This window comes from Lysinibacillus telephonicus (assembly GCF_039654155.1).
Taxonomy (GTDB): Bacteria; Bacillota; Bacilli; order Bacillales_A; family Planococcaceae; genus Ureibacillus; species Ureibacillus telephonicus.
Genome location: NZ_CP155468.1, coordinates 4424044 through 4539386, shown reverse-complemented (window position 1 = coordinate 4539386; position 115343 = coordinate 4424044). Strand labels below are relative to the sequence as shown.

At 35.8% G+C, this 115343-nt stretch carries 108 protein-coding genes, 2 riboswitches and 2 other annotated features (2 of these 112 only partly in view); of the genes, 72 read left to right on the top strand and 36 right to left on the bottom strand.

Going from position 1 to position 115343, the window contains the following annotated elements; all coding sequences use genetic code 11:
* The 6 genes from MKY04_RS21945 to MKY04_RS21920 form a co-directional block, all read left to right on the top strand.
* On the top strand, nucleotides 1-128 hold the final stretch of the coding sequence (locus MKY04_RS21945; protein WP_346235132.1) for an NAD(P)H-dependent oxidoreductase. Its footprint begins 460 nt before the window's first position; 128 of the gene's 588 nt are visible here — the last part of the coding sequence; its start codon lies off the left edge, out of view; it ends in the stop codon at nucleotides 126-128.
* A 421-nt stretch (nucleotides 129-549) separates the two neighbouring features.
* Nucleotides 550-990 (top strand): hut operon transcriptional regulator HutP, encoded by a 441-nt coding sequence (gene hutP, locus MKY04_RS21940; RefSeq protein WP_126296273.1) that lies wholly within the window; start codon nucleotides 550-552, stop codon nucleotides 988-990.
* A 116-nt stretch (nucleotides 991-1106) separates the two neighbouring features.
* Nucleotides 1107-2624 (top strand): histidine ammonia-lyase, encoded by a 1518-nt coding sequence (gene hutH / locus MKY04_RS21935; RefSeq protein WP_346235131.1) that lies wholly within the window; start codon nucleotides 1107-1109, stop codon nucleotides 2622-2624.
* 280 nt (nucleotides 2625-2904) lie between these two features.
* Nucleotides 2905-3288, top strand: coding sequence for a hypothetical protein (locus tag MKY04_RS21930; RefSeq protein ID WP_346235130.1), 384 nt, complete (start codon nucleotides 2905-2907; stop codon nucleotides 3286-3288).
* Nucleotides 3289-3426: 138 nt separating this feature from the next.
* Entirely contained in the window at nucleotides 3427-4239 is an 813-nt protein-coding gene (locus MKY04_RS21925) for a helix-turn-helix domain-containing protein (RefSeq protein WP_346235129.1), read from the top strand.
* 51 nt (nucleotides 4240-4290) lie between these two features.
* The gene (locus tag MKY04_RS21920) at nucleotides 4291-4653 is read left to right on the top strand and encodes a VOC family protein (protein WP_126296337.1); all 363 of its coding nucleotides are present in this window, start codon (nucleotides 4291-4293) and stop codon (nucleotides 4651-4653) included.
* A gap of 370 nt (nucleotides 4654-5023) precedes the next feature.
* On the opposite strand, the gene MKY04_RS21915 is transcribed toward MKY04_RS21920, so the two are convergent.
* Nucleotides 5024-5431, bottom strand: a complete 408-nt coding sequence (locus tag MKY04_RS21915) for a VOC family protein (protein WP_126296338.1) — start codon at nucleotides 5429-5431, stop codon at nucleotides 5024-5026.
* Nucleotides 5432-5605: 174 nt separating this feature from the next.
* Between MKY04_RS21915 and MKY04_RS21910 the strand changes: the two genes are divergently transcribed.
* The 8 genes from MKY04_RS21910 (at nucleotide 5606) to MKY04_RS21875 (ending at nucleotide 13160) form a co-directional block, all read left to right on the top strand.
* The gene (locus MKY04_RS21910; RefSeq protein WP_346235128.1) at nucleotides 5606-6211 is read left to right on the top strand and encodes a TetR/AcrR family transcriptional regulator; all 606 of its coding nucleotides are present in this window, start codon (nucleotides 5606-5608) and stop codon (nucleotides 6209-6211) included.
* A gap of 157 nt (nucleotides 6212-6368) precedes the next feature.
* On the top strand, nucleotides 6369-6938 hold the full coding sequence (locus MKY04_RS21905) for a glycerol-3-phosphate acyltransferase (protein WP_346235127.1): 570 nt from the start codon (nucleotides 6369-6371) through the stop codon (nucleotides 6936-6938).
* A gap of 10 nt (nucleotides 6939-6948) precedes the next feature.
* Nucleotides 6949-8490 carry a GNAT family N-acetyltransferase gene (locus tag MKY04_RS21900; protein WP_346235126.1) on the top strand — a complete coding sequence of 514 codons (1542 nt, stop codon included), beginning with the start codon at nucleotides 6949-6951 and terminating at the stop codon, nucleotides 8488-8490.
* Nucleotides 8491-9087: 597 nt separating this feature from the next.
* Complete coding sequence (gene ltrA, locus MKY04_RS21895; protein WP_346235040.1) at nucleotides 9088-10362, top strand: group II intron reverse transcriptase/maturase; 1275 nt, start codon at nucleotides 9088-9090, stop codon at nucleotides 10360-10362.
* 444 nt (nucleotides 10363-10806) lie between these two features.
* Nucleotides 10807-11376 (top strand): bifunctional transcriptional activator/DNA repair enzyme AdaA, encoded by a 570-nt coding sequence (locus MKY04_RS21890; protein WP_346235125.1) that lies wholly within the window; start codon nucleotides 10807-10809, stop codon nucleotides 11374-11376.
* Entirely contained in the window at nucleotides 11363-12280 is a 918-nt protein-coding gene (locus MKY04_RS21885) for a DNA-3-methyladenine glycosylase (protein WP_346235124.1), read from the top strand. Before MKY04_RS21890 ends, MKY04_RS21885 begins: the two co-directional genes overlap by 14 nt.
* Entirely contained in the window at nucleotides 12264-12743 is a 480-nt protein-coding gene (locus MKY04_RS21880; RefSeq protein ID WP_126296299.1) for a methylated-DNA--[protein]-cysteine S-methyltransferase, read from the top strand. Before MKY04_RS21885 ends, MKY04_RS21880 begins: the two co-directional genes overlap by 17 nt.
* A 228-nt stretch (nucleotides 12744-12971) precedes the next feature.
* The gene (locus MKY04_RS21875) at nucleotides 12972-13160 is read left to right on the top strand and encodes a hypothetical protein (protein ID WP_126296300.1); all 189 of its coding nucleotides are present in this window, start codon (nucleotides 12972-12974) and stop codon (nucleotides 13158-13160) included.
* A 98-nt stretch (nucleotides 13161-13258) separates the two neighbouring features.
* On the opposite strand, the gene MKY04_RS21870 is transcribed toward MKY04_RS21875, so the two are convergent.
* On the bottom strand, nucleotides 13259-14473 hold the full coding sequence (locus MKY04_RS21870; RefSeq protein ID WP_346234469.1) for an ISL3 family transposase: 1215 nt from the start codon (nucleotides 14471-14473) through the stop codon (nucleotides 13259-13261).
* A 236-nt stretch (nucleotides 14474-14709) separates the two neighbouring features.
* Here MKY04_RS21870 and MKY04_RS21865 point away from each other — a divergent pair, with 236 nt between their 5' ends.
* On the top strand, nucleotides 14710-15435 hold the full coding sequence (locus MKY04_RS21865) for a 3-ketoacyl-ACP reductase (RefSeq protein ID WP_126296301.1): 726 nt from the start codon (nucleotides 14710-14712) through the stop codon (nucleotides 15433-15435).
* Between the two features lie 90 nt (nucleotides 15436-15525).
* Here MKY04_RS21865 and ggt read toward each other — a convergent pair whose 3' ends face one another.
* From ggt to MKY04_RS21830, 7 genes are all read right to left on the bottom strand, one after another.
* On the bottom strand, nucleotides 15526-17298 hold the full coding sequence (gene ggt, locus MKY04_RS21860) for a gamma-glutamyltransferase (protein WP_346235900.1): 1773 nt from the start codon (nucleotides 17296-17298) through the stop codon (nucleotides 15526-15528).
* A gap of 341 nt (nucleotides 17299-17639) precedes the next feature.
* The gene (locus MKY04_RS21855; RefSeq protein WP_346235123.1) at nucleotides 17640-18665 is read right to left on the bottom strand and encodes a DUF4179 domain-containing protein; all 1026 of its coding nucleotides are present in this window, start codon (nucleotides 18663-18665) and stop codon (nucleotides 17640-17642) included.
* Nucleotides 18662-19225 (bottom strand): sigma-70 family RNA polymerase sigma factor, encoded by a 564-nt coding sequence (locus tag MKY04_RS21850; protein ID WP_346235122.1) that lies wholly within the window; start codon nucleotides 19223-19225, stop codon nucleotides 18662-18664. Before MKY04_RS21850 ends, MKY04_RS21855 begins: the two co-directional genes overlap by 4 nt.
* 337 nt (nucleotides 19226-19562) lie before the next feature.
* Nucleotides 19563-20420 (bottom strand): dimethylarginine dimethylaminohydrolase family protein, encoded by an 858-nt coding sequence (locus MKY04_RS21845; protein ID WP_346235121.1) that lies wholly within the window; start codon nucleotides 20418-20420, stop codon nucleotides 19563-19565.
* Between the two features lie 225 nt (nucleotides 20421-20645).
* The gene (locus MKY04_RS21840; RefSeq protein ID WP_346235120.1) at nucleotides 20646-21389 is read right to left on the bottom strand and encodes an SDR family NAD(P)-dependent oxidoreductase; all 744 of its coding nucleotides are present in this window, start codon (nucleotides 21387-21389) and stop codon (nucleotides 20646-20648) included.
* A 228-nt stretch (nucleotides 21390-21617) separates the two neighbouring features.
* Nucleotides 21618-22268, bottom strand: a complete 651-nt coding sequence (locus MKY04_RS21835) for a GntR family transcriptional regulator (protein WP_126296121.1) — start codon at nucleotides 22266-22268, stop codon at nucleotides 21618-21620.
* 340 nt (nucleotides 22269-22608) lie between these two features.
* On the bottom strand, nucleotides 22609-24036 hold the full coding sequence (locus MKY04_RS21830) for an anion permease (RefSeq protein WP_281274643.1): 1428 nt from the start codon (nucleotides 24034-24036) through the stop codon (nucleotides 22609-22611).
* A gap of 433 nt (nucleotides 24037-24469) precedes the next feature.
* Between MKY04_RS21830 and MKY04_RS21825 the strand changes: the two genes are divergently transcribed.
* Nucleotides 24470-24754 carry a hypothetical protein gene (locus MKY04_RS21825; RefSeq protein WP_126296119.1) on the top strand — a complete coding sequence of 95 codons (285 nt, stop codon included), beginning with the start codon at nucleotides 24470-24472 and terminating at the stop codon, nucleotides 24752-24754.
* Between the two features lie 277 nt (nucleotides 24755-25031).
* On the opposite strand, the gene ahpF is transcribed toward MKY04_RS21825, so the two are convergent.
* The 5 genes from ahpF to MKY04_RS21800 all read right to left on the bottom strand — a co-directional run bounded on the left by ahpF (nucleotide 25032) and on the right by MKY04_RS21800 (nucleotide 31256).
* Nucleotides 25032-26564 (bottom strand): alkyl hydroperoxide reductase subunit F, encoded by a 1533-nt coding sequence (gene ahpF, locus MKY04_RS21820; RefSeq protein WP_346235119.1) that lies wholly within the window; start codon nucleotides 26562-26564, stop codon nucleotides 25032-25034.
* A gap of 13 nt (nucleotides 26565-26577) precedes the next feature.
* Nucleotides 26578-27141, bottom strand: a complete 564-nt coding sequence (ahpC, locus tag MKY04_RS21815) for an alkyl hydroperoxide reductase subunit C (protein ID WP_126296117.1) — start codon at nucleotides 27139-27141, stop codon at nucleotides 26578-26580.
* A gap of 438 nt (nucleotides 27142-27579) precedes the next feature.
* Entirely contained in the window at nucleotides 27580-29052 is a 1473-nt protein-coding gene (locus MKY04_RS21810; RefSeq protein ID WP_346235118.1) for an efflux RND transporter periplasmic adaptor subunit, read from the bottom strand.
* Nucleotides 29053-29070: 18 nt separating this feature from the next.
* The gene (locus MKY04_RS21805; protein ID WP_126296115.1) at nucleotides 29071-30588 is read right to left on the bottom strand and encodes a DHA2 family efflux MFS transporter permease subunit; all 1518 of its coding nucleotides are present in this window, start codon (nucleotides 30586-30588) and stop codon (nucleotides 29071-29073) included.
* 14 nt (nucleotides 30589-30602) lie between these two features.
* Nucleotides 30603-31256, bottom strand: a complete 654-nt coding sequence (locus MKY04_RS21800; RefSeq protein ID WP_346235117.1) for an HlyD family secretion protein — start codon at nucleotides 31254-31256, stop codon at nucleotides 30603-30605.
* Between the two features lie 208 nt (nucleotides 31257-31464).
* Here MKY04_RS21800 and MKY04_RS21795 point away from each other — a divergent pair, with 208 nt between their 5' ends.
* Entirely contained in the window at nucleotides 31465-32016 is a 552-nt protein-coding gene (locus MKY04_RS21795; RefSeq protein WP_185807826.1) for a TetR/AcrR family transcriptional regulator, read from the top strand.
* Nucleotides 32017-32229: 213 nt separating this feature from the next.
* Here the strand turns inward: MKY04_RS21795 and MKY04_RS21790 are convergent, their stop codons facing one another.
* The 4 genes from MKY04_RS21790 to MKY04_RS21775 form a co-directional block, all read right to left on the bottom strand.
* The gene (locus tag MKY04_RS21790) at nucleotides 32230-33237 is read right to left on the bottom strand and encodes a FecCD family ABC transporter permease (protein ID WP_126295571.1); all 1008 of its coding nucleotides are present in this window, start codon (nucleotides 33235-33237) and stop codon (nucleotides 32230-32232) included.
* Entirely contained in the window at nucleotides 33234-34244 is a 1011-nt protein-coding gene (locus MKY04_RS21785) for a FecCD family ABC transporter permease (protein WP_126295572.1), read from the bottom strand. The genes MKY04_RS21790 and MKY04_RS21785 overlap by 4 nt, the downstream gene beginning before the upstream one ends.
* 163 nt (nucleotides 34245-34407) lie before the next feature.
* Complete coding sequence (locus tag MKY04_RS21780) at nucleotides 34408-35328, bottom strand: iron-hydroxamate ABC transporter substrate-binding protein (RefSeq protein WP_346235116.1); 921 nt, start codon at nucleotides 35326-35328, stop codon at nucleotides 34408-34410.
* A complete protein-coding gene (locus MKY04_RS21775; protein ID WP_126295590.1) occupies nucleotides 35279-36124 on the bottom strand; it encodes an ABC transporter ATP-binding protein in 846 nt (281 codons plus the stop codon). The genes MKY04_RS21780 and MKY04_RS21775 overlap by 50 nt, the downstream gene beginning before the upstream one ends.
* Before the next feature lie 494 nt (nucleotides 36125-36618).
* Nucleotides 36619-36665, top strand: a riboswitch (PreQ1 riboswitch).
* A gap of 123 nt (nucleotides 36666-36788) precedes the next feature.
* Here MKY04_RS21775 and queF point away from each other — a divergent pair.
* The 3 genes from queF to MKY04_RS21760 all read left to right on the top strand — a co-directional run bounded on the left by queF (nucleotide 36789) and on the right by MKY04_RS21760 (nucleotide 39811).
* Nucleotides 36789-37289 carry a preQ(1) synthase gene (queF, locus tag MKY04_RS21770; protein ID WP_126295574.1) on the top strand — a complete coding sequence of 167 codons (501 nt, stop codon included), beginning with the start codon at nucleotides 36789-36791 and terminating at the stop codon, nucleotides 37287-37289.
* Nucleotides 37290-37328: 39 nt separating this feature from the next.
* Nucleotides 37329-37868, top strand: a complete 540-nt coding sequence (locus MKY04_RS21765; RefSeq protein ID WP_126295575.1) for a VUT family protein — start codon at nucleotides 37329-37331, stop codon at nucleotides 37866-37868.
* Between the two features lie 241 nt (nucleotides 37869-38109).
* Nucleotides 38110-38196, top strand: a riboswitch (cyclic di-GMP riboswitch).
* 91 nt (nucleotides 38197-38287) lie between these two features.
* Nucleotides 38288-39811 (top strand): methyl-accepting chemotaxis protein, encoded by a 1524-nt coding sequence (locus MKY04_RS21760; protein ID WP_185807789.1) that lies wholly within the window; start codon nucleotides 38288-38290, stop codon nucleotides 39809-39811.
* A 74-nt stretch (nucleotides 39812-39885) separates the two neighbouring features.
* On the opposite strand, the gene MKY04_RS21755 is transcribed toward MKY04_RS21760, so the two are convergent.
* The gene (locus MKY04_RS21755) at nucleotides 39886-40728 is read right to left on the bottom strand and encodes an aldo/keto reductase (protein WP_346235115.1); all 843 of its coding nucleotides are present in this window, start codon (nucleotides 40726-40728) and stop codon (nucleotides 39886-39888) included.
* Between the two features lie 278 nt (nucleotides 40729-41006).
* Nucleotides 41007-42215: an MFS transporter gene (locus MKY04_RS21750; protein ID WP_346235114.1), complete on the bottom strand. Its 1209-nt coding sequence runs from the start codon at nucleotides 42213-42215 to the stop codon at nucleotides 41007-41009.
* 170 nt (nucleotides 42216-42385) lie between these two features.
* Between MKY04_RS21750 and MKY04_RS21745 the strand changes: the two genes are divergently transcribed.
* Nucleotides 42386-42754 carry a winged helix-turn-helix transcriptional regulator gene (locus MKY04_RS21745; RefSeq protein ID WP_126295579.1) on the top strand — a complete coding sequence of 123 codons (369 nt, stop codon included), beginning with the start codon at nucleotides 42386-42388 and terminating at the stop codon, nucleotides 42752-42754.
* 126 nt (nucleotides 42755-42880) lie between these two features.
* Here the strand turns inward: MKY04_RS21745 and MKY04_RS21740 are convergent, their stop codons facing one another.
* Complete coding sequence (locus MKY04_RS21740) at nucleotides 42881-43420, bottom strand: ECF transporter S component (protein ID WP_346235113.1); 540 nt, start codon at nucleotides 43418-43420, stop codon at nucleotides 42881-42883.
* Nucleotides 43421-43850: 430 nt separating this feature from the next.
* Between MKY04_RS21740 and MKY04_RS21735 the strand changes: the two genes are divergently transcribed.
* The gene (locus MKY04_RS21735; RefSeq protein ID WP_126295581.1) at nucleotides 43851-44075 is read left to right on the top strand and encodes a DUF1540 domain-containing protein; all 225 of its coding nucleotides are present in this window, start codon (nucleotides 43851-43853) and stop codon (nucleotides 44073-44075) included.
* A gap of 289 nt (nucleotides 44076-44364) precedes the next feature.
* On the opposite strand, the gene MKY04_RS21730 is transcribed toward MKY04_RS21735, so the two are convergent.
* The 6 genes from MKY04_RS21730 to MKY04_RS21705 form a co-directional block, all read right to left on the bottom strand.
* Nucleotides 44365-44556 (bottom strand): H-type small acid-soluble spore protein, encoded by a 192-nt coding sequence (locus MKY04_RS21730; RefSeq protein WP_126295582.1) that lies wholly within the window; start codon nucleotides 44554-44556, stop codon nucleotides 44365-44367.
* Between the two features lie 12 nt (nucleotides 44557-44568).
* Nucleotides 44569-44739: a hypothetical protein gene (locus tag MKY04_RS21725; protein ID WP_346235112.1), complete on the bottom strand. Its 171-nt coding sequence runs from the start codon at nucleotides 44737-44739 to the stop codon at nucleotides 44569-44571.
* A gap of 197 nt (nucleotides 44740-44936) precedes the next feature.
* On the bottom strand, nucleotides 44937-45554 hold the full coding sequence (locus MKY04_RS21720) for a hypothetical protein (protein WP_126295583.1): 618 nt from the start codon (nucleotides 45552-45554) through the stop codon (nucleotides 44937-44939).
* Between the two features lie 263 nt (nucleotides 45555-45817).
* Nucleotides 45818-47050 carry a cysteine desulfurase-like protein gene (locus MKY04_RS21715; protein WP_346235111.1) on the bottom strand — a complete coding sequence of 411 codons (1233 nt, stop codon included), beginning with the start codon at nucleotides 47048-47050 and terminating at the stop codon, nucleotides 45818-45820.
* Nucleotides 47051-47185: 135 nt separating this feature from the next.
* A complete protein-coding gene (locus MKY04_RS21710; RefSeq protein ID WP_126295585.1) occupies nucleotides 47186-48376 on the bottom strand; it encodes a M14 family metallopeptidase in 1191 nt (396 codons plus the stop codon).
* 56 nt (nucleotides 48377-48432) lie between these two features.
* Nucleotides 48433-49845 carry a LysM peptidoglycan-binding domain-containing protein gene (locus tag MKY04_RS21705; protein WP_126295586.1) on the bottom strand — a complete coding sequence of 471 codons (1413 nt, stop codon included), beginning with the start codon at nucleotides 49843-49845 and terminating at the stop codon, nucleotides 48433-48435.
* Between the two features lie 215 nt (nucleotides 49846-50060).
* Here MKY04_RS21705 and MKY04_RS21700 point away from each other — a divergent pair, with 215 nt between their 5' ends.
* Nucleotides 50061-51647, top strand: coding sequence for an S-layer homology domain-containing protein (locus tag MKY04_RS21700; RefSeq protein WP_126295587.1), 1587 nt, complete (start codon nucleotides 50061-50063; stop codon nucleotides 51645-51647).
* 306 nt (nucleotides 51648-51953) lie between these two features.
* Here MKY04_RS21700 and MKY04_RS21695 read toward each other — a convergent pair whose 3' ends face one another.
* A complete protein-coding gene (locus MKY04_RS21695; protein ID WP_126295588.1) occupies nucleotides 51954-52850 on the bottom strand; it encodes a TetR/AcrR family transcriptional regulator in 897 nt (298 codons plus the stop codon).
* A gap of 318 nt (nucleotides 52851-53168) precedes the next feature.
* On the opposite strand from MKY04_RS21695, the gene MKY04_RS21690 reads away from it, so the two are divergent.
* The 3 genes from MKY04_RS21690 to MKY04_RS21680 all read left to right on the top strand — a co-directional run bounded on the left by MKY04_RS21690 (nucleotide 53169) and on the right by MKY04_RS21680 (nucleotide 59504).
* Complete coding sequence (locus tag MKY04_RS21690; protein WP_346235110.1) at nucleotides 53169-54623, top strand: TolC family protein; 1455 nt, start codon at nucleotides 53169-53171, stop codon at nucleotides 54621-54623.
* 285 nt (nucleotides 54624-54908) lie between these two features.
* Nucleotides 54909-56309, top strand: a complete 1401-nt coding sequence (locus tag MKY04_RS21685) for an efflux RND transporter periplasmic adaptor subunit (RefSeq protein ID WP_126292378.1) — start codon at nucleotides 54909-54911, stop codon at nucleotides 56307-56309.
* Between the two features lie 3 nt (nucleotides 56310-56312).
* The gene (locus MKY04_RS21680) at nucleotides 56313-59504 is read left to right on the top strand and encodes an efflux RND transporter permease subunit (protein ID WP_126292377.1); all 3192 of its coding nucleotides are present in this window, start codon (nucleotides 56313-56315) and stop codon (nucleotides 59502-59504) included.
* A 49-nt stretch (nucleotides 59505-59553) separates the two neighbouring features.
* Here the strand turns inward: MKY04_RS21680 and pgeF are convergent, their stop codons facing one another.
* The gene (gene pgeF / locus MKY04_RS21675) at nucleotides 59554-60312 is read right to left on the bottom strand and encodes a peptidoglycan editing factor PgeF (RefSeq protein WP_126292376.1); all 759 of its coding nucleotides are present in this window, start codon (nucleotides 60310-60312) and stop codon (nucleotides 59554-59556) included.
* 346 nt (nucleotides 60313-60658) lie between these two features.
* On the opposite strand from pgeF, the gene safA reads away from it, so the two are divergent.
* Nucleotides 60659-61267, top strand: coding sequence for a SafA/ExsA family spore coat assembly protein (gene safA, locus MKY04_RS21670; protein ID WP_346235109.1), 609 nt, complete (start codon nucleotides 60659-60661; stop codon nucleotides 61265-61267).
* 189 nt (nucleotides 61268-61456) lie between these two features.
* On the opposite strand, the gene MKY04_RS21665 is transcribed toward safA, so the two are convergent.
* On the bottom strand, nucleotides 61457-64549 hold the full coding sequence (locus MKY04_RS21665) for an efflux RND transporter permease subunit (protein ID WP_346235108.1): 3093 nt from the start codon (nucleotides 64547-64549) through the stop codon (nucleotides 61457-61459).
* A gap of 246 nt (nucleotides 64550-64795) precedes the next feature.
* Between MKY04_RS21665 and MKY04_RS21660 the strand changes: the two genes are divergently transcribed.
* Nucleotides 64796-66010 carry an ISL3 family transposase gene (locus MKY04_RS21660; protein WP_346234469.1) on the top strand — a complete coding sequence of 405 codons (1215 nt, stop codon included), beginning with the start codon at nucleotides 64796-64798 and terminating at the stop codon, nucleotides 66008-66010.
* 208 nt (nucleotides 66011-66218) lie between these two features.
* Here MKY04_RS21660 and MKY04_RS21655 read toward each other — a convergent pair whose 3' ends face one another.
* From MKY04_RS21655 to psiE, 3 genes are all read right to left on the bottom strand, one after another.
* On the bottom strand, nucleotides 66219-67604 hold the full coding sequence (locus tag MKY04_RS21655; protein ID WP_126292373.1) for an amino acid permease: 1386 nt from the start codon (nucleotides 67602-67604) through the stop codon (nucleotides 66219-66221).
* Between the two features lie 307 nt (nucleotides 67605-67911).
* On the bottom strand, nucleotides 67912-69150 hold the full coding sequence (locus MKY04_RS21650) for a sialidase (protein WP_346235107.1): 1239 nt from the start codon (nucleotides 69148-69150) through the stop codon (nucleotides 67912-67914).
* Between the two features lie 132 nt (nucleotides 69151-69282).
* Entirely contained in the window at nucleotides 69283-69732 is a 450-nt protein-coding gene (psiE, locus tag MKY04_RS21645; protein WP_126292372.1) for a phosphate-starvation-inducible protein PsiE, read from the bottom strand.
* 200 nt (nucleotides 69733-69932) lie between these two features.
* On the opposite strand from psiE, the gene MKY04_RS21640 reads away from it, so the two are divergent.
* From MKY04_RS21640 to MKY04_RS21610, 7 genes are all read left to right on the top strand, one after another.
* Nucleotides 69933-71210, top strand: a complete 1278-nt coding sequence (locus tag MKY04_RS21640) for an ATP-binding protein (RefSeq protein WP_246020118.1) — start codon at nucleotides 69933-69935, stop codon at nucleotides 71208-71210.
* A gap of 40 nt (nucleotides 71211-71250) precedes the next feature.
* Entirely contained in the window at nucleotides 71251-71919 is a 669-nt protein-coding gene (locus tag MKY04_RS21635) for a YdeI/OmpD-associated family protein (protein WP_126292371.1), read from the top strand.
* A 504-nt stretch (nucleotides 71920-72423) separates the two neighbouring features.
* On the top strand, nucleotides 72424-73641 hold the full coding sequence (locus MKY04_RS21630; protein WP_126292370.1) for an ABC transporter substrate-binding protein: 1218 nt from the start codon (nucleotides 72424-72426) through the stop codon (nucleotides 73639-73641).
* 155 nt (nucleotides 73642-73796) lie between these two features.
* The gene (locus tag MKY04_RS21625) at nucleotides 73797-74672 is read left to right on the top strand and encodes a branched-chain amino acid ABC transporter permease (protein WP_126292369.1); all 876 of its coding nucleotides are present in this window, start codon (nucleotides 73797-73799) and stop codon (nucleotides 74670-74672) included.
* 11 nt (nucleotides 74673-74683) lie between these two features.
* On the top strand, nucleotides 74684-75622 hold the full coding sequence (locus MKY04_RS21620) for a branched-chain amino acid ABC transporter permease (protein ID WP_126292368.1): 939 nt from the start codon (nucleotides 74684-74686) through the stop codon (nucleotides 75620-75622).
* The gene (locus MKY04_RS21615; protein ID WP_126292367.1) at nucleotides 75619-76395 is read left to right on the top strand and encodes an ABC transporter ATP-binding protein; all 777 of its coding nucleotides are present in this window, start codon (nucleotides 75619-75621) and stop codon (nucleotides 76393-76395) included. The genes MKY04_RS21620 and MKY04_RS21615 overlap by 4 nt, the downstream gene beginning before the upstream one ends.
* Entirely contained in the window at nucleotides 76395-77102 is a 708-nt protein-coding gene (locus MKY04_RS21610) for an ABC transporter ATP-binding protein (RefSeq protein ID WP_126292366.1), read from the top strand. Before MKY04_RS21615 ends, MKY04_RS21610 begins: the two co-directional genes overlap by 1 nt.
* 94 nt (nucleotides 77103-77196) lie before the next feature.
* Here the strand turns inward: MKY04_RS21610 and rluF are convergent, their stop codons facing one another.
* On the bottom strand, nucleotides 77197-77898 hold the full coding sequence (gene rluF / locus MKY04_RS21605; RefSeq protein ID WP_126292365.1) for a 23S rRNA pseudouridine(2604) synthase RluF: 702 nt from the start codon (nucleotides 77896-77898) through the stop codon (nucleotides 77197-77199).
* A gap of 93 nt (nucleotides 77899-77991) precedes the next feature.
* On the bottom strand, nucleotides 77992-79203 hold the full coding sequence (locus MKY04_RS21600) for a polysaccharide deacetylase family protein (protein WP_346235106.1): 1212 nt from the start codon (nucleotides 79201-79203) through the stop codon (nucleotides 77992-77994).
* A gap of 205 nt (nucleotides 79204-79408) precedes the next feature.
* Here MKY04_RS21600 and adh point away from each other — a divergent pair, with 205 nt between their 5' ends.
* The 11 genes from adh (at nucleotide 79409) to MKY04_RS21545 (ending at nucleotide 90486) form a co-directional block, all read left to right on the top strand.
* On the top strand, nucleotides 79409-80929 hold the full coding sequence (gene adh / locus MKY04_RS21595; protein ID WP_126292363.1) for an aldehyde dehydrogenase: 1521 nt from the start codon (nucleotides 79409-79411) through the stop codon (nucleotides 80927-80929).
* Between the two features lie 51 nt (nucleotides 80930-80980).
* A complete protein-coding gene (locus tag MKY04_RS21590; RefSeq protein ID WP_126292362.1) occupies nucleotides 80981-81334 on the top strand; it encodes a DUF779 domain-containing protein in 354 nt (117 codons plus the stop codon).
* 131 nt (nucleotides 81335-81465) lie between these two features.
* Complete coding sequence (locus MKY04_RS21585; RefSeq protein ID WP_126292361.1) at nucleotides 81466-81657, top strand: hypothetical protein; 192 nt, start codon at nucleotides 81466-81468, stop codon at nucleotides 81655-81657.
* 934 nt (nucleotides 81658-82591) lie between these two features.
* Entirely contained in the window at nucleotides 82592-83854 is a 1263-nt protein-coding gene (gene ltrA / locus MKY04_RS21580; RefSeq protein WP_346235866.1) for a group II intron reverse transcriptase/maturase, read from the top strand.
* A 242-nt stretch (nucleotides 83855-84096) separates the two neighbouring features.
* The gene (locus MKY04_RS21575; RefSeq protein WP_126292384.1) at nucleotides 84097-84585 is read left to right on the top strand and encodes a sigma-70 family RNA polymerase sigma factor; all 489 of its coding nucleotides are present in this window, start codon (nucleotides 84097-84099) and stop codon (nucleotides 84583-84585) included.
* Nucleotides 84578-85447, top strand: a complete 870-nt coding sequence (locus MKY04_RS21570; RefSeq protein WP_126292360.1) for a DUF3298 and DUF4163 domain-containing protein — start codon at nucleotides 84578-84580, stop codon at nucleotides 85445-85447. Before MKY04_RS21575 ends, MKY04_RS21570 begins: the two co-directional genes overlap by 8 nt.
* Nucleotides 85448-85795: 348 nt before the next feature.
* Nucleotides 85796-86158: a hypothetical protein gene (locus MKY04_RS21565; RefSeq protein WP_126292359.1), complete on the top strand. Its 363-nt coding sequence runs from the start codon at nucleotides 85796-85798 to the stop codon at nucleotides 86156-86158.
* Nucleotides 86159-86373: 215 nt separating this feature from the next.
* The gene (locus tag MKY04_RS21560; RefSeq protein WP_185807596.1) at nucleotides 86374-87345 is read left to right on the top strand and encodes a DUF4003 family protein; all 972 of its coding nucleotides are present in this window, start codon (nucleotides 86374-86376) and stop codon (nucleotides 87343-87345) included.
* Entirely contained in the window at nucleotides 87323-88360 is a 1038-nt protein-coding gene (locus MKY04_RS21555) for a DUF4003 family protein (RefSeq protein ID WP_346235105.1), read from the top strand. The genes MKY04_RS21560 and MKY04_RS21555 overlap by 23 nt, the downstream gene beginning before the upstream one ends.
* A gap of 80 nt (nucleotides 88361-88440) precedes the next feature.
* Nucleotides 88441-89868, top strand: coding sequence for an aldehyde dehydrogenase family protein (locus MKY04_RS21550; protein WP_346235104.1), 1428 nt, complete (start codon nucleotides 88441-88443; stop codon nucleotides 89866-89868).
* Nucleotides 89869-89973: 105 nt separating this feature from the next.
* A complete protein-coding gene (locus MKY04_RS21545) occupies nucleotides 89974-90486 on the top strand; it encodes an acyl-CoA thioesterase (protein WP_126292355.1) in 513 nt (170 codons plus the stop codon).
* Nucleotides 90487-90626: 140 nt separating this feature from the next.
* Here MKY04_RS21545 and MKY04_RS21540 read toward each other — a convergent pair whose 3' ends face one another.
* Nucleotides 90627-91937: a globin-coupled sensor protein gene (locus tag MKY04_RS21540; RefSeq protein WP_126292354.1), complete on the bottom strand. Its 1311-nt coding sequence runs from the start codon at nucleotides 91935-91937 to the stop codon at nucleotides 90627-90629.
* 243 nt (nucleotides 91938-92180) lie between these two features.
* On the opposite strand from MKY04_RS21540, the gene MKY04_RS21535 reads away from it, so the two are divergent.
* The 26 genes from MKY04_RS21535 to rpoB all read left to right on the top strand — a co-directional run.
* Complete coding sequence (locus tag MKY04_RS21535) at nucleotides 92181-92411, top strand: hypothetical protein (protein ID WP_126292353.1); 231 nt, start codon at nucleotides 92181-92183, stop codon at nucleotides 92409-92411.
* A 138-nt stretch (nucleotides 92412-92549) separates the two neighbouring features.
* Nucleotides 92550-92855: a DUF4870 domain-containing protein gene (locus MKY04_RS21530; protein ID WP_126292352.1), complete on the top strand. Its 306-nt coding sequence runs from the start codon at nucleotides 92550-92552 to the stop codon at nucleotides 92853-92855.
* Between the two features lie 255 nt (nucleotides 92856-93110).
* Nucleotides 93111-93572, top strand: coding sequence for a CtsR family transcriptional regulator (locus MKY04_RS21525; RefSeq protein WP_346235103.1), 462 nt, complete (start codon nucleotides 93111-93113; stop codon nucleotides 93570-93572).
* 96 nt (nucleotides 93573-93668) lie between these two features.
* Nucleotides 93669-94223 (top strand): UvrB/UvrC motif-containing protein, encoded by a 555-nt coding sequence (locus MKY04_RS21520; RefSeq protein WP_126292350.1) that lies wholly within the window; start codon nucleotides 93669-93671, stop codon nucleotides 94221-94223.
* On the top strand, nucleotides 94220-95320 hold the full coding sequence (locus MKY04_RS21515; RefSeq protein ID WP_126292349.1) for a protein arginine kinase: 1101 nt from the start codon (nucleotides 94220-94222) through the stop codon (nucleotides 95318-95320). Before MKY04_RS21520 ends, MKY04_RS21515 begins: the two co-directional genes overlap by 4 nt.
* Entirely contained in the window at nucleotides 95310-97748 is a 2439-nt protein-coding gene (locus MKY04_RS21510) for an ATP-dependent Clp protease ATP-binding subunit (protein ID WP_126292348.1), read from the top strand. Before MKY04_RS21515 ends, MKY04_RS21510 begins: the two co-directional genes overlap by 11 nt.
* 111 nt (nucleotides 97749-97859) lie before the next feature.
* Complete coding sequence (radA, locus tag MKY04_RS21505; protein WP_126292347.1) at nucleotides 97860-99236, top strand: DNA repair protein RadA; 1377 nt, start codon at nucleotides 97860-97862, stop codon at nucleotides 99234-99236.
* Between the two features lie 341 nt (nucleotides 99237-99577).
* Nucleotides 99578-100675, top strand: coding sequence for a PIN/TRAM domain-containing protein (locus tag MKY04_RS21500; RefSeq protein ID WP_126292346.1), 1098 nt, complete (start codon nucleotides 99578-99580; stop codon nucleotides 100673-100675).
* A 66-nt stretch (nucleotides 100676-100741) separates the two neighbouring features.
* Nucleotides 100742-101434, top strand: a complete 693-nt coding sequence (ispD, locus tag MKY04_RS21495) for a 2-C-methyl-D-erythritol 4-phosphate cytidylyltransferase (RefSeq protein WP_126292345.1) — start codon at nucleotides 100742-100744, stop codon at nucleotides 101432-101434.
* A 244-nt stretch (nucleotides 101435-101678) separates the two neighbouring features.
* Nucleotides 101679-102155, top strand: a complete 477-nt coding sequence (gene ispF, locus MKY04_RS21490) for a 2-C-methyl-D-erythritol 2,4-cyclodiphosphate synthase (protein ID WP_126292344.1) — start codon at nucleotides 101679-101681, stop codon at nucleotides 102153-102155.
* A 281-nt stretch (nucleotides 102156-102436) separates the two neighbouring features.
* Nucleotides 102437-103897 carry a glutamate--tRNA ligase gene (gene gltX, locus MKY04_RS21485; protein WP_126292343.1) on the top strand — a complete coding sequence of 487 codons (1461 nt, stop codon included), beginning with the start codon at nucleotides 102437-102439 and terminating at the stop codon, nucleotides 103895-103897.
* 95 nt (nucleotides 103898-103992) lie between these two features.
* Nucleotides 103993-104258 (top strand) — a binding site (T-box leader).
* Between the two features lie 115 nt (nucleotides 104259-104373).
* Complete coding sequence (gene epsC, locus MKY04_RS21480) at nucleotides 104374-105018, top strand: serine O-acetyltransferase EpsC (RefSeq protein WP_126292342.1); 645 nt, start codon at nucleotides 104374-104376, stop codon at nucleotides 105016-105018.
* 2 nt (nucleotides 105019-105020) lie between these two features.
* Nucleotides 105021-106424 carry a cysteine--tRNA ligase gene (gene cysS / locus MKY04_RS21475; protein WP_126292341.1) on the top strand — a complete coding sequence of 468 codons (1404 nt, stop codon included), beginning with the start codon at nucleotides 105021-105023 and terminating at the stop codon, nucleotides 106422-106424.
* Between the two features lies 1 nt (nucleotide 106425).
* A complete protein-coding gene (locus MKY04_RS21470; protein ID WP_126292340.1) occupies nucleotides 106426-106842 on the top strand; it encodes a Mini-ribonuclease 3 in 417 nt (138 codons plus the stop codon).
* Between the two features lies 1 nt (nucleotide 106843).
* Nucleotides 106844-107596, top strand: a complete 753-nt coding sequence (gene rlmB / locus MKY04_RS21465; protein WP_126292339.1) for a 23S rRNA (guanosine(2251)-2'-O)-methyltransferase RlmB — start codon at nucleotides 106844-106846, stop codon at nucleotides 107594-107596.
* 8 nt (nucleotides 107597-107604) lie between these two features.
* Nucleotides 107605-108117 carry an NYN domain-containing protein gene (locus tag MKY04_RS21460; protein ID WP_126292338.1) on the top strand — a complete coding sequence of 171 codons (513 nt, stop codon included), beginning with the start codon at nucleotides 107605-107607 and terminating at the stop codon, nucleotides 108115-108117.
* A gap of 73 nt (nucleotides 108118-108190) precedes the next feature.
* A complete protein-coding gene (sigH, locus tag MKY04_RS21455; RefSeq protein WP_126292383.1) occupies nucleotides 108191-108838 on the top strand; it encodes an RNA polymerase sporulation sigma factor SigH in 648 nt (215 codons plus the stop codon).
* Between the two features lie 82 nt (nucleotides 108839-108920).
* Nucleotides 108921-109067 carry a 50S ribosomal protein L33 gene (rpmG, locus tag MKY04_RS21450; protein ID WP_346235102.1) on the top strand — a complete coding sequence of 49 codons (147 nt, stop codon included), beginning with the start codon at nucleotides 108921-108923 and terminating at the stop codon, nucleotides 109065-109067.
* 61 nt (nucleotides 109068-109128) lie between these two features.
* On the top strand, nucleotides 109129-109314 hold the full coding sequence (gene secE / locus MKY04_RS21445; RefSeq protein WP_126292336.1) for a preprotein translocase subunit SecE: 186 nt from the start codon (nucleotides 109129-109131) through the stop codon (nucleotides 109312-109314).
* Between the two features lie 364 nt (nucleotides 109315-109678).
* A complete protein-coding gene (gene nusG / locus MKY04_RS21440; RefSeq protein WP_346235101.1) occupies nucleotides 109679-110215 on the top strand; it encodes a transcription termination/antitermination protein NusG in 537 nt (178 codons plus the stop codon).
* Between the two features lie 309 nt (nucleotides 110216-110524).
* Nucleotides 110525-110950 carry a 50S ribosomal protein L11 gene (rplK, locus tag MKY04_RS21435; protein ID WP_141396955.1) on the top strand — a complete coding sequence of 142 codons (426 nt, stop codon included), beginning with the start codon at nucleotides 110525-110527 and terminating at the stop codon, nucleotides 110948-110950.
* A 125-nt stretch (nucleotides 110951-111075) separates the two neighbouring features.
* Nucleotides 111076-111774 (top strand): 50S ribosomal protein L1, encoded by a 699-nt coding sequence (gene rplA, locus MKY04_RS21430; protein ID WP_126292334.1) that lies wholly within the window; start codon nucleotides 111076-111078, stop codon nucleotides 111772-111774.
* Between the two features lie 53 nt (nucleotides 111775-111827).
* Nucleotides 111828-111969: a sequence feature (ribosomal protein L10 leader region), on the top strand.
* Nucleotides 111970-112002: 33 nt separating this feature from the next.
* The gene (rplJ, locus tag MKY04_RS21425; RefSeq protein WP_126292333.1) at nucleotides 112003-112503 is read left to right on the top strand and encodes a 50S ribosomal protein L10; all 501 of its coding nucleotides are present in this window, start codon (nucleotides 112003-112005) and stop codon (nucleotides 112501-112503) included.
* 78 nt (nucleotides 112504-112581) lie between these two features.
* Nucleotides 112582-112944, top strand: a complete 363-nt coding sequence (rplL, locus tag MKY04_RS21420) for a 50S ribosomal protein L7/L12 (protein ID WP_126292332.1) — start codon at nucleotides 112582-112584, stop codon at nucleotides 112942-112944.
* A gap of 86 nt (nucleotides 112945-113030) precedes the next feature.
* A complete protein-coding gene (locus MKY04_RS21415; protein ID WP_126292331.1) occupies nucleotides 113031-113633 on the top strand; it encodes a class I SAM-dependent methyltransferase in 603 nt (200 codons plus the stop codon).
* A 379-nt stretch (nucleotides 113634-114012) separates the two neighbouring features.
* Nucleotides 114013-115343, top strand: partial view of a DNA-directed RNA polymerase subunit beta gene (rpoB, locus tag MKY04_RS21410; protein WP_346235100.1) — the 5' portion only. It continues 2236 nt past the right edge of the window; 1331 of the gene's 3567 nt are visible here — the first part of the coding sequence; it begins with the start codon at nucleotides 114013-114015; the stop codon falls past the right edge of the window.

Here is a 115343-nt window from a genome sequence, read left to right as displayed (position 1 = left end):
CCTTATTTAATTTTGTAGGGATCAAGAAAGTGAAGTTTTTCGAATTTGGGAACATGGAAAGTCCAAAAGGAAATCAGATGAAAAAGTTAGAAAGGATTTATAAATATTTCAAAAAGATAGACCAGTAAAAAATAATAAAACGTTATGTCCTTTAAGTGGAACCTCATTCACAGTTATGATGTTGAACAGTACCATAAGTAAGTGAGGGTTAATTAATATGAGATTCGAGTAGGAGGGAAGTGATTAGTCTTATTCGATTCCATCCATCTAATTCTCCGAAAAATGGATTTGATATTACTAACGCAAAATAACTAACCATTTTTTAGACTCCACCTTCCAAGAGATCCTCATGGATGCACCATTATATATGAGATGGCCAGTAAATATGATTTATACCTTCAGGATTGCAATTATCTAATTTTTATTAAATTTCCAAAAAGTCAAGTTGACACCTGATTTTGAAGCGTTTACAATTAAATTAGCTATTAGACATTAGAACATTTAGTTAGTTATTATACGTTACTTAGAAAAATGGAAAGAGTTGTTTAAATGGCATTAAGTAAAGATCGTATTGGTAAAAACGCTATCTTACTTTTGCTTTCTGATGATTCATCTGAACATCTTGCAATGCTCGAGCAGTTGAATTGGAAGAGTTGTACGGGAAAAGTTGGATCGATGGATGAACATAAGGTAGTTGCTGCAATTGAAACAGCGGCTAAGAAAAATGGGATTATAAATCCGGATGTTTATCGCGAATCACACGCATTATACCATGCGATTATTGAAGCGTTGAATGGGATAACGAGAGGTCAAGTGCAATTAGGATCTGTACTAAGAACAGTTGGTTTATCATTTGCAGTTTTACGTGGAAACCCATATGAAAATGAGCAAGAGGGAGATTGGATTGCTGTTTCCTTATACGGGACAATTGGCGCACCGGTTAAAGGCTTTGAGCATGAAACAATCGGTTTAGGAATTAATCACATATAATTTGCCCATAGAATTTAGTTAATAGGGGGCTATATCATGGAATCGCTTTTTAGTGATTTCTTTGATATAGTCCCCTTTTCTAATTGGTCAAAAGGAATTTGAAGGGAGACAAAAAGATGGTTACATTAAATGGTCAAACACTTACTTTTTCAGATATACGAAAAGTTTTATTTGATGGAGAAAAAGTTGATTACTCTGAGGAAAGCATGAGAAAGGTTCAGGAAAGTCGAAAAGCGGTAGAAAAAATTGTTTCCGAGGAGCGAATAGTTTACGGAATTACAACAGGTTTTGGAAAATTTAGCGATGTGTTTATAGGAAAAGAAGATGTTGAAGCGCTACAGCTAAATTTAATTCGCTCCCATGCTTGCGGGGTAGGAGAGCCTTTTCCAGAAGTTGTATCACGTGCGATGATTCTCCTTCGAGCAAATGCATTATTAAAGGGCTTTTCCGGTGTACGTCCTGTTGTCATTGAAAGGTTGCTAGAGTTATTAAATGCTGGAATTCATCCGGTAATTCCTCAGCAAGGGTCACTAGGTGCTAGTGGTGATTTAGCCCCACTGTCACATTTAGCTTTAGTATTAATCGGAGAAGGAGAAGTCTTTTATAAAGGTGAAAAAATACCCGCAATACAAGCATTATCGAAAGAAGCAATTTTGCCGATTACGTTAACAGCAAAAGAAGGTTTAGCACTTATTAATGGTACCCAGGCGATGACTGCAATGGGTGTTGTTGCTTACTTGGAAGCAGAAAAATTAGCTTACCAAACTGAACTAATTGCATCAGTTACAATAGAAGGTTTACGTGGGATTATTGATGCATTTGACGAAGACATTCAACTTGCACGTGGTTATAGAGAGCAAGTTGAAGTAGCAGAGCGTATACGTGGCTACTTGGCAGATAGTTCTTTAACAACAAAGCAGGGAGAACTTCGTGTACAGGATGCATACTCAATCCGTTGTATTCCACAAGTACATGGTGCCTCGTGGCAGACATTAAACTATGTGAAAGAAAAATTAGAGATTGAAATGAATGCTGCTACTGATAATCCGTTAATTTTTGATAACGGTGAAAAAGTTTTATCTGGTGGTAATTTCCACGGTCAACCGATTGCGTTTGCGATGGATTTTTTAGCAATTGCCGTAGCTGAACTGGCAAACATATCAGAACGCCGAATTGAACGACTCGTAAATCCACAATTAAATGATTTACCACCATTTTTAAGTCCTGAACCAGGCTTACAATCAGGTGCGATGATTATGCAGTATGTCGCAGCATCACTTGTATCTGAAAACAAAACCTTGGCACACCCAGCAAGTGTTGATTCCATCCCTTCATCAGCGAACCAAGAGGATCATGTTAGTATGGGGACGATTGGATCAAGACATGCATATCAAGTAATTACAAATACACGTCGAGTGTTAGCGATTGAAGCCATTTGCGGGATACAGGCTGCAGAAATTCGTGGGAAAGATAAAATGGCTTTAGCTACACGCGGATTTTTAGAGAATGCTAGAAAAATTGTTCCATCTATTAATGCAGACCGAGTGTTTTCTAAAGATATTGAGGCAATGAATAACTGGTTAAAGAATGGAACCTTTCAATTTAAAAGATGTGAAGCATTAATAGAGGGATAGAGGGCGGATAGAAAATAGGCATAATTCTCGACTACAGACATACTTGCAATCTAGCAGGGTTCCAAAATATTATATTTAAAGAGTAACAGCATTCTTACCATTACTGGCCCCTATTCAAACTCTAGAATTTTCATTATTATTAAAAAAGCACCTTTTGCATTAGCAAATAGTGCTTTTATTTTTGCTCTTTCAAATTCAATTTGAAACTAGATTATACTAAACACGTCATTTTAAAATGTAAAAATATTCTAATTATAATGGGTGTGATGGAGGTATATTAATGAAAAAAATAGTTTATATATTTTTAACTATTGCTATTGTCATTTTATTTGCTGAGTTGTTTTGGAACCGAGCTAGTCAAGATACAATTTTAAGTAAGGATATTCACTCTTTGATACAGCAAGGAGAAAATCAAATTGATTTAACTACACTGACTGATTTCGAATGGATTGCAGTCAACGTATATGGTCCATATACAACAAATGAAATGATTGAAGATTCAATGGGGATTCAATTTAAAGGTGATAATGGAGGCATTGATGTATTGGAGGACCGATTTTTATTAGTATTTGCTAATGAAAAAAATGCACTTAAAACGGCAGTACTTTCTAGAAAATACGGCGACTATACTGTTAAGGATAATAAATTTTTGATTGTTGAGTAAGAATATACGGACTATTAAATAAATATAGGATAATATTGTAAATACTCTGCGATACTAACACAAATAATAATACAAAGAGAATAGAGTGTAATATTAAGGGGTATGAATTACTAAAAATATAAGATAGGGTTAAGTGTTATGAGATATAAAGAAATAAAACCGCCAGTAGAGCTAGACCCTTATGTAAAATGCTTTTGGTTTCTTAATAGGGATTACAAAAGGATAGAGGATAATGAGGTGCTATGGCCAGATGGTTGTTATGAATTAATCTTCCATTTTGGTTCTTCATATGAAATTAATGATAGGAAGTTAGAGCCTGAATTTTTAATTGGGTCGTTAACTCGTTACCATATCCTAAATGCAAAAGGAAATATAAGACTATTTGGTATCCGTTTAAAGCCATGGGGGTTAAAGTTTTTTTCAGACATTGATGTAAAGAATCTTAGAAATCAATTTTTGCCCCTTAAAGACATATTTGATAATGAAAAGATAAAACAAATTAGTAAAGTTATTAAAGGAATGGATTTAGAAGAGGGGATGTTAGTTATAAAAGATTTTCTAATTGGGTTAAGAAATCAAAAAAATAATAAAGAACTTCCCTTCATAAAAATTCTTTCGGAAATTTATGACGACCCGATAGGACAAGACTTGCAATCAGTAATTGAAAAAAGCAATTATTCCCGAAGACAGTTTGAAAGGAAAACAACAGAGTTAACAGGTCTTTCTCCGAAAAAATTAAGTAAAGTAGCAAGATTTAATCAAGTTAGACTTAAAATTTTTTTTAACCCTGAAATTGATCTACATGATTGCATGGTTGACTATGGTTATTATGATTATGCACATTTTTCAAAAGACTTTAAAGAAAGTATTGGACTTACTCCAAAAGAATATAAAAATTGGATACTGAAAAAAATAAAACAAAATGGTGTCGTTTTTTTACAAGAAGAATAATTTTTCCTCGGCTAAAATTAATTTCGAAGAAAAATTAAAGGAGGAATAATTATGATAACGAATTTAGGAACAGTAGCAATATATGTAGAAGACCAACAAAAGGCAAAGGAGTTTTGGACGAAAAAAGTAGGATTTAATGTAATAGCCGAGCACCCAATGGGACCAAATATGTTTTGGCTTGAGGTCGCTCCTGAAGGTGCACAAACACGTTTAGTGCTGTACCCAAAAAAAATGATGAAAGGGTACGAAAACATGAAGGCATCCATCGTATTTGAATGTGATAATATTCAAGACACTTATGAAACAATGAAGGCGAATGGGGTTCAAATTAAAGGGGAGCCACAAGAAATGCAATGGGGTACATTTGTCCATTTTAGTGATGAAGATGGCAATGAATATATTTTTAAAGGCTAATGATGTAGGGCAGGGATGAATTTAATTCCTGCTCTTTTAATATAATTTTTTACGAAAAAATTATTACTCAGTCTTAAAATTACTAATGAATTCAAGATGAAGACCGATTTAGATAAGTTTGTTTAGTAAACTTCAAAGCGTCAACTAAGGAATAGATACATTCTAAATAAGAGCATATCTATTCCGTTTAGTTTTAAAATTACGATACTCCTTTATTATGGAAAGGAAATTTAGTAATTAGGAGTTGGAATAATTTTCGTAAGGTATCTAATGTAATTATTTCGAGTGATTTTATGGTGGGTAGTTGCTCCTTTTCACTTCATGAATTGACCTAGCTCAAATTAAACTCGAACCAACTAATTAGAATATATTAATTTCCTCCTTGTTCCATATAAAACACTTCCCAGATATGACCGTCAAGATCTTGGAAACCAACTTGATACATAAATCCGTAATCCCGTGGGTCTGATGCAAGGCTGCCACCAGCTGCAATTGCTTTTTCCACAATTGCATCCACTTGTTCTCTACTTTCTACTGCAAGGGAAATTAAAGACTCTGTTTGTCTTGTTGCATCTACAATCTCCTTACTAGTGAAGTTCTTAAAGTGTGCTTCAGTCAGAAGCATTGAAAAAGTATGATCATTTATGACCATACATGCGGCATTATCATCTGTAAACTGCATATTAAAGGAAAATCCGATTTGTTCGAAGAAGCTCATTGATTTTTTCAAATCTTTAACTGGAAGATTAATAAATGTCATACTTGGTTTAAACGTCATTCTCCATCACCCCTTGATATTTTAACTTAACAAATATTAAGTTACACTAATAGTAAAAATTAACTTACCACTTGTCAAGTAGTACTTACCGAATATTCAAATAAATTTGACTTTTAGCGAGTAGGTTATTACGATGTCATTATAGTAAGAGAATTTGGGTGGTGAATTACAACAATGGGCGAAATACGAAATGCTGAACGTACCCGAAAAAAAATAATTGATGCTGCGAAGGAAGAGTTTTTTGAAAAGGGATATAATGGTGCGAGAATCGAATCGATTGCAAAAAGAGCAGGAGTAAAAAAACAGCTTATTTATCATTATTTTAAGGGAAAAGATGATCTTATTAATCAGACGATTGATAGTTTTGTTAATACTGTCCCTACAGAAAATTTAACATTACCTTCAGATCCTGTGGAAATAGCAGAATTTCGATTAAAGGTAAATATAAATTATTTAAAAGATTTCTTGAAATATACAGCCTGGGAGGCTATTGAAGAGCTGCCCGAGGATTCGAATGGAGAGGAAACGAGAAAGAAGGTGCTTCAATCCTATAATGCTGACATGGTAAAAAAACAACAGTTAGGATTAGTACCAAAGGAGTTAGATCCAGCACTCATTACATTAATGATGTCTAGCCTTACTATCTATCCTCTACTATACAAAAATGTCACACAAATGATAACAGGACACACGCTAGAGGAACCAGAATTTCAAGAAAAGTGGGCGCAATTTCTCCATCAGATTAGTGAGAGAATTTTTAAACAAGAAGAATTGAACTAAATTTATTAAGTCAGGTTTTCTCATCGATGTATAGAAAGGGGCATCTCATATCCTTATGAGGCGTCCCCTTTTTATTTGTTTCGAAATGGTATAATTTTACTTACATTATTAATTAAAGAGGAATATGACAAAAGAAAACTATATTGGAGGTCATAACTTGAATGAGTCTTCTTTAATTTATTGGTTGTTTTGTTATTTAGTTGGGAACTTTATGACAGCCAATATCGTTGGAAAATGGAAGAATATAGATTTACGAAAACAAAGCAGTGAAAATTTAGGAGCACGAAATGCAGGGCGTGTACTCGGTCGTTCTGCTTTTATCATTACATTATTAGGTGATGCTTTAAAAGGTGCGCTTGTCATTATTTATGGGCAAATGATGAACTTTGAACAGTGGATTTTAGCTGTAGGGATGCTTTTTGTTATTGTTGGTCATATCTATCCCCTTTGGCTAAGGTTTCACGGTGGAAAAGGGGTTGCTACTTTTATTGGCGCGGGACTATCTCTAGAGCCATCGTTATTTTGTTGGATGATAGTAGGAACAGTATTATTACTCTTAATTATTCGGAATTTAACAATAGGTATGCTTGGTGGATTCACATTTTACATAGCTAGTTTTATATGGAAAGGTAGTTTTGTGATATATAGCGCTGTGATTCTATCAATATGTATCATTATATGGAAACATTATGGCAATTTATTACAAATTTTAAGTCATAGGGAATAAGGGGGTTATCATGTATTGGTGTAAAATAGCGACAACTGATAAAGAATTTGATAACATTGCTGCACTAAATTATGAAACCTTTGTAGAAGAAATTCCGCAGCATGAGCCAAACGAAACGAGAAAAAAATTTGACCGTTTTCATAAAGAAAATTGTTATATCGTTGTCTACAAAAAAACTGAGATAGTCGGAATGCTTGCCTTTCGAGACAGACGACCATTTTCGTTGGACGAGAAGATTGGAAAAGTAGAGAGGTACTTACAGGATACTGATTGTGAAAACTTAGCTGAAATACGATTGTTAGCAGTAAAAAAACGGTATCGTACAGGACGTGTTTTTTTTCGCTTAATACAGGCAGTTTATTCTTTTGCCTATCATCAAGGATATTCAGCTGTTGTCATTTCAGGAACTACTCGTGAACAAAAACTATATAAACAAATGGGATTTGAACAATTTGCTGATGCAGTTGGTTCAGAAGAAGCGAAGTTTATCCCAATGGTTTTGACTAGGAGAAAATTTGAACAAGGGTTGGAAAAAAGGATAGCTACTAGCAGTCATCATTCATTTTACCCAGGTCCAGTAAAACAAAATACAGCTTTATCTCATACGGATTTATCACATCGCTCCGATGAATTTAGGGAGTTATTTGTTAGTATGAAAAAGCAATTGCAGAAGCTGTCTGGTGCGAATTATGTTGCAACTGTTGTTGGCAGTGGTACTCTCGCAAATGATATTATGTTAGGGCAATTAAAAACGAGAAGCGTGAAAAAAGGTCTTATTTTAGTAAATGGGGAGTTTGGTGAAAGGTTAGTTGACCAAGCGAGGAACTGGGAAATTTCATTTGAAACATTTTACTCAGATTGGGGAACACCTTATAACCTGGCTGAAATAGAAAAGTATGTAGAGACCGGAAACTTTGAGTGGCTGCTAATGGTGCACGGTGAAACGTCAACTGGAACACTAAATCCAATTGAGCCAATACTGGAAATCACTAAACGCTATGATGTGAAGCTTTGTGTGGACTGTATTAGTTCATTTGGGGCTTTGCAATTTTCAATGAATGAGCTATATTTTGCTACATCTGTAAGTGGAAAAGCACTTGGAGCAATGAGTGGCCTCGCTTTTGTTTTCTCACAACAACTTGTGGAAGATACTAAACTGCCTTCATACCTCAATCTAGCAAAATATCAACAGATAGATCCTCCGTTTACAGTACCTGCAATGCTAGTAGCTAATGTTATGGAGGCACTGAACCATTATCCATTTCGATATAAACTGTTAGAAGAACGATTTATGCAATTAAGAGACATAAAAATTGTAAAAGACTATGCAATTACAACAAATAATTACCCAATGATTGTTACTTTGCAGTTACCATATGAATTAAAACATTTAAACGATGATTTAAAATTAAATGGTATTCTTTTGCATGCAGAAAGCCACTATTTGCGTAGTCGAAATTTCGTTCAACTTGCAACTATTCAACCGGATTTTGAAGAGGCACTTAATCGATTTGAAGAGATAGTGAATTATTATATTCAAGTATTACAGTAAGCATTTTATAACTATAAAAGGATTGGCTCCCTGAAGTGAGTTTTTTTTTTTCTAATAGTCTTTAAAAGTGAAGCACAATTTAGCTTCACTTTTTTTATGTGTGCCAGGCATGGCAACTATCTAGGTGGTGAAAGTCCACTGTGGAGGTACACATCGACCAACCACTAAGGAAGCGCAAGGTACTTATCGCGAGATAAGGGCTGGAGGAAGCGTGGAATAAAATCTTGGCTCGACGAACAGAAATCTGATACCAAGGCTCTACAAAGGGATAAGACTCCATAACAAGTTAAAGTCCAAAAGATGTGCGTAACTTTGCAGAGTAAATCAGGCGAGTAAAAGAGGAAAGATAGTTGTCTTACCCTGGGAGGTCTTGCGGATGTACATAGTTACAGTCGAAAACGGTTAGTCGCAAGAAGTCAGCAGAAGCCATAGTAATGACCTTTGGTCATGAAGGGCTGAACAATTTATAGTGTTTCAACGCCACAAATGCGTAAGTAACGGACTCCGAATGTGTTAATGGTGAAAGTATGAGCGTATCTCAAATGATAACCAAAATGGAGATATTACTTACTACGTAAGAGGAAAGGAGAAACGAGTGTGCAACTATTAGAAAAGATTCTAAGCAATCAAAATATGAATGAAGCCTACTTACGTGTCTATAAAAATAAAGGTGCAGGTGGAGTCGACGGAATAACGGTTGATGAACTTAAAAAGTATCTGAAAGAGAACAAGGATGAGCTACGTCAGCGCATCAGAACCAAAAAATACCAACCACAAGCTGCCTTACGAGTGGAAATCCCAAAAGAAAATGGAAAGATGCGCAAACTGGGAATACCAACAGTAGTGGATAGGGTAGTTCAACAGGCAATTCATCAAGTACTCAGTCCGATATTTGAAAAAGAGTTCAGTGAATACAGTTACGGTTTTAGACCAAATAGAAGTTGTGAGATGGCAATCATAAAAAGCCTCGAATTTCTGAACGATGGATATGATTGGATAGTGGACATTGACCTTGAAAGATTTTTCGACACAGTCAACCATGATAAACTCATGCGAATTATATCCAAAACAATCGATGATGGAGATGTCATTTCTTTAATAAGAAAATACTTGGTCAGTGGGGTCATGGTAAAGGGGAAATATGAAGAAACACCGATTGGAACCCCACAAGGAGGAAACCTTAGCCCACTGCTAAGTAACATAATGTTGAATGAACTGGACAAGGAACTAGAAAATAGAGGACTCCAATTCGTGAGATATGCGGATGACGTTCTTATCTTTGTGAAGAGTGAGAAAGCTGCAAACAGAGTAATGGAATCAGTCGTGAAATTTATAGAAAAGAAATTAGGGTTGATTGTCAATACAGAAAAGAGTAAAATCGCTCGTCCAAAAGACTTGAAATTTTTGGGGTTTGGATATTACTACGATTCAAAAGATAAGAAATATCAAGTCCGACCACATCCAATTTCAGTACAGAAATTTAAAAGGAAACTTCGACAACTAACAAAACGAAACTGGAGCATTCCGTTAGACTACCGAATACTGAAACTAAAACAAGTAATATTTGGTTGGGTAAATTATTTTAGAACTGCAAACATGAAAACGGCTATGCGTAAAATTGATAAGAAACTACGCTCAAGAATAAGGGTAATCATTTGGAAACAATGGAAGGTACCAAGAAGACAGATAAGGTCGCTAATCCAATTAGGTATACCCGAAGAAGAAGCCAAAGGCTTAACATTCTGTAGGAAAGGTTATCGATTTATCGGATTATCGAAAGTTGTTCATAGAGCAATCTCTAATAAAAGACTAAAGCAGAGGGGAATACCCTCTGCTTTAGAACGTTACTTAGAAGTTCACACTGTGATATAAATTGAAACGCCGTATACGAGACCTGTACGTACGGTGTTGTGAGAGGGGCGAAAATAAGTCAACTTATTTTTCCTCTACTCGATTTACTGACCATAAGAGCAAGAATGAGGATGAAATAGAGTTTGATTACTTGTTAAAATGGGTCCAATAACATATAAGATAATAAATAAGATTCAGGAGATTAATGAGGCTAATTTTTATAGGAAGCTAATGAGATATTTATTGTATGTTTCATTAATAAGCATGAGTTCACCACTAAATGGATTATCTTTATCAGAACTAACTAGTTGTAATAAGCTTAAGGAACAAGGAGCAAGGGATATAGTTTTGGAAAATCCGTACGTTAAAATGATTGATTAGAAAAGAAGACGAGCAGATTATAAGCAATGAAGCGGAATGTTGCATGTTCTCGAATACTAACGGTGAAAGGAAAGTGAGCAAACAATGGTGAATATCAATCTTTCATTTGAAGAGATGTGGGAAAAAATTATCGCTTGTGATCGTAAGTACGATGGTCTATTTTTTACCGCAGTAAAAACAACAAAAATATACTGCCGCCCTTCATGCAAATCAAGGAAGCCTAAAAAAACGAACGTAGAATTTTACCATGACATCAATGAAGTTGAAGCAGCTGGCTACCGCCCTTGTAAAAGATGCCAGCCGGAAGTGGAGCACTCCCCGCAAATTGAAATTATCAGAAATATCATCACCTTCCTAGTCAATCATTATAAACAAAAATTAATTTTAAAAGATATAGCGGAACAGGTTGGCTTAAGCCCTTATTATTTGGAACGCTTATTTAAACAAGAAACTTCTGAGACTCCACGTACTTACTTAGAAAAAATACGCATTGATAAAGCGGTCCACCTTCTAAAATCCACAAGCCTGACAAACTTAGAAATCTGCTATGAGGTGGGATTCCAGAGCCCTTCTAATTTTTATAAAGTGTTTAGAAGCTTAAAAAACTGTTCACCTAGTGAATATCGAAAGGAATTCCAAAATGCATTTGAATGATTATGATTCATATATCGAAATTTGTCCCCCTAAGGAATTTAATTTTGAAGAATGTCTCATTTTTTTAGGAAGATCCGACCAGGAAGTGCTTCATCAAATTAGAGATGAATCGGTTTACAAACTTCTCAAAGTCGATAAAGAGTTGATTTTATGTAAAATCGGATATGTCAATAATGCCATAAAGGTTGAGTTCCCTATTAGCATACCAACTAGTTATGCTCGTAAAAAGATTGGAGAGTACGTTTGGGAATGGTTTGGTTTATCTCAAAACTTAGAGGAATTTTATCAAATGGCGTATCAAGATAAAATTTTACAAAGTCTTGCACATGAATATTCTGGTTTACGGATAATTGGCATCCCCGATCTATTTGAAGCTCTCGTATGGGCCATTATAGGACAGCAAATTAATTTAACCTTTGCTTACACATTAAAGAAACGCTTCATTGAACAATTTGGTGAATTTTTAATTTTCGAAGGACAAAAGTTTTGGTTATTTCCTTCATTTAAAAAAATAGCGCTCTTGAATATAGAAGATTTAAAAAAATTTCAATTCACTACTAGGAAGGCTGAATATATCATCGACATCGCGAAAGCTATGGCAAAGGGTGAATTATCAAAGGAACAATTAGTTCAGAAAAAAGATTTTCAGCAAATACACTCTTCATTATTGCAGTTTAGAGGGATTGGTGCTTGGACAGCAGATTATGTGATAATGAAATGCTTGCATTATCCCTCCGCCTTCCCAATTTCTGATGTTGGTCTTCATAATGCATTAAAGAATCAATTAGGCCTTGAGAGGAAACCGACTATCGAAGAAATTAAAGAGTATGCAGCAAATTGGGAGGGTTGGCAGGCCTATGCAACCTTTTATCTTTGGAGGTCCTTGTATGATAACGAAATATAAAGTAGATTATGAATCACCGATTGGGGTAATAGAAATAGCCGGCACCCGCGAAGCAATTCATTCTATTCTGTTCTCTGAAAACCAGAAAAGTGTGAATGTATTTCATGCTGAAACTCCTCTGGTTTTAGCTGAATGCTATAACCAACTAGATGAATATTTTAAAGGAAAACGCCATGAATTCACATTTCCTTATCAATTAGAAGGGACTAGCTTTCAAAAAATGGTATGGAACGCTTTAAATGAAATCCCCTACTCAAAAACGTGGTCCTATAAAGAGATAGCATTATCCATTGGGAATGAAAAGGCAGTTCGAGCTGTAGGTAGCGCAAACGGTAAAAATAAGTTAAGTATTGTTATTCCATGCCATAGAGTTATCGGTTCAAACGGAACATTAACCGGTTATGCAGGAGGTCTATGGAGAAAAGAATGGCTGCTTCATCATGAGAGGGTAAATAGACGTTAAAACTACTGATATCTCTAGCCAAATAGGAGTAAATGGTGTTTCGAAATACAGCTTTTTTCTTAATGAGAGAGTTGGCCATTGTTATATACGGAGGTTAATTTTTTCGCTAATTCTGGTAAAGAGTGATATGGTTACATTAAATTGAATACGGCTGACTAAATTAGGCAGTTTATTGAAAAAATAAAGATAGTGTAGTTGGTAAAAGTAATAAGCTTGGGATGTGACTATATGAAGTATAATAAAGCAGTAATGACGAAATTAATTAACCAGCACAGGGATTTACATGATGAGTTAAAGAAGATAAAAGTGGAAATGGGCCTAGAAAAAAATTTGGCGATTAAGGCGCTATTTCATTCAGCTGTTGCAGACAATGGTCCATATATGAAAGAGTATCAAGACTTAGAGCGATTGCAATAAATGCAGCACCTTGCTTCGGCTAACGGCGAATCAAGGTGTTCTTTTATTTAGGTTCTATGTCAAATGTTGGGGTGAAGTGATATTACACGGCACCCCGATTATCCTAAATGAACCCCAATTTTCTTATATAAATTATTTAATAAAATTTTCGCTTTAAAGTGTTCATAGCTTCTAAAACCATAAGCATTGCGCTTCAAAACTTTTGATTTATTATTAATTCCTTCTAAAAAACCATTTGAATATCCAAAACTTAAACTATTTAAAATTTCAACTTGCCAATTTTTTAGCGTTTGAATAGCCTTTAAAAATGCCGGAATATTTGCTTCTTCTACCTTTCGGTAAAAGGCTTCTAATCTTTTTTTTATTTCTATCAAATCATTTGAAGTTTTTGCCCAATCAAACCATTCGCAGTAAGCTTCTTTTAATTCATAGGCTTGCTTTAGTTCCTTCGACATTCCTATGTAACGATTTAAGTACCAACGATTCGTTTCTGTTAACTTATCAAATCGTTTATATAGTACATGACGCATTTTCTTACATTTCTTTCGATCATATGCATGCCATTCTTTTTGAACATTTCGACGTACTTCATCTAGTGCCCAGTAAATATAACGACAATAATGAAAGCGATCCGCAATAATAATCGGGCGATTTAACGCCTTCCTAACTGCTGCTTTAAAGCTTGGATTCATGTCCATAACCACAATTTCTACATCTGCACCGTATTTCATCAAGTAATCCTTAATGGTTTCTTTTCTACGATTTGGTAAAATATCAATTGGTTCATGTGTTTCCGCATTGGCAATAATTAATTGATAAGTTCCCGCATCGGTATCTGCTTTATATTCATCAATCGCGATACATTTTGGTAAATGAACCCCTTCATTTAATTGTTCCTTTACTACTTCTTTAAAGCGACGAATCACTGTTGAGCTTGATGTACCAAGTACTTCAGCTGCTTCTTTAAATGTTTTTGCCTTTATTGAACGGATTCGTACAACTTGATTCCATTCTTTCGAGAAACGTTGATATTTATCCACGAAAGGGGATTTTTCTGAAAAACGTTTCCCACATTGGCATACATAACGACGACGTTTATAAAAAAGGACGGTTAATCGTTCAAACCATTTTAAATGATTAATTTTTTGAATTCGATAATCATGGACTTTTGATGTTATATTCTTGCATGCCGGACATTGATGTTCTTTTTTTGGTATGGAAACGTGTAGAACAATACGTTCCCCCATCTCCTCCACCTTATGAACAGTTACACCTTTTAATCCTGGAATATTCATGTTAAAATTCATTTGCACGTATCACCTTTCATTGCTTGTTTCTAGACAATTCAAGTATATAGAAATCGGTGATTACGTGCTTTTTTATTTATGAATTTTTTCAAACCCCAACAAATATTATAGAGCCTTTATTTATAATGTCTCCGGTCACTCATTATGTATTTTCAAAGCTATGAGCATTATTAATCCAATTTTATCCGGTACATAGTATAATGTAAGCGAAAATACAGACAGTATGGAAGGGAGCCGTTAAAATGGCACAATCTTTAAATGGAAAAGTCGCATTTATCACTGGTGCAGCAAGAGGTATTGGCAAAGCAACTGCACTTCACTTAGCAAAAGAGGGCGTAAATGTTGGCTTAGTTGCAAAAACGGAACCAGCCTTAAAAGAAGTGGCAGAGGAAATTGCAAGTTTAGGTGTTAGTGTCGCTTATGCAGTTGCTGATGTTTCATCTAAAGAGCAAGTAGAATCAGCTATTAGTTCACTAACAGAGAATTTAGGTACTGCTGATATCTTAATCAACAATGCAGGGATTGCAACATTTGATACAGTTTTAAATATGGATCCAGAAGAATGGAAAAAAATCATTGATGTAAATTTAATGGGTACATACTATGTAACACGTGCCGTATTACCTCAATTGATTGAAAAAAATGGTGGAGACATTATTAATATTTCATCGACAAGTGGTTTAAATGGGGCAGCTACTTCCAGTGCATATAGTGCATCAAAATTTGGTGTTATTGGTTTTACTGAATCATTAGCTCAAGAAGTTCGCCGAAATAATATTCGTGTTTCAGCTTTAACACCTAGTACTGTAGCAACAGATTTGGCGCTTGACTTAAATTTAATTAAAGAAAACAACGACGCTAAGCTAATTCAAGCAGAAGACATTGCTGAATTTATCGTGGACCAATTAAAACTAAATCCACGCGTATATGTAAAGACTGCAAGCTTTGTTGCAACAAATCCATTCTAACTATAACTTGAGAGTAAAAATAGAGTTAAAAAAATCCTTATCAATGGTTCTGATAAGGATTTTTTATTTTATCTAAAGGTTAACGATACATTATTTTTCTAACTTGATTCCAATGGAGGAACCATTCCTTGTATCATCAGCAACTCCCTTAAATAATCCATTCTCATGATCGATTAATATACTTTGAACATTTCCGATTGTTGTAGGTGTGTCACCGAATGAATGGCCCATTCCGTTTAATTTCAAAATGACGCTTTTTGGAATCTCCTCTTCATAACGGTAAGAATTAAGGTTATTTGTATAGATGCGCGGCTCTGCAATTGCATCTTCAAGACTCATATCATATTCAATAACATTGACTATCGTTTGTAATACGGATGTGATGATTGTTGGGCCTCCAGGTGATCCTACCGTTAGCACTGGTTTCCCATCTTCAAAAACAATTGTAGGAGTCATACTGCTCAATGGACGTTTATTTGGTTGTACCTCGTTCGCACCACCAGGGATTGCATCAAAGTCAGTTAATTCATTATTCAGCATAAACCCATAGCCAGGCACCATAATACCCGAACCAAAAACTTGCTCAATTGTTGTCGTATAGGAAACAACATTTCCGTACTTATCTGCTACGGTAAAATGCGTTGTTTCGCCGTATTCTTTATCATCAGGCTGTTTAGTCATATCATAGTTTGCCACACTATTTTCATACTTCCACGGATCTCCCGCTGTCGGGTTTTCGTTCACTTTATTTAAGTCTATTAACTTACTTCTTTCAGCAAGATAATCTTTGTTAAGCAATCCATTTACTGGTACATTAACGAATTCCGGATCTCCCGCGTATACTGCACGATCAGCATAGGCTAAATGCATAGCCTCCGCTAATAGGTGATATTTTTCCCAAGAGCTTGTGTCATACTGAGAAAGATCAAAACCATCTAAGATGCCTAGCATTTGTAAAAGGAAGACACCACCCGAGCTTGGCGGCGGCATACTTGCAATGTCATAGCCTTGATATTTACCCCAAATAGGCTCATCAATTGTAGGGTTATAGTTTGCTAAATCCTCGGGAGTCATAGAACCACCAAATTGCTGCACTGTTTTAGCTAAAGCATTTCCAATTTCACCATAATAAAAAGCATCTGCCCCTTTTTCACTAATTAAAGTTAAGGTTTTTGCTAAATCTTTTTGTACAAGAAGATCGCCTTCCTCAAGAGGTTTATTATTTTTGAAGAAAACATTCTTTGCAGCCGTACGTAATAATTTATCTTTAGAATTTGCAATCTCCTGAGCTAGATAATCATTGACGGGGAAGCCATTTTTTGCAAGTGTGATGGAAGGCTTGATTAGTTCTTCCATTGAGCGAGATCCCCATAAAGCATGTGCTAATTCTAGCCCTTTAAGTGTACCAGGCACGCCTACAGATGTCCCGTGCTGTACGCGCTCATTAAATGGAATTGGATTGCCATCTTCATCTAAAAACATATCAGGTGTAGCACCAGCTGGAGCACGCTCGCGGCTGTTGATGATGGTTGTTTCCTTCGTATTGCCGTCATAAACCATCATAAATCCTCCACCACCAATACCGGACATCATTGGTTCAACTACTGTTAAAGCATACTGTATAGCAATAGCAGCATCGATGGCATTGCCACCTCGCTCAAGTACCTCTGCACCAATTTGGGTAGCTAACCCATGGGAAGTAGATACCATCCCACCATTAGCTGTTGCAACTAAATCATAATTGCCATAATCTGTGTCGTAAATTCCCTTGTAATTTTTGGCCTGTCCTGTTAATGGTAAAACGCCAACAACTAGAATCGAAACTAAAAGGAAAACGCTGAATTGTTTTAGAAACTTTCTAATCTTCCTCTCCCCCTTTTCAATTATTTATAGATGAATAAAGCTACTTTCATCTATCACTTAACACTAAAGTGTCTATTAAAAATATATTCTTTTAAGTTTAGTAATATTCCATTTAGGTATTAGTATTCTAGTTTTTTATAGTTAGTAGCTTTTAAGAATCTATTAATTTTATTGTATATATCTTATAAACAGGGGAATATATAGTCTTAAAAGAAGGAATAAAGGCGTGTAGCTTATAGGAAATTTTTTGATGAACCAATAAGAGTATTTTTTATTCGATTAATAAAAACAGCCCGCTTAGAAGTTGAACAACCAGTTAACTTCTAAGTGGGCTTTCAATTTTATTGTTTCAACTCAATGACAATTGGTTCAAGTTCGATTTCATTATGACCTTGTCCAGAACCAAGACTTGCGATTTCAACAGTTTGAATAATGAGTTTACTCGCACATTCTTGTATAGCACCGAATGAAGTAGTTCCTTTAAATGTTTTCCCATTATCAGGTGATACACCGCCACCACCTGTACCATTAATATACACATGACCGAGATCATCAGTCACATAGAATACGGGTGTCACACTAGGCCATTGTTCTAGCAGTTCATCTGTTACCGCTTGCTCATATGAAATAACGGTTGATACATCTGTAAACTCAACAGATTGTAGCGTGAAGCTCACGTCTTTGTGTTGAATGGTTTCATTTACAAGCTGTATATCTCCGTCTAAACGGTCTAATGAAAAATCGAATGACCAATCACCCTTAACCTCTAAATCATTGGACATACTATAAAAAGCATGGGGCGACCAGGTAACTTCCACAGTTTCAGGATATTTTCCGTCCTTAAAATGTGGTGTGAATGTTGATAATCCAACATAGCGTGTATCGCTAATTTTAGTAATTTGATTACTACCGCCGCTACCGCTTGCACCAACGATATCAAACCAATTTGGCGCACTTATTTTCATCGCTTCTCCAAAATCATGATCAGTCTCAATGGCGAACGATACAGTAATGTTCGTTCCATCATATACCGCATTATCAATCATGACTGTAATACCATTGCTTGTTTCTGTAAGACCAATATCAGTAGAGAAGGCCTCAAAATTTTTATAGTGTTGCTCTTCGTCATTAAAATAATTAATGACATTATCCATAAACGGAATTTGTGATGCAAGGGACGGGAATGCAAAACCTGTTGCAGTACTCGCTCCAACAATAATAACAGCAGCAACGGCAATATTATGCCAAAAAGGTGCTTTTTTCCGTTTTTTAAGTACATGTTGTTTGACGCGTGCCTTTTCAATGTCTGTTACGTCTAGTAACTCAAGTTGATCGATATCCATATCTATCCATTCTTTCATACTCATACAAATAGCTCCTTTAACTTGGAATTTGTAGCTAATATTTTCTTACCTCGATACAACCGATTATCGACTGCAGCCTTTGATATATCTAGATTGTCAGCAATTTCACTATTTGAAAGCTCCAAATAATATTTCATTATAAAAATATCGCGGTCAATTTCCTTTAATTGACTAAGCGCAAATAATATTGCGTTTTTTTCTTCTTTTTTCAATACAGATACATCTGTTTGTAAAAAACTTGCTTTCTGTTCTAATGGTGTGTCCGGTTGTTCATGTGCAATCTGCTTTTTTGTTTGACGGTATCGATCAATGGCTTTGTACTTCGTAATCATGCCAATCCATTTTTTAAAATCTTGAATGTCGCCTTGAAACTGATAAGCATTTTGCCAAACGGTTAGAAAAACATCATTGATACATTCATCAATATCTGTTTGCTTCATATTGTGTAAAATTTTTGTGGCAATGGTTTTCACGAGTGGCATATAGGCATCAATGATATACTCCAGTGCATCTTCTTTTTGTGTTTTTAATCTACTAATAAAGTTTATCGATGAACTTTTCATTTACTCTGCTCCTTATTTGATTGAAAAAGCTTTTTCATAAAGTACAACGAAGGGTCTAAGTGTTTATTCTCAAAAAAATTCAATTATTTCCTTATTTATTCATTAGGCTAATTTTTACTTAGGGTTATATTGCTGTCAATTTTATTGATGATATTCCAATTGTGGGGGATAGGGAGGTGAATATGAAAGATAAATTCAATAATTTTAATGTTTATGTCAATAGAGTTGTATTGCAAAAATTAAACAATTATTTATAACCCCGTCCTAAATTTAGAACGGGGTTAGGCTTGCTTTAGCTTTTGAAATTAAATAAACTTCAGATTTATCCAACTATAATTTATCCTTCTCGTAAGATAGGAAGTGTGCAACAACGAAATGAGCCGCCGGATTTAATAATTTCTGTAATATCGACTTCAATAACCTCAAAGCCCCGGCTACGAAGTTGTTTGTTTACTCTTTCATTGACTGGCAAACTTAGTAGTCTTTTGTTGCCGATGCTTAATACATTTGTACCTAGTTGAAATTGTTCTTCTTCCGAAACTTCAATTAAATCATAGCGGGAAGCAAAAAGCTCGATGTCTTTTTTCGACAAGGCTTTTGGATAAACTAAAGCCACATCAGGTGACACGACATTAAATACACAATCCAGATGCAAATATTTTTCTTTAAAATCAATGGTAATTACATTAAATTTATTTAAAAGACGCTGTAATTGATCAGCTGCCTTTTGATCTGTCCGATTACTAAGGCCTACGTATATTGTATCTCGGTCTATTATAACGTCTCCACCTTCAATCCGTTCCTCGACCAAATTATAATAAGAGATTTCTTCATCCTCTAGCCATTGTTTTAAAACGTTTTCCTCTCCTGCACGAACATCTGTAGCCATGTTGGCAACAAAGATTGTTTGTCCTAGTGTAAACCCTATATCTCGTGTAAACACCTGTTCAGGATATTTTTTATGATAAGGTAATAGGATAACATCAATATCATTATTTTTAAGCGTGTTAACAAATTCATCGTGCTGCTCAAGGGCACGTTCAATATGAATACCTTCATCCTTAAAGTGCTCCTGTGTTTCATTAATTACTTCGCGGATTGTCATATACTGTGGCTGACAAAGAATTACTCGCTTTAATGTATCGTATTCACTCATACAAAAGGTCTTGTGATTAGTCTTTTCACGTTCTTCCATTTCTTAGCCACCCTATCTTCACTTTTTTATCTAGGTTTTCCTAAACAATGATTATTATTACAACCAGATATTAAGAAAATTCTTTTGCGGCATGGGAAATTTAACAATAAAAATCACTACTTAATGGTTAACCATTAAGTAATGTATTTGCTATTTTTGTTCTAACGAAAAAGGGACTAACCCAGAAATCTTACTTTCCGGATTAATCCCTTTAAAAGTTCCTACTTATTTAGCAGTGTATCCACCATCAACGAAGACTGTAGTACCTGTTACAAAATCATTTTCAGCTAAGAAAACTACTGCATGTGCGATTTCTTCTGGATTACCTAGTCGGCCGATTGGATGTTTAGCAACTAAGCCATCATAAAAATCACCAAGAGATTCTTTATTAACCATGCCAGATTCAATAAAACCAGGTGCAACTGCATTTACTCGAATATTACGATCGGCATATTCCAACGCAACTGATTTTGTAATTAAGTTAACGGCTCCCTTACTTGCTGCATATGGAGTAGAAGTTGGTTCACCAACGCTTCCTAAAATAGAGGAAGTGTTAATGATAGAGCCGCCTCCAGATTTAAGCATCTCACGAATAGCATATTTGATGCCATAAAATACGCCATCTTGGTTAACGGCAATAACACGTTTGTACTCTTCATCAGTTAATTCGTGAGTAGGTTTTTGAACTCCAACGCCTGCATTGTTAAAGATTACATCTAGTTGGCCAAATTGGTTTACAGCTTGTGAAACAAGATTTTCTACGGATTTTTCATCAGCAACATTTACTGCTACAAATAAAACATCAGAATATTTTTCTTTTAATTCTTTTTCTACTTTTTCTCCTGCTTCTTGGTTGTAATCACCAATCACAACTTTGGAACCTTTATCTAAAAAAGCTTTCGCAGTAGCTAGTCCAATACCAGAAGCACCACCAGTAACGATTACAACTTTGCCATTTAAATCTGTCATAATAGAATTCCTCCTTAAAGTAATTAGAAAACAATCTAATATATTGTTTAGTATTTTCTTCTTTTTATACTACAAACAGTACCTATTGCTTACCCGACAAATATAAAGATTATTTGAGTTAAATTGTGCAAAAATAAAGGGTAATAGAAAAAGGTCAGTGAATTTAGTACAAATTAATCATAGCTCTAAATTTGTCGATTGTCGACAAAAAAGCTTAAGGGTTTTTATTTACTTAACCCCTAACTTAATTGTCTCATATATAGCTTTATTCGCTTTAGCAAAGTCTGACTCAAGCATTGCTGCTCCAAAATCTTTTAATTTACAATGAAAGTTTTCCATTGTTTTTATGGTCCATTGAACTTGGGCAAACACTTTTAGGATGCTATTTGCCTCTTCATAAAATCTTATAAGAGCTTTATTATTTGCAATAGATAAAATGTATCTTAAAAGTTGTTCAAGTTTTATTTGATATTCTATTACATTTTTCTTTTCATATTCAGTAGATACTTCATTAAAGTACTCCTTGAATTTTAGTTTATGCTCTTCATTCCACTTATTACTTAAATAATTTACTGCCACTCGAATCAATTCGATTATTACATCGTTGTATTCTTCAATCTCACTTTTAGTAAAGGACTTTACAACCGTACCACGTCTTGGCATCCTTTCCACAATTCCATCTACCTGTAATAAGTAAAGTGCTTCTCGAACAGGTGCCCGACTTGTATTTAATTCCTTGGAAATGTCTTCTTCTACAATTTTATCTCCAGCTTTAAATTCACCTTCAATAATTTTCTTTAAAATATGCTTATAAATTTGCAATGATAACGGCTCTCCAAAACCGGAATTGCCAGAAAAGTTAATAGTATTCAAAGACATATATAAATCGACGCTCCATCTACTTGTGAAATTTTATTTATAGTTTAGTATACATGAAAATGTAGGAAATTAGGCCGGAAGTTGTTAGACTTGTACGTTTTATTAAAATAACAATGCATTTTTTTAACTTTTACAATACTACTGTTTTTCAGTTATATTTTAATGTGGAGTCAGCTAACTCGTTCTTTATAAAGAAGTTGAAAAATCATGCTAGATGATGTTCTAGCATGATTTTAATAAATATGGAATATATAGTTCGAGTGTTAAATAGTATGCCTATTAAAAGCCTGACCTCATGAAAAATAAGCTATGCCTGCATGCCTTAAGACAATACTGCTCTTTACCAAAGGCCAAGTACTTTCCACCATAATCCACCAATGAGCAACCAAATCACGAGGTGAATCAGTGAAATAACAAGCCCAATTCCCCACCATTTTTCTTGTGTAACATAACCTGCTCCAAAGAATACAGGAGCTGGTCCGCTGCCATAATTCGTTAAACATCCGAATAAATTACTGAAAAATGCAAGAACCAATGCTGAAACTAACGGTGGTGCACCAGCAGCAACGATGACTGATAGAAAAGCACCGTACATTGCACTTACATGCGCGGTATTACTTGCGAAAAAGTAATGAGAATAGAAATATAAAATTGCAAGTACGACTAACGCAATAATCCAGGATGTTTGGCCAATCATACCTTGTACCATTTGGCTGAACCAAGGGATCATACCTGTGCTATTTAAAAACATGGCCATCATGACTAAGACTGAAAACCAAATTAAAGTATCCCATGCACCTTGCTCTTGCTTTATATCAGACCATGTTAACACTTGGGTAAGCAGTAATAACACTAATCCTATAAAAGCTGTAACAGTTGTATCAAGATTAAAACTTGAGCCAAAAATCCATAAAACAATTAAAAGGAGGAAAATGCCAATCATAAACCATTCTTCTCTTTTTAAAGGTCCCATCTCATCAAGCTTTTTCTTCGCCTCTACAGTAGCAGATGGGGTCTCTTTTATCTCTGGTGGGTAGAGTTTATAAATGACAAATGGAATTACTATTAAACTAATTAGCCCTGGTACTATAGCAGCTACCATCCAGCCTACCCAAGAAATTGTAGTGCCTGTAATATCTTCTGCTATCTTTGCAGCCAAGGGGTTAGCAGCCATAGCAGTTAAAAACATAGCAGAAGTAATCATATTTGCCTGAAAAGAAGTTGTAGTTAAAAAAGCTCCTATTTTTCTTTCCGTACCATCACCAGTTCTCGAACCATAAGTTTCAGACAATGAACGAATAATAGGTAATAAAATCCCTCCGGCACGCGCTGTATTTGATGGCATTGCTGGAGAAAGGATTAAATCACTAGCAATAAGAGAATAAGATAATCCTAAAGTTTTTTTCCCAAATAATCGAACAAAAATATAAGCAACTCGTGTACCAAGCCCTGTTTTAATAAAGCCTCTAGAAATGAAAAATGCTATAACGATTAACCAAATAGTAGAGTTTTGAAATCCACTTAACGCTTCTTCAAGTGTTAAAGTGTTTGTAATCATAATGACTGTTAAAGCCAAAATGGCCATACTCCCCATTGGGATAGGTTTTATAATAAGCCCAATAATGGTTGCAACAAAAATGGCAAATAAATGCCATGCCTGAACTTGTAAGCCTTCTGGAGGGGGAATAAACCAAATGATTGCACCTATTAGGACAACCACCATTAATGGAATTAATTTTACTTCCTGTTTTTCTTTTTTTCGATTCAATTTCTTGAACCTCCTTCCAAAAGCGCAAAATTGACAGCATAGACATCGCCGCATTATAATGCCCGTTCATGATAAAACGGTATAAAGTTCAAATGAACATATAAAATAAAGTGCTCTACTATCAATGCTGTTATTCGCTTACTCGCAATAATTATTTCAAGCTTTGTCGAAAAATGCGATATATATGCTTGTGGAAAATGAGTGTCTACAGCATTAAGTAGAAATCTATAATGGTAAGAAAGAGAGTTTAATCAAAAATAATGCTAAATTTTCAAGCTGCTATAGATATAAAATTGGAAGAAACAGGTGAGTTTAAAGAGGATTTTTATATTTCTAGTATAATAATTTTAGTTAACTCCTCTAAAAGTCTAATCTATTGGAAATTACAAACATATACTATTTTGAAAATTAGCACTGATAGGTGGTGAATTATATGCAATTTTATCCGCCAAATCCTAGAAGGAGGCCAATTCCTCCAGTATATAGGCAAAGGGTTGCACCTCCTAGTCAAATTCAAAGACAGGACGATTCACTCTATTACCTAAATCAGGTAAGAAGACAGGATGAACCTTTCCTTCCTCCAAATAATCAACCTCAAGTTTCTCGACTTAGAAGATTTCCAGATCATTTAAATACCATTTATGGACATATGGGAACAATAAGAAATGGGGTTGATATGATGAGACAACTAGGGGCATTTTTAAGTAGATTTAGATAGTTTACCTCGAGTGAGTGAATATATTTTGAGGGCTGTCTAGAAAGTAAAAATCCTAAACAGCCCTATTTTTTCGAGTGTGGAAAGAAAAAATTGCAAAGAAGAGTTAAAAAACAATTATTTCATCTTCTGAGAATTACATAACTAATTAAAAAGAAGTCACTTTGCATTGACTGCAAAATGACTTCTTTTGTTTAAAGATATAGGATGATTATGTTTTGTTCAGCATAAAAAATAACGCAGTAAAACTTATATAACGTTATGTAATAATCATAAACGTTTAACTATTTCGTATTAGATAATCGAAAGCACCTAATGCTGCTGTGGCACCTGATCCCATAGAAATAATGATTTGTTTATATGCACTATCCGTACAGTCTCCTGCAGCAAATACACCAGGGATGTTTGTTTCACCATGTTTATCTACTACAATTTCTCCAAAGCGAGAAAGTTCAACTGTATCGCTTAACCAGTCCGTGTTAGGTACAAGACCAATTTGAACAAATACACCTTGTAACTCAATATGACGTACTTCTCCGGACTCGAGGTCGATGTAAGAAATACCATTCACTTTATCAGTTCCTGTAATTTCTTTAGTTTGTGCATTTGTTAGAACAGTTACATTTGGTAGACTGTAAAGGCGTTTTTGAAGTACTTCATCGGCTTTTAGTTCTGGCTTATACTCAAGAACAGTTACATGTTTCACTATACCTGCGAGATCGATTGCCGCCTCAATACCAGAATTACCGCCTCCGATTACTGCAACATGTTTTCCTGCAAATAATGGTCCGTCGCAATGAGGACAGAATGCTACTCCCTTATTTTTGAACTCTTCTTCGCCAGGTACACCAATATTTCGCCAACGAGCCCCAGTTGAAAGGATAACAGTTTTACTTTTTAATACTGCACCATTTTCAAGTTCAATTTCAATAAGGTCTTTCTTTTCTAAACGTTTGGCGCGCTGTAAATTCATTATATCAATGTCATACTCTTTGACATGTTCTTCCAGGCTTGCCGCAAGTTTAGGACCCTCCGTATATTTCACACTTATAAAGTTCTCAATGCCCATTGTATCCATAACCTGGCCGCCGAAACGTTCGGCCACGATACCTGTACGAATGCCTTTACGGGCTGCATAAATAGCTGCACTTGCGCCAGCTGGTCCACCTCCAACAACAAGTACATCGAAAGGATCTTTGTTGGCCAATTCTGACGCATCAGTTGTACTACCCATTTTCGCAAGAATTTCTTCAAGTGTCATACGACCGCTGCCGAACGATTCGCCATTTAGAAATACGGTCGGCACTGCCATAATGTTTTTGCTTTCTACTTCCTCTTTAAAAGCGGCGCCATCAATCATTGTATGAGAGATGCCTGGGTTAAGAATACTCATTAAGTTCAATGCCTGTACAACATCAGGACAGTTGTGGCAGCTTAGACTAATATAAGTTTCGAAATGATATTCGCCCTTAATCTTCTTCACTTGATCAATGACCTTCTGATCAACCTTTGGAGCTCTTCCACTAACTTGAAGCAGCGCAAGCACTAATGAGGTAAATTCGTGTCCTAAAGGAACACCGGCAAAAGTTACGCCAGTTTCTTCACCGATACGATTTACACTGAAACTTGGTGTCCTATGTAATGTCGTTTTCTCTACTTTAATTTGAGAAGACATAGTAGCTAACTCATCTACTAAGGCAAGCATTTCACGAGATACGTCATCAGTTCCTGCACTCACTTTTAGTAGAATATCGCCCTCCATCAATTGAAGATATTGGGCTAATTGTGCTTTTATATCTGCATCTAAAATCATGTGGTCGTACTCCTTAAATTTTACCTACAAGGTCAAGGCTAGGCTTAAGTGTTTCAGAACCTTCTTTCCATTTAGCTGGGCAAACTTCACCTGGATTGTTGCGAACATATTGTGCAGCTTTAATTTTGTTTACAAGAGTGCTTGCATCACGGCCGATTCCGTCTGCATTGATTTCCATAGCTTGAACAATACCGTCTGGATCGATGATGAATGTACCACGTTGTGCAAGACCTGCTTCTTCATCCAGTACATCAAAGTTGCGAGAAATTTGTTGTGAAGGGTCGCCGATCATAATGTATTCAATTTTACTAATAGCTTCTGAATGATCGTGCCAAGCTTTATGTGTGAAATGTGTATCAGTAGAAACTGAATATACTTCTACTCCAAGCTCTTTTAATGTTGCGTATTCATTTTGTAAGTCTTCTAATTCTGTAGGACATACGAATGTAAAATCTGCTGGGTAAAAACAAACAACACTCCATTTACCTTTAAAGTTTTCTTCTGTAACATTAATAAATTCACCGTTATGATAAGCGGATGCTTTAAATGGTAATACTTCTTTTCCGATTAAAGACATAAATAATTCCTCCTAAAATGTTATGTTTTTAAGACATTTAAATCATAACCAATAATAATTATTGTTAATCAAATTAATTGTGATTAGAACAATTATAAATGAAAATTTATTATTTTATTGGTTATATTATTTTGTCTATATAATAATTATCTTTGCTTTTAGTGGGTGTTGCAATACTTTGGGAGTAATTGTCTAAATCTACACTTAAAAATTACAAATTTCGGACACAAATTAGCATTGTGGGAAGATCAAACATTATCAATTATGATCTATATTTCTCAATTAATGGGAAAATTTGAAGTTTGAGTTCTCACTTTTTAGTTATAAAGAGCTCGAAATTTAAGTGTGTTCATAAAATATACTGCACAAATAAAAGAATAAAAAATAGGTGAAGAAAAACGATTTGTTTTTCTCCACCTGTTTCATTTGAAAATGAAATTATTCGTAAGAAATTTCAACTTCTGGGGAAAGGAACTCCAGATTGTCTGTAATAACAAGGTCTTTATCCTTAAGGCCGTTTGTTACCATAACCATAGAGCCTTTCTTTTCTTTTATTTCAATTTCCTGCCGTTTAGGGTGATTATCTTCAACCACATATACATAGGATTTTCCGTCTTTATCCATCACTGCGGATGAAGGAATAAGTTTCCCCTCAGTTGCTTCGTCGGTAATAAATTGAAGATCAACAATCATACCAGATTTTAATATAAGATTGGGATTGTCAATTTCAATTTCTACAGGATAGCCCTTTCCATTCTCATCTAAAGGGCTAATTGTTTTAACGGTACCATATGTAACTTCCTCAATAGAAATGGCTTTTACTTGTACTTTATCTCCTTGCTTTATGTTATTAATTTCTTCTGCAGGAATATAAGTTAAAACATTTACTTTATCAAGATTAACGACTACTAAGGCTGGACTTTGTGGAGAAACCTGTTCACCCACATCCGTATACTTAAAACCAATTATTCCATCTATCGGAGAAGTTATAGTTGCATTATCTAACTGATCTTTCGCTACTTCAACATCTACTTGTCTTTGCTTCCATGCTTCCTCACTGGCTTGAATTGTTGCAGTGTTTTGAGCGATTTCCGCCTGTTCTTTTGCTTTTGAATAGCCTTCAGAAGCGTTTTGATAACTTTTTGTTGTATTTTCGTATGTTTGTTTTGCTGCACTTAAAGCTTTCTTAGCAGTTGCTAAACTTGTTTCTGCATTTTTATTAGCTATTTTAAGACTGTTCACGTTTGCCTTTGCAGTTTTTAGTGCCGATTCGCTTTTTTCTAAATCAGCTTTAGAGATTAGTGAACCCTCATATAATTTTTCCATACGATCGAAGTTAACTTGAGCATCATTTAAAACGACTTGTGCTTTTTCTAAAGACAATTTAGCATCTTCTACCGAATTTTGCGCCATAGAAACTGCATTTTCAGCCTTCGCTACGGCATCTTTTGCTTGAACCATACCGTTTTGGGCTTGAACCATGCTGTTTTTTGCTTGAACTACACCGCTCTCTGATTGAACAACACTTGATTGATGACCTGCTTCAGCAGAACCAATACTTGCATATGCAGCAGCTTCAGCAGCCTCAGCTTTTTTTACTGAATTAACAAGGTCCTTATCATCAAGCTTTAATAAAACTTGCCCTTTTTCTACACGATCCCCAACTTCAACAGGAAGCTCAACAACTGTTCCTGATAATTTAGGAATAAGTTTTATTTCTTCATTTGGTCTGATTACACCTGAATAGACATTCCCAGTTGCAATTAGCTCATTTTGTACTTTAGCTACTTCAACTGGAATTACTGAATCATTGCCTGGCTGTTTAGCTGAACTAGTACTATTACAGCCAGAAATAATTAAAAGAGTGATTAATGAAAGAGCATAAATTCTAACATTTCTTAATTTGTTCATTACAATCTCCTTCCTATATTAAACATCTGATGTTTCCTGAGCTTGAGGCTTCTTTTTCTTCTTAAATATTAATACGAGCGGGATACAGATAAATAATGTCATAGCTGCAACATAGAAGACGTCTGTCATTCCTCTATAAGCTGCTTCAAGTTGAACGACACTTGATAAAGAGCTTGACCAGTTTGTACCATACTGACTTTGTGCTAATTGAGTCGATTCAATCGAGATTGAATCAGTAATTTCACCTAAATGTAAAGTTGTCCGTTTTTGCATAATTAGCGTAAATACGGCAATTGACATAGATGACGCTACTGCACGAATTAAGTTTGATATACTTGATGCCTTACCCACTAGATGTGGTGCAACCGCGTTCATTCCAGCAGTTGAGATAGGCATCATACAAAGTCCAGTTCCAATACCGCGTAACATCAGAACTGGAATCATCCAGTTGTGCATAGTATCAGGTGTCATAAAAGCGAGTTTATACGTAGTGAAGGCCATCAATGTAAGTCCAATCATGCCTAATGGAATAGGACCTGTTTTATTGAATAACTTACCTGCAATTGGCATCATAACTGCCATACAGATTGCTTGCGGCATCATTAAAAGCCCTGTATCAATGGGTCCCATGCGTTGAATGTTTTGTAAAAACAGCGGCATAATGAACATTGCCCCCATCATTCCAACCATTACAAGCGAAGAAATTATAGTACTTACCATAAAAGTAAAATTTTTAAAGAGTGAAAGTTCGATAACAGGATGTTCTGTATTTGCTTCCACATAAATTAAAAATACTAGTGCCCAAAAAGAGATGAAAAATAGTCCGATAATTTCAAATGAACCCCATCCTGCTTTTTGACCACTACTCAATGCATACAATAGTGTTCCCGCGAATGTAGCTGCAAGGAAAAAACCTAAAGCATCAAATGGTTTTGGGGCCGCTTTTTCTGGCGCTTTTAATAAAAACGATACAGCGATAAAAGCTAAAATTCCAAATGGGATACAAACGATAAATAAAAATCGCCAATTGAACCATTCAATCAAATAACCACTTAATGTAGGACCAATTGCAGGGGCAACCATGGCAGAAACGCCCCACAAACTTAGAGCAACAGAAATTTGTTCTCGAGGCATTATTTTATAAATAACAGTCATGCTTAGTGGACCAATAATGCCGCCACCTAGTCCTGTAATAATTCGAAAGGCGATTAAAGACATATCATTCCAAGCAATCGCACAAAAAAAGGTTCCAATAGTGAAAACAGCTAAGGCAACGAGTAAAAACTTTTTATAACCAATTCGTTCTTCCATAAATCCAACAATTGGAACAATTACACCGGATGCTAGCATGTAGCCTGTAAGAACCCATTGAATGGTATCCTGTGTGGATCCTAAATCTGTAGTTAAACTCGGAATTGCAACATTAATTAAACTATTATTTAATACAGCTACAAACGCTCCGGTAATAATTGCAATTAGTGCAAGCCATCTTTCTCTGGAAGATGCTTTTGAAGGAGCAACTGATGATGATGACAAAAAGAGCCCCTCCTTTATTTAATGTGTATATTTACTTCCACATTTGATCCAGGTATAAGATCAATACTTTCAGGTTTTACAATGGCAATTTCAATTGGGATTCTTTGTGTTACTTTATTGAAATTACCACTAGTATTTACTGCTGGAACTAGTGAAAGCGCAGAATTTGTTGCTTTTCCAATATCACGTACTTTTCCAGGAATTGTTTGGCCTTCTAAAATATCAATGGAAACATCGACATCTTGTCCAATTTTAACTTTCTTAATATCAGTTTCTTCTATATTTGCAGAAACATATAATTTATTCATATCAACCATTAGAGCAACAGGTTGACCTGCGGCTGCAATTTCATGTTCCTTTGATAGAAGCTTAATGACTGTACCATCAATAGGAGCACGAATAATTGATTTTCTTATTAGGCCTGGATCAAGATTTGTTGTATCTTGCTCTGCTATTGCTTCGTTTTTTAATAGCGTATCTCCCTCTTTAACATCAATATTTGTAATTTCAGCGGAAATTTGTGGCATTACTTTATATTGATCACCAGCAATTCGTGCATCTTCTGTTTTTAAAAAATGTGTACTTTGGTAATAAAAATAGTAACCAATCCCGCCTCCGCTAATTACGAAAAGTACCAGTAAAATTATTAAGACGTACTTTTTTTTCATATCCTCACCTCTAACGTTCATTTATGAGATAAATTGATTCATAAAATAACCAATTTAACTAATCTTTATGGAATAAGACTCATAGATTACTTTAGCTATAGTGATTTTTTTAGGCAACCAATAAAATTTTATTATCTGTTGTTTTTTAAACAATTAGTAGTATAATTGTTTGATTAGATCAGGATTTTCTACAAAAAGAGGGATTATGTTGGATAGAGAGGTTAATATTGATCGTAGAGTTAAAAAAACACGACAAGTTTTAAAAGATGCACTTATCTCATTAATGGCTGAAAAAGATTTTAGTAATATCACAGTTCAGGATATTACAAGAGTAGCAGACGTAAATCGTGCTACATTTTATTCGCATTATCATGACAAAATCGACCTTATACAGAAAATAGCTGAGGAAATTTTAAACGAATTGAATGCAATACTTATGAAAAAATCTGACGGGTTGCGCTCCTACGACTTACTCGTTCAAATTTTTGAACATCTAAGTGAACATTCTGAATTCTATACAATCATGTTAAGTTCGAATCGCTTCCCAGGTTTTTGGAAAAAGCTATATGCAATTTTTCGCAATGCTACAAGTCGAAGTACGGAATTTTCCGATTCCGATGACAGCATCCCACAGGATATTTTAAATAGCTATATTTTAGGAGCTTATTTCGGGGTCGTAATACAATGGATTAAAAGAGGAATGCCATATTCACCGAAATATATGGCTGAAAAGCTGGCTAATATAAAAACAGTAATTTAATTCATATGGGGGGATGACCCAAAAGTCGCCTTCATAAAGATTTATAAAAAATGATCTGTATGTTTTCAACCGGGGATGGCCTGAGCTCGCAAGTCTGTGGGGTTTCGGCAGTCGCGCTTTTTCCGTAGGAGTCTTGTGAATTTTTCATCATATAATATAAAAAGTAGCAGTAGATAATAAATCTATTGCTACTTTTCTTGTTTTATTCTCTATTTATTTCTTCAATAGCAAATAAACAAAGTATGGTGCGCCGATTAGGGAGACCACAATCCCAGCTGGTATTCCACTTGGTTCTAGCACATTACGTCCTATCGTATCTGCGAATAGTAATAGCCAACCCCCAAGCAAAAGGGCAACTGGTATAAATAGTTGATTTCTAGGGCCTACTAAAGCTTTTGCAATATGCGGCGCCATTAGCCCGATAAAAGTTATTCCTCCTGTAACTGAAACCGCAGTAGCTGCTAAGGCAACTGCTGTTACCAGTAAAGTAATTCGTTCTTTTTCAACGGAGACCCCTACTCCAATTGCCACAGGCTCACTTAATCCTAAAAGATTTAATCTATTAGCTTTATACAAAGTAAATGGAATTAAGATAATTAACCAAGGCAGTATAGCCAAAACAAAAGGCCAATCAGTACCCCAAATATTGCCATTTAACCATTTTGCAATAAAATCAACCTTTGTGCGGTCAGCTGATGAAATAAGGACAATCATAGCGCCAGATAAGGCAATAGAAAATCCAACCCCAATAAGCACTAAGTTTACAGGCTGCAGTCCATTTGTTTTGTTATAAGCCAACAAATAGATTAAACAAGCTGTAAGAATAGCCCCTAAAAAGCCAACTAGTGGAATCAAGTAAACAAAAGAGCCTACTTCGATAGGGAAAAATAAAAAGTAAATAGCAATTGCAAAACCAGCACCAGAGTTAATCCCGATAATTCCTGGATCTGCTAAATCATTTCTTGTAATTCCTTGCAAAATAGAACCAGATAAAGCAAGTGCCATACCTGCTAACAGTGTAATAAAAATTCGAGGCAATCGGATAGAAAACAAAACAAATTCCTCTTTAAACGTACCATTGCCTATTAAAGTCGGAAATAGTCTATCATAGGAAAGGGATGAAGCCCCTAACCCCATACCGATAAAAATAGTAAACAAAATAAGTAGTAGTGATATAAATAATATAACGCGCTGTTTTCTAATTAATGCCGGATGTATCATGTGAATGCTTTTCCTCCTTTACGAACTATGACCAGGAAGAATGGTAAACCGAGCAAAGCTACAATGGCCACAACCGGAGTTTCAAATGGTGAATGAAGTGTACGGCCAAGCGTATCTGCCAACAACATAAAACTCGCACCGATAATTGCTGACATTGGCAAAATAAAACGATAGTCAGATCCAACTAATACACGAACTATATGTGGGATCATAAGACCAATAAAGGCCATATTTCCAACTAAGGCGACAGCCGCTCCTGCTAAGACAATAATAGCAATAAATAAAATGGCTTTGATTGTTGCTATTTTTTGTCCTAATCCAATAGCTACTTCTTCATTTAAGCTTAGTATCGTTAGTTGTCTTGCAAGGAAACAAGAAACGATGATTCCAATTACAATAAACGGGACAATTATTTGGAGTTGACCCCAAGTCGTGCCAATTAAACCTCCTGCTGTCCACATTGAAACATCTTTTGAAATTTTAAAATAAAGGCCAATTCCTTCAGCGATTGCAGTTAAAAATGCAGAAACCGCTGCTCCTGCTAATACGATACGAAGAGGAGAGAAACCTCCTTTTTTTGCAGCACTTATGCCAAACACAATAATTGCTCCTAGCGCTGCTCCAATAAAACAAGCAATCATAGTAATAAAGTAATTTGCAGATGGAATAAAGGCAATTGTAATAGCCAATCCTGCATTCGCTCCTGCAGTTAATCCTAATAATCCTGGATCAGCAAGTGGGTTTCGTGTTATTCCTTGCATAATGGCGCCGGAAACTGCAAGAGCTGCTCCTACAAATATAGCGGCTACTTCACGGGGTAAACGAATTTCACGGATTATCGAAATTTTGTCCCCAGAAGTAGAAGAGGTAAGAGCTAACCATACATCTTTAATTGTCGTATCTGCTGCTCCAAATACCATCGATATTACAAACATGCAAAGAAAAATTATGAGTCCTGCTATTAATTTGTATAGGAATGATATAGAAGTTCCATTTTTTTTCATCATGAGTCTTTCGTCTTTTCCTTTACTAAAATATAGGAAAAGGGGCCATCCCATTAGTGTCTAATTCTAAATACCGGGACAGCCTCCTTTAAAATGTTCTAACGTATAGCTACTCAGTCTCTCGAGTGTGCAATGTGCACCTGATTGAAAGCGTAAAGAGCTAGTGTTAGTTGCCTAAAAATGATGTTTTTAAAAATTCTAATTGCTTCTCCAGTGTGATTGGGTCACTGAAGGATGCACCTTCTCCGTCCATTACAAATACGCGGTTATTTTTAACGGCAGGAATGTTTTTATATGCTTCTGTTTCTTGAAAAGAAGTATCTGCATCAGAGTATTTACTTAGGATTATATAATCTCCAGCGTACTCAGGAAGCACTTCCGTTGATAATGTATAGTAGCCTGATTCTGATGCAACTTCTTTTACTTTTTCAGGCATGTTTAATTTCATTGCTTGATATAAGATTTCTGTTCCACGAGCAAAGTTATCGCCGAAAACATAAAGGTCTTTTCCATAGCTTTCCATGACAGATACAGTTGCATCCTCGCCTATTTTTGCTTTGATTTCTTCTCCGGCAGCTTCTGCACGTGCTTTAAAGTCATCAACCCAGGCTTTAGCTTCTTCTTCTTTATTTAAAAGTTTGCCAATTTCAATGTGTTGCGTTAAATAATCAACTTTTCCCCAAGTATAAGTAACTGTAGGAGCAATTTGACTTAATTTATCAACATTTTTAATAGTTGATAATCCAATGATTAAATCTGGTTCTAATTCAATAATTTTTTCTAAATCTTCATCTGTAACGACTTCAGCATCCTTTAATTTATCAGCAAGTGCTGGACTATTCTTAGACCATTCTTCTACACCAACGATATTGCCACCTAACTGCAATACATTGCCGGCAAAACCGGAAAGTAAAACAATTCTTTGCGGGTTTGCAGGAACTTCAACTGGACCATTTTCAGATTGGTACGTAATAAATTCTTCGTTTTGTTCTTTTGAAGTATTGTTATTATCGTTAGCTTCTTCTTGTCCACAAGCACTAATAAGAAGAACTAGAAGCAGCATAAACGGGAATATGAGTTTTTTCATGTTGTTTTTCTCCTTTTAATAAGTTGTAAGTAATGCACATCGGTTTATTTGTTCTGGGATCCTGTCCAATTACTGCATCGATTTCAAAAATTTGCCGAAGCACATCCTGAGTAATAACTTCTTCGCAAGTGCCCGCTTTCACAATTTCACCATCTTTTAGGGCGATGATATAATCTGCAAAACGAGCTGCTTGGTTTAAATCATGTAAAACCATAATAATTGTGCGTTCCTGTTCATGATTTAACTTTTGTAATAATTCTAAAATCTCCAATTGGTGTGCCATATCTAAATAAGTCGTAGGTTCATCTAGAAAAATAATTTCCGTTTCTTGAGCAAGGGCCATAGCAATCCACACACGCTGCCTTTGACCGCCAGATAAGGCATCAACAGGGCGATGTTTATAATCGGCTGTTCCTGTAACCTCAAGCGCCCATTCAACTACTTCATAATCTTTTTTGGTTAATCTTCCAAAACCATTTTGGTAGGGAAACCGTCCGTAGGATACTAACTCGGAAACGGTTAAACCAGAAGTACTATCGGGAGTTTGAGGAAGAATGGCCATCTTTTTAGCGAGGGATTTTGTATTTTCCTTTGAAATATTTTTCCCATCTAATAGAACTAATCCAGACTGATGGGGGATAATCCGGGTAATGGCTTTTAATAATGTGGATTTTCCACAACCATTCGAACCAATAATGGTTGTGATTTTTTTATCGGGAATAGTAACACTAAGATTTTTTACTATTAACTGTTCACCGTAGCTAATGCTTAAATCATCTGTAAAGAGGCGAACCATCATTTTATACCTCCAAAATTAAAGATTAATATATTATTGAAAATGATTATCAGTATCGATTATGTTTTAAATATAAAACGAGCTTTATTGAATGTCAATTTAAAATTGAAAATCAATTATATAGTTAGGTATTTGTGCTAAGGCTTCGCTTTATACATCGCATATTAAATGACAATTAGAAAAACTAAAAAAGTTAATTTTGCTGTGCTTTTTGTTTTCAATAATAGCCTAATTTTATTTGTCATTTTATAATATCACAAAGTAATTTAGAATTATTAATATTGTAATAAATAATATATTTGAAAATATTAATAAGGAAAGAACATAAATTTACAATTAAGGAATACTGAAGAATTAACATAAACTGAAGTGGAAAAATAACTAAGAAATATACAGTTATAATAAATGCAGGGATGTTGATACTAATAATTTCTAATTGACGGTTAGCTCCGTATTATATATTATATTGAAGGAAAACGAATGCCCGGACTATAACGGGAGAGGTTCATAGCTGATACCCTCTATAAAAAACTATGGAAACATGACAATATGCCATGTCCATAAAGGACGTGGCTTTTTATGTTTTTTACATAAGTTTTAATAGAATGATTAGTGGTGCCTCTCTTGAAAAGTGTTGGGAAACATTTTACAAGGAGGTTTTTTTATGTCTGGCAGAAGCCATGAAGAAGGTTTAAAGGATTTAACGTTATTAGGAAATCAAGGAACAAAATATTTATTCGAATATGCACCCGAAGTATTGGAGGCGGTGGATAATCTTCACTCAAACCGTGATTATTTCGTTAAATTTAATTGTCCTGAGTTCACAAGTCTATGCCCACTGACACATCAGCCTGATTTTGCGACAATCTATATTTCATATATCCCGGACAAAAAAATAGTGGAGAGTAAATCGCTAAAATTATATTTATTTAGCTTTAGGAATCATGGTGATTTTCATGAGGATTGTGTGAATATCATTATGAACGATTTAATCAAATTACTTGAACCAAGGTATATAGAAGTTTGGGGGAAATTTACTCCACGTGGAGGAATTTCAATAGACCCATGGTGCAACTACGGAAAACCAGGTACTAAATATGAAGAAATGGCTAATTATCGTTTAATGAATCATGACCTTAATCCAGAAAAAATCGATAATCGATAAACCAAGTTGAATCTATATAAATTAAGAAAGGGAAAATTCATGAGAATAATATTCTACCTATTATCCATTATCATCGCTAATGTTGTAACGGCAGCGTTTGCACCTTTACAATTAGGGATGTTTATCGTTCCGATGGGGACGCTTTTAATTGGATCAACCTTTATTTTTAGAGATCTTGTGCAAAATAAATATGGCAGAGCAAAGACCTATTTATTTATTTTTATTGCATTAATTTTATCAGGTATTGTTTCATTCATACTTGGGGATACAGTTTGGATTGTGATGGCATCTGCAATTTCATTTGTAATCTCCGAGACGGCTGATACAGAAATTTATACACGTTTGAAACTTCCGATTGCTTGGCGAGTATTATATAGCGGGATTGTTGGAGGATGTCTCGACTCTGTAATTTTTGTAGTAATTGGTTTAAGTCCGATTGGTGCAAATGTTTTACCATGGGAAGCTATTCCAGCGGCTATATTAGGCCAAATCATCGTAAAGACAGTAATTCAAATGTTCGGTGCACTAATTTATAACCGAGTTCGTGTAATTAATAGAAAACCTCTAATCTCAGAATAATAAATTATAGTTAATAATTTTCCTTAAAATAAGTTAATAGTAAAAAAGACTTACAAAAAGCGCAAGGATGTGATAATTAATATCATTCTTGCGTTTTGTTTTTAATACTTTTCTAACGAAAATCTCAAATTGATAAGAGTGAAATTTTTACCATATATAGACTTGCTTATAATAAAATGGTAACATAATAGAAAATTGCATTAATCAGGTTATTTTCCAGAAAATGCTTACAATTTAACTTAATTTGAAAAGGCAAACTCATTGAAAAATGGGGACGCAAAGCCACGGGTCTAAGGTTTGAAAAAACTATGATAGCCGGGTTGCCGAAAAATCTAATGAAGTTTTTGGCTGCTCACTTTTTGAGTAGATTTTTCAACGGTTTAGCGGGGGCGATTGCAATCATAAGGGGGATTATTAGTTTGGAAAGTGCAAAAAACCGTATCATTCTTATTTTATCTTCAATAATTCTTATAGCCTCAATAATTGTTCACTTCCTTCATCGAGTATTAAATGTTTCTTTATATTGGATCGATGAACATCCAATTCATCACATTCAGCAATCAGATTTAGTTCTTAACATTTTTTTAAGTATCCCTATACTATTACTCATCACAACGCTTTTCTTTTATCGTAAAAATAACGATCATTCAATAATACCTCTTTTGAATACATTGACAATTACATTTGGCAGTATGTCGATGATTGCTGGCGGAGAAGGAATGGTAGAATATCATTTCTCAATTTTTATGGTAGTTGCTATAGTTGGTTATTATGAAAAAGTAAATCTTATTATTGTTATGACTCTGCTCTTTACTATCCAGCATTTATTAGGTTTTTTCTTTTTAAGTGAATACGTGTTTGGACAGTTGGAATACCCATTTTCAATGCTTATAATTCACGCTTTATTTTTACTAGGAACTTCAGGTGCCATCACATGGCAAACGATTCAAAAGAGTAAGCTATTAGCGGATTTAGATCAAAAACAACAAAAACAACAAATTTTAAGTGGAGTAATCGAAAAACTATCAATTAGCTCTGAAAAACTAATAAATGCATCAGTACAGCTAAATGAAAATTATGATTTAAATAGATTAGCCATTAATGGGATGGCAGCAAATATTCGAGAGATATCTAGCGGTGCCGACATACAGAGGCAGCAAACGGAGGGCAGCTCTGCAGCAATTCAGGAAATCAACCATGGGATTCATGAAATTACCGAAACAGCTAAGGAATTATCCGAAATTTCAATAGCTACAGCAGATGAAGCAAATGAAGGAAATGTAATGATTTATAAAACTGTTCAACAGATGCAATTAATAAATGAAAAAGTAAGCTCATCTTCAGAGATGGTAAAAAAACTGAATCATCGTTCTGAAGAAATTGGTGATATCGTTAAAATTATTACAGACATTGCTTCTCAAACAAACTTGCTAGCTTTAAATGCTGCAATTGAAGCAGCAAGAGCTGGAGAGCATGGAAAGGGATTTGCTGTTGTAGCGGATGAAGTTAGGAAATTAGCGGAGGAATCAGTTGGTTCCGCAAGTAAAATTACAAGTATAATAAAGTCTATTCAAGAAGACACAGTCTCTTCAGCAAAATCAATGGATCAAGTAATTAATGAGGCGAAAACGGGATTAGAGGTTGTTAAAGAAACTGGCGAAATTTTTGGCCGAATTTATGAATCAATCAATGGTGTTGCAAATCGAATTAAACAGATTGCTTTATCATCAACAGATGTTTCAGCAGCAACAAAACAAGTGTCATTGTCCCTAAATGAAATGTCCTATTTTGCTGAAATGACTTCAGCAAATACACAAAATGTAGTTCATTCATCAGAAGAACAATTAGCCTCTGTGGAAATTTTATCGACTTTAATTACATCGTTAAATGATATTACATTAGAATTGCAGGAGCTAATTCGTGAAACAGAACAGTTAAGGTAAGGAAGAGTACCCTTTAATTACTAAACAAAAACAGACGCATCCTAAATATTTGGATGCGTCTGTTTTTAAAAAACTTAAAAATCAAAGTTGTCAGGGTCTGGACCTACACGGTGATTTTTATTTAATTGATTAATTTGCTCCACATGTTCATTTGATAGCTCAAAATTAAAGACATCTGCGTTTTCAACAATTCTGTGCTCTTTTGTAGATTTTGGAATAGTTACAACGCCGTTTTGTAAATCCCAGCGTAATATAATTTGAGCAATTGTTTTATTATAATGGTTAGCGATTTCTTGTAGAACTGGATGATCCAATAATTGACCTTGCGCAAGAGGAGACCAAGCCTCTACTTGAATTTCGTTTGCTTTACAGTAAGCACGTACTTCTTGTTGAGTTAACAGCGGGTGGAATTCTACTTGGTTAACCATTGGCTTAATTTCTGCATCTTTCATTAAGTCTTCAAGATGGTGAACCTGGAAATTACTTACTCCAATTGCCTTTACTTTTCCTTCTTTATAAAGAGTTTCTAAAGCACGCCATGCATCTTTATATTTTCCTTCAACAGGCCAGTGAATAAGATACAAATCTAAGTAATCAAGCTGAAGCTTCTTTAAGCTTGTCTCAAAAGCTGCAAGAGTTGATTCATAACCTAAATCAGAATTCCACACTTTTGATGTAACAAATAAATCTTCTCTAGAAAGTCCTGTCTCTGCTAGCCCTTCTTTAATGGCTTGCCCAACGCCTTCTTCATTTTGGTAAATAGCCGCTGTATCAATGCTGCGGTAGCCGTGCTTAATAGCATATTTGACAGCATTAACTAGCTCAGGCCCTTCTTCAACTTTAAAAACGCCAATACCAAGCCAAGGCATTTTAACGCCGTTATACAAAGTAGTTGTGTCTTGTAAATTTTTAATCATTATTTATTCCTCCAGTTTTTTTATAAAGTATTGAAACATTCCAGCAAATAAATTAGCGCACCACCACCTTATTTATTTGTAAGAGCTGTACTTCATAAAATCTTTCTTTTACCAAATAAGAAAGTATATGAATTTTTTAGCAATGTCCAGCAGCAAGATTCACTAAGTGCTTCCTCCTACGAAAAAAGGCTTTTCTCGACAAGACTCCAGCTGTAGGATTCATATGAAGTTAATTGACCGCCTAAATAGCGATGTGGCGATTTTTGCCATAAACACAGCTAAAGGCTGCTAACACTGATGTTATTTTCGTTGCTCTTTGCTTCTAGGAATCGACTCCAGCCAGTTAGAAGAACGGCAACTGCAACCATTAAGGCTCCTATCCATGTAGTATGAATAAGACCAATAGAGTCGGCAACGATGCCGCCTAAGAAGGAACCAATTGCAATTCCAGCGTTAAATGCCGCAATATTAATAGCTGATGCTACATCTACCGCAGTAGGTACATAACGCTCTGCCAACATAACTACATAAACTTGTAGTCCGGGAACATTCATGAAAGCCAGAAGTCCCATAAAGAAAATTGTAATTAAGCCCGCAATTTTAAATGGTGCGGTAAACATAAGAACAAAGAGAATAATGGCTTGAACTATAAACATATAAAATAATGCTTTAATTGGATTTCGATTAGAAAGTTTTCCACCTAAAGTATTGCCTATTGCAATCGCAATACCGTATCCAAATAATACCACAGAAATAGTTCCCTCATTAAATCCTGTAACTTTCTGTAGTAAAGGCGACAGATAAGTAAAGACGACAAACGTTCCTCCATAGCCTAATGCGGTAATAATAAAAATAAGTAATAGGCGGCCATTTTTAATTAATTTAAATTGATCGCTAAATTTTATGCGAGTTCCTTTTCTTAATTGAGATGGTACGAGAAGCATATTCGCAATCAATGCGATAACGCCAATTGAAACAATAACAATAAAGGCGATTCTCCATCCGAAATGTAATCCAATAAATGTACCAAATGGAACACCAGTAACAGTAGCTATTGTAAGCCCAGTAAACATTATTGCTATGGCACTAGCTCGGCGATTTTCTGGAACTAAATCTGCTGCAATTGTTGAACCGATAGACATGAAAACACCATGTGAAAAGGCTGAGATCACACGTGCCACAAGTAAAATCCCGATATTTGTAGCTCCGGCAGCGAGACTATTTCCTAAAATAAAAATAATCATAATGTATAGCAATAATGATTTGCGTGACATCCTTGAAGTAAGGGAGGTCAAAATCGGCGCCCCAAAAGTAACACCTAAAGCATATAAGGAAACCGTTAAACCAGCTGTAGTAACCGGTATTTGTAAATCTTCAGCAATGAGAGGCAATAGACCGACACTTATAAACTCGGTAGTACCAATTGCAAAGGCACTCACTGCTAATGCAAGCAATGCGAATGTGATTCGCTTTTTATCTAAAGGCATTTATGTTTTCCTCCTTAAAATCATTAATAAACTTAAAAAATTTGTTAAAGTGCATCTCGCAAATGTTATTATGGTATAACAGGTTATTGAAAGGAAGTACGTACTTTAAAGTGATATAGAAACCGAAAAGTGATATAGTTACTTTTTGGTACCTGTAGGGAGGTTAATAAATGGAGAAAAAATACAATATTTCGGTAGAAGCAACATTGGAGGTAATTGGAGGGAAGTGGAAATGCGTAATTTTATGCCACTTAACACATGGAAAAAAACGGACAAGCGAATTAAAACGTCTAATGCCAAATATTACGCAAAAAATGCTGACTCAACAATTACGTGAATTGGAGGAAGATGGTGTAGTTAATCGTATTGTTTATAATCAAGTTCCTCCTAAAGTTGAGTATGAGTTAAGTGAATATGGTTGGAGTTTAGAGGGAATTTTAAACTCCCTATGTACTTGGGGAGAAAATCATATTACGAAAGTATATGGCAATAAATTCGAGGTTCTAGAAAATAACGTGTTAAATGAAAATCTAAAGTAATGGATAGCTTATAAAAAATAGGACCTCTCCAGAAAAATAAAATTTTCTGAACAGACCCTATACAGTTTATTGTAATCAAAAGGTGATGCCCCAGAATAAATTTTTGGACATCACCTTCTGTTAATTTTATTTAAAGAATGAAACTTTTTTCAATACAACACAGACAGGAATCGCAACAATGATTCCGACAACATTTTGAACAATGTTTCCAGGGATAGAAGCTGCTGGTGCAATCCAGTTACTATATAAAACACCTTCACAAACGTAATAGACTGCTAACATGAAAGGTGCTGAGGCAATTGCAGCAATAATGTTGAAACTAATGCTGCTGCCGTTGCGTCCGTTCGACCAAGCAATTTTCCCAACAACATATCCTTGTAAGCCACGAGCAATAATAGTGAATGGTGCCCATAATGTCCAACCAGATACTAAATCAAATAATCCCATACCAATAGCACCTGCAATGGCTCCCTTTTTAGGTCCAAAAAGGATAGAGGATATAAATAGCATTGCAGTTCCAAGATGTACTAATCCGCCATTTGCTGTAATGGGCAGCTTTATATTCAAAAAGACAGTCGCAACAAATACGAGTGCAATGAGCATAGCTGATAAAATTAAATCGAAAGTTTTTGTACGTGAACTTGAAGCGCTGTATGTTTTTTGCATAGTGATAAACCATCCTTAACTTTTAAATTTACTGATAAGAATAACGAAGGTCTGGCACTTTTAAAAGTATCACTTTTGCATAAAGTTTAGTGGTCAGTTATGGAGGCAAAATAAGAAGTTTTTAGAAATAAGATATTAGAAAAAATGGGATATCGAAAAAGTTGCTTGTAGTCTTAGAGGAGATTTTTTCTACAGTATTAGGAACTTTTAAGCATAAATTATTGGATAATACATAAATTAGCCAACCAAAAAGTAAGCATTTTTTAATGATGTATTCTGCCGTTATTCTAATTAAAGCTAGTATTCCTCGCCAAACTTTTATCATGATAAAAAAATTTCAAATGGACAAAATAAGCTTTGAGGAAATATGGATTAGGCAGTTAAATTCCTTTTCTATATTTTTCAAAACAGATCAATGAGGAGGATAGCTATGCCAAATGTAGAAGTAAACTGTGCTGTAACGAACTGTTTTTTCCATAAAAAGGGGAACCTTTGTGGGGCTGAAAAGATCCAAATCGATATGGATTATCATTCAAAAAACAAAAATACAGAGTTTGCTACTGATCTTGACTTTGAATCGATTTCGGAGGAAGCAGGTCATTCTGCAGATACATGCTGTAAAACGTTCAGACCTAAAAAAGAGCACGTTTTATAAATTGAAATTCGTTTAAAGAGTTCGATTTTTAGTGCATATTGGCAGCTGTTCAAAACATTGAGAATGAGGAGCCGTTCAAAAGTTACCTGAGAACGGCTCCTTGTAATTCGTAGGCATTAATTGTCTAATGCATTTTAAAGTAAAAAACAACTAAAAGGATGTTAATCAATTATATAGAAAACGGAGAAAATCCTATGCTATGAAATTAAGTTTATCAATAAGCATGTGGGAGCATCGTTCAAAGAAATATAGGGCTGTCCGAATTTTACTTTCTGACAGCCCTCATTAATTATTGCACTAGATATTCTTCTTTTAATTCGGAAACATCAACTTCAGAACGTTCCTCTAATGAACGTCTTAAGTGAACGGTTGCTGTTTTTCCATCGTCATGCAGCTTGTCTATCCAAATTGATACACCATTGTAGCTAACTTCATATTCTTTTGGTGAATCTATAATTTCCTGTGCACGTTGAAATTCCAAAATGATGACCTCCTATTTATTAGCATTCGTATTATTTTTCGCTTTTTCAACCAAAAGATGAAGCTCTTCTATTTCTTCTGCCATCTCTTCCTTCATTCTATTTGGTGCGATTTTTTGGCTTTTTGGGGTTTGAGGTAATGAACTTCGATTATTACTTTTTCCTTTACTATCATCTCTGCCCATAAGGTAGTCTCCTTTCATTTCAGTTCATTTCTTAATATGGCATTGTCATGATTTTTTAATCATAAACCCTGAAAAGTATTTTAAGGAGATACCTTTTATGTAATGATGGCTACATGACTGTAGGAGCTATGTTATAAAATAAGGGGCAATCAGAAAATTCTTTTTCTGTTTTGCCCCATTGAATAATGAATTAAGATTTATTCTAGACTTACACCTGTTTTTTGGGATAAATCTTCAATACCATATAACCAATCTCTTAGAATTCGTCTAGCTTCGTCTAATCCTTGATTTGCTTCAGTTATAGTATCGACATTTTGCTCTTCTAATGCGGATATCATTAAAGTAAATGAATTATATTGTATGTTTGCAGCTTCGATATACATTTCGTGAAGCTCTCTAATTTCTTGATTTTTTGGCATAATTGCTTCCAAATCGATGATAAATTGTCTATAACTAGGTATCACGTCATTCAAAAGTGTATTGTATATCATTTCATCATTTACATAATTTACACCTGTTACACTGTCGTAAAGTCCAATTATTCTTTCTTCTTCAGGTGCAAGTAATACTATTTCGTTCATATACTCTGTAAATGCTTGTGATAATTCTTCACTATTAGAAGATGAGGTGGAACTAGTAGGCTCAGTATCTTCCGATTGTTCAGTATTTGATGCTTCATCAGTATTTTTGGGGTTTTCTGTTTTGCTTGGTTCTTCAACAGCCTGTTTTTCAATATCTTCTTGGGAATTTGAATTACTACAACCAACTAAAAAAACAAAAGTAGCAAAAGCCAGAAAAAGTAAAAGTTTTTTCATGGGTCTCCATTCCTCTACTGATAAAAGCTTCTCATAATCAGTAGAATTTGTTTTTAGTAAATTGCATTCTTTTTAGTGTATTCAATTACTTTTAAATTGGTGATTAATAGTTCAAAAAAAGAGGACGTCTCATAAGGGTATGAGACGTCCTCTTTCTGTATCGAAAGCGAAGCTTCAGATCAAGGTTTAAGTATAAAAATAAGGAAAACTGCCCCCAAAAAAATTGTGATACATACTTCTGGGAAAGCCACTTTCCCTTCCAACTATTTTGTAATTTGAGCTGCCTCTATAATTGCTTGAGTTGCAGAAATCAGGCGGTCAATCTCTTGTTCTGTATTATATGGTGCCAATCCTGCGCGGATAAAGCCACCTTTTTCTGTGATGCCTAATTTATCGCAAAGTGTAGTAGCATAAAAATCACCGCTAGCAATATAAATCGAGTATCGGCTCGCCATTTGCTGACAAAATGATATTGGATCAATTTTTTCAATTCTAAACGCGATAGTTGGTGTTTTTGCATAAGGCGATTGATATAGTGTCACTTCAGGAATTTCTCCAAGAGCGCCACGCAGTCTTTGATCAAGTACTTTTTCATGCTTTTCAATTACTTCATATGCACTGACTATTTTTTCGCGTCGATTATTGCCATTGCCAAAGCTTGCAATAAACTCCACAAGGGATTCAAGGGATGCAATGCTTTCATGATTTTGTGTGCCAGTTTCTAGTTTATCAGGAAAGTAACTTGGAGCTGGTTTTAGTTTATAAACGTTTAATGAATCGAACAATGCTTCTTTAATTACAGCGACGCCTAAATGTGGGCCGAAAAATTTATAGGTTGAACAAAATAGAATATCGACATCTAGTGTATGAAAGTCGACTGCAAAATGGGGAACAGCATGGACTGCGTCAACAATAACAATTGCCCCGACTTCTCTAGCACGTTTTACTATTGGTGCAACATCTGTAATCGTTCCAATCACATTAGAAGCAAGAGATACTGCAACAATTTTAGTATTGGAATCAATCAGTTCTGAAAGTTCTGAAATATCTAGCGATAATGTATTCGTATCTACTGGAATAAAACGTACATTAGTATTTTTATCTTGGGCAGCTGTTATCCATGAATCAACATTTGAACGGTGGTCAATTTCAGAAAGAACGATATTATCCTCATTCGTCCATGTTCTAGATAATGCTCTTGCAACTGCAAACATTAGAGACGTTGAGTTTTGACCAAAAGCAACTTCAGTTGGCTTTGCACCAACTAAATCTGCAATTGCTTGACGTGCTCTATCTATACACTGTTCGGTTTCCTTGCTCGTTGCAAATTCCCCATGTAAGTTGGCTCCGCCATTTGTCATATAAGCAACAATTGCATCAATAACTGGTTGAGCAACTTGTGAACCACCAGGGCCATCAAAGTAAGCAACAGGTAAACCGTTTTCCGTCCGATTTAATGCTGGAAAGTGCTGTCTTATTTCACTTAATTGGATCATATCTAACCACTCCCTTTTTGAATATCATCTAATAGTTCAATTCTATTTAAAATGGAATTTCCCTTTTAAAGTAATAGATATTACAAGAGAAAAAGGGTGACTTAATTGAAAAAGTCACCTTTAAGAAAATATTCACTACATATATAAGCCTGCTAGGAAAATACCTAATGTTTCTTGATAGATTTCATCAAATTGACTTAATGGAAGTGGATTTTCACCTGTCCCTAGCTCAACTGTATAGCCGGGTCTACGCCACTCTTGTATAAACCAATCCTTATAGCCCGCATAACTTTCAATAGTTTTTACTGCTTCATACCCACTTACTCTACTAAACTCATTAACTATTACTTCTGCTTCTGGGGGTTCAAGATTTTCAAATCCCCAGTAAATTACTTCTCCCTGAGTGTGAAAGGCAAGAATTCTGGAAAAATCCCGCCTTCTTGTTAAATCCGCCATTGCGATTGCCTCTGGTTGAGTTAAAGGTGCTTCTCCTCCGTAATCCCTTGGTCCAGGAGTTTTTGGATTTCTTTCTCTTTCTGCTTCCCATCGTGCAGGGAATTGATCATTTAAGTCTACCCCATTAATATTTGCCTTCCAATTCGAAAAATCAGTACTACCATCATTCCACTCAATGACTTGCTCACCCCATGATGCATTTTCAGGGATGCCGTTTATAACAAGGTTTACCCCGTCTGGATTGACCATTGGGACAATTGAAAGCATAGTTTGTAGATAAAGAGGCAGTGTTGATATTCCACGAATTGAATTTTGATTTGTAAGTGATAATAAATAATCATTTAAGAATGTCATTAGGACGGGTGTAGTAATCCATTCATTTGCATGGAAGGAGGCATTATAATGAACCCGTTTTGAGCCATTTCCAATTAAAACTTCTGGAAGATTCAGCCCCAATACGGAAGTTCCTATATTCGACATTTGTATAAAAGGATATACAGCAACAAGTGTCTGCAAATCATTCATCATTGTGTTGTAATCATAATTTTGTTTTCCATTTACTAAGCTCCATGTTACTCTTCTAGGAACCCTAATCGTTTGTCCTACTTGTAATTGATTTGGATTTAAGTCAATGTTGGATAGAAATAGCATATCAAGAGACAGGTTATTTCTTTGTGCAATTAACCATAAAGAGTCTCCGTATTGAATTTGATAATTGACCGAAACATATCCAGGAATGCGTATACGCTGGCCGATTGATAGAGCTTGTGAATTTGTTTCTCGATTGGAATCGAGAATTAATCGTAGAGGTATTGAAAAAACTTGACTTAAGTACCAAAAAGAAACACCGGGTCTGACGAAAATGTCCATTTTGTTCCTCCCAAAGTGAAGATGCTGAAGCTTAATAATACTCTTTATAGCTGTTATTACATTAGCTTTTGAATATCAAAATTGTCATTAAGTAAAGCCCAGTTTTGCGGAAAAGGAAATCCTAGAGCCCAGTAACTAATACCGCGTAAGTTATATTGTTTAACTAAATCAAACTTTGCCTGGGCGCTTCTTGCGTCTTCAAACCAGACTTCATGTTCTTGCCCTTGCTCATCTGTATAACGGAAAAAAGGTGATTGAGCAGTGCTGTCGTATTGAATAGCTGCATTATATTTATTGGCTCGATATATTGCTCCTTGAGGGCTAAAGGTTTCTGCAATTGCACCTTCCACATGAGGAATTTTCCAATCCCGTGCATAAATTTGAAAACCTAAATAAATTTTGTTTGCGGGCATTACTGAAAGTGCATATTCTACAACACTGCGCATTTGATTAATAGGTGAAATTGCTTGTGGAGTTCCCCCCCTCCAGCCCCATTCGTAGGTCATTAGTATAACGAAATCTGCTATCCTTCCGTGTGCTTCGTAGTCATGAGCAGTATACAAAATACCCTCTTGCTCCCCACTGGTCTTTGGGGCGACGGCGGTAGAAACAATATATCCTCTTGGATGAAGTCGATCTACGGCTAATTGAAGAAATTGATTATAATTTTCACGATCCTCTGGCAAAACATATTCAAAATCAATATTCAATCCTTTGTATCCTTTGTTTTCCATCAGTTGAAGAATATTTGTAATCAGCGTTTCTCGTATACTTGGATTGGATAAAACAACATGCGCTAAGTTTGTACCTGTTGAAGTTGTAGATAGGTTCGTTATGGATAATAAAGGAACGATATTATTAGATTGTGCAGCAGAAAGCATTAATTCATCTGCAAACGGCTCTAAAGTCCCGTCCTCTTTAATCATATATGCAAAAGGAATTAAATACGTAAGGAGATGACCAATTGTATTTATGGATGCAGCTGCTTCTTCGTCTTTTTGATAAGTATAAGCATTTACTTCAATAATTGGTTTGCGCCTTGGAATAATTAATTGTGCACCTACATATACAAGGCTTGGGTTTTGAATTTGATTTTCAGTCAGGATAGATTGTACTGAAGTGCCGTAAAAATTTGCAATTTGCCATATAGTTTGACCGGGTTGAACAGTATGGAGTCGAGGTGGAATATATAACGAAACACCAGGATAAAGAAGGTTTGGATTAGTGATTTGATTAGCTTGTAAAATGCTGTTAACGGGGACGTCGTATGTTTGAGCAATTGACCATAATGTTTCACCATATTTAACAATATGTGTTGTTCCTGCAACAGGAATTACGATTGATTGACCTATCAGCACTTGGTTTAGATTTGGCAGCTGATTAATTTGTTGTATCGCAGCTATAGTAACGTTGTATCGGTTTGCAATTTGCCATAGTGTCTCTCCCCGTTGTACAACATGAATAAGCAATGTGTAGCCCCCTCTTTTAGTAGTCATTAAAGGAATATATGAATTTTCAAACTAAATAATAATAGGAAATTAAAATAATCTACTTCAGCAAGAGTGTAGAAGTTGGGTGTGGAACAAATTTCTAATAATCCCATATATTATTTTCATTTTCACTTTGTTTCAACTAAAATATTAATAAAGTAAGAGATTTAAATACATACCTAGGGGGAAACGATGTGAAATATAAAAAGAGTGTTGGTGCAGTTTTAACTGCTGGGTTACTTGTTTTTGGCGCAACGCAAACCTTTGCCGAAAAAAAGATGTTTTCTGATGTAGAAGACAATGCTTGGTATGCTGAATCTGTTCAAAAATTATCGGAGTTTAACATTATCGGTGGGTTTGAAGATCAAACATTTAAGCCGGATCAAAATATTACAAGAGCACAAACAGCGTCCATTATAGCAAAAGCACTTAATCTAGATTTAACAAATGTAAGCAATCCGGGCTTTAAGGATGTACCAACAACAAGCTCACACTATCCTGCAATTGCCGCTTTAACAGAAAAAGGAGTCTTCTCTTCAGGGGAATATTTCAATCCAGGCGATTCTTTAACACGCGCACAAATGGCGAAAATTTTAGTTATAGCGTTTGATCTTAATTCTAGTCAATTAAAAACTTTTGATGATGTAAATGAAAAAGATTGGTTCTATGAATTCTCCGGTAAACTAGGTGCTCTAGGGATTACTACTAATGAAAGCAAGTATAATCCACAAGACTATGTTGGTCGTGCACATTTAGCCGCTTTCATTAAACGTACGATTGATTATAAGCGAAGCGATTCAATTGATGATATTTGGGATACATGGCAGGGCTGGGACAATACTGAGGTGCCAGACACTGTTGAAGAGCCGGTTGAAGAAAATGACGGGGATAATGACGTTATAGATGAAGAAGAGACTGGCGGGAAAGAAGAAGTAGACGAAGCCAAACTAAAAGAATATGAACGTGAGTTAGACAATGCAGCGGATGATATAAAATCGGCACAGAAGAAAGTAGAGAAAGCATTAGATGAACTTGAAGAGGCTAAAGAAGAAGATGATGAAGAAGAGATTGAAGAAGCAGAAAAGGATTTACTGAAGGTTTTAAGCGACCTTGATGATGCAATTATTAAGGGGGAAGCTACTCTCGAAAAAATCCGTAAAGTAAATCTTAAAGAATTGAATTTATTGCAAAGTGTATTAGAAAATGCCATTCGTAAAGCAAAAAACGATGTTGATAAGGCGTATGCAAATACATTTGATAAGGAATTATACGAAGAAGAAATAGATGATGCTTTAGAAGCACTTGAAGATGCGCGAGAAGATGCAGAAAGAGCTATAAAAGAAAATTCGCTTAATCTATTACAAGATGCATATAAAGCCTTGGAAACTGCAATAGAAGAAGCAGAGAAGACATTTGAAATGTATGAAGATTCTACAGTAGATGTTTTGGAGGATGAAGAAAAAGAATTAGAAGAAGCTATTGAAGAGGCAAAAGATCTGTTTGATGAAGTAGGAGATTTGCTAGAGAAAAAAGCTGAGGACCAAATTGACTATTTTAAAGATTTATTAGATGATGCGATTGATGCGCTGGATGATGCACTAGATGAGGAAGATAAAGGCGATATTTACGATGCTCGCGAAAAACTGGAAAAAGTCATAAAAGATGCACAAAAAGCTCTAGATAGATTAGAAAAGATTGATATGGATGCTTTAATCGATGAAATAGAAGAATTAGAAAAAGCGATTTCAGACGCAGAAGAAGAGTTGGAAGATTCTAAGTAACTAATGTAAAACAAAACACCTTTTAACAGGGGGCAAAGTACCATCTGTTGAAAGGTGTATTTTTATTACGAAAGTATAAAACTTTTTATGATACCTAGAACAAATCGCTCGCTCCTACTATCGAAGTGATTTGCGTTCCACCCTCAATAGCGTAAACAGTGCTTCTGATTACTTCCATTGTACATGGGTATATTGTGCTGACATTGTCTGAATGCCCAGAGTCAATATACACCAATTCTTGTACTTAAACTAGATTCGGCTACAGGAATATGCCTTTTTCATACTTCTATAAGGTGATCTAAAAATCTAATGGTTGCTCTTTTTGCGCTCCAAATATTCCCAAAATGAAATTGAGATTTCATTTACTTCTTCCCTGTGTGGAGTGTTTTCAAAGGATTTACTAAAGAAATAAAAAATCGATTCTAATACATGCAATCTCTCATCAGGCCTTTGCAATTCCTCTAATAAAAAATTAGCAAGTTCTACACTATTTTCTGAATCTTTTTCAGTTAGTTTTTCGTTAAATAATTGTAGCTGTTCAATTATGGTAACTTTTGAAATAACTTTCTCATCTATGTCATCTTGGTATGAATTGAAAATATTAGGTGTAATAACTATTTCCTTCGTTTCAAGTAAACGATGGATAATTGCATCGTTATGGCCAAGCACGACTTTTACAACAGATTCAGGTGAAATCCATTGCTGCTTATTAGATATCATTAGTATTCGAATTGTAAACTGAATCATACCAAATACTTGTGTAGCACATTCATATGAAATATCTTTAATTTTCTCACCGTAAATTTCAACAAGTCGCTTTGCTAACCATTCTACTTCAAGCATAAAATGTTTCTCGAGAACATCTATTATTTCCTTATCGGCATTGCCAAAAATAGATGAAAAAATCTCCATTAAGTTGCGCTTACGACTAATATGCAATAATTGAGAAATTTGATTAACTAATACATTAACATCTGAGGGATCTTTGTTTATACCAATTTTATAACGTTCATTAATCGTTTCTTCTCTTGTTTCTTCTAATATGGCTATCAAACAAGCGTTTTTAGAAGAAAAGTGATTGTAGAATGTTCCCTTTGAAACATTTGCTTCCGAAATAATATCCATGATGGAAGTATCTGTAAACCCTTTTTTAATAAAAAGTTTCCGGGCAGCAAGGATAATTTGTCTTTTCCTTTTATTCATTACGTCACCTTTTTGTTGTTGAATATTCGTTTTATACCAATAGTCTAAAATAAAAGCCCTTACATTACAATATTTTAAAAAAATTGAGAAGAATAATTGTGTTAAATGGACTAATGGTATAAAATGAATTTTGTTGAATAATATGAATGGAGTGGAGGACTGTCCAATTTCTGTTTGTATAGTAAAAAAGAAGAATTATAGTATATCCCATTGTTGAAAAATGCTTCTTTAAAATAGTTTTTAAAGAACGCCGAATACTTTGTGATGAAAAATTTGCCGGTATTTTCTCAAAATTGATAGTGAGGAGTAAAGAGGAAAATGAAGAAGAGTATGACTTTCGGATTGGTTTCGATGCTTGCAATCGGTTCCTTTTCATCTGCCCTTTTAAATACAGCACCAATAGAAGTATTGGCCGCTGAAGATAATGAAGATGAAAGTGAAGAAATAACAGAGAGAGTTCATGTAGATTCTCTAACTTTAGAGGATGCCATGATGTATGGTTTAAATAGTGACTTTTCACTAATGGAATTAGAGTATACGTTGGAAAGCCTTAGAATTTCAGAGGATGCAGCAGATGAGAGTTATGATGATGTAGAGGATAACCTCGATGCCCTTCAAGATCAATATAAAGATTTAGAGCAACAACTTGAAAAAGAAAAAGCAACATCAGGAGATTCTGCAACAATTGATAATTTTGATAAGAAAATTAATAGTTTAGTAAATTTACTAAGAAGCTTAAATATTGAAGAAATAGATGCTATTATTAATGATTCAGAAAATGCAGGTGACCCTGCTGCAACACTGGAAACATTATTAGTAAATATCGAGGATTTTTTAAGTGAATATAAAGTGCTAGAACAAAGTACAGCAGAAAAATTAGCAATTGTTAGAGAACAAATTTATTCATTAACACAAACCCTAGAATCACTTGATGCACAACTAGATCAATTAGATCTTAATATTACAACTACATTTAACAGTAGAATTCAAATGCGTGAAGGAATTAAATTATCAATTGCCTCGACATTTTTTGGGCTACTAATGTCGCAGGAGCAATTAGATTTAATGAAAGCGAATCTTGAAAATCAACAAGCGGAAACGAATAATGCAAAAATCCGCTACGACCTTGGGCTAATATCTGAAGACGAATATGAAGATGCTACTCGCGATTTAACAAAATTAGAAGAAGATATCGCCCTTGCGGAAAAGCAATTAAAAAATGATAAAGCTTCTTTCGCATTAACAATTGGTATCGCTTATAACGATGACTATCAAATCGTCACACCTGAATTAGGCGAAGTTACATTGTTGCAACAGGAAAAACCTACAGAGGAATTAATTTATAACAGCTATAATATGGTCAATGCAAGAACACAGTTAAGAATAGCTGAAGACAATTTTGACTATGTAGAAGATCTTGATGACCCAACTGATGAGCAAGAAGATAAAGCAGAAATAGATATTGAAGTTGCAAAATTAAACATTGAATCTTTAGAAGTAGAATTAGAGAATGCGATAAATGCTATGTTTGCACAAGTTGAATCTCAGTATAAAGCGGTTAAAGACGCTGAAAAAGAGTTAACATATGCAAAAGAAGATATTGCCGATACACAGCTTTACTATGATTTGGGCTTATTATCAAAAAAAGATTATGAATCTTCCAGTCTAGCAGTAAAGCAAGCGGAATTAACTTACAATAGTGCAAAATATCAATACTATTTACTAAAACAAAAAGTTGATTCCCTTGGAGAAGGTGTAATTTTAACAAACTAGTTTTATTTTTATGAACATGAAAGACCCCCACTTTAAGATAATGAGCAAAATCGGAAATCTTATAAAGTGGGGGTAATTGTTTATATTTAGATGGGTTATATACCCATTATTAGGGAATGAAGGCAGATGTAAAAACGGTATTTTACCGGAGAACATTTTATAAACCATATGAGCTCCATCTCCCTACTGATGGTATTTCGCTTTATAGAAAATGATTCTACATAATATTGCTAACTTCTATCGAATGAATATATGCTTAGTTTTTTGAGGAGGATTCATATCTAGATGAGGAAAAACAATAAGTTATTTGGTGCTTTATCAATTGTCGCTTCTGCAATTATTTTAACAGCATGCAGTGGACAACAAGAGAACCAAGTAGGCGAAGAACAAGAGAAGGCATTACCAGTTGAAGTAGCACCGGTAACGTACGGTGTCTTAACAGATAGCAATCAATTAACTGGAACAATAGAGGCAGAAAATGAAGTAAATGTAATGCCAAAAGCAGCTGGTGAGATAGTAAATATTTACGTTGAAAAAGGAGATATCGTTCAAAAAGGTGACGTTATCGCACAACTTGACGATACAAATGAACAGAATGCTGTTAAGCAGCAGCGAACTAGTTTAGAACAAGCTAAAACAAGTTTGCAAAGTGCACAAAATGCAAAATCCCGTGCCCAAACTAGTTATGAACAATCCGCTAATTCACTTAAGTCTGCTAAAACAGCTTTAGAGCAAGCAAAGCAAAATCAGGAAGATAATATTAAAAATTTAGATATTCAATTAGATAATGCCCAAAGTTCATGGGAAACGGCGCAAAAGAATTTAACACGCAGTAAAACTTTATATGACCAAGGTCTAATTCCCTTACAGGAATATGAAAGTGCAGTAAGTACGGAAAAAAGTGCGAAAAATGCCTTAGAGCAAGCAAAATTATCAAAAGAACAAGCTCAAAGGGAGTCGAACTTGAAAGCACAAGAAGAAGCCGTTGAACAAGCCGAATTAAATTTAGAAATTGCGGAAACATCTTTGAAAGATGCAGAAATAGGTGTTCAACAAGCACAAATTTCAGTGGATCAAGCACAATTGAATTTAGATACCACAATGGAAAACTTAGATGACAAAGTTATTAAAGCAACAATTTCAGGTGAAGTGACCGATGTCGTTGGAGAAGTTGGGGAAATGGCTTCAAATGGAAGTACATTTGCAACAATCGTTTCTACAGATTTAGTGAAACTAAATATCAGCATATCTTCCAATTTATTCAATTCATTTAATGTAGGCGATGAAGTTGATGTAAAAGTGGCAGGTTTAGAAGATGATTTCAAAGGTACAGTTGCTTATATTTCTTCAGTAAGTACAGGCTACGGTTTATTCTCGGTTGAAATTGAAATCGATAATTCAGACAAAAAAATACGACCAGGAATGGTTGCTTCAGTCATAGTTGAAGAGATTAAAGAAGATAATTCTTTGATTATCCCTACTACTGCTATTACGACAAAAGAAAGTAAATCTGTCGTATTCATCATTTCTGATGGAAGAGCAGTAATGAAAGAAGTAGAAGTTGGATTAAGTAATACGGAGTTCACAAGTGTAAGTGGTGATTTAAAAGAAAATGATCAAATCGTCGTAAGTGGTCAATACCTCCTTGAAGATGGCAATTTAGTTGAAATTATGGAGGAGGACTAGACGTTGAAACTTATTAAAACTTCAATTAAACGTCCTGTTGGCGTTATCATGTTTGTCGTGGTAGCAATTGTTCTTGGATTTATTTCGTTGGCGGGTTTAAAAGTAGATTTATTCCCCAAAATGGATTTGCCAATTGCAGTTGTAGCCACAAGTTATACAGGTGCATCTCCACAAGAAATTGAAGAATTAATTACCAAACCTATTGAATCCTCTGTTGGTACGATTGAAGGGTTGGATACACTTCAATCTACTTCCCAACAGGGAGCTTCACTAGTAATTATGATGTTTGATTTTGGTCGCGATATTGACGACGCATTAATTGATGTTCGTGAAAAGATCGATCAAATCGGAGGTATGTTACCAGAAGCTGCAAATGACCCAATGGTAATGCGTTTGGATCCAAATGCAATGCCGGTCGTATATGCTAGTTTAACAGGAGCTGAACTAAGTGAACTACAAGATATTGCAGAAAATGAAGTTCAACCAGCAATTGAGCGAGCGGGTGGCGTAGCCTCTGCTTCAATTGTGGGGGGCATTGAGCGGGAAATCCAGGTAAATCTTGATTCCGCAATGCTTACAAATTATGGCGTTACAGGTTCACAAATTATTTCAGCATTACAAGCTGAAAATAAGTCTATTTCTGCCGGTACAGTTGAACGTGGTGGCAAAGATGTACAGCTTCGTGTTGTCGGCGAGTATACATCGGTAGACGATATTCGAAATACAAATATACCACTTCCAGATGGGACAACTATTAAAGTTAGTGATGTAGCCGAAGTTGTGGATACTTTTAAAGAACAGTCTTCTATTTCGACAGTAAATGGTGAAGAAACACTAATGTTTTCTATTATGAAACAATCTGATGCCAATACCGTTGAAGTAGCAGAAGATGTTCAAAAAGTTATGGCAGACTTAAATGAAAAGTTTGAAGAACGCGGATTAAAATTAACTACAATCATGGATACATCAACTTACATTTCAGACTCCATGGATTCCGTCGTTCAAAATATGATTATTGGTGGCGGTTTAGCCGCAATTATCTTATTGTTCTTTTTAAGAAGCCTTAAAGCAACACTTGTAATTGGAATAACAATGCCAATAGCGGTTATTTCTACATTTACATTAATGTATTTCACAGGTGAAACGTTAAATACCATATCTATGGGTGGTTTAGCTCTCGGGATTGGGATGATGGTGGATAGTTCGATCGTTATCCTGGAAAATATCTTTAAAAAACGGCAAGAGGGTCTACCTGTATTAGATGCGGCAGCAGAAGGGGCTTCAGAACTAGTTTCAGCCGTTATCGCTTCTACGCTGACAACAGCGGTTGTATTCCTTCCAGTTGTCTTTGTTGAAGGAATTGCTTCACAAATATTTAGACCGCTTTCTTTAGCTGTTGTATTCTCGTTGACAGCATCATTAGTATGTGCGATTACACTTATCCCAATGTTATCATCTAAGATGTTGGGAAATGTAAAGATTGCCATGGATAATGAAGAACCAAAAGACTTATTTAACAAAATGCTTAACAAGTTTAAAAACTTCTATGGCAAAGTATTGAAAAAAGCATTGCATCGTCGTAAAACAGTTATTTCGATTGTTATTGCTGCTTTTATTGGAAGTTTTGCACTACTCCCAGTTGTAGGTATGGAAATGATGCCTGTATCAGATAGTGGTCAAGTAACGATAACAGCTACTTTACAAAATGGTTCTCAATTAGAGGAAACAAAAGCAGTAGTAGATGAAATTAATGAACGACTAGCAAATTATGAAGATATTATGGATGTTAATGCCGTGAGTATTGGTGGAAGTACAGATGGTGTAAGTGCCGGCAGTGCTAACACAGCATCCTATATGATACAACTTGTTAAATCTAGCGAACGTGAAATAACAACAAAAGAATTTGTCGCTGAAGTGTCTGAATTAGTTAGTGATATTCCTGGTGCTGAAATTACAGTAATAGATAGCAACCAAGGTATGAGTACTGGATCACCAATTCAAATTCAAATCAAAGGTGACAATCTTGATGTATTAAAAGATTTATCACAACAAGTAGTTTGGATAATGGAAGATATTGAAGGTACTTTAAATGTTGAAAGTTCGTTTTCAGATGGTAACCCTGAAATTCAAGTTATTGTTAACCGCGAACTAGCAGCAGAGTATGGTCTCTCTTATCAACAAATCATGTCAGAGATAAGTTTAGCTTTCTATGGCCAAGTTGCTACACAATATAAAGAAGATGGAACAGAATACGATGTAAATGTTTCATTCTCTGATGAAAGTACAACGACTGTTCGAGATCTTGAAACAATGATGATCCGGAATGCTGAAGGTATTAATATTCCATTGACAGCTGTTGCTGAATTAGTACAAGTACAAGGACCATCACAAATTAATCGTCAGGATCAAATTAGAGGGGTCAATGTTACGAGTGATATTATTGGTAAGGACTTAGGAACTGTTACACAGGAAATTAACGCACAATTAGCTCAAATCTCATTACCAGATGGCTATGAAATTTCTACAGGTGGTCAATCCGAACAAATGATGGAATCGTTCGGCCAACTTGGGTTGGCACTAGTACTGGGTATATTCCTTGTATATATGGTAATGGCGGTTCAGTTTGAATCATTTGTTACTCCTTTTGTAATTATGTTCTCGATGCCAACAATGCTTATTGGGGTTATCCTAGGTCTATTTATCATGAACGTTTCACTAAGTTTACCTGGATTTATTGGACTGATAATGCTTGCAGGGATTGTAGTAAACAACGGTATCCTCCTTGTTGAATATATCAATATTTTACGTGAAAAAGGAATGGAACGAATGGAAGCAATCGTTGAAGCTGGTAAGAGCCGTCTACGTCCAATCTTAATGACGACGGCAACAACAGTGTTGGCGATGATACCACTTGCGCTTGCGATTGGTGAAGGTGCAGAAAGTCAACAACCTATGGCAGTTGTTGTTGTATTTGGTTTAACTGTTTCTACAATGTTTACTCTAGTATTCGTACCTGTTATGTATGTGACGATTGAAAATATTAATAACAAATTTAAAGGTTTATTCAAACGAAACAAAAAAGATAATCAAGATAATTCTGATCGACCAACAAAATTAGGTAAGCCTAATAGAAAATGGCCGTTTAAGCGTAACAAAGAGAAAGTAGAACCAACACCAGAAGTAGAGACACCATAATAAATATCAAAAAGGTAACCCAAAATTAAAATATGGGTTACCTTTTTTATTATTTTTTCATAATAAAACTTAAATGTCTCCCGCTTTTTTTATCTTCACGGTAAGAAAAGCCCTGTGGACTTATAAAAGTACATGTAGAATCAATCGTAATATTTTTAGGTGGAATTCCAGCTAATTCACATTGTCTTTTCACAGTTTGTTGGTTATTGATATGATATTTATTTGTTTCTTCTTTGTAATACATGAAGTCTTCAGCATAACCAAGATTTTTAAACTTAACATACACATCCTCATCTACTTCAAACTTTTCCTGACTTAAAGCAGTTCCAAGATGAACATAGAAATCACTAGGATCACATTTTTCAGCCTGCTTTAAATGTTCAAATACTTTATAAGTGATTTCCTTTACTGTACCTTGCCAACCTGAATGGATTACACCAATAAGACCTTTTGACTCGTGATAAAAAATTACAGGGACACAATCTGCTGTGAATGTACATAGTAAAACATTCGGTTCGTACGTATAAAGTGCATCAGTATTAGGGATAGCTGTTTCTGTGTTTTTTGCTCCGCGCCCTTTGTCGGACAATTCTACACGATAAACATTTGCACTATGTGTTTGATTCGCACAAACAAAATCATCTAGTTCACAATTTAAAATATCGGCTAATTTTTTGCGGTTTTCTATTATTAAATTAGGATTTTCACATATATGCAGTGCCATATTACTTTGTTCAGGTTCACTTGAATCTTTTAACGTAATGCCCGAAAGCCATTTCTCATTGTTTAAATAAAAATTTATTTTCATCTCATCACCTTCTTTACTATTTATTTTAAATTTCTCAAAAAAACTATCAATAATAGTTTAACTTTTTTCTCCTAATTTTGTTGCATAACAAGCGGGAAAATTTCTGTAAATATACCATTTTGGAAAACTAATTGGATAACTGTTTCCTCCAGTAATATTTACCTATTACATTCATATTTCAAAATTAACGGAAAAATAGGATGGGGAAATCGCAAATCAAAAGGGTTCTTATATCTAGTTATCCCCTCTGTAACAGTCCTGTAATAATACAGCCAAATTTTTAGCGGTGAATTTCTCTATTAAACTATTTATGATAATAGCATAATAAATAGGAAGGAATGATTAGATGTTAAAAAACTTGAAAAAAGGAGTAATAGCTTCTATTTTAGGTGCATCTTTATTAATACCGGCTACCGCTTTGGCAGCAAGTTCATATACAGTAGTTTCAGGGGATTCACTTTGGAAAATCGCAGTAAAAACACAAACGGGAGTTCAAGAATTAATTGACTCAAATCCACAATTAGCAAATCCAAATTTAATCTATCCAGGTCAAAAAATTAATATTCCCGAACAACAAGGACAAGCAGTCGAACAAGAAGTTATTCGACTTGTTAATGTTGAAAGAGCAAATGCAGGCCTACCAGCATTAAAATATGATTGGGAGCTTGCAAGAGTTGCAGAACATAAATCTCAAGATATGCATGATAAAAAATACTTTAGTCACACAAGCCCTACATATGGCTCACCATTTACAATGATGAAAAACTACGGTATAACTTATAAATCAGCTGGTGAAAACATTGCACAGGGACAAAGAACAGCACAAGAAGTAGTGAATGCATGGATGAACAGTGCAGGACATAGAGCAAATATTTTAAACTCAAACTATACTCATATTGGTGTAGGATATGTAGCTGATGGCAACTACTGGACACAAATGTTTATTCAGAAGTAATACGGCTGCTTAATAGCTAAAATAATAACTTTTTAAACTTCTATTTCCCAGGTAAAGCTGTACAGAAATCTACTTCTGTACAGTTTTTTGTTTAAAATAATAAATTCGGGTATGTACACCAGATAATAAGCTTTTTAATTTTCTGAGAAGAAAAAGGTGCCTGAAGTTTCAGCCACCTTAGTTAAAAAGTCAATTTTCCTCTATATCTTTACGATTTTTCTTTAGCATGTTGGATAGAATTTCATAAATAATAGGTACAATCACTAATGTTAATATGGTTGAACTAAGTAGGCCGCCAATTACAGTAATGGCGAGATCCATGGAAATAAGACCTCCTCCACCGCCTATTCCAAGTGCCATGGGCAACATTGCTCCAATTGTTGCGATTGCAGTCATTAAAATTGGGCGGAGCCGTGTAGTACCTGCTTCGAGAATCGCTTCTCGAATTGATAAACCATCGTGTTCCATATGAATAATTCGGTCTACAAGTACAATTGCGTTTGTGACAACGATGCCTATTAACATTAAAAGTCCCATCATAACCGAGACCGAAATCGTTAGGTCTGTCAAATATAGTCCTGCAAAAGAACCAATTACCGTAAACGGTAAGGAAAATAGAATAGCAAATGGCGCTAAACCTTCCCCGAATGTTACGACTAGTATAAAGTATACAATGCCAATTGCTGCGACCATCGCAACTCCCAGTTGAGTAAATGTTTCGGCGATATCTGCTGCAACACCTGCCACGCCTGTCGTAACACCCTCAGGTAAATCTAAATCATTAATTTTTTCATCTGCCTCAGCAGAAGCTACCGAGACATCATCACCAATGATCGTTCCTGAAACAGTTGCGTAATATTCTCCTTTTGAACGAGTTAATGTATTTAATGTTGTTCCTTTCTCGACAGCAACTAATTCCGATAAAGGCATTGTTATTCCGATAGCTGTATCAATTTCAGTTGCGAGCAGCTCCTGTAATGATTTCGGCTCTGTTTTTTCTTCACGCTGAATGATCACTTCAATATTATGGCCGTCGTTTTTAACAGTTGTTAAAACTTCCCTTGAGTCTGAATTGGATAATGCCATGACAATTTGAGCAGTTGTTAAGCCATATTGTAATATATGTTCTTGTTCTATTATAAAGGTATTTTCTACATATGGATCTTCTGCATCACTTGATATATCCTCTAGGTTTTCTACTTGTACCAATGCATCTTCTACTTGGTCTACAGCTGTTAACAAATCATCTAAGTTGTCGCTATAAAGTGTATAACTAATTTCATTTGAAGCTATCGACGCAGTGCTAAAGTTTTGGGATGTCCATTCACCTGATTGACCAAGGTTAAACACATAGTCCTCAACTTCCTCTCTTGCTTCGGGGAAATTTTCCATATCTTCATCAAAAATAAGATACATTAGTGCTCCACCTGCAGCGCCGCCCATCATCATTGAAGCTGGATTAGTGTTATCTGGGTTTGTTATAGATAGCTGTACAATATTAATATCGTCTCGCTTCATTAATTCTCGCTCAACCTCTTCCACATTGGCTAAGGTTTCCTCCTCAAGTTCACCTGCTTCTGGAGTATAGGTTAGATACATTACCTTCTCTTCTGATGAACCCATGAAGCTAAAGCCGATTAAAGGTGTAAGAGCAAGGGAACCAGCTAATAGAATAAAGGCTATTAATGATGTTACTACTTTGTGGTTCAATGCTGTGGCTAAAATCCTTTTATACCAAAGCGCCAGTTTGCCAACTTCTTTATGTTTATTTTCAGTTTTTTCACTGTACAATTTTTTTCGGAATAAGAAGTGAGAAAGTGCTGGTACAACAGTAATAGCAACAAGTAATGATGCACCTAAAGAAAATGTGATGGTTAAAGCGAAAGGCATAAACAATTCCCCAACCATTCCGCCTACAAAAATAAGAGGTGCAAATACTGCAACAGTTACTAAAGTTGAAGATAAAATTGGTTTAAACATTTCAATCGTAGCTTCCCGAATTAATGCACGGCCGCGTAGTTTCTCTTCTTTTAAATGCATACGGCGGTAAATGTTTTCTACTACAACAATTGAGTCATCGATTACTCGCCCAATAGCTACTGTAACAGCACCTAAAGTCATAATATTTAACGTAATGTCCATCCAATTTAACAAAAGTAAGGCGATAAATATTGAAACTGGAATTGAGATAATTGAAATAACCGTCGATTTAAAATCACGTAAAAATAAAAGTATGATTAAAACCGCAATAAATCCACCAAAAATAGCTTTCTCAAGCATAGAAAATACAGATTGCTCAATTGGTTTACCTTGATCTAGAGTTATATCAATATGAAGTCCATCGGTAGAAGCTTCTTCTTCCTCGATTAAATCTTTAACTGCGTTTACAACCTTTACAGTATTTGCTTGTTGCCCTTTCACGATTTGGATAGCTATCGCATCTTCGCCATTTGTACGCGAAACCGATTCAACTTTCCCAACTGTTTCAATTGTTGCAATATCACTAAGTCGAACAAAGGGTGTAGGATTTTCAGCAGTAGGTGTAATAGGTATTAATAAATTTCTTAACTCTTCAACGGTTTTTAATTTGCCGTCAATAGAAATGGCTTCTTCACCTTCTTCAAACTCGAATAAACCTAATGACAAGGCTATATCATTGGCTTGAATTATTTGTTTTACAGAGTCTTCTGTTAAACCAAGTGCTGCCATTCTTTCTTCATTAAAAACGAAATCCACTTCTTTAATATGTTGACCTGTAATGGTAGCAGATGCCACACCATCTATTTCTTCTATCTTTCGCAATAAATTATTTTCAACCGTTGAGGTTAATTCGACAATATCCTTTTTACTGCTGCTTACTGACAATGCAATAACAGGCATCATGTTCATACTAATAGCCATAATCGTTGGTTCTTGCGCATCTTCTGGCAAGGTCACATTATCAAGTGCTGCTTCTAGTTGTCGTTTCTTTTCATCCATATCAACCCCATAGTCATATTCAATTTGAATCTGAGACATGTTAGAGGATGAAGTTGAATAAATTGCAGCAATATCTTCAAGACCTTCAACAGCATTTTCTAAAGGAATTGATACTTCTTCCATTACTTGTTCAGGTGTAGCACCCGGATAGACGCCCATAACGATTAAATATGGAATTGAAATATCGGGGATTGATTCCATATTCATTCGGGTTCCTGAATAAATGCCTGAAATTGTAACGATGATGGTTAGCAACCAAACGGCTAGTTTATTTTTTAATACAAAATTGACTAAGCTTTTCACCTTTTCTCCTGCCTTCTATGCCGTTATATTTAGTAAATTAACTGTTTACTTGTTTTTAATATGTGTAATATTAAGCAATTCAAAAGAAGGGAATTTATGTGAAGAGATTTTTATGTATTAATTAAGTGATTTTAAAAGGCTCTATAATATTTGTTGGGGTTTGAAAAAATTCATAAATAAAAAAGCACGTAATCACCGATTTCTATATACTTGAATTGTCTAGAAACAAGCAATGAAAGGTGATACGTGCAAATGAATTTTAACATGAATATTCCAGGATTAAAAGGTGTAACTGTTCATAAGGTGGAGGAGATGGGGGAACGTATTGTTCTACACGTTTCCATACCAAAAAAAGAACATCAATGTCCGGCATGCAAGAATATAACATCAAAAGTCCATGATTATCGAATTCAAAAAATTAATCATTTAAAATGGTTTGAACGATTAACCGTCCTTTTTTATAAACGTCGTCGTTATGTATGCCAATGTGGGAAACGTTTTTCAGAAAAATCCCCTTTCGTGGATAAATATCAACGTTTCTCGAAAGAATGGAATCAAGTTGTACGAATCCGTTCAATAAAGGCAAAAACATTTAAAGAAGCAGCTGAAGTACTTGGTACATCAAGCTCAACAGTGATTCGTCGCTTTAAAGAAGTAGTAAAGGAACAATTAAATGAAGGGGTTCATTTACCAAAATGTATCGCGATTGATGAATATAAAGCAGATACCGATGCGGGAACTTATCAATTAATTATTGCCAATGCGGAAACACATGAACCAATTGATATTTTACCAAATCGTAGAAAAGAAACCATTAAGGATTACTTGATGAAATACGGTGCAGATGTAGAAATTGTGGTTATGGACATGAATCCAAGCTTTAAAGCAGCAGTTAGGAAGGCGTTAAATCGCCCGATTATTATTGCGGATCGCTTTCATTATTGTCGTTATATTTACTGGGCACTAGATGAAGTACGTCGAAATGTTCAAAAAGAATGGCATGCATATGATCGAAAGAAATGTAAGAAAATGCGTCATGTACTATATAAACGATTTGATAAGTTAACAGAAACGAATCGTTGGTACTTAAATCGTTACATAGGAATGTCGAAGGAACTAAAGCAAGCCTATGAATTAAAAGAAGCTTACTGCGAATGGTTTGATTGGGCAAAAACTTCAAATGATTTGATAGAAATAAAAAAAAGATTAGAAGCCTTTTACCGAAAGGTAGAAGAAGCAAATATTCCGGCATTTTTAAAGGCTATTCAAACGCTAAAAAATTGGCAAGTTGAAATTTTAAATAGTTTAAGTTTTGGATATTCAAATGGTTTTTTAGAAGGAATTAATAATAAATCAAAAGTTTTGAAGCGCAATGCTTATGGTTTTAGAAGCTATGAACACTTTAAAGCGAAAATTTTATTAAATAATTTATATAAGAAAATTGGGGTTCATTTAGGATAATCGGGGTGCCGTGTAATATCACTTCACCCCAACATTTGACATAGAACCTTTTAAAAAGATAAAAGGAACCGCCCGAAAAGTCATTTTGGGACGGTTCCTTTATGCGCGAGGTCGTGGCATACTAGCTTGACCACTATAGGAATTCTTTTAAAAACATATAATAACGAATTAGAAAGCTGTTCAAAAATTTTGCTTTCTAGGCATATTCTTATTGGTTATTTAAAGTACTATGTTTTTTGCCATAGATAAAATAAACTACAAGTCCGACAATAAACCAAATACCGCACGCGATCCAAGTTTGCATTGATAGTTGGCTAATTAAAAATAAACATGCGATAAATGAAAGAATCGGCAATACTGGGAAGAAGGGTACTTTAAAACCGCCTGAAGGGATGTTTTTATTTTTTCTTAAGTAAACAACTCCCAATGAAACGATTGTAAAGGCAATTAATGTTCCCATATTTACTAATTCTGCAAGTCTATCTAAAGGAATGAATCCTGCACAGAAAGAAACTGCAAATGCAAAAATCCATGTATTAATAGTCGGAGTTTGATATTTCGGGCTGAGCTTAGTCATTAATTTTGGTAGTAAGCCATCGCGGCCAAGTGCAAAGAGTAATCTTGACCCCCCATAAATCATAACAAGAATAACTGTCATCATTCCTGTTACAGCACCTAATGATATAATTCCTGCAATCCAATCCTGTTGGACAAGCTGTAATACATAGCTGACAGGGTTATTTACATTTAACTGTGTATATGGTGCAGCCCCAGTCATAACAAGAGAAACAGAAATATAAAGGAAAGAACAAACTAATAGTGAACCAATAATACCTATAGGTAAATTGCGTTGTGGGTTTTTTACTTCTTCTGCTGCTGATGAAACTGCATCAAAGCCAAGGTAGGCAAAGAACACAAGAGCAGCCCCATTTATAATGCCTTCCATACCAAATGGCATAAATGGCTGCCAGTTTTCAGGCTTTACATAAAATGCGCCTACAATGATAAATAACAAAATGACGCCGACTTTTACAAAAACCATAATTTTATTAATCTTTGCTGACTCTTGTATTCCAAATGATAATAAAAAGGAAATAATCATGATAATGAAGATAGCAGGTAAATTAATATATGTTCCTTCTGCTGGATTAAAAGGACCAGACAGCGCGGCTGGGATTGTAATATTAAAACCTTCCAATAATGATACTAAATAAGAAGACCAACCTGTAGCAACTGAAGCGGCTGCGAGACCATATTCTAAAACTAAAGCCCAACCGACAAACCAGGCTATAATTTCACCAAATACAATATAGCCGTATGTATAGGCGCTGCCTGTTACAGGAACTGATGAAGAAAATTCTGAATAACACATCCCTGCAAGAGCGCAAACAAGGGCGGCAATTAAAAATGAAAATATAATAGCAGGGCCAGAATGACTTGCTGCTACAGTGCCAGGAAGTATAAATATTCCTGTCCCAACAATTGCACCTACACCAAGTAAAATTAAATCAAATGCTCCTAGCGTTTTATTAAGTTGTACGCCGCTATTATTTAATAAATCATCTACACGTTTTTTTCTAAAAAGATTCGACAAATTCAACACCTATTCTAATTTAATTATGAAAAAATACTACTATGAAGAGTGTGTGTAGGTCAATTGATTATTAGACTTTTTGACGAAAATTAGCGAAAAAATAGTTATTTTCTAACAATAGCGAATTGTTAAAATATTATAATTTTGATAATTGCCAACATGATTCTTTGAGGTTGAAAAAAGAGTATAGGCAAAGTCATTTTGACTTTATCTATACCCTGAAATAGAAGATCTAAAATTTTTAGAGAGTGGTTTAAACTATTTCATGCTTCTAGGAAAAAGAGTCTTGTGTATTTTTTATTTATTATTATCGTCCTTGATAAATATGAATCAAATCATTATTTTGACCTCTTGCAAATACATCTGTACGATTAGGTCCCCAAGAGACTGCAGCAGGAGCACTTGTTAAATTTCCACCAATTGACTCCCAGCTATCCCATCTTGAACCATTCCAAGTTCGTTTAAATAAGCGATTTCCCGCACCTCTTACAAAGACATCTAAATGGTTTGGACGGCGCGAAGAAACAGTAGGAGCACTCGTTAAAGTTCCGCCAAGGCTTTCCCAATCGCTCCATTGATTGCCGCTCCACCATTTATGAATTAAATCATTGTTTTGACCTCTAGCAAAAACATCGATGCGATTAGGCCCCCAAGAGACTGCAGCAGGTGCGGAGTTTAAATTGCCGCCAAGGTCTTCCCAATCTTCCCAACGTGAACCATTCCATGTCTTTTTATAAAGTCGATTGTTTGTTCCTCTTACAAATACATCGAGCTGATTTGAACGACGTGAAGAAGCAGCAGGACCACTTGTTAAAGTACCGCCAAGGTTTTCCCAATCGCTCCAGCGGCTGCCGTCCCACCATTTATGATAAAGTGCATTATCAGTACCTCTAACAAATACATCAATTCGATTAGGTCCCCAAGATACTGCACCAGGTGGGGATGTTAATACACCGCCAAGGTTTTCCCAGCTGCTCCAACGGCTGCCGTCCCACCAGATGTGGTAAAGTGCATTGTCTGTACCTCTAGCAAAGACATCTAAACGATTAGGCTGCCAGGAGCTGACTGCAGGAGCGCCTACAATTGTCCCACCAAGGCTTTCCCAACTTGACCAGCCTTGACCAGGGCCAGGGCTTGGCTGTCTGCCTCTAATTATATTAATAGCGATTTCAATTACACTAGTTAACACACGGTCAACTACATTAAGAGGAAGGTTCATTGATCGTATTAAAGTGTTAAACCACGGTGTTTCTCTTTGGAATTGACTATAGATTTGACTTGCAGGCATATTTATATTTGCTTGATTTCTTGTAAAGTTAACAATATAGAAAAAGAATGTTTCGATTAATTGACGGTTCATTCCTGCTTGTTCTAATTGTGTATAAAGGTTGCTATTTTGTGAGCGAATTGTCTGCATAATTTCTTGTACACTTGGTCTTCTAGTTTGTTGGGGGGGTTGCTGTACAAACTGCGGATATTGTTGTGGGTAATAACTCGCTGGAACATATTGCACATAATAATAGGGATATCCATTATTCATATACATTTTGTTTAAAAATCCTCCGTTTTTGTCTAGTGTATGCATCTCCTTTGAAAGTGGGAATAACGATTAAAAGATTTAATAATGAAACCAGCAAAGGATGGAGGATTAGTTAACGTTGCTCGTTTATAAATTAAACTACTGTTCTTCTTTTTTATTAAAAAACAAAGAGCGCTTCGGCCTCTCTAAAGGGGTAATGTTAATAATAAAGTAGCTGACAATTAAAATTAAAATCACTAATGAATAGATTAATGTATCAGTCGGGTGTTCATGATCGACAATTATAAGCCGTATCATTGCAGTAATACCGATATATAAAAAATAGCGTAGTGGAAAATGATAATCTTCTTTAAAATATTTAACAATCATCGTAATAAACTCGAAATATAAAAAGAAGATAAGGATATTCGCGAGGAAAAGTTTAAAGTCCCTTTTTCCAGCAGAAACAATTATCTTAATGAAATCAATAATTTCAATAATGAGAAGAAACGACATAATTAAAGCCAAAACAATAAGACAAAAGTTTAAAAACCATTGTAATACTTTTGGAATTATTTTTAATGAAATCTTCCATTCTACTTTTTCCATATCGATTCTTCCTCCATTCATAATATTTTTTAAGTAAGAAAACTAGTTTTAAAGTATTTTAGTGTATGAAGGATTTTATAAAATAATGATACACTTCCACTAATTAGAAGGAAAAATGCTAAAAGTTAGAAGATTTTGTTGCTGGACGATTTTTTTGTGGTATTAAGAGGGGGCAATTTGAAAACAAGAATGCTTTAATATTGTTAATATTAATCGGAGCATGGCAACAATGGTTGAACTTTTGGTTTGAAGAAAAGGAGTTATATATGAAAGATTTTATGACGGATACAAATTTAAAGTATTATTATTTATCTACATTTTTTATAATTGTCGCAATAGCATTAGGATTATTTGTATTAAACCCTCGAGTTTGTAATTTGGAAATTGGATTTTTGCTTCACCTTCTATTTGCTATCCTACAATCCGTATGTCTATTGCTATATCCAAAATTCAGGACGAGTAGCATTAGATTGATCTTCGTTATTGTATCTGCCCTTTTCTTCTATTTACTTTTCTTTTTGTATCCAGAAACAGGGTCTACAATTATTTTATTATGCTTCATACCGGCAATTTCTATTTTATTTTTTGATGCAAAGCTTTTCTATTTCTCAATAATATTAAATAGTTTTTTAGCAACTATTACATTCTCAATTGTTAAGCTTAGTGATAATGGAGATTTATATTCATATATTGGACATGATTTAATAGGAAACATAATAAACTTTTTAGGAAGCCAACTAGTTTTATTTTTAATTTTCTATGCTACCTCGGAGAGAATAAAAAGACTTCAATTATATTACGAAAGTATGAAACATTCAGAACGGTTAAAAACTACTGGATTATTAGCGGCAGCTGTAGCACACGAAATTCGTAATCCTTTAACCGTTGTAAAAGGGTATTTACAATTATACGAACAAAATAATGCTATTGATGATAAAGGTAAGAAAAACTTTTCGATAATGATCAAAGAATTAGACTCAGCAGAACAAGTTATTTCACAGTTATTATCTTTATCAAAACCATCCAAGGAGAATACAACAGAAAAATTAGATGTTAAGCTTGTTATACATAGTGTGACGGATTTGCTCCAATCATATGGGCTATCACACAGAAATTATATTGAAGTTTTTGCGGAAGAAGATTGTTATATTGAAATAAATAAAATTGAATTCAATCAGTTATTAGTAAACATCATTAAAAATGCAATTGAAGCCTCTGCTTGTGGAGATTCAATAACTGTCACGGCCGGTAAAAAGGAAGGTTTTGTCGAAATAACCATAACTGATAAGGGACAAGGAATGTCTGCGGAGGAACTGGAATTGCTCGGTACACCTTTCTATTCTTTAAAAAGCAAGGGAACTGGACTTGGTATTATGATTTGTAATAATATAGTTTCTAATTATAATGGAGAAATGACCTTTAACAGCTCAAAAGGGAAAGGAACGACTGTTACAATTTACTTCCCTTTAGCAAAATAAATTCTATAGAAGCAGCAATGAAATTTATGGGGTGTTATATATGGCTAGCGCGATTGTTGAAAAATTAAAATTACAAAAATATAATAATGTAGCACTTTTAAATGTACCAACAAACTCTAATTATTTTAGCGAATTAAAAGATTATGAAACAGAATTAGGTACAAATACATTTGATTTAATTTTTGCATTTGTCTTAGATATGGATTCATTAAAAAAAATAGTGAAATTAATTATAGAAAAAAACTATCTTGATAATAAAGGGTATTTATATTTGGCTTATCCGAAAAAAGATAATAAAGTTTATTCAACTTATATTCATCGCGACGATTTATTGTCTGGATTAGGTGCAGATGAGGAAGGCTATGTCCTAAATAGTAATATTAAATTTTCACGCATGGTTGCATTGGATGATATATTTACAGTTGTCGGCTTAAAAGAGGATTCTAAAGCGAAAAAAGGTACGTCTACAAAGGCAAGCCAATGTGTGGATGATTATATTGACTTAATACCGCAAATTGAAAAAGACTTAGAAGATGCCCCGGAATTATTAGCATTTTACCAATCATTGACCCCTGGATATAAAAAAGATTGGGCCCGTTATGTTTACAGTGCAAAGCAAGAAGCTACAAAAGCAAAACGCCGCGATGAAATGAAACAGATTTTAGGTGAAGGCTATAAAAGCCGAGATTTATATAGACTAAAAAAATAATATTTGGTATAGGATCTCCTTGAAAGTAAAACTTCCCAGGTTGTCGGAAATTAAACTAAAAAATTTAAAATATTAAATTGAAAATATAGAGTCGTAAAAAGAACAAATTGATCCTGATAAATGTAGAGAGTAAAAAATAAAGCTCTCTACTTTTTATATTTTAAAATAACTTCTAGTATAAACTGCATATAAATCATAAGAAAGAAAAAATTAAACAGTTATTATTTTATTATTTAAATTTGAAATAAATTGGAAATTGTAATAAAATCATCAATTTTGTATTAAGATTATTATAAATTTATATAAAACTCTAAATTTACTAAAAAATCACACTAGACTAAATAAAAAGAATGTTTTACAATCATAAAGTCAAATCATTATAGATTTCAGAATGACTGTATAATTCAGAATATTTAGATTACCTATTGATGTAATGTGATCTATTTATTATAATTATCAGAAATATCTATATCTTACGAATCATCAATGTGGGGGGAAAAAAGTATGACAGAAAAGAAAAGTTTAAAGAGATTTGCATCTATTTTTCTAGCATCATCTTTAATTGTCGGTGCATTAGCTGCCTGCAGTTCCAGTGAAGAAGGGACTTCTACAAACAGTGGAAGCTCAACTGGTGGTGGTGAAAACAGTGAAGTAATTAAAATCGGTGGAAACCTAGAACTTTCTGGTGCGGTTGCTTCTTACGGCTCATCAATTAAACAAGGAGCAGAGCTTGCAATTGAAGAAATTAATGCAGCGGGTGGTATTGATGGAAAACAAGTTGAGTTTGTTCCAGTTGATAATAAATCCGAAAACTCAGAAGCTACAAATGCAGCTATTAAACTAGCAACACAAGATAAAGTAACAGCAATGATTGCTCCAGCAACTTCTGGTAACGTAATTGCAACAGCTCAAATCGCAAACCAATACAAAATTCCAACTGTTACAGCTTCGGGTACGGCACCTAACGTAACAGAAAACGCAGATGGAACAATCAATGATTTTGTATTCCGTACATGCTTCATTGACCCATTCCAAGGGATTGTAGCAGCAAACTTTGCAACAAATGAACTTGGGGCAAAAAATGTTGCAATTTACGCGGACAACTCTTCAGACTATGCAAAAGGCTTAGCTGCATCATTTAAACAGCAAATTGAAGAAAATGGTGGCACTGTAGTAGCAGAAGAAGCATATGTTGCTAAAGATACAGATTTCAAATCAACATTAACTCGTCTAAAATCAGCAAATCCAGAGTTTATCTTTATTCCTGGATACTATGAAGAAGTAGGGTTAATTGTTAAACAAGCACGTGAATTAGGAATTGAAGCACCACTTATGGGGGCTGATGGTTGGGACTCTCCAACTCTAGTAGAACTTGCAGGTGCTGAAGCTCTTAACAATACATTTATTACAAACCACTATTCAGCTCAAGATCCAGATGAAACAATTCAAGGTTTTGTAACAGCATTTGAATCAAAATATAGCGAGTCGCCAAACGCATTCCATGCTCTTGGATATGACACTGTTTACTTTATTAAAGATGCTATCGAACGTGCTGGATCAACAGATGGCGAAGCAATTCAAAAAGCTTTAGCTGAAACAAAAGATTTAAGTTTAATTACAGGTACATTCTCAGTTGACGAAAAACACAACCCAGTTAAATCAGCAACAGTTCTAGAATATGTAGACGGCAATCAACAGTTCAACTCTAAAGTTAATCCGTAAATACGAGAACCTCGTATTTAAATAGAACAAGGGGGGCGTGCCGAGCCTCCCTTTTTTACAGTCTTAATGTTTCAATTTTCACACAATAGATAATTGGTTATGTGTACATAGATTCAAAGATTAAGAGATATTAAATAAAAAAGGAGTGTGAATGTATGGAATGGTTACAACAGCTGGTAAATGGTATATCACTTGGTAGTATTTACGCCTTAATTGCATTGGGATATACAATGGTATACGGAATCATCAAGTTAATTAACTTTGCCCACGGCGACGTATTTATGCTTGGTGCCTTTATTGGCTTCTATGCAATTGCAAGATGGGATTTAGGCTTTTTCCCAGCGTTAATTATTTCGATGTTACTTTGTGCGATTATAGGGGTTATTATTGAACGTGTTGCCTATAAACGTTTACGAAATGCAACTCGTATTGCGGCTTTAATTACTGCAATTGGAGTTTCGCTATTAATCGAATATACAGTAATCTTCTTCCGTGGAGCTTCACCAGAAGCATATCCAGAAGTATTGCCAAATACATCAATTTCAATTTTGGGTGCAAGTATTAGCTCACAATCGATTATGATTCTAGCGGTAACAATTGTTTTAATGATTCTACTACAATTTATCGTTCATAAAACGAAAATTGGGAAAGCAATGCGTGCGGTATCACATGATGCGGATGCAGCGCGTTTAATGGGAATTAACGTCGATAATACAATTTCAGCAACTTTTGCAATTGGTTCGGCATTAGCTGGTGCTGCAGGTGTTATTTTCGGTGTATACTACACGAGAATTGAGCCTTTAATGGGAGTGCTGCCAGGGTTAAAAGCCTTCGTTGCAGCGGTTCTTGGTGGAATCGGAAGCATCCCTGGAGCAATGGTTGGTGGTTTAGTACTAGGTGTAGTGGAAACAATCGTAAGTGCATTAGGCTATTCGTTATGGCGTGATGCGGCAGCATTCGTTATTCTAATTTTAATTCTAATTTTGAAACCATCGGGTATATTCGGTAAAAACGCCCGTGAGAAAGTGTAGGTGACTGGTATATGAAAAAGTCTAAAGCCTTTTGGGGATTCCTTGTTTTAGCACTAGTAATCTATGCAGTCGTACAGGGCATGATCTCAGGCGGAATACTAGATCTTTATTATCAAAATATATTAATCCAAATGTGTATTAACATTATGCTTGCTGTAAGTTTACACATTGTTATTGGGGTCACAGGACAATTTTCTATTGGTCATGCAGGATTTATGGCTGTAGGGGCTTACATTAGTGCAATAGCAACAATGAAGCTGGGATTGTCATTGCCAGTAGCAATTATTATGGGTGCTGTAATATCTGCGTTAGCAGGGCTACTAGTAGGTATCCCATCATTGCGACTTAAAGGAGATTACTTAGCGATTGCAACATTAGGATTTGCTGAGATTATCCGAATTATTTTCTTAAACGTTGATTATGTTGGTGGAGCTGCTGGTATGGTCGTTACTAATATGACGACTTGGACATATGCTTTTGTTGGTGTAGTAATTACAATTTTGGTGATTGCTAACTTTACCAACTCTCGTCACGGTCGAGGATGTATTTCAATTCGTGAAGATGAGATTGCATCAGATGCAATGGGAATCAATACAACATATTACAAAGTTGTAGCCTTTACGATTGGTTCATTCTTTGCAGGAGTTGCAGGAGCTATTTATGCACATAACTTCTTCATTATTCAACCGACAACATTCAACTTCTTAAAGTCATTTGATATTTTAATTTACGTTGTATTAGGTGGGTTAGGAAGTCTTTCAGGTGCTACAATTGCAGCGATCTTCTTAACAATAGTTTCTGCATATTTAGCAAACTTCCCAGAAACACGTATGATTATTTATTCTTTAGTATTAATTATTGTTATGTTGTATCGTCCAACAGGATTAATGGGAACAAAAGAAATTACTTCTTTATTCAAGTTTGGTAAAAAAGGAGGTTCTAAAGTATGAGTAACCTTCTTTTAACAGCAGAGAAAGTCGGCATTCAATTTGGAGGCTTAAAAGCGGTACAAAATGTAAATATGTATTTAAATAAAGGTGAATTAATTGGGTTAATCGGGCCAAATGGTGCTGGGAAGACGACAACCTTCAACATGTTAACAGGAGTATATCAACCAACTGAAGGTACGATTACTTTTGATGGGAAAAAGCTAAATGGACTTAAACCATTCCAAGTAACGAAACTGGGTATTAGCCGTACGTTCCAAAACATTCGTTTATTTAAAGATTTATCAGTACTTGATAACGTAAAAGTTGCAAACCATAATCTGGCGAAACATTCGCTGCTTGCTTCCATTTTACGTTTACCAAGCCACTTTGCAGGGGAAGCGAAGATGGAAAAGGAGTCTATTGAGTTTTTAAAAATCTTTGGTTTGGATGTTTATAAAGACGAGTTGGCTAAAAATTTACCTTATGGGATGCAGCGTCGTTTAGAAATTGCTCGTGCACTTGCGGCTAATCCAAAACTTCTTTTACTTGATGAACCCGCTGCAGGGATGAACCCTCAAGAAACGCATGATCTAATGGAATTGATAGCATTTATTCGAAAAGAATTTGATTTAACGATTCTATTAATCGAGCATGACATGCACCTCGTTATGGGGATTTGTGAGCGAATTTATGTACTTGATCATGGTCAACTAATTGCGGACGGAACACCTGAAGAAATTAGAAATAATCCAAAAGTAATTGAGGCTTACCTTGGTGAGGAGGTTATTGATTAATGCTAAAAGTAAACAACATTGATGTATTTTATGGAAATATTCACGCATTGAAAGATATCTCCTTAGAAGTAAATGAAGGTGAGATTGTTACACTTATAGGGGCGAATGGTGCAGGGAAATCGACGCTTTTAAAAACATTATCAGGTCTTTTAAAACCAAAGAACGGCAATATTTTATACTTAACACAACAAATTGCTGGTAAACCTGCGCAGACTATTGTGAAAAGTGGTATTTCACATGTACCAGAAGGCCGCCGTGTATTTTCAAATATGTCGGTAGAAGAAAATCTGGAATTAGGCGCATATTTACGCAATGATCGTGATGGTATAAAAAAGGATATAGACTATGTGTATGAATTGTTCCCAATTTTAGATGAACGACGCAAACAGCTATCAGGGACCTTATCCGGTGGGGAACAGCAAATGTTAGCTATGGGACGCGCACTAATGGCAAAGCCGAAACTGTTATTAATGGATGAGCCATCAATGGGATTGGCGCCACTTGTCGTAAAAAAGATTTTTGAAATTATTAAAACAGTAAACAGCCAAGGGACAACTGTTTTACTTGTAGAACAAAATGCGAACATGGCACTTTCAATTGCAGACCGTGCTTATGTTTTAGAAACAGGTAAAATTGTGTTGTCAGGTACGGCGAAAGAACTTCAAGAAAGTGAACAAGTTAAAGCGGCTTATCTTGGAGGGTTGTAAAATCAATTACGGCTTGGTGAAGTTGTGCCTGTCGCTGACGCTTTCTGTACAGAATGAAAAAAAGTGGGAAGAGCTTTAACGCCTCCCACTTTTTTTATTTTTGTTTGTAATTTAGTTGTTTAAATAGTTCTGTTTTTTCTTTTTCAGTTAAGTCACGCCATTGTCCAACCTTAAGATTTCCCAGGTGGATATTCATTATGCGGATTCGCTGCAAACGTTTGACTGAATAGCCAAGGGCGGAACACATGCGGCGAATTTGCCGATTTAAGCCTTGTTCTAAAATAATTTTAAATACATGTGACGAAATTTTTTCTACATAACATGGATTCGTTTTAGTATCTAAAATTTCAACTCCAGATGCCATTTGCTTTAAAAATTTATCAGTAATGGGCTTGTCTACTTGTACGACATATTCTTTTTCATGCTGATTTTCTGCACGTAATATCTCATTAACAATATCCCCATCATTGGTTAGAAGCAGCAAGCCCTCAGAATCCTTGTCAAGACGACCGATATGGAAAATTCGTTTTGAATGCCCGACAAAATCAACAACATTTCCCTTTATATGTTTTTCAGTTGTACTTGTGATTCCAACTGGCTTGTTTAAGGCAATATAGACAAGGTCCTCTTCTTTTTTTACAGGCTTGCCGTCAACGCAAACAGTATCTCCTTCGTTTACTTGACTTCCAACTGTAGCAAGTTCGCCGTTTATGGTGATCCTTCCTTCTTCAACCCATTTATCTGCTCCACGGCGAGAGACAATTCCAGTTTCACTTAAAAATTTATTGATACGCATAAATTCTCCTAATAAGTTTAGAATATCACCAGTATACAATAGAAAAAAACTTTTGACCTTACTAGTGTTGTCGTAAGTAGAAATCGTCATTCATTAATTTTGAATGGCGTTGATAAAATCGTCCAATGTCATTTTAGCTTGAACTGGTACACGTGGGACATAAAATCGTGGGCTATCAATTGTTGCCTTTCCTCCCTTATTTAGAAAAGCAAGGGACACGCCGCTTTGTAAAAGGATTGCCTCATATTTACTAATATACTTTCCATATGGATAAGAAAAATAGCTTGGCTCTAAAGACGAATCAACAGTTTTAATTACATTTTTTGAATTGACAAAGTCCTCTAAAAATTCTTCTGGAGATGCATCTTGCAATATAGAACGTCCTGTTTTGCTATTAAACTCATGAAATGCATATGTATGATATTCAAGATCAAAGACATCTAATATGTTTCGTAGTTCATTAAAACCTGCAAACTGGAAGGAATTCATATTAAAAGTTTGTATTTCTTCTTTAACTCGGTTCCCAATAACAAAAGTAGTAGCGTGCATGTTATTTTCCTTTAAAATTGGATATACAAGCTTCTCCACAGATAAATTTGCATCATCAAAGGTAAGTGCAACTGCTTTGCCAGGAAGAGCATGTTTCTTTTGCATCCACAAATCTAAATCCTTTAAAGAAATAGTAAAGTAATTATTTTCTTTTAAATATTTTACTTGTTCTTTAAATAAATCAATGTCGTAAACGGATGTACTATCTTTGAAAATAGAATTCTCCTGATCAACTACTAAGTGATGATAAATTAAAATAGGAATTCCGTTGTCCACTTGGACGTCCCATTTATGAACATACCCTTTCTGCCCTCCGATATTGATTTCGTAAAAATTACCATTTAATCCGTTTGTACTAATACGCATATCTTTTACAAGCTGTGCTATTTCTTTAGAATGTCTAGTCGGTTCGGAATAGATGCTGGCATTTTTAATGGAAATAACTTCAACTTGGCTTGTAGCGGTGTTTTTTATAAGATCTCCATCAACAATGGTTGTGTATTGCTTTGGAATGATTATGTTGCCATTTCCTATTTGAATTCCCCAGTACTTATCATCAATTGATGTTGCGTAATATTGGTTTCCTTTTAAAAGTTTTATGTAATTAATTTGTTCTTCGCTAAGTAATTTTATTTGACCTGTTACATCATGTGTAATTTCTATCTTTGAATCTACCATTTCATTTGCAGAAGATGGACTATGAGTAAAAGCAAAGAAGAACAGCAACACATAGGTTATGAATATTTTAAAGCGCAATGGATAGACCTCCCTGAAATTTGCTACAAATATTATTTTACAATTTCTTCTAAGAAAAGTAACCATATTATTAATAGAATGAAAAATAGTAAGGACTTTTCGAATAATCTATCATTTCAAATAATAAGATAATATAAATACCTTTTATAAATTTGGTTTCGCGAAAAAAGGTATTAATTTATAAATTTAAAGGGGAGAATTTTCAATGGTTTATGCATTTCCAAACACAGAAGGAGCAATTGTAAACTTCAAAGAACGCTATGACAACTACATTGGGGGCAAGTGGACACCACCTGTAAAAGGACAATATTTTGAAAATGTAACGCCTGTTACAGGTAAAGTGTTTACACAAGTTGCACGTTCAACAGAGGAAGATATTGAACTTGCTCTTGATGCAGCACATGCAGCAAAAGATGCTTGGGGAAAAACATCTGTTAATGAGAGAGCAAATATTTTAAACAAAATTGCTGATCGTATTGAAGAAAACCTAGAGGTATTAGCTGTTGCAGAGACTTGGGAAAATGGAAAAGCAGTTCGCGAAACATTGAATGCCGATCTACCATTGGCGATAGATCATTTCCGCTACTTTGCAGGTGCAATTCGTGCACAAGAAGGCGGCATCAGCCAAATCGATGAAGATACAGTGGCATATCATTTCCATGAACCAATTGGTGTTGTTGGTCAAATTATCCCTTGGAATTTCCCGATTTTAATGGCTGTTTGGAAGCTAGCACCAGCGCTAGCAGCAGGAAACTGTGTTGTACTAAAGCCAGCTGAACAAACACCAGCTTCTATTTTAGTGCTAATGGAGTTAATTGAAGATTTATTGCCGCCAGGTGTTGTGAACATTGTCAACGGATTTGGTTTAGAGGCGGGTAAGCCACTTGCTTCAAATCCTCGGATCGGCAAAATTGCATTTACTGGTGAAACAACAACTGGCCGCTTAATCATGCAATATGCATCTCAAAATATTATTCCAGTAACATTAGAGTTAGGCGGTAAGTCACCAAACATTTTCTTTGAAGATATTATGGAAGAAGACGATGCATTTTTAGATAAAGCAGTAGAAGGATTCGTATTATTTGCCCTTAACCAAGGAGAAGTATGTACTTGTCCTTCTCGTGCATTAATCCAAGAATCTATTTACGATAAATTTATGGAAAGAGTTTTACAACGTGTAGAAGCGATTAAAACTGGAAACCCGTTAGATCCGAATACAATGATGGGTGCCCAAGCATCAAATGAGCAAATGGAGAAAATTCTATCTTATTTAGATATCGGTAAACAAGAAGGCGCAGAGGTGTTAACTGGCGGCGAGCGCAACGAGCTAGGTGGAGAATTTGCAGCCGGTTATTACATCAAGCCAACAGTATTTAAAGGTAATAATAAAATGCGAATCTTCCAAGAGGAGATTTTTGGTCCAGTTGTTGCAGTAACAACTTTTAAAACAAAGGAAGAAGCACTTGAAATCGCTAATGATACACTTTACGGCTTAGGTGCGGGCGTTTGGACACGCGATATGAATACAGCTTATCGTTTTGGCCGTGCGATTCAAGCTGGTCGTGTATGGACGAATTGTTACCATGCATACCCTGCACATGCAGCGTTCGGTGGATACAAAATGTCCGGTGTAGGCCGTGAAAACCATAAAATGATGCTTGAGCATTACCAACAAACTAAAAATTTACTAGTTAGCTATAGTCCAAATAAGCTTGGCTTCTTCTAATTTTATGCAATTACGCCAAGGCGAAATTGATTGGGTAAGGGGGCGCTGCTTGTGGTAAAGCGAGTGGTTGCGACAGATGACGCACTTGCACTTATTGATAAGCTAAAGGAAAAACATGGTCCGATTATTTTCCATCAATCTGGTGGCTGTTGTGATGGATCATCACCAATGTGCTATCCAGAAGGCGATTTAATCATTGGAAATGCAGACGTCCTGTTAGGTGAAATTGGAGGCGCAAAGTTTTATATGCATAAAAGTCAATTCGACTATTGGAAACATACTCAGCTCATTATTGATGTAGTAGATGGTCGCGGTGGTATGTTTTCGTTGGAAGGTGTAGAAGGAAAACGTTTTTTAACAAGATCGCGAGCGTTTACTTCAGAAGAGTTGGCTCAATTAAAATAGAAGAATTAGTGAACTCCCCTTGCTAGAGATATCTGGCAGGGGGTTTTTAATTTCCAAACTTTGGAACTGGAATTTGTTAGAATGTAAATTAATGATAGAAAACAAATACATATAAAGGAGGAGTGACATTTTTGTTAATAGGTTTAATGCAATTTTTAGGAATATTTTATTATTGGACGTGGTTTATTTGGCCATTTGTATTTGTTCTTACATTCGTATATGCGATTGCATCCTTAGTAAAGGATGAGAAAGCATCAATGAAACCAGCAATAGCTGCCTCTATTTCGCTTTTAATAATTCTGGCAGGAATTACGACAACTTAAAAAAGAGGGAAAAAGATTATAGTATATAGAAGCAGTTTAATAGAAATAAGTAAAGAAGGGGGCTGGGACATAAGTGGATTTTTTGTAAGAATTCTCTTTTTCCATTAATAAGAATATGATATTTTTTAAAATTGATTGGAGTGAAGGGAACGAGTGCATCTGTCGCTACGCTTTCGATGCAGAGCAATGTTTTTCTGTACCGAAAGCGAAGCGTCAGGTACAAAGCTTCCTGCGGGAATAGCCCGTGACTCGAGACCCAGCAGGAGTGTAGCGACGAGGAGGTTCTGGGCCAGCCCTGGATGCGCGTCCCCGGAACGGAAATCAATTTTCAACTTAGCAAAAAAACGTCATTTTTCTCATCAAGAAAAATGGCGTCTTTTAGTGTGCGCCCGGCATGCGTATGAACTATAGGGTGCAAGTCCCGAACCCCGAAGACAGAAGTAGAGGTTAGCTAAGAGCAAGGGTGTCCGTGGCGACGCGGAATCTGAAGGAAGCTGGAGGCAAAACACCGGTCCGAGGAACACGAATCTCATATAAGGCTAGGTATGATTGAATGAGTTTGCGCTACAAAACAAAGTTCCTTCTGTCGAAGGTCATATCAAGTAAATGAGGCGGATAGATGGTGTGAAAGTGCATGCGCTTACCCGGGGAGGTCTGACAGAAACGTGAAGTACCCTTCATAACCTACTTGGAGACAAGTAGCTGAACTGTCAGAAGTCAGCAGAGGTCATAGTACGAGTAGGTCTAGAATTACTCGGAAGGACTGAACAATTGAGAGAGATTAGCCCTTGGCTTTCCATCTAGAATGAATAAGCACAGAAAACAGAGAAACCTCACGCTTAGAAAGTAGTGGTGAATCCCACGAGGGTATTTGCGGAGGGTGGAGTTCAGATGGGCATAAGAAGATAAGCTAATCACGGAAAGGAACGAAATGGTGATGTTGGATCAAATTCTCGAACGGCAAAACATGATACAAGCGCTAAAGCGAGTTGAAGCGAATAAAGGAAGCCATGGAGTAGATATGATGCCCGTACAAACCTTACGACAGCACATTCTCGAAAATTGGGAAAGCATTAAATCGCAGATTTTGAATGGAACCTATGAACCGCAACCAGTACGTCGAGTCGAAATCCCGAAACCAGATGGTGGTGTGCGTTTACTAGGTATCCCAACCGTGACAGACCGTTTGATTCAACAAGCTATCTCGCAGATTTTATCGAAGGAATATGACAAAACATTTTCGGACCAGAGTTATGGATTCCGTCCAAACAGGAGCGCCCATGACGCCGTTCGGAAAGCAAAGGGTTATATAAAGGAAGGTTATCGATGGGTGATTGATATGGATTTAGAGAAATTCTTCGATAAGGTCAATCATGACCGACTAATGGCAACATTAGCGAAACGAATTTCAGATAAACCTTTATTAAAACTTATTCGTAAATACCTCCAAGCCGGTGTCATGATAAATGGAGTGGTTTCAAGTACAGAAGAAGGAACACCACAAGGTGGACCTTTAAGTCCTTTACTTTCAAACATAGTTCTAGATGAACTCGATAAAGAGTTGGAGGAACGTGGACATAAATTCGTTCGATACGCAGATGATTGTAATATTTATGTGAAAACAGAACGTGCGGGACTAAGAGTAATGGCGAGTGTACAAAGATTTATCGAAGGAAAACTTCGTTTAAAAGTAAACGAAAAGAAATCAGCAGTAGACCGTCCTTGGAATCGGAAGTTCTTAGGTTTTAGTTTCACGAATCATAAAGAACCAAAGGTTCGTCTTGCGAAAACAAGTTTAGTTCGAATGAAGAAGAAAATACGAGAGATTACCTCAAGAAAGATGCCATACTCCATGGAATACAGAATCGAGAAGTTAAACCAATATCTAATGGGGTGGTGTGGTTATTTTGCATTAGCAGATACGAGTTCCATATTCAAATCACTAGATAGCTGGATTAAAAGAAGATTAAGGATGTGTCTATGGAAGAATTGGAAGAAACCTCAAACAAGAGTCAGAAATCTTACTCGGTTGAAAGTTCCTTATGGAAAAGCATACGAGTGGGGAAACACCCGAAAAGGGTACTGGCGCATTTCTAAAAGCCCCATATTACACAGAACCCTCGGCAATTCCTATTGGGAAAGCCAAGGGCTGAAAAGTCTGAAAGTTCGTTACGAAACTTTGCGTTATTCATCTTAATTGAACCGCCGTATACGGAACCGTACGTACGGTGGTGTGAGAGGTCGGGAGTTAATCACTCCCTCCTACTCGATTTTGTCCCAGCTTTTTTTATTTTTAAAAAATTATAAATTTAAAAAAATAATAATACTCAACAACTTTTTCCTATATGCTATACGTCTATATTATGAAAACTCAGTTAGCTAACGGGAAAAAACAAGGAGAGGTGTTATGTGTTAAAGTGGAAGCTTAATCAGGACAAAATGATAGCAGAGTATGTTATGCAAAACAAAGAGAATTTTTATCGCCTAGCATATAGCTATGTTCAGAATCCAGATGATGCACTTGATATCGTGCAGGATTCAATTCAAAAAGCAATTACATCTGAACAATTAAAAGATCAAAAAGCAATTAAAAGTTGGTTTTATAAAATAATTGTCAATACATCATTAGATTTTCTCCGTCGCAAAAAGAAAATAACGGTTGTAGATGATACAACAATTCAACTGCATATGAAGGGGCGAGAAGATCATTATAAGGATATTGATTTACATCAAGCATTAAATGAGTTGCTTCCTGAATATCGAATTGTCATTGTACTTAGGTATTTTGAGGATTTAAAGATTGAGGAAGTGGCGGAGATTTTAGACTTAAATATTAACACTGTCAAAACTCGAATATATAAAGCTTTAAAAATTCTAAGGGTACAGATGGAAGAGTTTAATACTGAGGGGGAACGACATAATGGATAACAATAAAATGGAACAACTAAAAAAGAAATATAAAGATATTCCCATACCGTTACAATTAGATGGAGTTGTAGAACAAGCGTTGCGAAAAAAAAATAATAAAAGACCTTTAGCTTTATGGGGAGCTGGGGTTGCAGCCGCGGCTGTAATTTTTACTACAAGTTTAAACATAAGCCCGGCATTAGCTAAATCGTTATCGGATGTACCAGTTGTAGGAGATCTCGTTGAGGTGCTAACGTTTAAAGAATATCACGTTAGTGAAGGGAACTATGAGGTTGATATTCAAGTGCCGAAAGTCGATAACATGGAAAATACATCATTGCAGGAAAGCTTAAACAATAAGTATTTAGAGGAAAGTCAGCAACTCTATGAAAAATTTATGAGTGAGATGGGTGCTCAAAAAGCGTTTGGCGAGGATGGACATCTTAAAATAGAGAGTGGTTACGAAATTAAAACCGAAACAAATCAAATTTTATCAATTGGCCGCTATGTCGAAGAAACAATGGCTTCTTCTGCGACAACAATACACTACGATACGATTGATAAACAAAACCAATTACTCATAACATTGCCGAGTCTATTTAAAGATAATAGTTATATAGAAGTAATTAGTGAAAATATAAAACAACAGATGCGTCAACAAATGGAGGAAGATGAATCAAAAGTTTATTGGATTGAGCCATCTGACCCGGACGCATTCACAACGATTAAAGAAAATCAAAACTTTTACATTAATGCTGACAATCAATTAGTCATCTCGTTTAATGAATATGAAGTAGCACCAGGTTATATGGGAGCGGTGGAGTTTATTATTCCAACAGAAGAGCTCCAAGGTGTTCTTGTAAGCAACGAGTATTTAAAGTAAGAAGTAATTTAGAGAGCATTTCTCCATAGTGGGAAGTGCTCCTTTATTTTTGGAATTATATGGTATAATGGGGTGAATTAAATTTAGGAAAATTTGACATTAATTGAGACAGGTAATTGGTTTAGTATTATATCGAAATTATTAATAGTATCTTGCCTTTATTTTACCCTAACATTCTTTCAGTACTTAAAGGAAGGCGATGAACGGCTTATAAAGCAATCTAAAGCAGCAGCTGTCGTTTGTCTAGGGTAGCTTTATTAATTCCGGGAATATATTTTATGTTGTTTATAAGATGATGAATTAAATAAATAAATTTCTTTAATACTACTTTTAAAGTAGGGGGATTTAATGAGGTGGAATGTCCTATACTTAACTTTATTATTTTCAATGATTTTAATAGTGGGATGTTCAAATAATGAAGTGCTAGAAAATTCTACTGACCTTAAAGATGAGAATTATAGTGTCAGAAAAATTGCTTGGGATTTCTTACATAAAAAAGGTTGGAATGACACAGCGAATAAAGACTGGGAAACTGCGGTAGTAACTACGATCATTGTTGATAATTATGTTGAATTGCTGGATCAGAATTATGAAGGGAAAGAAGTGCTGGCAGTTTCTTTTAAAGACAAAGAGAATACTGTAGTCGGCACCCCCATCATTCTTGTTGATATTGATTCAAATAAGGTAGTCGGTTATATACCCAGCGAATAAGGAAAATATAGTGCTAAAAAAGATGTGCTTTTAATTAAATAACTCAGCCTACCCTATCAATTGAACAATGCTTCTACTTGATAGGGTATTTTACTTTATACTCGCTAAAGCCCCCTTCAAGTCTAATTTAATCTTGTTTCCTGTATTGATTTATAGCACAGGTTGTTATGAAACTTATTTCCATCCTACTCGTAGAAAATAATAGGAGTGGTTGCATGAACGATGAACAGTTTATAAAAATATTTCAAGAAAATTATAATCGTGTCTATAACTATATCGGCGGGGGAGACCAGCAGCTCATCATGTCGTTGGCTTGTAAGTATACACTTGCCAAAAAACAATTTAGCGGCGTAATTTTGCAAAAAGTTATTGAGCATTTTGGAGAAGAAGCAAAACTTCCATTTTCAATACAAAATTTTTCAACCATTAGCTATAAAATAGCAGCTCAATTAATACAGGAACAGGACATAAAGCTTGCGGTTTCAAACCTCATTGAAAATGACCGTATTTTAAAAGAAGTAAAATTTAAGAATTCGTCATTACGTATAATTGGAGCGCTGTTTTTACGAGAAAACAAACAGGAACATGCAAAAAGAGCAAAGCAATTATTTGATGCAATGAACCGAAATCAGCGTATTTTAACTTCAAAAGAAGATATTCCATATGTTGTTGTTTTAACTGCCAGTAACGAGGCCCAGCCTCTAAAACAAGCTGAAACAATTGTTTGCTATTATAATGCCTTAAGAAAACAGCGTTTTATTATAGGGAATCATCTCCAAGCATTAGCTCAAATCATGACTATTTATAGCAGCAGCTATAATGAAATTTTAATGCAATATGTGGTTCAGCTTAAGGAGGAATTAATAAAGCGAAACATTAAAGTGAAAAAAGTTCACTATCCATTTTTAGGTTTCTTGGCTTTGACAGCAACTGATAATTCTAAGGTTGATGAAATCGTTGCTTTATATAATCAACTAACAGAGCAAAAGATTTTTAAAAATGCAAAAGAATTTGCACTTATTATCGCTATTCAAAAAACAGTTCAGGATTTAATTGAAGTTCAGGAAATGATTGATATCACATTTCTTTCCCATTTAACAGACTTGCTTGATTTAGCGGATTTTATTTTGGAAATCGGTTCATTTATACCGGGTGGAATTTTAGATGTCGTTGATATTTTTAAATGATTCAAACTTCAAACTAAATGAAGGTAGCGTGAACAGCATGGAAAACAAAGCGTATATAGAGTTATTAAATAAAAATTACGAAAAGCTTGTAAATTACTTAAGCTGGACGATAGATAAACGTATTATGTTAATGCTCGCAAGCCATTATAGTGCGGAAGGAAAGACATTTTCATTTGGCTCGTTTGAAGCAGTCATTGAAGAAATTAAACGCCAAACAAGCTGGCTATCAACATTGCGTTCAAGCTCAAACCTTCTTTATAGTGTTGCCATGTTGCTAGATGGGAAAGAAGAGCCACATCAAGCGGTAAAAAATTTAATTGAAAGTGAAGAAATTCTTAAGCAAGCAAAGTTTAAGCGTTCTGCATATAGTTATATTTCAGCCATTTTTTTGACTAAACATTCTGAACAAAAACAAGCTCATGCTCATAAAGCTAGAAAACTATATGATGCAATAAGAAAACATCATCCGTTCTTAACTTCCCATGAAGATATGCCTTATTCTGTTTTATTGTCTAATAATGATGAGGACCCTGAACTCCGAGCTCAAACGATGAATCGTTATTATACAGAATTACGAAAAAATAACTTTGCTTTAGGGAATCATTCACAATGGCTATCCCAAGTTTTAACTTTAAATAGTTCGGTTTATGTGGAGCAGCTTGTTCCTTATGTAGTGCAAATTCGAAATGAGTTAGTTCAAAGAAAAGTTAATTTAAAAAAAGAGCATTATCCTTTAATAGGTTTTTTAGCTGTTGCTGGGGCAAAAACAGAGAATATAAATCAAATTGTTGCTCTTTATGAAGAGCTAACAAAGGTAAAGTTATTTCGATGGTATAAAAGTATAGCGTTTAGTATTGCTTTACAAAAGGTGCTTCACGATCTTGCGAATTTAAGTGATTCCCTTGATATGAGCATCATTACAAATTTAGAAATGCTTATACAGGCTGAGCAAGCAATAACGGCTACTACTACCATAGCGGTAGTCGCAGACTCAACTAGTACTTCCAGTGATTAGTAGGATATAGGCAGTTCGTAATGACTTCAAAATGAATAGTGATACAATAGGGGTATAGAAAATCTCGGAGGGTGTTATCAATGGAAGAGAAAAAACTTTGGATAAATGGTAAATGGGTTGATACTAAAGATAGCTATGCATTAACATCACCTTTTTCAGGAGAAGTCATCGCGAAGGTAGCTAGGGCCTCTATTCAGGATGTTGAGCATGCAATTGAAGGGGCACACAAGGCGTTTCTTTCGTTTAAAAAGACAACTGCATATGAGCGAGCGGAAATTTTATATAAAGTCGTTGAGATTATGCGCGGTAGAAAAAATGAGTTTGCAAGAATCTTAGCTTTAGAAGCAGGTAAGCCTCTTTCAGCTGGGCTTCAAGAAATTGACCGTACAATTGCAACATACCAATTCTCAGCAGAAGCAGCAAAGCAATCGATGGGAGAAACAGTACCTTTGGACGCTGCTCCTGGAACAAAGGATCGAATCGGCTACACAAAACGTGTTCCAATTGGTGTCGTTTCAGCAATAACACCATTTAACTTTCCTTTCAATTTAGTAGCGCATAAATTGGGGCCTGCGTTTGCAGTTGGGAATACAGTTGTTTTAAAGCCTGCAACTCAAACCCCATTAAGTTCACTTATACTTGCGGAAATTTTTAAAGAAGCAGGTTTGCCAGATGGAGCGCTTCAAATTGTCACAGGGTCTGGCAGTGAATTGAGTGATACGTTAGTAACCCACCCTCTTGTTAAAAAGGTTACCTTTACTGGTAGTGGGGCAGTAGGGTTGAAAATTAAAGAAAAGGTTGGTTTAAGGAAAATTACATTAGAGCTTGGGTCAAATGCCGCTGTTATTGTAGAACCTAGTACACCAATAGATAAAATCATTACACGTTGTGTTGGAGGGGCATTTGGCTTCGCGGGGCAAGTTTGTATTTCATTACAGCGTGTTTATGTTCATGAATCCATCTATGATGAATTTACAAAAGCATTTGTAGAGGAGACTAAAAAACTAGTAGTTGGTGATCCATTGGATTTATCAACAGATGTTAGTGCAATGATCAATCCGAATGAAGTAAAACGTATTAAGCAATGGATAGAAGAGGCGATTGAACAAGGTGCTGTGATTGCAACTGGTGCTGAATTTACAGATAGAATACTAACGCCTACAGTTATGACAAATGTGAAGCCAGAGATGAAGATTGTTTGCCAAGAAACGTTTGCTCCTATTGTTTCGCTTGTACCGTATAAAAATTTAGATGAAGCTATTTCTTTAGTAAATGCTTCAGAATTAGGTTTAAATGCAGGGATTTATACGAATGTATTAACAGATGCAATGAAGGCTGCGGATGAAATTGAGGCAGGGGCTGTAGTAATTAATGACATCCCAACATTCCGAGTAGATAATATGCCTTATGGCGGTGTAAAAAATAGCGGCTATGGAAGAGAAGGCATTAAATATGCAATCGAGGAAATGACTGATTTAAAATTCATTACGATAAAAACAACGATATAAGATATACTTGCCCCTTTTTAATTTATTATATTTATTGAATTGTTTGTAATACTATATTATCAAAGGTAATATCAACAAAAAGGCAGTTAATTTGGAGGGCAATAGATGAGTAATGCAGTACCAATGAGTCAATCACGATCTTTTCAAACACACTTAGTATTACCACCTGATACGAACCAGCATAGCTCAATATTCGGAGGGAAAGTATTAGCGTATATTGATGAAATTGCAGCCATCACTTCGATGAAACATGCTAAATCTGGAGTTGTAACTGCCTCCATTGATTCAGTAGATTTTGTATCTCCTGCATATGTAGGAGACATTTTGGAATTGGAAGCCTTTGTCACATCTACTGGACGTACTTCTATGGAAGTCTATGTTAGAGTGATGTCTCGAAATATAAAAACAGGTGAAAAAAAATTAACGACAGAATCCTTTGTAACAATGGTAGCAATTGATGAATCCGGCAAACCTACTCCAGTTCCTGGCGTTTACCCTGAAACGGAAAGGGAAAAAAAGCTGTTTGATACTGGGCCAAGTCGACAAAAATTAAGAAAAGCAAAACGTGAAAATGCGAAAGAGCGTCGTCAGCTTTTAGATAACGAAGATCAGCAATAAAGAGCTGTCCATAAATCCTTGATGAGCGTTTCTTTTGTAGCTTAAATAATTTTAACTAAATACTAAGAAGCAGAAGGGCTGTCTAAGAAAATATGGATTTTTTCTTAGCGGCCCTAGCTCCTTTTTTACTAAGTCTTATATTATTCAGATAGTTCATGAACAACATTTAATAAAGAATCGGACGAAGAAGAAACTTGAGATGCGCTGGCTGTTAGTTCGCTGATTAAACTTGATATTTCACTAACGTCTTTTGAAGTGCTGGTATATTGTTGTTTAATACCTGATACAGCTTTTGCAATATCATTAAAGGACTCTTCTAAGTTTTGCTGTGTTTGTACACTTTTTTGAACTTGCGCATCAACGTTACTTACGGAAGTTGTCATGTTTTTAATATTATTTTCGGTCTCGCGAATAAGGTGTGATACATTTTGAACTGCATTTTTTGTTTCCTCAGCTAACTTTCTTACTTCCTCCGCAACTACAGCAAAGCCTTTTCCATGTTCGCCTGCTCTAGCTGCCTCAATAGATGCATTTAATGCCAGCAAGTTTGTTTGATCTGCAATTCCTGTAACTAATCCAACAATTTCACTTATTTTTTGAGAAGAGATTTTAAGATTTTTCATTGAATGCTCTAATAAATTGACACTTTCTAAGATCACGTTCATCAATTTTGTTTGAGTTTCCAAATGACTTTTTCCATAGTTTGATTTTTCCTCTGTATCTGCAACGAAGTTTAATCCGTGTTTTGTAGCAGCTGCGATATTTTCTGATTGAGAGGAAATGGCGTATAAAGATGCTGTTGTTTCCTGGCTAATTGCATTTAATTCCTCAGCGGTATCTTGAATTGTGGCTATAAGCGCAAGTTTTACATCCTCATCGAGCTTGCGGATGCGCTGTTGTTCAGCCTCATATGCTTGGATAACCAGCTGTTGCTCAAAGTTGATAATTTTTGAAAATGCATTAATTGCTTTTGCAGTATCTTCTTTTGACATGTCCAGCTCATTTACAAAGTTAATAAATGTAGTCATTAAAGATTGGAATGACCCTATATACCATTTTGACTCTAACCCAATACGAACATGTGCTGATGCAATGGTTTTGCGTTGTTCTATATAGTCGTTATTTATACGCCCCTCAAAAATTTCAGTTAAATGCTTTGTTAAAGTTATTTTTAATTTTTCAATTCTACTATTTTTATTAATAATATCCATCAAGTGGCCACTTAAACTCACTGCATCATAAAATTGATCGACCATATTAGGAATAAAATCTACTGAAAGCGGTTTCAATTGTCTTAAAACGGCTAAATCTTCTTTATTTAATTTAATGAGTTGCACATGCTTTAATAGTTCTGGATATTTGGAGAAATCAAGTTGAACCTGGCTTAAATATTTTTCAACTTCTAAACAATAAGATGAGTGTTTAATTGGTTTGCTTTTAAAGATAACCATAGTAGTTCTCCGTTCATTATTTAGTTTATGATTATTTAATGTTCCTATCTTCGTTATGATACATTAACTCTATTATAAGTTTCTATGTTTTGGATGAAATTACTAGTTATATATTGAAATTTTCCAAATTTCGTAACAATTTAAACCTATCCTCGGTTTGTAATTTGTAAGCATCCCATGTAAAATACGATTCAGTGTATTTGTATGAAAAACGTTAATTAATAAAGCAAGGGAGAATTAAATATGGAGAAGCGCCGCTTGAAATTTATTATCCCAACAATGGTTATTGTAGCGACTAGTGCTATTTTGATGCTAGTAAACTATTATGAGGAAGTTCCAACCTATCATAAGATTTTAATTGTCATTAGTGCAACCATTTTTTCGGGTATATTAGCTCATGGGTTGTTTCCGCATAATGATGAGGAAATACCAGATGAAAAGCCATCAAATATTAATAAAAAATCATCTAAATAATTAAACTTTAAAGAGCAGATGAATTTGGGTTCGATGCTCTTTTTTATTTTTATAAAAATATTAAATCTGATGAAACTAATGTTTAAGTTAGTCGTATATATACTATCAAGAAAAAAGTTAAGAGAGGCTGATATATAAATGGATAGTAAATGGTCAAAGGTCATTATACATGCTAGTGCATTTTTTGCTCCAGTGTTAGTTCCAATTTTATTCTTTTTATTAAGCGTAGATGAAGAAGTGAAACGAATTTCAATTCAGGCATTATTATTCCAAGCGGTAATGTGGTTATTGATTTTTATTTCCTCACTTTTAAGTTTCTTAATAATTGGCATTCCGTTCTTAATTATCTTCGGAATTATGACGATTGTCGTTCCGATTATCGGTATTGTTAAAGCGTTGGGTGAAACAAGCTGGGATTATCCAATCGTTGGAAGATGGGTATAATCAACTGTTTATAAAAATGATTATGTTTAATTAAAAAAAGAAATACTAATCGACAGAACGTTTAAAAAACGATTTTGTCGATTTTTTTAATATTTATACCAGCTCTAATTATGAAAAAAAGTTCTCTGCCAAGCAAGCTGCATGTGAATTTTTTATAAATTAATATAGGCGTTTAATTTGCATTTTGATTTTTCCATTTATATAATATAGTCAAAGATAGTCAAAGTCAGTAGCGAGTGAGGTGAGGTATAAAAAGTGAGAAATATATCTGACATCATTGAAGGTTATTTAAAGCAAGTTATCGAATTAGGTGGTCAAGGACATATTGAGATTAAACGCAGCGAATTGGCGGATAAATTCCAGTGTGTACCCTCACAAATAAATTATGTTATCAATACGAGATTTACTGCTGAAAGGGGTTATTTAGTCGAAAGCAAACGTGGAGGCGGCGGCTATATCCGAATTTTACGCGTAAAAGCAAATTCGAAAATTGACTTGCTGGAAGATATGATAAGGCAAGTTCATAATGGCGCCACACAATCTATGGCTGAAGATATAATCTACCGATTAATTGATGAAGAGGTCATTTCTAAGCGAGAAGCTAAATTGATGCTTGCTGCAATTGACCGAGCTACTCTTCGATTGCAATTACCGACTAGGGACGAACTCAGGTCTTATATTTTAAAATCCATGCTAACAACATTAAAATACGAATAATATGAAATGGTAGTGAAGCATGTTGTTCTACTTATTTAAAAAGCAGTAAATGAAATTTATAATTTTAAATCTTAAGTTAAAAAGAGGTGGAGGGTCATGATTTGTGAACACTGTAAAGAGCGGCAAGCAACTATAACGGTAACACAAGTAATTAATGGCCAAAAAAGTGAAAGACATTATTGTGAGGTTTGTGCCAGTCAGTTTCATCCTTTCAATTTAGATTTCCATAAAGAGGATCAAATACCAATACACCAACTTGTTTCAAATTTGTTTGGTCTACCTGTATGGAAAAGTGAAACACAGGAAAAGCAACAAACAGTCACACAAAAGGCTGCACAATGCCCAAAATGTGGATTTACTTTTCGCCATTTCTTGAATGAAGGCAAGCTAGGTTGTCCACAATGTTATGAGACGTTTAGTAAACAGCTTCCTCAAGTACTAACAAAAATTCAAGCTGGAACAAAGCATAGTGGAAAAGCTCCTGGAAAAATGAATAACAATAAAGAGTGGATGAAAAAACAAATTGAATCTGTACGTGAACAATTACAGGTAGCAATTGTAGAAGAGCGATTTGAAGATGCGGCTAAATTACGAGATGAAATAAGAGAAATCGAACGTAAGCTTGAACATGGGGGTGTGGATACACCATGAATCTTGAACACTTTTTAAAAAGCGGTGCTCCAGGTTGGATGGGTGATAAAGGACTTGATGCAGATATTGTATTAAGCACACGCATTCGTTTGGCAAGGAACCTAGATGGTTACCGATTCCCATTAAGCTTTACAGATCATGAAGCAATACAAGTAGATGAAATCGTAACAGATGCAATGCATCAAATAAGTAATAAAGAGCATAACTTTTCACATTTTACTATTAAAGATATGCCGCTATTACAGCGTCAAGTGTTAGTAGAAAAGCACTTAATAAGCCCGCTTTTATCTAAAAAAGAAAAATCGGCTTCTGTCTTAATTTCAAATGATGAAACGATTAGCGTCATGATAAATGAAGAGGATCATCTACGCATTCAATGCTTGGCGCCAGGGCTTCAACTTATAGAAACTTATGCACTTGCAAACAAATTAGATAGTCAATTAGAGAAACATTTACCATATGCTTATAATGAGGCTTTCGGTTATTTAACAAGCTGCCCGACAAATGTTGGAACAGGTTTACGGGCTTCAGTGATGATGCATCTACCCGCACTTACAATGTCAAAGCAAATTAAGGTGGTTACCCAAATGTTAGCGAGATTAGGGATGGTTGTAAGAGGCATTTATGGAGAGGGTAGTGAAAATTTAGGCAACATTTATCAAATTTCAAATCAAGTAACACTTGGAAAATCGGAAGAAGAAATTATCGACGACTTGCAAAGTGTTGTTGTACAGATTATTCAAAATGAGCGTGGGGCTCGAGAAGCGTTGTTGAAAAATTCTCGAATTGCTTTGGAGGATCGTTTTAATCGTTCGTTAGGTACATTAAAATATGCGCGTATTATGACAAGTGAAGAAGCTGCTGCTTGTTTATCGAATGTCCGTCTTGGAGTAGATTTGAATATAATCAAAGAAGTTCCATTAAATGTATTGAATGAATGTATGATTCTTATACAACCAGGCTTTGTGCAGCAATATGCCGGCACAACTCTGCAAGCAAGTGAGCGCGACGTATTTAGAGCAAAACTACTACGTGAAAAACTAAACGCGAAAACCCAAAAGTTAATGGAAGAAGGAGAGGAAAGATATGATGTTTAACCGTTTTACACAACGAGCACAAAAAGTATTGCAGTTAGCACAAGAAGAAGCAATTCGTTGGAAGCACGAATCAATTGGTACAGAGCATATTTTGCTTGGACTAATTCGAGAAGGCGGCGGTATTGCTGCGAAAGCATTAGAAGCCATCGACGTTAGCCCGCAAATGATTGAATCCGGCATTGAAGAGTTGGTTGGCAAAGGAACAAAAGACGTTGGTCCAATCGTACACTATACACCTAGAGCTAAAAAAGTGATTGAACTGTCTGTAGACGAATCACGTAAGCTTGGCCATGCATATATCGGCACTGAGCATATTTTGCTTGCGTTAATTCGAGAAGGTGAAGGGGTTGCAGCCCGCGTTTTAGCAAATGCAGGAGTAAGCTTAAATAAAGCTCGTCAACAAGTGCTGTTATTACTTGGTAACAATGATGCTGCTCAAAGCTCTTCAAATCCAACTCAATCAGTAAACACTCCTACATTAGATGGGTTAGCACGTGATTTAACAGCGATTGCTCGTGAAGGTTCTCTTGACCCTGTTATTGGCCGCAGTAAAGAAATTACACGTGTTATTGAAGTATTATCACGTCGTACAAAAAATAACCCTGTTTTAATTGGTGAACCAGGTGTTGGTAAAACAGCAATCGCAGAAGGTTTGGCACAACAAATTGTCAACAACGAAGTGCCGGAAACATTGCGCGACAAACGTGTAATGACTTTAGACATGGGGACTGTTGTTGCTGGTACAAAGTATCGCGGTGAATTCGAAGATCGTTTGAAAAAGGTAATGGATGAAATTCGCCAAGCAGGCAACGTTATTTTATTCATTGATGAATTGCATACATTAATCGGTGCAGGTGGTGCAGAAGGTGCTATCGATGCTTCAAATATTTTAAAACCATCATTAGCGCGAGGAGAGCTGCAATGTATCGGTGCAACAACATTAGATGAGTACCGTAAATATATTGAAAAAGATGCTGCCCTAGAGCGTCGTTTCCAACCAATTCAAGTCGATGAACCGTCTGTTGAAGAAACAATTCAAATTATTAATGGTTTACGTGACCGCTATGAAGCACATCACCGTGTGAAAATTACGGATGAGGCAGTAGAAGCGGCAGCAAAATTATCAGACCGTTATATTTCAGATCGTTTCTTGCCAGATAAAGCAATTGACTTAATCGATGAGGCTGGATCAAAAGTACGTTTACGTTCATTTACAGTTCCGCCAAACTTAAAAGCGTTGGAAGATAAACTTGAAAATGTCCGAAACGAAAAAAATGCTGCAGTATCAAGCCAAGAGTTTGAAAAAGCGGCAGCACTTCGCGACACGGAACAAAAGATTAAAGATGAACTAGAGCAAACAAAGAAAACTTGGAAAGAAAAACAAGGAAAAGAAGAATCAAAAGTAACAGTGGATGATATTGCAATGGTAGTATCGATGTGGACTGGAATTCCAGTTTCAAAAATTGCACAAGAAGAATCTGCAAAGCTTCTTAACCTTGAAGAAGAGCTGCACAAACGTGTAGTTGGCCAAGGAGAAGCGGTAGAAGCAATTTCCCGTGCAATTCGCCGTGCTCGTGCAGGTTTAAAAGATCCTAAGCGTCCGATTGGTTCCTTTATCTTCTTAGGTCCAACAGGTGTTGGTAAAACTGAACTTGCCCGTGCGTTGGCGGAAGTAATGTTTGGCGATGAGGATGCAATGATTCGTATCGACATGTCTGAATACATGGAGAAACATTCAACATCACGTCTAGTTGGTTCACCTCCAGGATATGTTGGATTTGATGAGGGTGGCCAACTAACAGAAAAAGTACGCCGCAAACCATATTCTGTTGTATTGCTTGATGAAATTGAAAAAGCACATCCTGATGTGTTTAACATTTTACTTCAAGTACTAGATGATGGCCGCTTAACTGATTCAAAAGGCCGCACTGTAGATTTCCGCAATACAGTTGTCATTATGACATCTAACGTAGGTGCAGATGCATTGAAATACAGAAAAAGTTTAGGCTTTGGTGTAGGCGACACATCTGACAAATACAAAGACATGAAAGGAACAATGATGGAAGAGCTTAAAAAAGCGTTCCGTCCAGAGTTCTTAAACCGTATTGATGAAATGATTGTCTTCCACTCACTAGAAAAAGATGAGTTAAAACAGATTATTTCATTAATGGCTAACTCTTTAACTGCTCGTCTAAAAGAGCAAAATATCGAGCTCGAATTAACAGATGCAGCGCTTAATAAAATCGCTGAAGAAGGCTATGATCCGCAATATGGAGCACGCCCATTACGCCGTGCACTCCAAAAACATGTTGAGGACCGCCTTTCAGAAGAATTGCTAAAAGGAACTGTATCAACTGGCGGGCAAATTGTCTTTGATTATGTTGATGGAGAATTTGTAGTACGTCAGAAAAGTACTGTAGAAAGTTAAGTATATAAGGGTGTCTCATAAGTAAGGTGTCTTCTTATGGGCACCCTTTTTCGTTTTTAGGATTAGTGAAAGTAATTTATAATAATAAAAGAAAACGTTATAGGAGGGCATATGGTAAAAAAGAAAACAAAATTCTGTTGTAACTCCTGTGGTTACGAATCACCGAAATGGATGGGGCGTTGTCCTGGCTGTGGAGAATGGAATACGATGGTGGAAGAGGTTGAGGTTGTTTCGAAAGGACCGCGCGGAGCATTCCAACATTCTAATTCAGTTTCACAAAAAGCGACGCCTATTATTAATATAGAAACAGCGGAAGAGCCTCGCGTTAAAACGGAAATGGACGAATTAAATCGTGTATTAGGAGGGGGAATTGTCCCTGGTTCGCTAGTTCTTATCGGTGGGGACCCAGGGATAGGGAAATCGACATTGTTGATGCAAGTATCAGCACTCTTATCACATAAAGGACATCGAGTATTGTACATATCAGGAGAAGAATCAATGCGTCAAACAAAACTGCGTGCATCTCGATTAGGTGTGCAATCTCCCGAATTATTTATTTACTCTGAAACGAATTTAGAGCGGTTGAACCAAACAATTGAGGAGGTTCAGCCGAAATTTGTTATTGTCGATTCGATTCAAACAATCTATCATCCAGAGGTGACGAGTGCGCCTGGTAGTGTGTCCCAGGTGAGGGAATGTACCGCCGAGCTTATGCGAATAGCTAAAACGAAAGGCATTGCAATCTTCTTAGTTGGACATGTTACAAAGGAAGGCCAAATTGCTGGGCCGAGACTACTTGAGCATATGGTAGATACAGTTCTCTATTTTGAAGGTGAGCGTCATCATACTTACCGGATTTTGCGCAGCCAAAAAAACCGCTTTGGATCAACAAATGAAATTGCTATTTTTGAAATGGTCCAAGCAGGTTTAAAGGAAGTATTGAACCCTTCTGAGCTCTTTTTAGAGGAACGCTCGCACGATGCGGCAGGTTCTACGATTGTAGCTTCGATGGAGGGAACAAGGCCAATTTTAGTAGAAATCCAATCTCTTGTAACACCGACAAGCTTTAACTATCCAAAGCGGATGGCAAATGGAGTCGATCAAAATCGTGTACAGCTATTAATGGCAGTTTTAGAAAAACGAATGGGCATGTTATTGCAAGCACAGGATGCCTATATAAAAGTAGCTGGGGGCGTTAAGCTGGACGAACCTGCGATTGATTTAGCCATATTAACTTCTATTGTTTCCAGCTATAAGGATCAGGCTGTAAAAGCAACCGATTGTTTTGTAGGTGAGGTCGGATTAACAGGGGAAGTTCGTCGTGTTTCACGAGTGGAGCAACGTGTTCAAGAAGCAGCTAGACTTGGCTTTAAACGTGCTTTTATCCCAGCGTCAAACCTAGGTGGTTGGGATTATCCAAACGGCATACAAGTGATTGGAGTCGAAACAATCAATGACGCATTAAGAGCATGTTTCCATGATTTATAATTAGTTTAAAAATGCCCTTACTCTCAATTAGTGATGGAATGGGCATTTTTATCTTCATTACAGCTATGAATTGAGTGAGTGTGAGGGAACTTAGATTAAGTACTCCACGTCCTATTCCTGACGTTGCGCTTTCTCCTGCATCTGTACGACCACCAACATTACCTTGGCTAGCCAAGGAGTAATTCATTCTAATGTTGGGTAGAAATGAAACATACGATAAAATATACACTTCAAGCATCCAGTGTATTACTTTTACCTCAATTATTAAATTCCAAAGTGTAATTCGGGCAAAGTATATATGAACTATGTATAATTGAGGTTAATAAAAAGGAGGTGGAATTATGTTAAAAAGAGTGATACAAATTGCTTTCTTATTTATCGGTGGAGCGTTAGGTTTTGTTTTTTTACCGCCATTATACGAATTCATTAATTTATCATCTAATCCTTGGCTTAACAATCCGTATGTATCGGTAATACTAGGTGCAATTTTACTATTCCTTTTATCATTTTCATTATCAGACTACTTTGTTAAATTAATTGTTTGGATGGAAGGTATTTTATTTAAAGTTCCGGCCGCAGATCTGTTATTCGGTACGGTGGGGCTCATCATTGGGCTAATAGTTGCTTACTTTGTTGGTTTTGCAATTGAGCTTATCAAATTCCCAATCCTAACACAAATTTTGCCGGTTTTATTATCCATCATCCTTGGTTACTTAGGCTTCCGTGTAGGGTTTACTAAACGAGACGAACTCATTACAATGTTTTCAAAGTCTGGAGCAGTTTCAAAAAAGAAAAATACAGATGCAGCAACCACTGCTCTTGGTGAAACAAAAACATTGTATAAACTGCTTGATACTAGTGTCATCATTGACGGGAGAATTGCAGATATTTCATCCACAGGCTTTATAGAAGGTGTACTTGTAGTACCGCAATTTGTCTTAACTGAACTGCAGCATATCGCTGATTCCTCTGATACATTAAAGCGTACACGTGGCCGTAGAGGTTTGGACATTTTGAAAAAGCTTCAGGATGAACGTGCGACAACTGTTCAAATTTCAGAAGAAGATTTTGAAGATATTCAAGAGGTGGATTTAAAACTAGTTCGTCTAGCAAAGAAAATGGGCGCACAAATTTTAACAAATGATTTTAATTTAAATAAAGTATGTGAGTTGCATCATGTTCAAGTACTCAATATTAATGACCTTGCAAATGCAGTAAAACCAGTAGTTATACCTGGTGAAGACATGCAAGTTGTAGTGATAAAAGATGGTAAGGAACATAACCAAGGCGTGGCCTATTTAGACGATGGTACGATGATTGTTGTAGAAGGCGGCCGCAGCTTTATTGGACAATCAATAACCGTTACAGTAACAAGTGTATTGCAAACATCTGCGGGTAGAATGATTTTTGCGAAACCAAAAGATGAGCAAGTGGCATAATTGGCGACTATTAAATTTAAAGATAACGCGATAAAAGTTCGGTGTTTAGATTAGGATGTGGAAATTGTGCAGTATGAAGTAGTGCTTCCGGCAGCGGGCAGCGGCAAACGAATGGGAGCAGGTCAAAATAAATTATTTTTGTTGCTGGCAAATAAGCCGATATTAATTCATACGTTGGAGGTTTTCCAGCACGATGAAAACTGTTCGGGGATATGGCTAGCTGTAAAACCAGAAGAACGTGAGTATATACAACATTTGTTAGACAAGTACAGCATTACAAAAGTAAAAGGATTGCCTGATGGTGGAGAAGAAAGACAGCATTCAGTCCATTCTTGTATAAAGGAGATGGAGCAAGTCGACATCGTGTTGGTACATGATGCGGCAAGGCCATTCATTACACACGATATCATTGCAAAACTTACTTATACTGCAAAAGAAAAAGGGGCAGCAATAGCAGGCGTAAGAGCTAAAGATACGATGAAAAAAGTAAAAGATGGCATTATTATCGAAACAGTTGATCGCGATAGTTTATGGATGATCCAAACACCACAAGCATTCCGCTTTGACATAATAGCTGAAGCTGAAGATGTGGCTGAAAAAGTAGGCTTCCTAGGGACAGATGAAGCGATGCTAGTAGAGCGTCTTGGTCACACCGTACATATCGTTGAAGCCAGCTATGAGAACCTAAAGATGACAACTAAAGAAGACTTAGTATTAGGTGAAGCGATTTTGCGAAAACGCGAATCGGAATTGTTTTAAAGTAAAAACTCTCGTTAATCGGATTGATTAAGGAGAGTTTTTATTTTTCTAAGTCATATTAGATTAAAGAGCTTAGCAGATGCTTACAATTCAATATAATAGGAAATATGTTAATATATGAAGTGGTAAATTAGATAAACTAAAAAGTAAAGGATGGTGAATGCTGCAAAATCATAGACAGAATTATAATAATTCGAGCTCAACAATCGAATGATTTGGTCTAGGATGAAAGCGGCAGTACGATATGTTTCGAGTAGGACAAGGATTTGATGTTCATGCTTTTGCAGAAGGGCGTCCATTAATTTTAGGTGGGATTGAGATCCCTCATGATCGTGGACTTATTGGGCATTCTGATGCGGATGTGTTATTACATACAGTAACAGATGCGGCACTTGGTGCGATTGGTGAAGGAGACATAGGCCATCATTTCCCAGACACAGATCCTGCATTTAAAGATGCGGATAGCGCAAAATTGTTAGAACATATTTGGAAAATTGTTCAGGATAAAGGTTATGTATTAGGGAATGTTGATTGTACTATTATGGCACAGCGTCCAAAATTAGCGCCATATATTGAACAAATGCGAAATCGAATTGCAGAGCTATTGAATGCAGATCCTTCTCAAGTAAATGTAAAGGCAACAACGACAGAAAAGCTGGGCTTTACTGGCCGTGAAGAAGGAATTGCTGCTATGGCAACGATTTTATTGATTAAGAAATAGTTGTTTGTCGGGAGTAATCGTACAGGGGTCCAATTAATACTATTTAGGAGGCCCTAACTAGGTTGGAAATCTCTCGAAAGATATCTGTTTTCCATAAAAAGCATCAACTTTCATTTCTTAAATCAGAGTGGTAAAATTGACAAAGTTAACTACAAGCAGTTAAGCGTTCGGCGGAAGTCACAGATTTTGTAAAACCTTAGATTCGTGTAAAAGCGGATATTAAATCTGGATGCAATTACGTCGAGGCGTAATTGATTGAAACAATATAGGAGGCAGTAACTATGACAAAGGAAGTTCGCGTTCGTTATGCGCCGAGCCCAACAGGATTTTTACACATTGGTGGGGCGCGTACCGCGTTATTTAACTATTTATTTGCAAAGCATCACAACGGTAAATTTATCGTACGTATTGAGGATACAGATATCGAGCGTAATGTTGAGGGAGGAGAAGCTTCACAGCTTGATAACCTTCGCTGGTTAGGCATTATTCCTGACGAATCAATCGATATAGGGGGACCTTACGAACCATACCGTCAAATGGAACGTTTGGATATTTATAAAAAGCATGCTGAAGAGCTATTAGAGCGCGGCATTGCATACAAATGTTTCTGTACATCAGAAGAATTGGAAGCATCGCGTGAAGCACAAAGAGCAAAAGGCGTCGCTGCCCCAACTTATGATGGAAAATGCCGCCATTTAACAAAAGAAGAAGTAGCCGCTAAAGAAGCAGCTGGCATTCCCTACACAATTCGTATGCGTGTACCTGAAAATACGACATACCATTTCACAGACTTAGTGCGTGGTGATGTTACATTCGAATCAAAAGATGTTGGTGACTGGGTGCTTGTAAAAGCGAACGGAATCCCAACATACAACTATGCGGTTGTATTAGATGACCACTTTATGGATATTACACATGTTTTCCGTGGAGAAGAGCATTTATCAAATACACCAAAACAAATGATGATTTTCGATGCATTTGGCTGGGAATATCCTCAATACGGTCATATGACATTAATCGTAAATGAAGATCATAAAAAGTTATCAAAACGCGATGAAACAATTATTCAATTTGTTTCCCAATATAAGGACCTTGGCTATTTACCTGAAGCGATGTTTAACTTCTTCGCTTTACTTGGTTGGTCTCCTGAAGGGGAAGAAGAAATCTTTACTAAAGAACAATTCATCGAAATTTTTGATGAAAAACGACTTTCTAAGTCACCTTCTATGTTTGATAAAAATAAACTAACATGGATGAACAACCAATACATTAAAAAGCTTTCTCTTGAAAAAGTAGTGGAGTTGTCACTTCCACATTTACAAAAAGCAGGTCTGCTTCCTCAAGAATTGACAGCAGAACAACAAGCATGGGCAACTTCTTTAATCGCTCTATACCATAATCAAATGAGCTATGGTGCAGAAATTGTAGAATTATCAAGTCTATTCTTCACAGAAGAGATTGAATATGATGAAGCTGCTAAAGAGGTATTAGCAGGGGAACAAGTTCCTGAAGTAATGGCTGCCTTCAAAGCGCAACTCGAATCATTAGAAACTTTTGATGCACCCTCAATAAAAGATGCGATTAAAGCAGTACAAAAAGAGACAGGACATAAAGGGAAAAACTTATTTATGCCAATCCGCGTTGTAACAACTGGTCAAACACATGGCCCTGAATTGCCGGATTCCATCGCTTTAATTGGTAAAGATAAGGCGATTGCTCGAATTGAAAAATACGCTAAGTAATGACTTGCATTTTAATTGACATTTAAAAAACGTATTGTAAAATGAATTTAACTTTGTTGGATTATAAATATACCTCTATAGGTAGTTTCATAAAATTTAAAGCGTTGAGAAGGAGAAGTACGTAAATTATGTTCTCAAAGAGAGGGTCATCATCGGCTGAAAGTGACCTAGACCTCTGTTTTACGGAAATGCACCTTTGAGCACTTTGCTGAAAATAAGTAGGCAAGTCGGTTCGTCCTCGTTATTGGACTTTGAGCGGAAGGTATTATTATTTATTGTTCGGACTACCCGGGATATCGGCAATAAGGTACATTTATACCTTCAATCAGAGTGGAACCGCGCATTTTTAAGCGTCTCTGTCATTTTTTAATGGCAGAGACGTTTTTTATTTTCATTCAGCATGTGCTTTTAGGAGCTTCTTGGGGGAAATCCAACAACAAAGGGAAAAAGATAAAACAATATAAGGGGTGTTTATTGTGTTCAAAAGATTAAAGGAAGATATTGATAACATATTCGAAAATGATCCAGCTGCTCGTAGTGTATTGGAAGTTGTCCTAACTTATTCAGGTCTTCATGCTACTTGGTCGCACCGTATTGCACACTGGTTTTATAAGAGAAAATTTTTCTTTATCGCACGCGCTATTTCTCAAATAAGTAAATTCTTTACTGGAATTGAAATTCACCCTGGTGCCAAAATCGGCCGACGTTTCTTTATTGACCATGGTACAGGGGTTGTGATTGGCGAAACATGTGAAATTGGTGATAATGTTATTCTGTATCAAGGAGTTACACTAGGTGGTACAGGAAAAGAAAAGGGCAAACGTCATCCAACACTAAAGGATAATGTTTTAGTTGCATCGGGCGCTAAAGTATTAGGATCCATTACGATTGGAGAAAATAGTAAGGTTGGTGCTGGCTCAGTTGTACTAAAGGATGTACCGCCAAATGCTACTGTAGTAGGCATCCCTGGAAAAGTTGTAATTCAAGATGGCGTTAAAACTACAGATAAAAAGCTTGATCATCAAAATATTCCTGACCCTATTCAGGATCGTTTTGAAAAGCTCGAAAAGAAAATTGAAGAATTGCAGCTCCAGCTATTGGAATCTCAAAAGGAGAGATAGAATTGACTATTCAAATTTTTAATTCTTTAACGAGACAAAAAGAACCATTTGTTCCGCTTGAAGAAGGGAAAGTAAAAATGTATGTATGCGGTCCGACCGTTTATAACTTTATTCACATCGGGAATGCCCGTCCAGTTATCGTTTATGATACGGTTCGCCGCTACTTTCAATATAAAGGATTTGAAGTGAAATACGTTTCAAACTTCACTGATGTTGATGACAAAATTATTAAAGCAGCTAATGAACTAGGTGAAGAAGTTTCTGAATTAACGAATCGGTTCATTAATGCTTATTTTGATGATATTACTGCGTTAGGTTGTAAAAAAGCAGATGTACATCCTCGTGTAACAAATCATATGGAAGATATTATTTCGTTTATCGGTACTCTTATAGAAAAAGGGTATGCTTATGAATCACAAGGAGATGTTTATTACCGCACACGTAAATTTGATGGCTACGGAAAACTTTCACATCAGTCGATTGATGATTTAAAAGTTGGGGCACGTATTGAAGCCGGTGAGAAAAAAGAGGACCCGCTTGATTTTGCGCTTTGGAAGGCGGCAAAACCGGGTGAAATCAAATGGGAGAGTCCTTGGGGAGATGGTCGACCAGGATGGCATATTGAATGTTCTGTAATGGCTCGTGAACATTTAGGTGACACAATTGACATTCATGCAGGAGGTCAAGACTTAACATTCCCTCATCATGAGAATGAGATTGCGCAATCTGAAAGTTATACAGGGAAAACCTTTGCTCGTTATTGGATGCATAACGGTTACATTAACATCGACAATGAAAAAATGTCGAAATCACTTGGTAACTTTGTTTTAGTAAATGATATCCGTCAGCAAATTGATCCCCAGGTTTTACGTTTCTTTATGCTGTCTGTACATTACCGTCACCCAATTAATTTTGCGCAAGATTTAGTTGAATCAGCACGTTCGGGTCTAGAACGACTTCGTACAGCATATTCAAATGTTCAATATCGCTTAAGCGCATCAGCAAACTTATCAAAAAATGGTGAAGAATATTTAGCGAAAATTGATGAAGTGAAAAAACAATTTGAAGTTGCAATGGACGACGACTTCAATACTGCAAATGCAATATCTGTATTATTTGAATTAGCGCGAATTGCAAATACGTACTTAAATGAAAGCAATACTGAAGAACGTGTGCTAAAAGCGTTGATTGAAACTTTTGATGTTCTTGGTGAAGTATTAGGCATTAAATTTTCCACTGAAGACGAACTTCTCGATGAAGAAATTGAAGCGTTGATAGAAGAAAGAAATATCGCACGTAAAAATCGTGATTTTGCCCGTTCTGATGAAATTCGTGACCAACTGTTAGGCATGAATATTGTTCTTGAAGATACTCGTCAAGGTACACGTTGGAAACGAGGTTTGTAAGATGCCGCAACTGCGTGTAGAAGATGTGAAACAATTAAATGCGTTAGCTTTAGCCTATATGGGGGATGCTGTTCTTGAGCAAAGAATAAGAGAGCATCTCCTCATAAAGGGGACGGCAAAACCAAATAGATTGCACAAAGAGGCAACAAACTATGTTTCTGCAAAAGCCCAGTCAATGATTGTTCACCGTTTAATCGATGAGAACTTTTTAACTGAGGAAGAAATTGCAGTATATAAAAGGGGCCGCAATGCAAAGTCTGGCTCTGTACCTAAAAACACCGATGTACTAACATATCGTAATAGTTCAGGATTTGAAGCGGTGTTAGGCAGTCTTTACTTAACAAAGCAAGTGGATCGTGTGAATGAGATTATTGATTATGCTATTCAAATAGTTGAACAATCAAAGGGGGCTTCGTAACATGAGTGAGCAAAATGGTGAAATGATTGCTGGAAAAAATCCAGTACTTGAAGCGCTTCGTTCAGGCCGTGAAATTAATAAATTATGGGTAGCTGAAGGGGTAAAAAAAGCAGGAATTCATGAGTTGTTAGACTTGGCTCGTGAACGTGGCGTCCTTGTTCAATTTGTTCCAAAGAAAAAAATCGATCAATTATCGGATGCAAACCATCAAGGGATAGTTGCCTCTGTGGCAGCTTATAAGTACGCGGAGTTAGAGGATTTATTTAATGCAGCAAAGGATAAAAATGAAGATCCTTTCTTCCTCATTTTAGATGAGTTGGAGGATCCTCATAACCTTGGTTCTATTATGCGTACTGCTGATGCGATTGGCGTACATGGCATTATTATTCCAAAACGCCGTGCAGTTGGACTGACTGCTGTTGTGGCGAAGGCTTCAACTGGTGCGATTGAACATGTTCCGGTTGTTCGTGTTACAAACCTTGCGCAAACGGTCGATGAACTAAAAGAACGTGGTATTTGGATAGCTGGTACAGACGCAAAAGGTTCGGCAGATTACCGAAAGATGGATGCAACCCTCCCATTAGCTATTATTATCGGAAGTGAAGGACGTGGAATGAGCCGTTTATTAAAAGATAAATGCGATTTTTTATATCACTTGCCGATGATTGGTCATGTTACATCACTTAATGCATCTGTGGCTGCTGCGTTGTTAATGTATGAAGTGTACAGAAAGCGTCAAGAAAAGAATGGATAAGATGCGTTATGCAAACGATTTTACTTGTTGATGGCTACAACATGATCGGCGCATGGAAAGAGCTGCGTCCTCTTCGTGATACTAATTTTGAGGAAGCCCGTAATCGCCTGCTTGACCTTATGGCAGAATATAGAGCTGCTATAGGGGCGCGGGTGATTGTTGTGTTTGATGCCCATTTAGTTCCAGGTGCGCAACAAACCTACGTTCAAAATGGTGTTGAAATTATTTATACTAGAAAAAATGAGACAGCAGATGAACGTATTGAAAAGTTAACAAATGAACTAAAGGGAAGAAAAATTCAAATCTATGTAGCTACCTCAGATATGACAGAGCAAAACGTAATTTTTGGAAATGGTGCACTTCGAAAATCCGCACGTGAATTAGAAATAGAAATGGAAATTATACAATCAAACATCTCAGCAGAAGTGAAGACGACACACGAGGAAAAACCGAAATCTAGAATACCTCTATCAAAAGAAGTTGAACTAGCTTTTGAGAAATGGAGAAGAGGTTTGAAATAACTAATTGACCGATATTTTCCATTTCCGTTATACTGTTCGTATTAGAATATCGAACGTTACTGGGGTGAGGCCGTTGCTAAAAGGTAGTCAAACACAAGTGTTACACCGATTTGAAGAGCTGTCAGATGAAATGCTTGTTGAGCAAGTACATCAAGGTAATACAGAAGCGTTAGATTATTTAATTACGAAATATCGGATGTTCGTTAAAGCGAAGGCACGTTCTTATTTTTTAATTGGAGCAGATAGGGAAGATATTGTCCAAGAAGGAATGATAGGTTTATATAAAGCAATACGAGATTTTAAGGGGGACAAGCTTTCCTCATTTCGTGCGTTTGCGGAGCTTTGTATTACTCGCCAAATTATAACTGCTATAAAAACGGCAACGCGTCAAAAGCACATTCCGCTTAATTCCTATGTTTCTCTCGATAAACCAATTTATGATGAGGAATCAGATCGTACATTAATGGACATCATTACGAGTTCGGAGTCAGAAGACCCTGAGTATTTAATGATTAATCGTGAAGAGTATTCACGCTTGGAAGAAAAGATTGGTGAAATATTAAGTGAGCTTGAGCAACAGGTACTTGCGTTATATTTAGATGGGCAATCGTATAACGAAATATCAGAAGAACTGAATCGCCATGTAAAATCGATTGATAATGCCCTGCAAAGAGTAAAACGCAAACTAGAGCGCCATCTTGAAATTGGTGAAATCGGATAAGCTAGCATTTCCGCTTGTTGACATCATAGTTATTAGGTGTTAGTCTTTAAAAGACAAAATGCCGAAATAGGTGAATTTCAAAATGGCAAAGAAGATAGTTTTATGCTGTGAGAAATGTGGGTCAAGAAACTACTCATTCAATGAAAAAGAAGGTTCAATAAAACGACTTGAATTGAAAAAGTTTTGTTCCCATTGCAATGAGCATACCGTGCATAAGCAAACACGATAACTTTATTCATCAAATAACATTGAAACATAGAATAGATGATTTTTTCGGAGGTTAAGCTAGAATGGGCAAGATTAAGCAATTTCTGCATGACGTAATGTCAGAAATGAGAAAGACAAGCTGGCCAAAAAGTAAAGAGCTTACAAAATATACAGTTGTCGTAGTTTCAACAGTTATTTTTATGGCAATATTTTTTGTGTTAGTTGATTTAGGCGTTTCGAAACTATTCCGTTGGTATTTAGATTTATAATTCATGCAATGTTAATATTTTGAAAATAGCCCGTCTTGAAGTTTGCGGGTTTTTTTCATTTGTTTTTATCTTCATTCAATAGGGGTTCAAACCTCTACTGAATGAAGATAAAGCCTCTGGCAGATGTCACGGATTTCGCGGGGAGTTGAGATAAGGAAGTTAACCTAAGTACGTCGCATCCATGCGACAACGGTTAACTGACCAACATTATGTTGGCCCAAACACGAGTCCGAAATCCGGACATAATTACGTCAAGGCGTAATTGATTAATTGTTGTAATTTGTGATAAACGTAAGAATATGAAGTTTCGTAAATACACATGCGACATAGTGAAGGAGGGACGGACGAAAGGTCCGAAAATAATATGGAAAAAAGATGGTATGTAGTTCATACTTATTCAGGCTATGAAAATCGCGTAAAGGCAAACCTTGAAAAGCGTGTAGAAACGATGGGGATGCAGGATAATATTTTCCGCGTTATAGTTCCGGAGCATGAAGAAACAGATTTAAAAGATGGCAAAAAACGTACAGTTATGCGTAAAGTATTCCCTGGTTATGTACTGGTAGAAATGATTTTAACAGATGAGTCATGGTATGTGGTGCGTAATACTCCAGGAGTAACAGGCTTTATCGGTTCATCTGGCGGTGGAGCAAAACCAACTCCGTTGTTGCCGGAAGAAGTAGACCGTTTACTGCGTCAAATGGGTATTACAAAAAAGGCAATCGGCGAATTAGACGTAACTGTCGGCGAAGTAGTAGAAGTATTGGATGGTCCATTTGCCCACTTCCAAGGTAAAGTGGAAGAAATTGACCTAGACAAAGGGAAAGTAAAAGTAATTATCGATATGTTCGGTCGCGAAACTAAGATGGAACTTGATTTTGAACAAATTCAAAAAATATAGTGTTATGTTAAAAACTTGAAGATAGAAATTTGTAAAAAATAGTTTATGCATATTCGAAATAATTGATGAATGGTGTAAAGATCCTTGGGGAACAGAGTGCCATAAACGCAAATTCGATTTTATAAACGGATAATATTTATACTTGCTTATATAAATTAAAAGTGGTATCATTTCATAGGTCAGACTGTCAATTTGATAGTCTGTCATATAAATTAATTTTTTAATGTTATCGGCAATTAGCTGACAGACAGATATTGAGTGGGAGGGGCAACCCAATTACCACATCACGGACTTAAGGAGGTGTGTCTCGTGGCTAAAAAAGTTATTAAAATTGTAAAACTTCAAATCCCTGCTGGTAAAGCTAACCCAGCTCCACCGGTTGGTCCTGCACTAGGTCAAGCGGGTGTAAATATCATGGGATTCTGTAAGGAGTTCAACGCTCGTACTGCTGATCAAGCTGGTTTAATTATCCCAGTTGAAATCACAGTTTTCGAAGACCGTTCTTTCACTTTCATTACAAAAACTCCACCTGCAGCAGTGTTACTTAAAGTAGCAGCAGGTATCCAATCTGGATCAGGTGAACCAAACCGTAAAAAAGTTGCAACGGTTAAACGTGATAAAGTTCGCGAAATCGCTGAACAAAAAATGCCAGACCTAAACGCTGCATCAGTTGAAGCGGCTATGGCGATGGTTGAAGGTACAGCACGAAGCATGGGTATTGTTATCGAAGACTAATTCCCATTTTTACTTGATGATGATGTTTTTGTTTTTGGAGGTTGCGTTAAGTTCGTATTGAACTCTCGCAACCTCTATTCGTGGGAGGAATATCCGCTACAACCACAATCAAGGAGGAAAAGATAATGGTAAAAAAAGGTAAAAGACTGCAAGAGGCAGCTAAATTAGTTGACCGTTCAAAATTATACACTGCTGAAGAAGCAATCGCTTTAGCAAAACAAACAAGTACTGTAAACTTCGATGCAACAGTTGAAGTTGCATTCAAACTAGGTATCGACACTCGTAAAAACGACCAACAAATCCGTGGTGCAGTAGTACTGCCAAACGGAACTGGTAAATCTCAACGCGTATTAGTTTTCGCTAAAGGCGAAAAACTTAAAGAAGCAGAAGCTGCTGGCGCTGACTACGTAGGTGATGCTGAATATATCAACAAAATCCAACAAGGTTGGTTTGAGTTCGACGTTATCGTTGCAACTCCAGACATGATGGGTGAAGTTGGTAAACTTGGTCGTGTATTAGGACCTAAAGGTTTAATGCCAAACCCTAAAACTGGTACTGTAACATTTGACGTAACAAAAGCAATCGAAGAAATCAAAGCTGGTAAAGTAGAATACCGTGCAGATAAAGCTGGTATTATCCACGCTCCTATCGGTAAAGTTTCATTCGATACAGAAAAATTAGTAGAAAACTTCTTAGCTGTATTTGATGTAGTACAAAAAGCTAAACCAGCTGCAGCTAAAGGTACTTACATGAAATCTGTAAACGTTACAACAACAATGGGACCATCAGTGAAAATTGATGCTTCTAGCGTAGTTAACAAATAATAAAATTAAAAAATGTTGACAACGACTCCCTTCTTTGGTAAGATGGATGTCGTTGTGAATATCCATTTGTACCGTAGACAGTAGGGGTGCTTGTCACTTAATGATCCTACCGAGGACATCGAAATCGGATTCTTTTTAGATGATGAATTTTCAGCCTCTAGTCTGCATTTGACTAGGGGCTTTTCTTTTGTCGGTATAAATGACCCATTCTAATAGGAGGTGTCAATCATGAGCAATGCTATTGAAACGAAAAAAGTTCAAGTACAAGAAATCGCTGAGAAATTCAAATCTGCTTCATCGGTAGTTGTTGTAGATTACCGCGGTTTAACTGTTGCTCAAGTTACAGAACTTCGTAAACAACTTCGCGAAGCTGGTGTTGAGTTCAAAGTTTACAAAAACACTTTAACTCGTCGTGCTACAGAAATCGCTGGTGTTGAAGGGATTAACGAATTCTTAACTGGTCCAAACGCTGTTGCGTTCTCTAATGAAGACGTAGTAGCTCCAGCAAAAATTATCAATGACTTCGCTAAAAAGAACGAAGCACTTGAAATCAAAGCTGGTATCATCGAAGGTAATGTATCTTCAGCTGATGACGTTAAAGCACTTGCAGAACTTCCATCACGCGAAGGTCTACTTTCAATGCTTTTATCTGTACTTCAAGCTCCAATGCGCAACTTCGCGCTTGCAACAAAAGCTGTTGCAGAACAAAAAGAAGAACAAGGCGCGTAAGTGTAGCCTGAACTTCAAATTAAACATCGGGCAAGTTGCCTAAAAATAACAACAATATCCATATAGGAGGAAAATAAAATGAACAAAGAGCAAATCTTAGAAGCTATTAAAGCTATGACAGTTCTTGAATTAAACGATTTAGTAAAAGCAATCGAAGAAGAATTTGGTGTAACAGCTGCTGCTCCTGTAGCAGTAGTAGGTGGCGCTGGAGCAGCTGCTGCTGAAGAAAAAACTGAATTTGATGTAGTACTAGCTAACGCTGGTGACCAAAAAATCAAAGTTATCAAAGTAGTACGTGAAATCACTGGTCTTGGATTAAAAGAAGCTAAAGAATTAGTTGACAACGCTCCAAAACCACTTAAAGAAGGCGTATCTAAAGAAGAAGCTGAAGAAATCAAAGCTAAACTTGATGAAGTTGGCGCTACAATCGAAGTTAAGTAATTTATTGCTTATCTTATTTTCAATAAATAAAGAAAGCTCGTCTATTTTGACGGGCTTTCTTCATTTCTTTGAGGAGGGCAGTTAAGATGTCTGAACATTATTATTCAAAGAAGCCTCAAACTGAAAGTAAACCACGCCAATGGAAATTTACATTACTCGGACACTCGTTTTTATTTGAAACGGATGCAGGTGTATTTAGTAAAAGCGAAGTAGATTTTGGATCCCGTGTTTTAATTGAGACCTTTAAATTGCCGGATATCGATGGAGCGATTTTAGATGTCGGCTGTGGGTATGGCCCGATTGGACTTTCAATTGCGAAGCAAAATCCTCATCGATTAGTATACATGATGGATATTAATGAACGAGCAGTTGCGTTATCGCAAAAAAACGCGCAATTAAACGGAATTCAAAATGTACGAATATTTGAAAGTGATGGACTTGCTGCGGTTGATCATGAATTGCAAGTTGCTGCGATCTTAACCAATCCACCAATTCGAGCTGGAAAAGAAACGATCTTTAAATTTTATGATGGTGCTTTTGAAAGGCTAGTTTCAGGTGGGGAACTGTGGATTGTAATTCAAAAGAAACAAGGAGCGCCATCTACATTAAATCATCTAGAAGAAAAATTTGCAGAAGTAGACATTGTTGAGAAGAAAAAGGGGTATTGGATTATACGTGCAAAAAAATAATCCTTACTGTATTGCTAAGCATTTAAGGTGCTAAAGGTATAGAGTAGAAGTCTCTAATTTGATTAATTATAAAATATTGACTTGACAAATGGGCTATGATAACATAATAAAATGCAAAATTATTATTTTGTGGGAGTGTGCCCTTTTGTATGCAATGCTGTTGTGCTGGGTATACTTGCCATGAATAAGTTTAGTTTAACCGAAAATGACGTCTAAGGAAAGACTCGTTTTCTTTTTGGTAGAAAAGAAAGTGTAAACCTCCTTTTCTACATAACTGCAACCAGGTTTATCGTATGGTGATAAACCAAGTTTTCTAATCTTTCGAAATCATACACCATTTAGATGATTTTGCAAAGACCTATTATCGCTTTAATGAGGGGTGAATGAGTTGACAGGTCAACTAGTTCAGTACGGACAACACCGCCAGCGTAGAAGCTTTGCGCGTATTAAAGAGGTGCTGGAGCTTCCGAATTTAATTGAAATTCAAACAGCATCTTACGAGTGGTTCCTTGAAGAAGGGTTGCGTGAGATGTTCCGCGACATTTCTCCAATCGAAGATTTTACAGGCAATCTTTCACTTGAATTCATCGATTATACTTTAGGAGAGCCTAAGTATGATGTTGATGAATGTAAAGAACGTGACGTTACTTATGCTGCACCTTTGCGTGTAAAAGTACGTCTCCACAACAAAGAAACAGACGAAGTAAAAGAGCAAGATGTCTTTATGGGTGATTTCCCATTAATGACGGAAACAGGTACATTTGTAATTAATGGTGCCGAACGCGTTATCGTTTCACAATTAGTACGTTCGCCAAGTGTTTATTTCCATGATAAAACTGATAAAAATGGTAAAAAAGGCTTTGGTGCAACTGTAATTCCAAACCGTGGTGCTTGGTTAGAGTACGAAACAGATGCTAAAGACGTTGTTTATGTACGCATCGATCGCACACGTAAACTACCAGTTACAGTATTGCTGCGTGCTTTAGGATTCGGTTCAGACCAAGAAATTATTGAAATTCTTGGTGATAATGAATACTTACGTAATACGCTTGAAAAAGATAATACTGATAGCACTGAAAAAGCGCTGTTAGAAATCTATGAGCGACTACGTCCAGGTGAACCGCCAACAGTAGAAAGCGCTAAAAGTTTGTTATATTCTCGTTTCTTCGATGCTAAACGTTATGATTTAGCAAACGTTGGACGTTATAAAATGAATAAAAAGCTTCACATTAAAAATCGTTTGTTTAACCAAACGATTGCAGAAGCTCTTGTTGATCCTGAAACAGGAGAAATTTTAGTTGAAAAAGGTACTGTTCTTGACCGCCGTACTTTGGATCGTATTATCCCTTATTTAGAAAAGGGCATTGGCTTCCGCTCGTTATCACAAGTTGGTGGCGTACTTGAAGAAGATGTAACGATTCAATCGATTAAAATCTATGCACCAAATGATGAAGCGCAAAAAGAAATTAACATTATTTCAAACGCTTATATCGATGAAGAAGTGAAGCATATTACTCCAGCTGATGTTATTGCTTCAATGTCTTACTTCTTCAATTTATTGCACGGCGTAGGTAATACGGATGATATTGACCATTTAGGTAATCGCCGCTTACGTTCTGTAGGTGAATTGTTGCAAAATCAATTCCGTATCGGGTTGTCCCGTATGGAACGTGTAGTACGTGAACGTATGTCGATTAATGACACAGCGTC

Excerpts from the sequence above, each read along its gene's own strand:
- hutP (WP_126296273.1), top strand. The coding sequence starts at position 550 with ATGGCATTAAGTAAAGATCGTATTGGTAAAAACGCTATCTTACTTTTG.
- hutH (WP_346235131.1), top strand. The coding sequence starts at position 1,107 with ATGGTTACATTAAATGGTCAAACACTTACTTTTTCAGATATACGAAAA.
- MKY04_RS21930 (WP_346235130.1), top strand. The coding sequence starts at position 2,905 with ATGAAAAAAATAGTTTATATATTTTTAACTATTGCTATTGTCATTTTA.
- MKY04_RS21925 (WP_346235129.1), top strand. The coding sequence starts at position 3,427 with ATGAGATATAAAGAAATAAAACCGCCAGTAGAGCTAGACCCTTATGTA.
- MKY04_RS21920 (WP_126296337.1), top strand. The coding sequence starts at position 4,291 with ATGATAACGAATTTAGGAACAGTAGCAATATATGTAGAAGACCAACAA.
- MKY04_RS21915 (WP_126296338.1), bottom strand. The coding sequence starts at position 5,431 with ATGACGTTTAAACCAAGTATGACATTTATTAATCTTCCAGTTAAAGAT.
- MKY04_RS21910 (WP_346235128.1), top strand. The coding sequence starts at position 5,606 with ATGGGCGAAATACGAAATGCTGAACGTACCCGAAAAAAAATAATTGAT.
- MKY04_RS21900 (WP_346235126.1), top strand. The coding sequence starts at position 6,949 with ATGTATTGGTGTAAAATAGCGACAACTGATAAAGAATTTGATAACATT.
- MKY04_RS21890 (WP_346235125.1), top strand. The coding sequence starts at position 10,807 with ATGGTGAATATCAATCTTTCATTTGAAGAGATGTGGGAAAAAATTATC.
- MKY04_RS21885 (WP_346235124.1), top strand. The coding sequence starts at position 11,363 with ATGCATTTGAATGATTATGATTCATATATCGAAATTTGTCCCCCTAAG.
- MKY04_RS21880 (WP_126296299.1), top strand. The coding sequence starts at position 12,264 with ATGATAACGAAATATAAAGTAGATTATGAATCACCGATTGGGGTAATA.
- MKY04_RS21875 (WP_126296300.1), top strand. The coding sequence starts at position 12,972 with ATGAAGTATAATAAAGCAGTAATGACGAAATTAATTAACCAGCACAGG.
- MKY04_RS21865 (WP_126296301.1), top strand. The coding sequence starts at position 14,710 with ATGGCACAATCTTTAAATGGAAAAGTCGCATTTATCACTGGTGCAGCA.
- MKY04_RS21855 (WP_346235123.1), bottom strand. The coding sequence starts at position 18,665 with ATGAGTATGAAAGAATGGATAGATATGGATATCGATCAACTTGAGTTA.
- MKY04_RS21850 (WP_346235122.1), bottom strand. The coding sequence starts at position 19,225 with ATGAAAAGTTCATCGATAAACTTTATTAGTAGATTAAAAACACAAAAA.
- MKY04_RS21845 (WP_346235121.1), bottom strand. The coding sequence starts at position 20,420 with ATGGAAGAACGTGAAAAGACTAATCACAAGACCTTTTGTATGAGTGAA.
- MKY04_RS21840 (WP_346235120.1), bottom strand. The coding sequence starts at position 21,389 with ATGACAGATTTAAATGGCAAAGTTGTAATCGTTACTGGTGGTGCTTCT.
- MKY04_RS21835 (WP_126296121.1), bottom strand. The coding sequence starts at position 22,268 with ATGTCTTTGAATACTATTAACTTTTCTGGCAATTCCGGTTTTGGAGAG.
- MKY04_RS21825 (WP_126296119.1), top strand. The coding sequence starts at position 24,470 with ATGCAATTTTATCCGCCAAATCCTAGAAGGAGGCCAATTCCTCCAGTA.
- ahpF (WP_346235119.1), bottom strand. The coding sequence starts at position 26,564 with ATGATTTTAGATGCAGATATAAAAGCACAATTAGCCCAATATCTTCAA.
- ahpC (WP_126296117.1), bottom strand. The coding sequence starts at position 27,141 with ATGTCTTTAATCGGAAAAGAAGTATTACCATTTAAAGCATCCGCTTAT.
- MKY04_RS21810 (WP_346235118.1), bottom strand. The coding sequence starts at position 29,052 with ATGAACAAATTAAGAAATGTTAGAATTTATGCTCTTTCATTAATCACT.
- MKY04_RS21800 (WP_346235117.1), bottom strand. The coding sequence starts at position 31,256 with ATGAAAAAAAAGTACGTCTTAATAATTTTACTGGTACTTTTCGTAATT.
- MKY04_RS21790 (WP_126295571.1), bottom strand. The coding sequence starts at position 33,237 with ATGATACATCCGGCATTAATTAGAAAACAGCGCGTTATATTATTTATA.
- MKY04_RS21785 (WP_126295572.1), bottom strand. The coding sequence starts at position 34,244 with ATGATGAAAAAAAATGGAACTTCTATATCATTCCTATACAAATTAATA.
- MKY04_RS21780 (WP_346235116.1), bottom strand. The coding sequence starts at position 35,328 with ATGAAAAAACTCATATTCCCGTTTATGCTGCTTCTAGTTCTTCTTATT.
- MKY04_RS21775 (WP_126295590.1), bottom strand. The coding sequence starts at position 36,124 with ATGGTTCGCCTCTTTACAGATGATTTAAGCATTAGCTACGGTGAACAG.
- queF (WP_126295574.1), top strand. The coding sequence starts at position 36,789 with ATGTCTGGCAGAAGCCATGAAGAAGGTTTAAAGGATTTAACGTTATTA.
- MKY04_RS21765 (WP_126295575.1), top strand. The coding sequence starts at position 37,329 with ATGAGAATAATATTCTACCTATTATCCATTATCATCGCTAATGTTGTA.
- MKY04_RS21755 (WP_346235115.1), bottom strand. The coding sequence starts at position 40,728 with ATGATTAAAAATTTACAAGACACAACTACTTTGTATAACGGCGTTAAA.
- MKY04_RS21750 (WP_346235114.1), bottom strand. The coding sequence starts at position 42,215 with ATGCCTTTAGATAAAAAGCGAATCACATTCGCATTGCTTGCATTAGCA.
- MKY04_RS21745 (WP_126295579.1), top strand. The coding sequence starts at position 42,386 with ATGGAGAAAAAATACAATATTTCGGTAGAAGCAACATTGGAGGTAATT.
- MKY04_RS21740 (WP_346235113.1), bottom strand. The coding sequence starts at position 43,420 with ATGCAAAAAACATACAGCGCTTCAAGTTCACGTACAAAAACTTTCGAT.
- MKY04_RS21735 (WP_126295581.1), top strand. The coding sequence starts at position 43,851 with ATGCCAAATGTAGAAGTAAACTGTGCTGTAACGAACTGTTTTTTCCAT.
- MKY04_RS21725 (WP_346235112.1), bottom strand. The coding sequence starts at position 44,739 with ATGGGCAGAGATGATAGTAAAGGAAAAAGTAATAATCGAAGTTCATTA.
- MKY04_RS21720 (WP_126295583.1), bottom strand. The coding sequence starts at position 45,554 with ATGAAAAAACTTTTACTTTTTCTGGCTTTTGCTACTTTTGTTTTTTTA.
- MKY04_RS21715 (WP_346235111.1), bottom strand. The coding sequence starts at position 47,050 with ATGATCCAATTAAGTGAAATAAGACAGCACTTTCCAGCATTAAATCGG.
- MKY04_RS21710 (WP_126295585.1), bottom strand. The coding sequence starts at position 48,376 with ATGGACATTTTCGTCAGACCCGGTGTTTCTTTTTGGTACTTAAGTCAA.
- MKY04_RS21695 (WP_126295588.1), bottom strand. The coding sequence starts at position 52,850 with ATGAATAAAAGGAAAAGACAAATTATCCTTGCTGCCCGGAAACTTTTT.
- MKY04_RS21690 (WP_346235110.1), top strand. The coding sequence starts at position 53,169 with ATGAAGAAGAGTATGACTTTCGGATTGGTTTCGATGCTTGCAATCGGT.
- MKY04_RS21685 (WP_126292378.1), top strand. The coding sequence starts at position 54,909 with ATGAGGAAAAACAATAAGTTATTTGGTGCTTTATCAATTGTCGCTTCT.
- pgeF (WP_126292376.1), bottom strand. The coding sequence starts at position 60,312 with ATGAAAATAAATTTTTATTTAAACAATGAGAAATGGCTTTCGGGCATT.
- safA (WP_346235109.1), top strand. The coding sequence starts at position 60,659 with ATGTTAAAAAACTTGAAAAAAGGAGTAATAGCTTCTATTTTAGGTGCA.
- MKY04_RS21650 (WP_346235107.1), bottom strand. The coding sequence starts at position 69,150 with ATGTATATGAATAATGGATATCCCTATTATTATGTGCAATATGTTCCA.
- psiE (WP_126292372.1), bottom strand. The coding sequence starts at position 69,732 with ATGGAAAAAGTAGAATGGAAGATTTCATTAAAAATAATTCCAAAAGTA.
- MKY04_RS21635 (WP_126292371.1), top strand. The coding sequence starts at position 71,251 with ATGGCTAGCGCGATTGTTGAAAAATTAAAATTACAAAAATATAATAAT.
- MKY04_RS21630 (WP_126292370.1), top strand. The coding sequence starts at position 72,424 with ATGACAGAAAAGAAAAGTTTAAAGAGATTTGCATCTATTTTTCTAGCA.
- MKY04_RS21625 (WP_126292369.1), top strand. The coding sequence starts at position 73,797 with ATGGAATGGTTACAACAGCTGGTAAATGGTATATCACTTGGTAGTATT.
- MKY04_RS21620 (WP_126292368.1), top strand. The coding sequence starts at position 74,684 with ATGAAAAAGTCTAAAGCCTTTTGGGGATTCCTTGTTTTAGCACTAGTA.
- MKY04_RS21615 (WP_126292367.1), top strand. The coding sequence starts at position 75,619 with ATGAGTAACCTTCTTTTAACAGCAGAGAAAGTCGGCATTCAATTTGGA.
- MKY04_RS21610 (WP_126292366.1), top strand. The coding sequence starts at position 76,395 with ATGCTAAAAGTAAACAACATTGATGTATTTTATGGAAATATTCACGCA.
- rluF (WP_126292365.1), bottom strand. The coding sequence starts at position 77,898 with ATGCGTATCAATAAATTTTTAAGTGAAACTGGAATTGTCTCTCGCCGT.
- adh (WP_126292363.1), top strand. The coding sequence starts at position 79,409 with ATGGTTTATGCATTTCCAAACACAGAAGGAGCAATTGTAAACTTCAAA.
- MKY04_RS21575 (WP_126292384.1), top strand. The coding sequence starts at position 84,097 with ATGATAGCAGAGTATGTTATGCAAAACAAAGAGAATTTTTATCGCCTA.
- MKY04_RS21570 (WP_126292360.1), top strand. The coding sequence starts at position 84,578 with ATGGATAACAATAAAATGGAACAACTAAAAAAGAAATATAAAGATATT.
- MKY04_RS21565 (WP_126292359.1), top strand. The coding sequence starts at position 85,796 with ATGAGGTGGAATGTCCTATACTTAACTTTATTATTTTCAATGATTTTA.
- MKY04_RS21560 (WP_185807596.1), top strand. The coding sequence starts at position 86,374 with ATGAACGATGAACAGTTTATAAAAATATTTCAAGAAAATTATAATCGT.
- MKY04_RS21555 (WP_346235105.1), top strand. The coding sequence starts at position 87,323 with ATGTCGTTGATATTTTTAAATGATTCAAACTTCAAACTAAATGAAGGT.
- MKY04_RS21550 (WP_346235104.1), top strand. The coding sequence starts at position 88,441 with ATGGAAGAGAAAAAACTTTGGATAAATGGTAAATGGGTTGATACTAAA.
- MKY04_RS21545 (WP_126292355.1), top strand. The coding sequence starts at position 89,974 with ATGAGTAATGCAGTACCAATGAGTCAATCACGATCTTTTCAAACACAC.
- MKY04_RS21540 (WP_126292354.1), bottom strand. The coding sequence starts at position 91,937 with ATGGTTATCTTTAAAAGCAAACCAATTAAACACTCATCTTATTGTTTA.
- MKY04_RS21535 (WP_126292353.1), top strand. The coding sequence starts at position 92,181 with ATGGAGAAGCGCCGCTTGAAATTTATTATCCCAACAATGGTTATTGTA.
- MKY04_RS21530 (WP_126292352.1), top strand. The coding sequence starts at position 92,550 with ATGGATAGTAAATGGTCAAAGGTCATTATACATGCTAGTGCATTTTTT.
- MKY04_RS21520 (WP_126292350.1), top strand. The coding sequence starts at position 93,669 with ATGATTTGTGAACACTGTAAAGAGCGGCAAGCAACTATAACGGTAACA.
- MKY04_RS21515 (WP_126292349.1), top strand. The coding sequence starts at position 94,220 with ATGAATCTTGAACACTTTTTAAAAAGCGGTGCTCCAGGTTGGATGGGT.
- MKY04_RS21510 (WP_126292348.1), top strand. The coding sequence starts at position 95,310 with ATGATGTTTAACCGTTTTACACAACGAGCACAAAAAGTATTGCAGTTA.
- radA (WP_126292347.1), top strand. The coding sequence starts at position 97,860 with ATGGTAAAAAAGAAAACAAAATTCTGTTGTAACTCCTGTGGTTACGAA.
- MKY04_RS21500 (WP_126292346.1), top strand. The coding sequence starts at position 99,578 with ATGTTAAAAAGAGTGATACAAATTGCTTTCTTATTTATCGGTGGAGCG.
- ispF (WP_126292344.1), top strand. The coding sequence starts at position 101,679 with ATGTTTCGAGTAGGACAAGGATTTGATGTTCATGCTTTTGCAGAAGGG.
- gltX (WP_126292343.1), top strand. The coding sequence starts at position 102,437 with ATGACAAAGGAAGTTCGCGTTCGTTATGCGCCGAGCCCAACAGGATTT.
- MKY04_RS21470 (WP_126292340.1), top strand. The coding sequence starts at position 106,426 with ATGCCGCAACTGCGTGTAGAAGATGTGAAACAATTAAATGCGTTAGCT.
- rlmB (WP_126292339.1), top strand. The coding sequence starts at position 106,844 with ATGAGTGAGCAAAATGGTGAAATGATTGCTGGAAAAAATCCAGTACTT.
- MKY04_RS21460 (WP_126292338.1), top strand. The coding sequence starts at position 107,605 with ATGCAAACGATTTTACTTGTTGATGGCTACAACATGATCGGCGCATGG.
- rpmG (WP_346235102.1), top strand. The coding sequence starts at position 108,921 with ATGGCAAAGAAGATAGTTTTATGCTGTGAGAAATGTGGGTCAAGAAAC.
- secE (WP_126292336.1), top strand. The coding sequence starts at position 109,129 with ATGGGCAAGATTAAGCAATTTCTGCATGACGTAATGTCAGAAATGAGA.
- nusG (WP_346235101.1), top strand. The coding sequence starts at position 109,679 with ATGGAAAAAAGATGGTATGTAGTTCATACTTATTCAGGCTATGAAAAT.
- rplA (WP_126292334.1), top strand. The coding sequence starts at position 111,076 with ATGGTAAAAAAAGGTAAAAGACTGCAAGAGGCAGCTAAATTAGTTGAC.
- rplJ (WP_126292333.1), top strand. The coding sequence starts at position 112,003 with ATGAGCAATGCTATTGAAACGAAAAAAGTTCAAGTACAAGAAATCGCT.
- rplL (WP_126292332.1), top strand. The coding sequence starts at position 112,582 with ATGAACAAAGAGCAAATCTTAGAAGCTATTAAAGCTATGACAGTTCTT.
- MKY04_RS21415 (WP_126292331.1), top strand. The coding sequence starts at position 113,031 with ATGTCTGAACATTATTATTCAAAGAAGCCTCAAACTGAAAGTAAACCA.